General features: G+C 62.9%; 119 protein-coding genes and 1 tRNA gene (2 of these 120 only partly in view). 59 read left to right on the top strand and 61 right to left on the bottom strand.

The window, feature by feature from the left end; translation table 11 throughout:
• On the bottom strand, window positions 1-598 hold the 5' portion of the coding sequence (locus tag AC0L2B_RS13325) for a hypothetical protein (protein ID WP_473745643.1). The gene continues 104 nt to the left of window position 1, outside the view; 598 of the gene's 702 nt are visible here — the first part of the coding sequence; its start codon is at window positions 596-598; the stop codon falls past the left edge of the window.
• Between the two features lie 206 nt (window positions 599-804).
• Between AC0L2B_RS13325 and AC0L2B_RS13320 the strand changes: the two genes are divergently transcribed.
• Together AC0L2B_RS13320 and AC0L2B_RS13315 are read left to right on the top strand one after the other, a co-directional pair.
• A complete protein-coding gene (locus AC0L2B_RS13320; RefSeq protein ID WP_473745642.1) occupies window positions 805-1,449 on the top strand; it encodes a TetR/AcrR family transcriptional regulator in 645 nt (214 codons plus the stop codon).
• Between the two features lie 239 nt (window positions 1,450-1,688).
• Window positions 1,689-1,931, top strand: a complete 243-nt coding sequence (locus AC0L2B_RS13315; protein WP_473745641.1) for a DUF680 domain-containing protein — start codon at window positions 1,689-1,691, stop codon at window positions 1,929-1,931.
• An 84-nt stretch (window positions 1,932-2,015) separates the two neighbouring features.
• Here the strand turns inward: AC0L2B_RS13315 and AC0L2B_RS13310 are convergent, their stop codons facing one another.
• The 5 genes from AC0L2B_RS13310 to AC0L2B_RS13290 form a co-directional block, all read right to left on the bottom strand.
• Window positions 2,016-2,246 (bottom strand): hypothetical protein, encoded by a 231-nt coding sequence (locus AC0L2B_RS13310; RefSeq protein WP_023797528.1) that lies wholly within the window; start codon window positions 2,244-2,246, stop codon window positions 2,016-2,018.
• A 50-nt stretch (window positions 2,247-2,296) separates the two neighbouring features.
• On the bottom strand, window positions 2,297-2,878 hold the full coding sequence (locus AC0L2B_RS13305) for a sarcosine oxidase subunit gamma (RefSeq protein WP_473745640.1): 582 nt from the start codon (window positions 2,876-2,878) through the stop codon (window positions 2,297-2,299).
• On the bottom strand, window positions 2,871-5,864 hold the full coding sequence (locus AC0L2B_RS13300; RefSeq protein ID WP_473745639.1) for a sarcosine oxidase subunit alpha: 2,994 nt from the start codon (window positions 5,862-5,864) through the stop codon (window positions 2,871-2,873). Before AC0L2B_RS13300 ends, AC0L2B_RS13305 begins: the two co-directional genes overlap by 8 nt.
• Window positions 5,861-6,157 (bottom strand): sarcosine oxidase subunit delta, encoded by a 297-nt coding sequence (locus AC0L2B_RS13295; RefSeq protein ID WP_023797525.1) that lies wholly within the window; start codon window positions 6,155-6,157, stop codon window positions 5,861-5,863. The genes AC0L2B_RS13300 and AC0L2B_RS13295 overlap by 4 nt, the downstream gene beginning before the upstream one ends.
• Window positions 6,158-6,245: 88 nt before the next feature.
• On the bottom strand, window positions 6,246-7,499 hold the full coding sequence (locus tag AC0L2B_RS13290; RefSeq protein WP_473745638.1) for a sarcosine oxidase subunit beta: 1,254 nt from the start codon (window positions 7,497-7,499) through the stop codon (window positions 6,246-6,248).
• 259 nt (window positions 7,500-7,758) lie between these two features.
• Between AC0L2B_RS13290 and AC0L2B_RS13285 the strand changes: the two genes are divergently transcribed.
• Both AC0L2B_RS13285 and AC0L2B_RS13280 read left to right on the top strand, forming a co-directional pair.
• Window positions 7,759-8,517 (top strand): SDR family oxidoreductase, encoded by a 759-nt coding sequence (locus AC0L2B_RS13285; protein ID WP_473745637.1) that lies wholly within the window; start codon window positions 7,759-7,761, stop codon window positions 8,515-8,517.
• Window positions 8,518-8,600: 83 nt separating this feature from the next.
• Window positions 8,601-8,987, top strand: coding sequence for an SET domain-containing protein (locus AC0L2B_RS13280; RefSeq protein WP_473745636.1), 387 nt, complete (start codon window positions 8,601-8,603; stop codon window positions 8,985-8,987).
• 88 nt (window positions 8,988-9,075) lie between these two features.
• Here the strand turns inward: AC0L2B_RS13280 and AC0L2B_RS13275 are convergent, their stop codons facing one another.
• Window positions 9,076-9,519 (bottom strand): DUF6766 family protein, encoded by a 444-nt coding sequence (locus AC0L2B_RS13275; RefSeq protein WP_473745634.1) that lies wholly within the window; start codon window positions 9,517-9,519, stop codon window positions 9,076-9,078.
• The gene (locus AC0L2B_RS13270) at window positions 9,506-10,015 is read right to left on the bottom strand and encodes a ferritin-like domain-containing protein (RefSeq protein ID WP_128247418.1); all 510 of its coding nucleotides are present in this window, start codon (window positions 10,013-10,015) and stop codon (window positions 9,506-9,508) included. Before AC0L2B_RS13270 ends, AC0L2B_RS13275 begins: the two co-directional genes overlap by 14 nt.
• A gap of 408 nt (window positions 10,016-10,423) precedes the next feature.
• Between AC0L2B_RS13270 and rpsU the strand changes: the two genes are divergently transcribed.
• From rpsU to AC0L2B_RS13250, 4 genes are all read left to right on the top strand, one after another.
• On the top strand, window positions 10,424-10,696 hold the full coding sequence (gene rpsU / locus AC0L2B_RS13265) for a 30S ribosomal protein S21 (protein WP_023675331.1): 273 nt from the start codon (window positions 10,424-10,426) through the stop codon (window positions 10,694-10,696).
• A gap of 153 nt (window positions 10,697-10,849) precedes the next feature.
• Entirely contained in the window at window positions 10,850-11,695 is an 846-nt protein-coding gene (locus tag AC0L2B_RS13260; protein ID WP_473745632.1) for a tetratricopeptide repeat protein, read from the top strand.
• A gap of 151 nt (window positions 11,696-11,846) precedes the next feature.
• A complete protein-coding gene (locus AC0L2B_RS13255; RefSeq protein WP_287077006.1) occupies window positions 11,847-12,320 on the top strand; it encodes a DUF992 domain-containing protein in 474 nt (157 codons plus the stop codon).
• Window positions 12,321-12,597: 277 nt separating this feature from the next.
• Entirely contained in the window at window positions 12,598-14,034 is a 1,437-nt protein-coding gene (locus tag AC0L2B_RS13250) for an MFS transporter (protein WP_473745631.1), read from the top strand.
• Here the strand turns inward: AC0L2B_RS13250 and coaBC are convergent.
• The 6 genes from coaBC to ubiE all read right to left on the bottom strand — a co-directional run bounded on the left by coaBC (window position 14,031) and on the right by ubiE (window position 18,635).
• Window positions 14,031-15,248, bottom strand: a complete 1,218-nt coding sequence (gene coaBC / locus AC0L2B_RS13245) for a bifunctional phosphopantothenoylcysteine decarboxylase/phosphopantothenate--cysteine ligase CoaBC (protein ID WP_473745630.1) — start codon at window positions 15,246-15,248, stop codon at window positions 14,031-14,033. The genes AC0L2B_RS13250 and coaBC overlap by 4 nt on opposite strands.
• 19 nt (window positions 15,249-15,267) lie before the next feature.
• Window positions 15,268-15,675 carry a type II toxin-antitoxin system VapC family toxin gene (locus AC0L2B_RS13240; protein WP_473745629.1) on the bottom strand — a complete coding sequence of 136 codons (408 nt, stop codon included), beginning with the start codon at window positions 15,673-15,675 and terminating at the stop codon, window positions 15,268-15,270.
• Complete coding sequence (locus tag AC0L2B_RS13235) at window positions 15,672-15,926, bottom strand: FitA-like ribbon-helix-helix domain-containing protein (RefSeq protein ID WP_023797510.1); 255 nt, start codon at window positions 15,924-15,926, stop codon at window positions 15,672-15,674. Before AC0L2B_RS13235 ends, AC0L2B_RS13240 begins: the two co-directional genes overlap by 4 nt.
• Window positions 15,914-16,138, bottom strand: coding sequence for a FitA-like ribbon-helix-helix domain-containing protein (locus AC0L2B_RS13230; RefSeq protein ID WP_473745628.1), 225 nt, complete (start codon window positions 16,136-16,138; stop codon window positions 15,914-15,916). The genes AC0L2B_RS13235 and AC0L2B_RS13230 overlap by 13 nt, the downstream gene beginning before the upstream one ends.
• A 75-nt stretch (window positions 16,139-16,213) precedes the next feature.
• Window positions 16,214-17,788 carry a 2-polyprenylphenol 6-hydroxylase gene (ubiB, locus tag AC0L2B_RS13225; protein ID WP_473745627.1) on the bottom strand — a complete coding sequence of 525 codons (1,575 nt, stop codon included), beginning with the start codon at window positions 17,786-17,788 and terminating at the stop codon, window positions 16,214-16,216.
• A 70-nt stretch (window positions 17,789-17,858) separates the two neighbouring features.
• On the bottom strand, window positions 17,859-18,635 hold the full coding sequence (gene ubiE, locus AC0L2B_RS13220; RefSeq protein WP_473745626.1) for a bifunctional demethylmenaquinone methyltransferase/2-methoxy-6-polyprenyl-1,4-benzoquinol methylase UbiE: 777 nt from the start codon (window positions 18,633-18,635) through the stop codon (window positions 17,859-17,861).
• 148 nt (window positions 18,636-18,783) lie between these two features.
• Between ubiE and AC0L2B_RS13215 the strand changes: the two genes are divergently transcribed.
• From AC0L2B_RS13215 to AC0L2B_RS13205, 3 genes are all read left to right on the top strand, one after another.
• On the top strand, window positions 18,784-19,758 hold the full coding sequence (locus AC0L2B_RS13215) for an adenosine deaminase (protein WP_473745625.1): 975 nt from the start codon (window positions 18,784-18,786) through the stop codon (window positions 19,756-19,758).
• A gap of 201 nt (window positions 19,759-19,959) precedes the next feature.
• On the top strand, window positions 19,960-20,589 hold the full coding sequence (gene upp, locus AC0L2B_RS13210; RefSeq protein ID WP_023797505.1) for a uracil phosphoribosyltransferase: 630 nt from the start codon (window positions 19,960-19,962) through the stop codon (window positions 20,587-20,589).
• Window positions 20,590-20,699: 110 nt separating this feature from the next.
• Window positions 20,700-21,251 carry a TIGR02281 family clan AA aspartic protease gene (locus AC0L2B_RS13205; protein WP_473494296.1) on the top strand — a complete coding sequence of 184 codons (552 nt, stop codon included), beginning with the start codon at window positions 20,700-20,702 and terminating at the stop codon, window positions 21,249-21,251.
• Window positions 21,252-21,312: 61 nt separating this feature from the next.
• Here the strand turns inward: AC0L2B_RS13205 and deoA are convergent, their stop codons facing one another.
• The 6 genes from deoA to AC0L2B_RS13175 all read right to left on the bottom strand — a co-directional run bounded on the left by deoA (window position 21,313) and on the right by AC0L2B_RS13175 (window position 27,594).
• Window positions 21,313-22,632 carry a thymidine phosphorylase gene (gene deoA / locus AC0L2B_RS13200; RefSeq protein WP_473611872.1) on the bottom strand — a complete coding sequence of 440 codons (1,320 nt, stop codon included), beginning with the start codon at window positions 22,630-22,632 and terminating at the stop codon, window positions 21,313-21,315.
• A complete protein-coding gene (locus AC0L2B_RS13195; RefSeq protein ID WP_128173525.1) occupies window positions 22,632-23,450 on the bottom strand; it encodes a purine-nucleoside phosphorylase in 819 nt (272 codons plus the stop codon). The genes deoA and AC0L2B_RS13195 overlap by 1 nt, the downstream gene beginning before the upstream one ends.
• A gap of 31 nt (window positions 23,451-23,481) precedes the next feature.
• On the bottom strand, window positions 23,482-23,874 hold the full coding sequence (cdd, locus tag AC0L2B_RS13190; RefSeq protein ID WP_091600461.1) for a cytidine deaminase: 393 nt from the start codon (window positions 23,872-23,874) through the stop codon (window positions 23,482-23,484).
• Window positions 23,875-23,952: 78 nt separating this feature from the next.
• The gene (locus AC0L2B_RS13185; RefSeq protein ID WP_091600462.1) at window positions 23,953-24,924 is read right to left on the bottom strand and encodes an ABC transporter permease; all 972 of its coding nucleotides are present in this window, start codon (window positions 24,922-24,924) and stop codon (window positions 23,953-23,955) included.
• 1 nt (window position 24,925) lies between these two features.
• Window positions 24,926-26,065, bottom strand: coding sequence for an ABC transporter permease (locus AC0L2B_RS13180; RefSeq protein WP_027153023.1), 1,140 nt, complete (start codon window positions 26,063-26,065; stop codon window positions 24,926-24,928).
• A complete protein-coding gene (locus AC0L2B_RS13175) occupies window positions 26,062-27,594 on the bottom strand; it encodes an ABC transporter ATP-binding protein (protein ID WP_473745624.1) in 1,533 nt (510 codons plus the stop codon). The genes AC0L2B_RS13180 and AC0L2B_RS13175 overlap by 4 nt, the downstream gene beginning before the upstream one ends.
• Before the next feature lie 163 nt (window positions 27,595-27,757).
• Here AC0L2B_RS13175 and AC0L2B_RS13170 point away from each other — a divergent pair, with 163 nt between their 5' ends.
• Window positions 27,758-27,967: a SlyX family protein gene (locus AC0L2B_RS13170; protein WP_091600472.1), complete on the top strand. Its 210-nt coding sequence runs from the start codon at window positions 27,758-27,760 to the stop codon at window positions 27,965-27,967.
• A gap of 290 nt (window positions 27,968-28,257) precedes the next feature.
• Here the strand turns inward: AC0L2B_RS13170 and AC0L2B_RS13165 are convergent, their stop codons facing one another.
• The 3 genes from AC0L2B_RS13165 to AC0L2B_RS13155 form a co-directional block, all read right to left on the bottom strand.
• Window positions 28,258-29,247 carry a BMP family lipoprotein gene (locus AC0L2B_RS13165; RefSeq protein WP_023797496.1) on the bottom strand — a complete coding sequence of 330 codons (990 nt, stop codon included), beginning with the start codon at window positions 29,245-29,247 and terminating at the stop codon, window positions 28,258-28,260.
• A gap of 186 nt (window positions 29,248-29,433) precedes the next feature.
• Window positions 29,434-30,096: a peptide-methionine (S)-S-oxide reductase MsrA gene (msrA, locus tag AC0L2B_RS13160; protein ID WP_473745622.1), complete on the bottom strand. Its 663-nt coding sequence runs from the start codon at window positions 30,094-30,096 to the stop codon at window positions 29,434-29,436.
• A gap of 67 nt (window positions 30,097-30,163) precedes the next feature.
• Entirely contained in the window at window positions 30,164-30,481 is a 318-nt protein-coding gene (locus AC0L2B_RS13155) for a hypothetical protein (RefSeq protein ID WP_473745621.1), read from the bottom strand.
• Between the two features lie 417 nt (window positions 30,482-30,898).
• On the opposite strand from AC0L2B_RS13155, the gene AC0L2B_RS13150 reads away from it, so the two are divergent.
• Window positions 30,899-30,988: transfer RNA gene (locus tag AC0L2B_RS13150), tRNA-Ser, on the top strand.
• Window positions 30,989-31,197: 209 nt separating this feature from the next.
• On the opposite strand, the gene AC0L2B_RS13145 is transcribed toward AC0L2B_RS13150, so the two are convergent.
• Window positions 31,198-31,674 (bottom strand): DUF1127 domain-containing protein, encoded by a 477-nt coding sequence (locus tag AC0L2B_RS13145; RefSeq protein WP_236473448.1) that lies wholly within the window; start codon window positions 31,672-31,674, stop codon window positions 31,198-31,200.
• 257 nt (window positions 31,675-31,931) lie between these two features.
• Between AC0L2B_RS13145 and AC0L2B_RS13140 the strand changes: the two genes are divergently transcribed.
• Window positions 31,932-32,690 carry a Crp/Fnr family transcriptional regulator gene (locus tag AC0L2B_RS13140; RefSeq protein ID WP_473745620.1) on the top strand — a complete coding sequence of 253 codons (759 nt, stop codon included), beginning with the start codon at window positions 31,932-31,934 and terminating at the stop codon, window positions 32,688-32,690.
• 764 nt (window positions 32,691-33,454) lie between these two features.
• Here the strand turns inward: AC0L2B_RS13140 and AC0L2B_RS13135 are convergent.
• The 3 genes from AC0L2B_RS13135 to AC0L2B_RS13125 form a co-directional block, all read right to left on the bottom strand.
• Entirely contained in the window at window positions 33,455-33,811 is a 357-nt protein-coding gene (locus AC0L2B_RS13135; protein ID WP_473745619.1) for a hypothetical protein, read from the bottom strand.
• 532 nt (window positions 33,812-34,343) lie between these two features.
• Window positions 34,344-35,060, bottom strand: a complete 717-nt coding sequence (locus tag AC0L2B_RS13130; RefSeq protein ID WP_473745618.1) for a hypothetical protein — start codon at window positions 35,058-35,060, stop codon at window positions 34,344-34,346.
• 352 nt (window positions 35,061-35,412) lie between these two features.
• Complete coding sequence (locus tag AC0L2B_RS13125; protein WP_473745617.1) at window positions 35,413-36,309, bottom strand: ATP-dependent DNA ligase; 897 nt, start codon at window positions 36,307-36,309, stop codon at window positions 35,413-35,415.
• A 71-nt stretch (window positions 36,310-36,380) separates the two neighbouring features.
• Between AC0L2B_RS13125 and AC0L2B_RS13120 the strand changes: the two genes are divergently transcribed.
• Window positions 36,381-36,569: a DUF3606 domain-containing protein gene (locus tag AC0L2B_RS13120; protein WP_091595632.1), complete on the top strand. Its 189-nt coding sequence runs from the start codon at window positions 36,381-36,383 to the stop codon at window positions 36,567-36,569.
• A gap of 255 nt (window positions 36,570-36,824) precedes the next feature.
• On the opposite strand, the gene AC0L2B_RS13115 is transcribed toward AC0L2B_RS13120, so the two are convergent.
• From AC0L2B_RS13115 to AC0L2B_RS13105, 3 genes are all read right to left on the bottom strand, one after another.
• On the bottom strand, window positions 36,825-37,280 hold the full coding sequence (locus tag AC0L2B_RS13115; protein ID WP_473745616.1) for a YybH family protein: 456 nt from the start codon (window positions 37,278-37,280) through the stop codon (window positions 36,825-36,827).
• A 143-nt stretch (window positions 37,281-37,423) separates the two neighbouring features.
• Window positions 37,424-37,897, bottom strand: a complete 474-nt coding sequence (locus AC0L2B_RS13110; protein WP_473745615.1) for a hypothetical protein — start codon at window positions 37,895-37,897, stop codon at window positions 37,424-37,426.
• A 225-nt stretch (window positions 37,898-38,122) separates the two neighbouring features.
• On the bottom strand, window positions 38,123-39,013 hold the full coding sequence (locus AC0L2B_RS13105; RefSeq protein WP_473745614.1) for a LysR family transcriptional regulator: 891 nt from the start codon (window positions 39,011-39,013) through the stop codon (window positions 38,123-38,125).
• Window positions 39,014-39,133: 120 nt separating this feature from the next.
• On the opposite strand from AC0L2B_RS13105, the gene AC0L2B_RS13100 reads away from it, so the two are divergent.
• From AC0L2B_RS13100 to AC0L2B_RS13010, 19 genes are all read left to right on the top strand, one after another.
• Complete coding sequence (locus AC0L2B_RS13100) at window positions 39,134-39,877, top strand: SDR family oxidoreductase (protein WP_473745613.1); 744 nt, start codon at window positions 39,134-39,136, stop codon at window positions 39,875-39,877.
• A gap of 85 nt (window positions 39,878-39,962) precedes the next feature.
• Window positions 39,963-40,235, top strand: a complete 273-nt coding sequence (locus tag AC0L2B_RS13095; protein ID WP_128169940.1) for an Atu4866 domain-containing protein — start codon at window positions 39,963-39,965, stop codon at window positions 40,233-40,235.
• Between the two features lie 112 nt (window positions 40,236-40,347).
• Window positions 40,348-41,109 (top strand): NYN domain-containing protein, encoded by a 762-nt coding sequence (locus AC0L2B_RS13090; RefSeq protein ID WP_287329956.1) that lies wholly within the window; start codon window positions 40,348-40,350, stop codon window positions 41,107-41,109.
• A 132-nt stretch (window positions 41,110-41,241) separates the two neighbouring features.
• Window positions 41,242-41,472, top strand: a complete 231-nt coding sequence (locus AC0L2B_RS13085; protein ID WP_027153036.1) for a hypothetical protein — start codon at window positions 41,242-41,244, stop codon at window positions 41,470-41,472.
• Between the two features lie 167 nt (window positions 41,473-41,639).
• The gene (locus AC0L2B_RS13080; RefSeq protein WP_023797483.1) at window positions 41,640-41,900 is read left to right on the top strand and encodes a DUF982 domain-containing protein; all 261 of its coding nucleotides are present in this window, start codon (window positions 41,640-41,642) and stop codon (window positions 41,898-41,900) included.
• Window positions 41,901-42,096: 196 nt separating this feature from the next.
• Window positions 42,097-42,285 carry a DUF3606 domain-containing protein gene (locus tag AC0L2B_RS13075; RefSeq protein WP_023797481.1) on the top strand — a complete coding sequence of 63 codons (189 nt, stop codon included), beginning with the start codon at window positions 42,097-42,099 and terminating at the stop codon, window positions 42,283-42,285.
• Window positions 42,285-42,467: a hypothetical protein gene (locus AC0L2B_RS13070; protein ID WP_036262205.1), complete on the top strand. Its 183-nt coding sequence runs from the start codon at window positions 42,285-42,287 to the stop codon at window positions 42,465-42,467. The genes AC0L2B_RS13075 and AC0L2B_RS13070 overlap by 1 nt, the downstream gene beginning before the upstream one ends.
• A 496-nt stretch (window positions 42,468-42,963) precedes the next feature.
• Window positions 42,964-43,053, top strand: coding sequence for a K(+)-transporting ATPase subunit F (locus tag AC0L2B_RS13065; RefSeq protein ID WP_023797479.1), 90 nt, complete (start codon window positions 42,964-42,966; stop codon window positions 43,051-43,053).
• A gap of 33 nt (window positions 43,054-43,086) precedes the next feature.
• Window positions 43,087-44,790, top strand: a complete 1,704-nt coding sequence (gene kdpA / locus AC0L2B_RS13060; RefSeq protein WP_473745612.1) for a potassium-transporting ATPase subunit KdpA — start codon at window positions 43,087-43,089, stop codon at window positions 44,788-44,790.
• 24 nt (window positions 44,791-44,814) lie between these two features.
• Window positions 44,815-45,039 carry a hypothetical protein gene (locus AC0L2B_RS13055; RefSeq protein ID WP_473494314.1) on the top strand — a complete coding sequence of 75 codons (225 nt, stop codon included), beginning with the start codon at window positions 44,815-44,817 and terminating at the stop codon, window positions 45,037-45,039.
• Entirely contained in the window at window positions 45,036-47,129 is a 2,094-nt protein-coding gene (gene kdpB, locus AC0L2B_RS13050; protein WP_473745611.1) for a potassium-transporting ATPase subunit KdpB, read from the top strand. Before AC0L2B_RS13055 ends, kdpB begins: the two co-directional genes overlap by 4 nt.
• Before the next feature lie 12 nt (window positions 47,130-47,141).
• Entirely contained in the window at window positions 47,142-47,711 is a 570-nt protein-coding gene (kdpC, locus tag AC0L2B_RS13045; RefSeq protein WP_473745610.1) for a potassium-transporting ATPase subunit KdpC, read from the top strand.
• 69 nt (window positions 47,712-47,780) lie between these two features.
• Window positions 47,781-50,495: a DUF4118 domain-containing protein gene (locus tag AC0L2B_RS13040; RefSeq protein ID WP_473745609.1), complete on the top strand. Its 2,715-nt coding sequence runs from the start codon at window positions 47,781-47,783 to the stop codon at window positions 50,493-50,495.
• On the top strand, window positions 50,492-51,184 hold the full coding sequence (locus AC0L2B_RS13035; protein WP_473745608.1) for a response regulator transcription factor: 693 nt from the start codon (window positions 50,492-50,494) through the stop codon (window positions 51,182-51,184). Before AC0L2B_RS13040 ends, AC0L2B_RS13035 begins: the two co-directional genes overlap by 4 nt.
• Window positions 51,185-51,666: 482 nt before the next feature.
• Complete coding sequence (locus tag AC0L2B_RS13030; RefSeq protein ID WP_473745607.1) at window positions 51,667-52,905, top strand: CAP domain-containing protein; 1,239 nt, start codon at window positions 51,667-51,669, stop codon at window positions 52,903-52,905.
• Between the two features lie 78 nt (window positions 52,906-52,983).
• Window positions 52,984-54,744 carry a type I secretion system permease/ATPase gene (locus AC0L2B_RS13025; RefSeq protein ID WP_473745606.1) on the top strand — a complete coding sequence of 587 codons (1,761 nt, stop codon included), beginning with the start codon at window positions 52,984-52,986 and terminating at the stop codon, window positions 54,742-54,744.
• Window positions 54,741-56,195, top strand: a complete 1,455-nt coding sequence (locus tag AC0L2B_RS13020) for an HlyD family type I secretion periplasmic adaptor subunit (RefSeq protein ID WP_473521128.1) — start codon at window positions 54,741-54,743, stop codon at window positions 56,193-56,195. Before AC0L2B_RS13025 ends, AC0L2B_RS13020 begins: the two co-directional genes overlap by 4 nt.
• 372 nt (window positions 56,196-56,567) lie before the next feature.
• Window positions 56,568-56,834, top strand: coding sequence for a hypothetical protein (locus AC0L2B_RS13015; protein ID WP_084646721.1), 267 nt, complete (start codon window positions 56,568-56,570; stop codon window positions 56,832-56,834).
• Between the two features lie 129 nt (window positions 56,835-56,963).
• Window positions 56,964-57,473, top strand: coding sequence for an NUDIX hydrolase (locus AC0L2B_RS13010; protein ID WP_128185848.1), 510 nt, complete (start codon window positions 56,964-56,966; stop codon window positions 57,471-57,473).
• On the opposite strand, the gene AC0L2B_RS13005 is transcribed toward AC0L2B_RS13010, so the two are convergent.
• From AC0L2B_RS13005 to AC0L2B_RS12985, 5 genes are all read right to left on the bottom strand, one after another.
• The gene (locus AC0L2B_RS13005; protein WP_473745604.1) at window positions 57,449-58,300 is read right to left on the bottom strand and encodes a citryl-CoA lyase; all 852 of its coding nucleotides are present in this window, start codon (window positions 58,298-58,300) and stop codon (window positions 57,449-57,451) included. The two genes, AC0L2B_RS13010 and AC0L2B_RS13005, sit on opposite strands and share 25 nt — an antisense overlap.
• Before the next feature lie 13 nt (window positions 58,301-58,313).
• A complete protein-coding gene (locus AC0L2B_RS13000) occupies window positions 58,314-59,498 on the bottom strand; it encodes a CaiB/BaiF CoA transferase family protein (protein WP_287196178.1) in 1,185 nt (394 codons plus the stop codon).
• Window positions 59,499-59,513: 15 nt separating this feature from the next.
• Complete coding sequence (locus tag AC0L2B_RS12995; RefSeq protein WP_091595598.1) at window positions 59,514-61,037, bottom strand: tripartite tricarboxylate transporter permease; 1,524 nt, start codon at window positions 61,035-61,037, stop codon at window positions 59,514-59,516.
• Between the two features lie 4 nt (window positions 61,038-61,041).
• Complete coding sequence (locus AC0L2B_RS12990) at window positions 61,042-61,578, bottom strand: tripartite tricarboxylate transporter TctB family protein (RefSeq protein WP_473510740.1); 537 nt, start codon at window positions 61,576-61,578, stop codon at window positions 61,042-61,044.
• 129 nt (window positions 61,579-61,707) lie between these two features.
• Window positions 61,708-62,685, bottom strand: coding sequence for a Bug family tripartite tricarboxylate transporter substrate binding protein (locus tag AC0L2B_RS12985; RefSeq protein WP_091595596.1), 978 nt, complete (start codon window positions 62,683-62,685; stop codon window positions 61,708-61,710).
• 204 nt (window positions 62,686-62,889) lie between these two features.
• Here AC0L2B_RS12985 and AC0L2B_RS12980 point away from each other — a divergent pair, with 204 nt between their 5' ends.
• Complete coding sequence (locus tag AC0L2B_RS12980) at window positions 62,890-63,663, top strand: IclR family transcriptional regulator (protein WP_473745652.1); 774 nt, start codon at window positions 62,890-62,892, stop codon at window positions 63,661-63,663.
• Window positions 63,664-63,713: 50 nt separating this feature from the next.
• Here the strand turns inward: AC0L2B_RS12980 and AC0L2B_RS12975 are convergent, their stop codons facing one another.
• A complete protein-coding gene (locus AC0L2B_RS12975; RefSeq protein ID WP_473745603.1) occupies window positions 63,714-64,253 on the bottom strand; it encodes a GNAT family N-acetyltransferase in 540 nt (179 codons plus the stop codon).
• A 200-nt stretch (window positions 64,254-64,453) separates the two neighbouring features.
• On the bottom strand, window positions 64,454-64,654 hold the full coding sequence (locus AC0L2B_RS12970) for a YdeI/OmpD-associated family protein (RefSeq protein WP_473745651.1): 201 nt from the start codon (window positions 64,652-64,654) through the stop codon (window positions 64,454-64,456).
• Between the two features lie 181 nt (window positions 64,655-64,835).
• Here AC0L2B_RS12970 and AC0L2B_RS12965 point away from each other — a divergent pair, with 181 nt between their 5' ends.
• Entirely contained in the window at window positions 64,836-65,291 is a 456-nt protein-coding gene (locus AC0L2B_RS12965; protein ID WP_236375772.1) for a DUF2214 family protein, read from the top strand.
• On the opposite strand, the gene nth is transcribed toward AC0L2B_RS12965, so the two are convergent.
• Window positions 65,285-66,088, bottom strand: coding sequence for an endonuclease III (nth, locus tag AC0L2B_RS12960; protein ID WP_128169893.1), 804 nt, complete (start codon window positions 66,086-66,088; stop codon window positions 65,285-65,287). The genes AC0L2B_RS12965 and nth overlap by 7 nt on opposite strands.
• A gap of 22 nt (window positions 66,089-66,110) precedes the next feature.
• On the opposite strand from nth, the gene AC0L2B_RS12955 reads away from it, so the two are divergent.
• The 5 genes from AC0L2B_RS12955 (at window position 66,111) to AC0L2B_RS12935 (ending at window position 70,941) form a co-directional block, all read left to right on the top strand.
• The gene (locus AC0L2B_RS12955) at window positions 66,111-66,605 is read left to right on the top strand and encodes a DUF2244 domain-containing protein (RefSeq protein ID WP_128169892.1); all 495 of its coding nucleotides are present in this window, start codon (window positions 66,111-66,113) and stop codon (window positions 66,603-66,605) included.
• A 221-nt stretch (window positions 66,606-66,826) separates the two neighbouring features.
• The gene (locus AC0L2B_RS12950; RefSeq protein WP_091595685.1) at window positions 66,827-67,705 is read left to right on the top strand and encodes a methylated-DNA--[protein]-cysteine S-methyltransferase; all 879 of its coding nucleotides are present in this window, start codon (window positions 66,827-66,829) and stop codon (window positions 67,703-67,705) included.
• Between the two features lie 146 nt (window positions 67,706-67,851).
• Window positions 67,852-68,763, top strand: a complete 912-nt coding sequence (locus tag AC0L2B_RS12945) for a ribokinase (protein ID WP_473745602.1) — start codon at window positions 67,852-67,854, stop codon at window positions 68,761-68,763.
• 5 nt (window positions 68,764-68,768) lie between these two features.
• Entirely contained in the window at window positions 68,769-70,217 is a 1,449-nt protein-coding gene (locus tag AC0L2B_RS12940; protein ID WP_473745601.1) for an amidase, read from the top strand.
• Window positions 70,218-70,326: 109 nt separating this feature from the next.
• Window positions 70,327-70,941, top strand: coding sequence for a LysE family translocator (locus AC0L2B_RS12935; RefSeq protein WP_023797453.1), 615 nt, complete (start codon window positions 70,327-70,329; stop codon window positions 70,939-70,941).
• 240 nt (window positions 70,942-71,181) lie between these two features.
• Here AC0L2B_RS12935 and AC0L2B_RS12930 read toward each other — a convergent pair whose 3' ends face one another.
• A complete protein-coding gene (locus AC0L2B_RS12930; protein ID WP_473517544.1) occupies window positions 71,182-72,123 on the bottom strand; it encodes a nucleoside hydrolase in 942 nt (313 codons plus the stop codon).
• A gap of 141 nt (window positions 72,124-72,264) precedes the next feature.
• On the opposite strand from AC0L2B_RS12930, the gene AC0L2B_RS12925 reads away from it, so the two are divergent.
• Both AC0L2B_RS12925 and AC0L2B_RS12920 read left to right on the top strand, forming a co-directional pair.
• Entirely contained in the window at window positions 72,265-72,690 is a 426-nt protein-coding gene (locus tag AC0L2B_RS12925) for an Hsp20 family protein (RefSeq protein ID WP_023797450.1), read from the top strand.
• Window positions 72,691-72,753: 63 nt separating this feature from the next.
• Window positions 72,754-73,011, top strand: coding sequence for a BQ00720 family protein (locus AC0L2B_RS12920; protein WP_023797449.1), 258 nt, complete (start codon window positions 72,754-72,756; stop codon window positions 73,009-73,011).
• A gap of 88 nt (window positions 73,012-73,099) precedes the next feature.
• Here AC0L2B_RS12920 and ptsN read toward each other — a convergent pair whose 3' ends face one another.
• The 6 genes from ptsN to lptC form a co-directional block, all read right to left on the bottom strand.
• Window positions 73,100-73,564, bottom strand: coding sequence for a PTS IIA-like nitrogen regulatory protein PtsN (gene ptsN, locus AC0L2B_RS12915; protein ID WP_023797448.1), 465 nt, complete (start codon window positions 73,562-73,564; stop codon window positions 73,100-73,102).
• A 129-nt stretch (window positions 73,565-73,693) separates the two neighbouring features.
• Entirely contained in the window at window positions 73,694-74,278 is a 585-nt protein-coding gene (gene hpf / locus AC0L2B_RS12910) for a ribosome hibernation-promoting factor, HPF/YfiA family (protein ID WP_023797447.1), read from the bottom strand.
• 269 nt (window positions 74,279-74,547) lie between these two features.
• Window positions 74,548-76,074, bottom strand: a complete 1,527-nt coding sequence (rpoN, locus tag AC0L2B_RS12905; RefSeq protein ID WP_473745599.1) for an RNA polymerase factor sigma-54 — start codon at window positions 76,072-76,074, stop codon at window positions 74,548-74,550.
• Window positions 76,075-76,261: 187 nt separating this feature from the next.
• The gene (gene lptB, locus AC0L2B_RS12900) at window positions 76,262-77,080 is read right to left on the bottom strand and encodes an LPS export ABC transporter ATP-binding protein (RefSeq protein WP_287230420.1); all 819 of its coding nucleotides are present in this window, start codon (window positions 77,078-77,080) and stop codon (window positions 76,262-76,264) included.
• On the bottom strand, window positions 77,080-77,691 hold the full coding sequence (locus tag AC0L2B_RS12895) for an LptA/OstA family protein (RefSeq protein WP_473745598.1): 612 nt from the start codon (window positions 77,689-77,691) through the stop codon (window positions 77,080-77,082). The genes lptB and AC0L2B_RS12895 overlap by 1 nt, the downstream gene beginning before the upstream one ends.
• Complete coding sequence (gene lptC, locus AC0L2B_RS12890; protein ID WP_473521118.1) at window positions 77,678-78,391, bottom strand: LPS export ABC transporter periplasmic protein LptC; 714 nt, start codon at window positions 78,389-78,391, stop codon at window positions 77,678-77,680. The genes AC0L2B_RS12895 and lptC overlap by 14 nt, the downstream gene beginning before the upstream one ends.
• 321 nt (window positions 78,392-78,712) lie before the next feature.
• Between lptC and sppA the strand changes: the two genes are divergently transcribed.
• The 11 genes from sppA (at window position 78,713) to olsB (ending at window position 89,370) form a co-directional block, all read left to right on the top strand.
• Window positions 78,713-79,666 (top strand): signal peptide peptidase SppA, encoded by a 954-nt coding sequence (sppA, locus tag AC0L2B_RS12885; RefSeq protein WP_473745597.1) that lies wholly within the window; start codon window positions 78,713-78,715, stop codon window positions 79,664-79,666.
• Between the two features lie 69 nt (window positions 79,667-79,735).
• A complete protein-coding gene (locus tag AC0L2B_RS12880; RefSeq protein WP_023797441.1) occupies window positions 79,736-80,020 on the top strand; it encodes an integration host factor subunit beta in 285 nt (94 codons plus the stop codon).
• A gap of 81 nt (window positions 80,021-80,101) precedes the next feature.
• Complete coding sequence (locus AC0L2B_RS12875) at window positions 80,102-80,434, top strand: LapA family protein (RefSeq protein ID WP_027153064.1); 333 nt, start codon at window positions 80,102-80,104, stop codon at window positions 80,432-80,434.
• Window positions 80,435-80,568: 134 nt separating this feature from the next.
• Entirely contained in the window at window positions 80,569-81,543 is a 975-nt protein-coding gene (lhpI, locus tag AC0L2B_RS12870; protein ID WP_473745596.1) for a bifunctional Delta(1)-pyrroline-2-carboxylate/Delta(1)-piperideine-2-carboxylate reductase, read from the top strand.
• 270 nt (window positions 81,544-81,813) lie between these two features.
• Window positions 81,814-82,299: a DUF1772 domain-containing protein gene (locus tag AC0L2B_RS12865; protein WP_473745650.1), complete on the top strand. Its 486-nt coding sequence runs from the start codon at window positions 81,814-81,816 to the stop codon at window positions 82,297-82,299.
• Window positions 82,300-82,388: 89 nt separating this feature from the next.
• Entirely contained in the window at window positions 82,389-83,426 is a 1,038-nt protein-coding gene (locus tag AC0L2B_RS12860) for an RsmD family RNA methyltransferase (RefSeq protein WP_473510755.1), read from the top strand.
• Complete coding sequence (locus tag AC0L2B_RS12855) at window positions 83,427-84,278, top strand: TrmH family RNA methyltransferase (RefSeq protein WP_023797437.1); 852 nt, start codon at window positions 83,427-83,429, stop codon at window positions 84,276-84,278.
• A 2-nt stretch (window positions 84,279-84,280) separates the two neighbouring features.
• A complete protein-coding gene (gene lspA / locus AC0L2B_RS12850) occupies window positions 84,281-84,793 on the top strand; it encodes a signal peptidase II (RefSeq protein WP_473745595.1) in 513 nt (170 codons plus the stop codon).
• Window positions 84,794-84,846: 53 nt separating this feature from the next.
• Window positions 84,847-85,836, top strand: a complete 990-nt coding sequence (acuI, locus tag AC0L2B_RS12845) for an acrylyl-CoA reductase (NADPH) (protein WP_473745594.1) — start codon at window positions 84,847-84,849, stop codon at window positions 85,834-85,836.
• A 192-nt stretch (window positions 85,837-86,028) separates the two neighbouring features.
• Window positions 86,029-88,317, top strand: a complete 2,289-nt coding sequence (locus AC0L2B_RS12840) for a response regulator (RefSeq protein ID WP_473745593.1) — start codon at window positions 86,029-86,031, stop codon at window positions 88,315-88,317.
• A gap of 177 nt (window positions 88,318-88,494) precedes the next feature.
• Window positions 88,495-89,370: a l-ornithine N(alpha)-acyltransferase gene (gene olsB, locus AC0L2B_RS12835; RefSeq protein WP_167366477.1), complete on the top strand. Its 876-nt coding sequence runs from the start codon at window positions 88,495-88,497 to the stop codon at window positions 89,368-89,370.
• A gap of 93 nt (window positions 89,371-89,463) precedes the next feature.
• Here the strand turns inward: olsB and AC0L2B_RS12830 are convergent, their stop codons facing one another.
• Together AC0L2B_RS12830 and grpE are read right to left on the bottom strand one after the other, a co-directional pair.
• The gene (locus AC0L2B_RS12830) at window positions 89,464-90,096 is read right to left on the bottom strand and encodes a trimeric intracellular cation channel family protein (RefSeq protein WP_023797432.1); all 633 of its coding nucleotides are present in this window, start codon (window positions 90,094-90,096) and stop codon (window positions 89,464-89,466) included.
• A 110-nt stretch (window positions 90,097-90,206) separates the two neighbouring features.
• A complete protein-coding gene (grpE, locus tag AC0L2B_RS12825) occupies window positions 90,207-90,842 on the bottom strand; it encodes a nucleotide exchange factor GrpE (RefSeq protein WP_473745591.1) in 636 nt (211 codons plus the stop codon).
• A gap of 238 nt (window positions 90,843-91,080) precedes the next feature.
• On the opposite strand from grpE, the gene AC0L2B_RS12820 reads away from it, so the two are divergent.
• Together AC0L2B_RS12820 and AC0L2B_RS12815 are read left to right on the top strand one after the other, a co-directional pair.
• Window positions 91,081-91,314 (top strand): hypothetical protein, encoded by a 234-nt coding sequence (locus AC0L2B_RS12820; RefSeq protein WP_023797430.1) that lies wholly within the window; start codon window positions 91,081-91,083, stop codon window positions 91,312-91,314.
• A 134-nt stretch (window positions 91,315-91,448) separates the two neighbouring features.
• Window positions 91,449-92,471: a fatty acid desaturase gene (locus AC0L2B_RS12815; RefSeq protein WP_128171074.1), complete on the top strand. Its 1,023-nt coding sequence runs from the start codon at window positions 91,449-91,451 to the stop codon at window positions 92,469-92,471.
• A gap of 76 nt (window positions 92,472-92,547) precedes the next feature.
• Here AC0L2B_RS12815 and AC0L2B_RS12810 read toward each other — a convergent pair whose 3' ends face one another.
• The 6 genes from AC0L2B_RS12810 to cysG form a co-directional block, all read right to left on the bottom strand.
• Entirely contained in the window at window positions 92,548-93,168 is a 621-nt protein-coding gene (locus tag AC0L2B_RS12810) for a DJ-1/PfpI family protein (protein WP_027153074.1), read from the bottom strand.
• Window positions 93,169-93,303: 135 nt separating this feature from the next.
• Window positions 93,304-93,840 (bottom strand): DUF934 domain-containing protein, encoded by a 537-nt coding sequence (locus tag AC0L2B_RS12805; RefSeq protein WP_023797427.1) that lies wholly within the window; start codon window positions 93,838-93,840, stop codon window positions 93,304-93,306.
• Window positions 93,841-94,007: 167 nt separating this feature from the next.
• On the bottom strand, window positions 94,008-94,772 hold the full coding sequence (locus AC0L2B_RS12800) for a phosphoadenylyl-sulfate reductase (protein ID WP_128171072.1): 765 nt from the start codon (window positions 94,770-94,772) through the stop codon (window positions 94,008-94,010).
• Window positions 94,747-96,417, bottom strand: coding sequence for a nitrite/sulfite reductase (locus AC0L2B_RS12795; RefSeq protein WP_128171071.1), 1,671 nt, complete (start codon window positions 96,415-96,417; stop codon window positions 94,747-94,749). Before AC0L2B_RS12795 ends, AC0L2B_RS12800 begins: the two co-directional genes overlap by 26 nt.
• Before the next feature lie 47 nt (window positions 96,418-96,464).
• Complete coding sequence (locus AC0L2B_RS12790) at window positions 96,465-96,770, bottom strand: DUF2849 domain-containing protein (protein WP_023797424.1); 306 nt, start codon at window positions 96,768-96,770, stop codon at window positions 96,465-96,467.
• A complete protein-coding gene (gene cysG / locus AC0L2B_RS12785) occupies window positions 96,767-98,218 on the bottom strand; it encodes a siroheme synthase CysG (protein WP_473745590.1) in 1,452 nt (483 codons plus the stop codon). Before cysG ends, AC0L2B_RS12790 begins: the two co-directional genes overlap by 4 nt.
• Before the next feature lie 439 nt (window positions 98,219-98,657).
• Between cysG and AC0L2B_RS12780 the strand changes: the two genes are divergently transcribed.
• Entirely contained in the window at window positions 98,658-99,107 is a 450-nt protein-coding gene (locus AC0L2B_RS12780; protein ID WP_027153079.1) for a baeRF12 domain-containing protein, read from the top strand.
• 198 nt (window positions 99,108-99,305) lie between these two features.
• Window positions 99,306-101,075: a YbaL family putative K(+) efflux transporter gene (ybaL, locus tag AC0L2B_RS12775; protein WP_473745589.1), complete on the top strand. Its 1,770-nt coding sequence runs from the start codon at window positions 99,306-99,308 to the stop codon at window positions 101,073-101,075.
• A gap of 68 nt (window positions 101,076-101,143) precedes the next feature.
• Here the strand turns inward: ybaL and AC0L2B_RS12770 are convergent, their stop codons facing one another.
• The 8 genes from AC0L2B_RS12770 to AC0L2B_RS12735 form a co-directional block, all read right to left on the bottom strand.
• On the bottom strand, window positions 101,144-101,896 hold the full coding sequence (locus tag AC0L2B_RS12770; RefSeq protein WP_473745588.1) for an SDR family NAD(P)-dependent oxidoreductase: 753 nt from the start codon (window positions 101,894-101,896) through the stop codon (window positions 101,144-101,146).
• Window positions 101,897-101,952: 56 nt separating this feature from the next.
• Window positions 101,953-104,205 (bottom strand): transglycosylase domain-containing protein, encoded by a 2,253-nt coding sequence (locus AC0L2B_RS12765; protein ID WP_473745587.1) that lies wholly within the window; start codon window positions 104,203-104,205, stop codon window positions 101,953-101,955.
• A 450-nt stretch (window positions 104,206-104,655) separates the two neighbouring features.
• Window positions 104,656-105,045 (bottom strand): hypothetical protein, encoded by a 390-nt coding sequence (locus tag AC0L2B_RS12760; RefSeq protein ID WP_023797418.1) that lies wholly within the window; start codon window positions 105,043-105,045, stop codon window positions 104,656-104,658.
• Between the two features lie 207 nt (window positions 105,046-105,252).
• Complete coding sequence (locus AC0L2B_RS12755) at window positions 105,253-105,399, bottom strand: hypothetical protein (RefSeq protein WP_023797417.1); 147 nt, start codon at window positions 105,397-105,399, stop codon at window positions 105,253-105,255.
• Between the two features lie 26 nt (window positions 105,400-105,425).
• Window positions 105,426-105,680 (bottom strand): GlsB/YeaQ/YmgE family stress response membrane protein, encoded by a 255-nt coding sequence (locus tag AC0L2B_RS12750; protein WP_473745586.1) that lies wholly within the window; start codon window positions 105,678-105,680, stop codon window positions 105,426-105,428.
• A gap of 105 nt (window positions 105,681-105,785) precedes the next feature.
• Window positions 105,786-106,034 carry a hypothetical protein gene (locus AC0L2B_RS12745; RefSeq protein ID WP_023797415.1) on the bottom strand — a complete coding sequence of 83 codons (249 nt, stop codon included), beginning with the start codon at window positions 106,032-106,034 and terminating at the stop codon, window positions 105,786-105,788.
• A 51-nt stretch (window positions 106,035-106,085) separates the two neighbouring features.
• On the bottom strand, window positions 106,086-106,706 hold the full coding sequence (locus AC0L2B_RS12740) for a ribonuclease D (RefSeq protein WP_023797414.1): 621 nt from the start codon (window positions 106,704-106,706) through the stop codon (window positions 106,086-106,088).
• A gap of 110 nt (window positions 106,707-106,816) precedes the next feature.
• The gene (locus tag AC0L2B_RS12735) at window positions 106,817-108,202 is read right to left on the bottom strand and encodes a M20/M25/M40 family metallo-hydrolase (RefSeq protein WP_473745585.1); all 1,386 of its coding nucleotides are present in this window, start codon (window positions 108,200-108,202) and stop codon (window positions 106,817-106,819) included.
• Between the two features lie 403 nt (window positions 108,203-108,605).
• Between AC0L2B_RS12735 and polA the strand changes: the two genes are divergently transcribed.
• Window positions 108,606-110,644, top strand: the 5' portion of a protein-coding gene (polA, locus tag AC0L2B_RS12730) for a DNA polymerase I (RefSeq protein WP_473745584.1). Its footprint extends 928 nt past the window's final position; only the first 2,039 of its 2,967 coding nucleotides appear in the window; it begins with the start codon at window positions 108,606-108,608; the stop codon falls past the right edge of the window.

Below are 110,644 nucleotides of genomic sequence, written 5' to 3'. Positions count from 1 at the left end.
TTGTGATCGCCCGCGGCAATTCAAGCGCAACGCCGTTCGCCGCGACCGTCTCAATCGTCAGCACCGTGATTCCGCCGCCGAACACCGGGCCTATCGCGGTGCCTGCCAGCGCAAAATGGAGCGGACGGGGTTTTTCCTTCGACGCCAGCGAGGCCAGGATCCAGCCGAGCAGGCCATATTCGTTCGCCCGCAGCACGCCCAGCGTGGTGAGCGAGAGGATGGCCGGTTTTTTGGCCGCATCAAGAGCAGTTACCATGACCTTTTGCGACCCCTTGGCGATGGCCATCGCCAGTGGTGCCGAGATTGCAGCGATCAGGCCGCCGAGCGAGGCTCGTACCTTGGCGATCGCCGTGCCGAGGCTGAGACCGGCGCAGACGAAGAACGCCCACGTCACGCCTTGCGCCAATTCGATCAGGATCAGGGTGGTAGCCGGGTGAGAACCCGCTGCAAGCCTGCCAGCCAGAGTAAGCGCCTCCATGGCGAATCCGAGCGCGATCGCCAACCATGCAACCATGACCACCCGCCTGAGGGCCAGCATGGCATCGTGAGAAAGTGGATCTGCGTTTGGCGCAACGGAAGAAAGCTCGGTCATGGTCATCTCGCCCTAGCAACAAAATCTCTTGGCCGGGCCGCAACTAACCTCTGGTTGTAACAGTCCGATGTCGCGTCGTTCTGCCCGGGTAACATTTGTGATCGATGTTTGGGCGAAAATGGCTGAGAATGACGCCGATTTTTGACCGCGCCTTGTCCGATTCCGTACAGCGTATATAATTTAGCCAGCCACAAACAGAAGGCAGGCGAAAATTGCCGCTCAGCGTCCAGACACGCCGCGAGAAACAAAAGGCCGAACTGCGCTCCGAACTTGTCGACGCCGCGCACAAGCTCGTCCAGGAAGAAGGCTATGAAGGCCTCACCATCCGCAAGCTGGCCAAACGTGTCGGCTATGCGCCGATGTCAGTCTATTCCTATTTTGCCGACAAGCAGGACATCTTGTTCGCGTTGGCCGAGGACGCGTTCAAGACTCTGGCAAAGCGTATCGAGGATCACCCGGCCGACGATCCGATCGAGGCGCTGCAAGTGGTGATGACCGAATATGCGGCCTTCGGCCTTGGCAACCCCAACGAGTATCGCACGATATTCATGACCGAGAAGGTCAAGCCCCCGGAAGGCAGGACCTTCGCCGAGATGCAGGAGGGCAACCCGTTGATGAAGGTGCTGATCAAGAGGGTCGAAGCCTGCGTGGCAGCCGGCAGGCTGAAGGGCGATCCGCGCGCCATCGCCACCATGCTGTGGGCGGTCGGCCACGGCACGATCTCGCTGCTGATCACCTTTCCCTTCTATCCGTTCGGCGACCAGCAGGCTTTCGTCAAGCGGATGTGTGACTTCTCGCTTGCCGCTCTGGCCACGCAGGACGTGCCGCCGCTGACCGAGACGCCGGTCAACTGCTGAAGGGTTTTTGTTCGGTTTCGGATAGCTGACAGGCAAGCGAAACAGGGCGAAGGCCTGGGAATTAATCTATGCGTGTAGGACTCTGGTGGCTGGGATCGCGACCCGGCGGGCTAGCGCCACGCTCGCCGTCAAAAATTTCGTACATGTACAATTTCCGACTTGAACTTCATATTCGCCGGTCGTATATGTACGCTATGTCGTACATGTACAAATCCAGTCATCCAGCCCGGAGACAGACCATGAAAAAGACAATCCTCACCGTCGCAGTGCTTGCATTCTCGGGCGCTGCGTTCGCCGACCAGAGTCAGCCCGGCAAACAGGCGCCGGCCGCGGCCTGCGCCGACAACGGCATCAAGCTCGATTGCGGCGCGACCGGATCGGTCGAGAAGGCAGGCACGGCCACCCACAAGGGCTCAACGGAAAGCAAGGACCCGCGGCTCGGCATCGACATCGACCCGTGGATCGTGCCCAGCACGTTCTGACGTTCGAAAACAAAAGCGACGACAGGAAATCCTGACCGCCTGCTCTCGTGGCCGGCGACCCGGCTCGCTGGAGCCTGATGAATGTTATTTCCTGCGCTTCTTCATTCCGGCCACGATCTTGGCCTTGCCAGGTCTTGCAGGAGCGCCGGGAATCGAAGTCCCGGTGATCGACACCGGATCGCTGGCCGGAAACGTGTCCTCGAGCCCTTCCTCGAGTTCCTCTTCAATGTTTGGTTCTTTGTGCTGCTCGTGTTCGAACGAGCGCACGGCCGGCGTCTTCTGAGCCGCTGGATTCGGCGCGGATTTCGACGGCATCGACATTCTCCCCGACTTGCTCCGGCAAACGGTCGAGCCCAGCGAATATCCTAAGCCGCTGCGTCGCCGGCCGCCTCCGACAGGAAAGTAAAGACATAATCGGAAAAAGAGCGCCAGCATTCAACCCGGAACGCGTCGGCTGCGACGCGCAACAGCACGATCTCGGCCTTGCCCAGGATGGTGCGCGAGGCCGCGCCCACCGGAAAGACGTCCAGCGACAGATCCTGCGGACAGCCTGAATTGATCGTCGCCGCCGCCGCTGGGCCGATGACCGAGATGGCGACGTTGCGATGCGAGATGCCGACCGCCGAATGCAGCACTGTGACCTCGGCGCAATCGGCGAGCGGGTCTTTTCCCACCTCGTCGATGACCAGCCATTCGTCCGGCCCAAGCCACAATGCCATGCGCCCGGCCCTTGCCGCCGAGGTTTTGGGCTTCCGCGGCAACTCCACGCCAAGCGCCTTCGAAAGCGCCGCGACAGAGGCGTCCGGCGCGCGCAGCGAAATACGCTGCTCCGGCGGCAACACAGCAAGCGTAACGCCGGTTACGGAAAGCTCCTGATCGGCGAGAGCCGGGCGGCGTTCGACCGACGGCGCAGCGGCGGCAGATTCCTTCGCGGCAGCCTTAGCCATTGAGGCGCTCCCCCTTGTCGTCAAAGAACACCATGCCGGTGACCTCCACCTCGATCGTCGCATTGGGCATCGGCACGTAGAGCGTCTCGCCCATCCGGTCGCGGCCGCCGGCAACCAGGGCCAGCGCAATCGAGCGGCCGCAATTTTCCGACCAGTAGCTCGAGGTGATATGGCCAATCATCGTCATCGGGATCGCCTGCTTCGGATCGCCGACGATCTGCGCGCCTTCTTCTAGCACCCCTTTTGGGTCTTTGGTCTTCAGGCCGACAAGCTGCTTGCGGCCCTTGGCGACCAGGTCGGGCCGAGCCATGCCCCTGATACCGACGAAATCGGTCTTCTTCTTGCCGACCGCCCAGTCGAGCCCGGCATCGCCGGGCGTCACCGTGCCGTCGGTGTCCTGGCCGACGATGATGTAGCCTTTTTCGGCACGCAGCACGTGCATCGCCTCGGTACCGTAGGCACAGGCGCCGTGCTTCTGGCCCTCGGCCCACAGCGCTTCCCAGATGGCCTGGCCGTAGTCGGCCGGCACGTTGACCTCGAAGCCGCGCTCGCCGGTGAACGACATGCGGAACAGTCTTGTCGGCACGCCGCAGATCTTGCCCTCGCGCACCGACATATGCGGCAGCGCCCCGTCCGACATGTCGATGCCCTCGACCAGCGGCGCGATGATCTCTCGCGACTTCGGTCCCTGCACGGCGATCACCGCCCACTGCTCGGTGGTCGAGGTCAACCATACGTTGAGATGCGGAAACTCGGTCTGGAGATAGTCCTCCATATGGTTCATGACGCGCGGCGCACCGCCCGTCGTCGTCGTCACGTGGAAACGGTCGGCTGCAAGCCTGCCAACGACGCCGTCGTCATAGATGAAACCATCCTCGCGCAGCATGATGCCATAGCGGCAGCGGCCGGGCTCCAGTTTCTCCCACGGATTGGTGTAGAGCAGCTCCATGAACTTCGCCGCATCCGGCCCGACCACCTCGATCTTGCCCAGCGTCGAGGCGTCGAACAGGCCGGCCGTCTTGCGCACCGTGACACACTCGCGATCGACCGCGGCGTGCATGTCCTCGCCTGCTTTGGGAAAATACCAGGCGCGCTTCCATTGGCCGACATCCTCGAACACCGCACCTTGAGCCTCGGCCCAGGGATGGATCGCCGTCTTGCGGGTCGGGTCGAAGAGCGGACCCCGCGCGTGCCCGACGATCGAACCGAAGGTCACCGGCGTGTAAGGCGCCCGGAACGTCGTCAGGCCGACCTGCGGGATCGGCTTGCCAAGCGTCTCGGCGGCGATCGCCAGGCCGTGCATGTTCGAGGTCTTGCCCTGGTCGGTCGCCATGCCGTTGGTGGTGAAGCGCTTGACGTGCTCGATCGAGCGCATGCCTTCATGCACCGCCTGGCGGATGTCCTTGGCGGTGACGTCGTTCTGGAAGTCGACGAAGGCTTTTACCGTCGTGTCCGGCCCGGCGCCGGGCGCCGCACCCAGCATGCCGCGCGACCAGCTCTCGCTGGCGTCGACCTTCGGCTTGGTTTCCTTGACGATGTTGACGCCCGCATCCTTCGCCGCTTTGGCGCCCGCCGCATAGGCCTCGTCGATCGTCGCCGACAGCCCGTCGGTGCCGTTGCAGGCGCCGACCGAGACGCAATCCTGGGCGTAGGTGCCGGGCACGAAACGCTTGGTCTCTTCGTTGAAGGCGACCTTGCCGCGCGATTGCGAGAACAGATGCACCGACGGCGTCCAGCCGGCCGACATCAGGATGGCGTCGACCGGGATGGTGCGCTCGCCGCCGCCATTCTTCGGCTGCACGGTCATCGACGAGACGCGCAATTTGCCGCCGGCGCGGATCACCGCGCGGCCGCAATTGACCTCGATGCCGAGCGCCCTCGCCTCGTCGATCACCGATCCGGTCGGGTTGTCGCGCAGGTCGACTATCGCCGCCACGCCGATGCCGGCCTTCTTCAGGTCGATCGCTGCCGCATAGGCGGAGTCATTGGCGGTATAGACGCCGACATTCCTGCCGACCGCGACGCCAAAATGGTTGAGATAGGTGCGCGCCGCCGACGCCAGCATGATGCCGGGCCGGTCGTTGTTGGCAAACACCATGTGCCGTTCGATGGCACCGGTCGCCAGCACCACGCGTTTGGCGCGGACCTGCCACAGCCGCTCGCGCGGCAGCTCGGGGCCGGGGTTCTGCAGATGGTCACTGACGCGCTCGACCAGCCCGACGAAATTCTGCGCGTAATAGCCGAAGGCCGTGGTGCGCGACAGCACGCGGACATTGTCCATGGCCTTGAGCGTCGCGACTGCACCTTGCGCCCAGGCAAAACCATCCTGGCTGTCGATCCTGGCGCCACTCTCGAAACGCAGGCTGCCGCCGAAATGGGCCTGCTCGTCGGCAAAGATGACGCGCACGCCGGATTCGGCCGCGGCAAGTGCGGCGGCTATGCCGGCAGCACCGCCGCCCAGCACCAGCACGTCGCAATGGGCGAAACGTCCCGAATAGTGGTCGGGGTCCGGCTGGTCGGGGGCGACGCCGAGGCCTGCCGCAGCCCTGATCCTGGGCTCGTAAAAGTTTTTCCAGGCGGACTTCGGCCACATGAAGGTCTTGTAGTAGAAGCCCGCCGAAAGCAGCGGCGAGGCGACGTCGCCGAGCGCGCTGACGTCGAAGGCCAATGACGGCCAGCGGTTCTGCGACTGTGCCGTCAGCCCGTCATAGAGCTCCTGCACGGTGGCACGGACATTTGGCGTCCTCCTGGCCGAGTCGCGCTTGATCTCAACCAGCGCGTTGGGCTCTTCCGCCCCGGCGGACAGGAAGCCGCGCGGCCGGTGATATTTGAACGAACGGCCGACCAGATGGACGCCGTTGGCGAGCAGCGCCGAGGCCAGCGTTTCGCCTTCGACGCCGGCATAGGACTGGCCGTCGAAGCTGAACCGCGCGGTCTCTGCCTGCTTGAGGCGCCCGGCGCCGGGAATGCGGAACGTCGCGATCATTCGGAGGCTCCCGGCAGCTTCGCCGGCTTCGGCTCGCCGGCCTTGTAGGTCATCAGGAACCTGTCGCTGACGGTGTCACGCACGGCATTGAAGAACCGCGCGCAGCCATGCATGTGCCGCCAGCGCTCATAGATGATGCCTTTGGGATTCGAGCGGATGAAGAAGAACTTTTCGAAATCGTCGTCGCTTGTCGCGGCCATATCCGCCGAACGCGCGATATGTGCCTCGCCGGCGTTGCGGAATTCGAGTTCCGGACGCTCTTCCTCGCAATAGGGGCAGCGGATGAGAAGCATGGTTGTTCCTACAATTCGCCGTGGCCGACGCAGGCGCCGGCGGGTTGATCGCAAAGCCTCTGTCCCAACATCACAAAGCGGGCCATCATCAGTGTGCCACCGCCGCCGCCGCCGCCTCGTCGATCAGGCGGCCGGTGCGGAAGCGCTCGATGGTGAAGGGCGCGTTGATCGGGTGCGGATCGTCCCTGGCGATGGTGTGGGCAAAGACATGGCCCGAGCCCGGCGTCGCCTTGAAGCCGCCCGTGCCCCAGCCGCAATTGACATAGAGGCCGGGCACTGGCGTCTTGGCCAGGATAGGCGAACGGTCGGGCGTCACGTCGACGATGCCGCCCCACGAGCGCAGCATCTTCATGCGCGTGAACATCGGGAACATCTCGCAGATGGCGTCGAGCGTGTGCTGCAGGATGTGCAGGCCGCCGGTCTGCGAATAGGAGATATACTGGTCGGTACCGGCGCCGATGACCAGTTCGCCCTTGTCGGACTGCGAGATATAGGCGTGCACCGTGTTCGACATCACCACGCAGGGGAAGACCGGCTTGACAGGCTCGGAAACCAGCGCCTGCAGCGGATAGCTTTCCAGCGGCATTCGCACGCCGGCCATGTCCATGATGACGGACGAATGGCCGGCGGCAACGACGCCGACTTTTTTGGCGCCGATGAAGCCGCGCGTCGTCTCGACGCCGGTGACCGAACCGTTCGGCGCCCGCTTGACGCCGGTGACCTCGCAATTCTGGATGATGTGGACGCCGCGCGCCGAGGCACCGCGCGCATAGCCCCAGGCGACCGCATCGTGGCGGGCGGTGCCGCCGCGACGCTGCAGGGTCGCGCCCATCACCGGATAGCGGGCATCGCGCGAAATGTTGAGCGGCGGGCAGAATTCCTTGGCGGCTTCCGGCGTCAGCCATTCATTGTCGATGCCGTTCAGACGGTTGGCATGGACGTGGCGTTTCAAGACCTGGATGTCGTGCACATTGTGGGCCAGCATCATGACGCCGCGCGGCGAATACATGACGTTGTAGTTGAGCTCTTGGCTGAGCCCGTCCCACAGCTTCAGCGCGTGGTCGTAGATGCCGGCGCTCTCGTCATAGAGATAGTTGGAGCGGATGATGGTGGTGTTGCGGCCGGTATTGCCGCCGCCGAGCCAGCCCTTTTCCAGCACCGCGACATTGGTGATGCCGTGCACCGTAGCGAGATAATAGGCGGTGGCCAGGCCATGGCCGCCGGCGCCGACGATGATGACGTCGTACTCCTTCTTCGGCCCTGGCGAGGACCACTGTTCCTCCCAGCCCTTGTGGCCGCGCATGGCCTCGCGGGCGATGGCGAATACCGAGTATTTCTTCAACGTTCCAGCCTCGCAGATAGCGGCCGGACATCCAATCGAGCCCCGGCGCGCGAGGTGTATCACTAGCGAAACAGCGCTGCCACCCTTGCGCTGTTTGCGACGGCGCTTGCCGTTTTGCGCCACGGCCAAAAAGACCTGTCGAGCAACGAGCCGAACGACGCATCCGGACGCCTTCAGGTATCGGGTGGCTCGTGCCGCCTCGATCTGCGACCAAGCATCCGATTGCCGGCGAAAGCTGGCGCGAAAGAAGGATGCAAAAATGCTCACACTCGCCAACAAGATCGCCATCGTCACCGGCGCCAGTTCCGGCATCGGCCGCGCCACGGCAAAACTCTTTGCCGAGGCTGGCGCAAAGCTGTTCGTTGCTGCCCGCCGCCAGGCGGAGCTGGACGTGCTCGTCGCCGAAATCGAGGACGCCGACGGCACCGCCATTGCGCTTGCTGGCGACGTCCGCGACGAAGCTTATGCCAAAGCCCTTGTCGACCTGGCGGTCGAGAAATTCGGCGGGCTGGATATCGCCTTCAACAACGCCGGCTCGACCGGCAAGATGGGTCCAATCTCGGAGCTGTCGCTGGAAGGCTGGCGAGAGACGCTCGACACCAACCTGACCAGCGCATTCCTCGGCGCGAAATATCAGGTCCCGGCGATGGTCGAACGCGGCGGCGGTTCGCTGATCTTCACCTCTACCTTTGTCGGCCATACCGTCGGCATGCCCGGCATGACCAGCTATGCCGCAAGCAAGGCCGGGCTGATCGGGTTGACGCAGGTGCTTGCCGCCGAAAATGGCGCCAAAGGCGTGCGGGTCAACGCGCTGCTGCCGGGCGGCACCGACACACCTTCGGCAACGTTCAAGACACCTGAATCGCGAGCCTTCGTCGAAAACCTGCATGCCTTGAAGCGCGTCGCCGAGCCTGAGGAGATCGCCCATTCGGCGCTCTATCTGGCTTCCGACGCATCGAGCTTCACCACTGGAACTGCGCTGTTTGCCGATGGCGGGATCTCGATCAATCGGACGTGAGGCAATCTCGCAAAAGCAGTCTTGCTTTCCGGTGCGATTTGGCGATTTCTTCGGACACTTTTGTTCGAAGACAGGCCTAGAACATGCTGCTGATCAGGACCTACATCGCTGCTAGCGCAATCGAGGGCGTCGGCGTGTTCGCCGCCGAGCCGATCAGGAAGGGAGCGTCGATCTGGCGGCTCGATCCCGACTTCGATCGGCTGATCCCGCTGGAAAAATATAGGGCCGCGCCGCCGCACCTCAGGGAATTGCTCGACAGATATGCCTATCCAAGCCCGGACCGGCCCGGATTCATCGTCTATGAGGTCGACAATGGCCGCTTCATGAACCATTCCGAAAGGCCGAACACGGATTTTTCTCGGCATGGCGGGGCAACCGCGATCCGCGACATAGCAGTGGGGGAGGAAATAACCTGCGACTATGGCGAGTTCTTCGAGGACTTCGAGCGGCTTCATTTGGCCACGGCATAGAGGAGCGCCTGTCGCCGCTTGCGAATGCAAGGACCATCAAACGGGCCCGGAGTGGTGAGCGGCTCCGGGCCACATTTCCATTCCCAGATCAGTTCCGGTGGGCGTGCGGCTCGTCGGTGTGGCGGCCGTCATACTGCAGGTCCAGCTCGCGAATCGCCTCCTTGCCTTTCTTCGGATCGACAAGCCTGAGAAGCGCGTCGATCTTGGCCTCCATCCGGTCGGTACTCTCCTTCGATTGCGGCGAACCGACGAAGAGCAGGAACGCCAGGCCACCGACCTGCCAGAGCAGCTGCAGGAATTCCGATTGCCAGTTCTCGAGCGTGTCGCGGCTCATCTCGATCAGATAGCCGCCGAACTCTGGCGGTTGGCCCAGCGCTCGCTGCTCGTCGAGATAGGCGAACCAGCCGAAAACCCAGTGGCCGACGATCGAAATGATGAAGAAGCCGAGGGTAATCCAGGCATAGCTGTAAGCCCGCCACACCGAAGGTCGCTTCACGTTGCTCGCCGGCCTGCTGTCGTCATCGCTTGGCATTGTCGCTGTCCGACGCCGAGCGAGCCAGGAACTGCTCCGTAGTCGCGGGCAGCTTGTTTTTCAGCCACTCGGCCATCGCCTCCTCCTCACGCAGATTTTCTTCGCAGGCCCGGGCGACTTCTGTTTCGCCTAGGGATTCGGCGGCTGCGATGAGGATCGTGTAGGATGCGATCTCCATGTGCTCGAAGGTGTAGCTCGCCAGTGAGCCTTTCATCACCTCGTCGCCGGCGAAGACGCCGCTTAGGGACTGTGCCATCGCCAGCAGCTTGCCGCCGGCGTCCTTCAGCGTGGACGTATCTTCGCCCACTTGTTCCAGGCAGGTTCTGAGGCGCGCGGCTTGCCCTCTCGTCTCGTTGAGGTGCAGGCTGATGCGCTCACGGAGTTCGGGATAACTCTCCAGCCGGCTCAGCTGGCCGTTCAGCATGGTTTCGGCCTGCTCCTCCATCGCATGCGCGTCCCTGAGCCACTGGACGAGCCATTCACGGGTCTCTGACATCGGTTTTCTCCTGTGCTTGCGTATGCGAAACAACCATGGGGAACGAGGTTGGTTCCTTCGTTGATAGAGCCGGGCGGAGCGTTTTGCCGGGATTGGGGCAGCAAGAATTTATCGGTGTCGGAGAAAACGCCAACGATTGCTCATCGGCGCGGAGAGCCCGCCCGAGCAGACGAATATGCTACCAGAGGTCGTAATTCCTTGCTTTGTGACGGCAGTTATGCTATTGGCTTGCGCATCGTGTGATTTGCGCCGACGACCCGCCGCTGAGGCGGGTTTTTCGTTTCGACAGTGGACAGAGCGGCATGATTCTGCTATCAGCCGCCACAATTCGTGGTGTAGACCGCCGCGGAGGCAAGCGACTATGGCCACTTGCCTGTTGTTAACAAAACCCGAAAGACAGGATTGCCCGTGCAGGTACTCGTTCGCGACAACAATGTTGATCAGGCGCTTCGCGCGCTCAAGAAAAAGATGCAGCGCGAAGGCATCTTCCGCGAAATGAAGATGCGCGGACATTATGAGAAGCCCTCTGAGAAGCGCGCCCGCGAAAAGGCGGAAGCCGTTCGCCGCGCCCGCAAGCTGGCACGCAAGCGCGCCCAGCGCGAAGGCCTGCTGCCGATGACGCCGCGCCCGGTGGCGGCTGGTGCCGCTGGTGCCGGCGCTCCGCGTCCGCCGCGGTTCTGACGCCAATTTTTCGTCCTTTTCGAAGGATACCCAAGGTGGCGCGATGCGAAATCGCCGCCACCTTTTTGTTTTGAATTCGACCAGCTCGCAGAGGGCCGGTTCGGAGAGGGAACAGACCTGACGGCGCGGGCGGGCAGTGAGGACAGAGCAGACATGAACGCAATTAGCGTGGAGCGCAGAACCGCAATGCGCGGCTTCGCCCTGACGGCAGCCCTGCTTTCTGGCTTGGCGCTCGCCGGCTGCCAAACAGCCCCGACCGGCGAATTCACCAACATCGACAAGGCACAAGGGTCGGCCGAGAACATCTCCTCGCTGTCGGCTGTCATCCAGCGCAGTCCCCAGGATCCGGAAGGCTACAATGTGCGTGGCTCGGCCTATGGCCGCGGCGGCCAGTATCAGGCGGCGCTCAAGGATTTCAACACCGCCATCCAGCTCAATCCGAATTTCTACCAGGCCTATTCGAACCGCGCTCTCATCCAGCGTTTCCTCGGCGATCAGGCGGCCGCGCTTGCCGACTACAACCGCTCGATCCAGATCAATCCCGACTATGACGCCGCCTATATCGGCCGCGGCAATCTCTACCGCAAAGCCAACCGCATCCAGGAAGCGTTCAACGATTTCCAGAAGGCGATCCAGCTCGACACGACAGACGCGCGCGCCTATCACAATCGCGGCCTGATCTATCAGAGCCAGGGCCAGCACGCTTTCGCCATCGAGGATTTCTCGACAGCCATCTCGCTGGCGCCGGACGCCGCCGATCCCTACAATGGCCGCGGCCTCTCCTACCTCGCCATGAACGACGAGGACAATGCCTTCGCCGACATCAACATGGCGATCAAGCTCGACGGCAAGAATGCCGAGGCCTGGTCCAACCAGGCGCTGATCTACGAGCGGCGCGGCGACAAGGCCAAGGCGGCAAAAGCCTACCGCGAGGCCGTGCGCCTCAGCCCCACCTACCAGCCGGCCAAGGACGGCCTGGCGCGCACCAGCACCGGCTGACCGACGACTTTTCGGCCTGATATGGCGGGCTTGCCATTTGGCATGGCTTCGAAACCTTCAACGACTGTCGCCTTGATCGCGCCAAGTTCTCGGCGGAACGCTCGGGACGCTTAGCCGTTGTTCAAGGCTATTCGCGAAAAGGACCCCTCCCATGATCAAGAAACTCGCCTGTGCCGCCGCCCTCGCCGCTACGGTTCTCGCCGCCCCTGCCAGCGCAGGGAGGCTGCAGCTCGGCGTGCTCGACTGCACCATCGACGGCGGCACCGGCTATATCGTGACATCCAACAAGGGCGTGGCCTGCACCTTTCGCCCTCATCATGGCGGTCCCCCGGAAGCCTATACCGGGGTCATTTCCAAGCTTGGCGTCGACGTCGGCAGGACCCACCAGGGCGAATTGATTTGGGCGGTTCTGGCGGCCACCCGCGACCGTGATGCCGGCGATCTTGCCGGCAGCTATTATGGCGTCAACGCCGAGGCCAGCGTGGTAACCGGCGGCGGCGCCAACCTTCTGGTCGGCGGGCTGAACAGCGCCTTCTCGCTGCAGCCTCTCAACGTACAGGCGCAGACCGGCGTCAACCTGGCAGTCGCCGTCACCTCACTGCAACTGATCCACTCTTTCAAATGAATGCCATAGCGTAGCTCTGCATGCGGCGCGGAACAGGATAGGACTGTTCCGCGCCGCACGACTTTGGGAACCGCCGTGCCAAGGAAGATCATCGCTGACGCCATGATCGCCAATCTTGACATCCCGCCTTCATCAGCACCCTCAGCGCACCCGCAAAAAAACCGCTTGAGCTCAACTGCGGTTGAGGTTTTACAACCCATCCCCGAAGTGCCATTTGGAGACGAAGAGCGCTCCACCATCTCTTTAATCGGCGTATACGAAAGTTCGGGAGGGCGGGGTGATCGAAACCAGCACAAACAGGGTCGACTGGCGGGCGCTGTGGGCGAGCGGCGATCTGGCGCGCTTCTGCTTCATCAGCCTCGGCATCCTGCTGCACGCCACCAACGAAACCATGGTGGCAACGGTGATGCCGGCGATGGTCGGCGAACTCACGGGGGTTCAGCTGGTCGGCTGGTCGCTGGCGTTCTACGAACTCGGCGCCATCGTCGCCGGCGCTGCCGCCGGACGGCTGGTGAGCTATGTCGCGCTGCGCACCAACATGATGGTCGCCGCCCTGCTCTACGCGGCCGGCGCACTGGTCTGCGCCATCGCGCCCTCCATGCCGCTGTTCCTGGTCGGGCGCCTGATCGAGGGTTTTGGCGGCGGCGCGCTGGTGTCGCTGGCCTTCGTCTCGGTCGAGCGGCTGTTTCCACGCGCCATCTGGCCGCAGCTTTTCGGCGTTATGTCGGCGATCTGGGGCGTCGCCGCCTTCAGCGGGCCGGTGCTCGGTGCGTTGATGACCGAATTGCTCTCCTGGCGCTGGGCTTTCGGCGTCTTCACCCTTGGCGGCACCGCCATGGCGTTGGCGAGCTTCATCGTGCTCGACACGCCCGAGGCGACCCGGCCGCGGGCGATCACTGGAACCGCGCCGCCCTTCCCCTTTGCCGCGCTCGGCTGCCTTGCCGTCAGCGTCGTGCTGATCGCCACGGCCGGTGTCGACATTGCCCTGCTGCGCTCGTCCCTGCTGCTCATCCTCGGCCTGATCGGGCTCGCGCTGTTCGTCCGCATCGACGCGCTGAAGCCGGGCTCGCGGCTGTTCCCGTCGCGGCTGTTCTCATGGCGCTCGCCGGTCGGCGCAGGCATGACCATGGTCGCCGCGTTTTCGGTGGCGACCTGTTCCTTCGCCGTCTACGGGCCGCTGCTTCTGACCAGCCTGCATGGCATTCCGATCCTGACCACCGGTTATATCATCGCCGCCGAATCGATTGCCTGGTCGATCCTGTCGATCCTCGTCGCCAATGCGCCACCGGAGCGGGAGAGACTGATCATCACCGGCGGCGCGCTGATGATCGCGGCCGGCATCGCCGGTTTCGCCTATGCCGTGCCGGCCGGTTCGATTTCGCTGATCCTGTTTTGCGCCTTGCTGCAAGGCGGCGGCTTCGGCATTGCCTGGCCCTTCGTCACACGCGTGATCGTCGCATCGGCCAGTGACGGCGAACAAACGATCGCTTCCGCCGCCGTGCCGACCATGCAGCGCATCGGCTATGCGGTCGGTGCCGCGTTGACCGGCATCGTCGCCAACGCCTGCGGTTTCTCCGAAGGCCTGAACCGCGAGGCGGCGGCGAATGTCGCCACCTGGCTGTTCCTCGCCTTCGTGCCACTCGGGATTCTGGGATGCCTCGCCGCGCTGAGGATCTCGGGGCCGGCAGCCCGGCCACAGGAAGCAACCGGCTAGACAGTAATCGTCTTCAGCCGTTCGGCGATCAAGGCGGCGAGCCGCGTCGCCACCTCGTCCTTACTCATCTCGGGCCATTCGTCGACACCGGCCTTCCAGACGATCCGCACCTTGTTGCGGTCGCCGCCCATCACCCCGCTTTCGTGGGATACATCGTTGGCGACGATGAAATCGGCGCCCTTTTTCCTGAGCTTGGCCTCGGCGTTCCTGACCAGATCCTGCGTCTCGGCGGCGAAGCCGACGACCAAGCTGGGCCGCTTCCTGTGATGGCCGACACCGGCAAGGATGTCAGGGTTTTCGATCATCTGCAGCGCCGGCGGCCCCTCGCCCGCCACCTTCTTTATCTTCTCGCCGGCCGAATTCTCGCTGCGCCAGTCCGCAACCGCCGCGACGAACACCGCCGCGTCCGCCGGCAAAAGCTGTTCGACCGCGTCCTTCATCTGGTTTGCGGTTTCGACATGCAGCGTGGTGACACCAGCGGGATCGGCAATGCCGACCGGACCGGAGACGAGGCGCACATCGGCGCCCAGCCTTGCCAGCGCCGCCGCGATGGCATGGCCTTGCTTGCCGGACGAACGGTTGGCGATATAGCGCACCGGGTCGATCGGCTCATGCGTCGGCCCTGAGGTGACGATGATCTTTCTGCCTGCCAGCGGCTTCGGACTGATATCGAGCAGCGCCTCGATCGCGGCAACGATATCCAGCGGCTCGGCCATGCGGCCCTCGCCCGCCTCGTTGCTCTCGGCCATCTCGCCCTTTGCCGGGCCGATGAATGCGACGCCATCATTCTGCAACGTCGCGCGGTTGCGCCGGGTCGCCGGATGCGACCACATTTTCGGGTTCATGGCGGGCGCCATCAACACCGGCTTGTCGGTGGCGATGAGCACGGTCGAGGCAAGGTCACTGGCATGGCCGTTGGCAAGCTTCGCCATCAGGTCGGCGGTAGCCGGCGCCACGACGACAAGGTCGGCCTCGCGCGACAGGCGGATGTGGCCGACATCGTGCTCGTCAATACTGTCGAACAAATCGGTGAAGACGTGGTCGGCGGAGAGCGCTCCAGCTGACAGCGTCGTGACGAATTCCTGCGCCGCGGCAGTCATCACCACACGCACGGCGGCGCCGCGCTCGCGCAGCCGGCGGATCAGGTCGAGCGCCTTGTAGGCGGCGATACCGCCGCCGATGATGAGCAGGATGCGCTTGGCGGAGAGGGTCATGCCCAGTTCTTGTCCGATTTCATGCCGGCTTCAGCGCCGGTTCGACGTCGGTATGGATGAAATCGTCGCCCTTGAAAAGCAGCGGCAGGTTTCGCGTCTTGGCCAAGGCGTAGGCGAAGCAGTCGCCCATGTTGAGATTGGCGCGATGGCCAGTACCTCGGCCATACAGTGCATAGGCTTCAATTCCGGCTTGCGCATGTTCGGCGGAGAGCGCGACGATGGTGACTTTGAGTCTAGCAAGAAGGCCCGTCAACTCGGCCGTGCCAGCCGCGCCATAGTGGCGGACAATTACTGTGCCGCATTCCATCAGAGTTGCGGCGCTCATCAATATCCGCTGATTTCCGGCGAGGCGCTGGGCGATAGCCCGAGCATCGGACTCCTGCTTCAGGATGGCCACGATCGCTGAGGTGTCGACCACCACGGTCATTCCTCCTCGATGAAGGACCAGAGGTCATCAGTGAATTTCTTCTGATCGAAATCCGCTTGTTGCAGTCGTCGGCCGAATTCGAGGATTTCCTCCGCCGTAACAAAATCCCCGTCACGTTCTTTGGTGACTGCCACATCCTTCAGCAAGAGATTTCTTGCCTCCTGCTCCATTGACACGCCATGTCTGGCAGCCCGCTCGCGCAGCTTTTGCTTCAGATCGTCGTCGAGATTGCGAATGGTCAGGGTGCCCATAACTGCCCTTGCCCCGGTGTGGTCGGTCTGACCTTGGCTTCGTCCTCGGCTGCAATGCCCGACGAGTCGAAACCTTTGGTGGTCGGGAGCCCTACGGATGCGGCGAGCACGTCCCGCGCCTCCTGCTCCATGGAAACGCCACGCGCGGCGCCACGCTCACGCAGTCGCCGCATGACACTCTCATCCACATTGCGAACAGTAATCCGGGCCATGATCGCGCTCCCGCGACCTAATATAGCGACACCGGAGCATGACTGCAATGACAGCACTGCTGTCACTGCCTGCAGTCAGAGCAGCTTCCAGGCGATAAAGACCAGCGTCAGCGCGATCACCCACAGCGCCAGCCGGCCGGATCTGCTATAGCGCGCCTCGGCCTTGCCGATGGCGTGCGCCGTCCTGTCGTCGAAACGCAGCCCGTGTTCGGCCATCAGATCGATCTCGCGCGACAGCCGCTCGGTGCGGGCGGCGAGGTCCGGCGCCTGGCGGGCCAGCGCCAGCAACGCGTTGGCGCCGTCGCGTGCGTCGGCCAGCAGGGCACGCGGGCCGAGATTGCCTGATATCCAGCCTCCGACCACCGGTTCTGACGTCTTCCACATGTTGAATGCCGGGTCGAGCGTGCGGGCAACGCCCTCGACCACCACCATGGTCTTTTGCAGCAGCACCAGTTCGGACCGCGTCGCCATGTCGAAGAGGTCGGTGACTTCGAACAGAAGCGCCAAGAGCTTGGCCATCGAGATGGTTTCGGCCGGCTGGCCGTGGATCGGCTCGCCGATGGCGCGGATCGCCTGGGCGAATGCCGCGACGTTATGCAGGCGCGGCACGTAGCCGGCCTCGAAATGCACTTCGGCAACGCGCAGATAGTCACGGGTGATGAAGCCGTAGAGAATTTCGGCGAGGAACCGGCGCTCCTTCTTGCCGAGCCGGCCGGCAATGCCGAGATCGACAGCGACGATGGTGCCATCGGGCTCGACGAACAGGTTTCCCGGATGCATGTCGGCGTGGAAGAAACCGTCGCGCAGCGTATGGCGCAGGAACGACTGGACCAGATTGGCGGCGATCGCCTTCAGATCGTGGCCGGCGGCAGTCAGGCCGGCAATGTCGTTCATCTTGATGCCGTCGACCCATTCCATGGTCAGCACGTCGCGGCCGGTGCGTTCCCAATCGACCGTCGGCACGCGAAAGCCGAGATCGTCCCTGGTGTTTTCGCCGAGCTCCGAAAGCGCTGCCGCCTCAAGCCTCAAATCCATCTCGATCTTGGTGGTCTGCGCCAGCGTCTGGGTCACCTCGACCGGCCGCAGCCGGCGCGACGACGGGATGTATTTTTCCTGGAGACGGGCGGCGAGGAAATAGCTTTCGAGATCGCGGAAGAAACGGCGCCGCACGCCCGGTCGGATCACCTTCACCGCCACCCGCGAACCGACGCCGTTCTGCAAGGTTTCGGCGGTATGGACCTGAGCGATCGAGGCCGCGGCGACCGCCTCGCCGAAACTGGCGTAGAGCTCGCCGACCTTGCGCCCGAGCGAGGCCTCTATCGCCGCAATGGCCTCGGCCTGCGGAAATGTCTGCATCTTGTCCTGCAGCATGGCGAGATCGAGCGCTATGTCGTTGCCGACGACATCGGGCCGTGTCGCCAGGAACTGGCCGAGCTTGACATAGGATGGGCCGAGCCGGACGACGGCCTTGGCCAGCCGATCGCCACGCTCGTAGGCAAGCGCGCGGCGGCGGGTGAACAGCCGTGCCACCCGCCAGCCGAATTTCGGCAGGCCGAACAACTCATCGCCCGGCAACGCCGCGACGACGCCTTCGCGGACCAGCACCCAGCCGGCCCGTACGAGCCTAAAACCAGCGCCGATACTGCTCATGACTGCGCTTGTCCTGCCGGTTTTCTAGACCGGCGAAGGGCAGGTCGCGTATAAAAAATACGGGCCAGCCTCAAAGCTTCCAGCCCGAATGAAGCGCAGCTATGCCGCCGGCATAATTGCGAAAAGACACGCGGTCAAAACCGGCGCGGGAAATCATCGCGGCAAAATTCTGCTGATTGGGAAATTTGCGGATCGATTCGACCAGATAGGAATAGGGTTCGTTTTCGCCGGTCACCGCCTTGCCAATCCTGGGGATGGCGTTGAACGACCACGCCTCATAGACCCTGTCGAGCAGCGGCATGTCGACCTCGGAAAATTCAAGGCAGAGAAAACGCCCGCCAGGCTTCAGCACGCGAAAGGCTTCGGCAAGCGCCACATCGATGCGCGGCACGTTGCGAATGCCGAAAGCGATCGTGTAGGCGTCGAAACTGGCCTCAGCGAAAGGCAGCTCCTCGGCATTGGCCTCGACGAAATCGGTATTTGCCGTCAGGCCCTTTTTCTCGGCCCGGTCGCGGCCGACGGCGAGCATCGAGCCGTTGATGTCGAGAACCGTGGCATGGGCGTTCCTGCCGCTCGCCTCGACGATGCGGAAGGCGATGTCGCCAGTGCCGCCGGCAACGTCGAGAACGCTCCAGCCCGGTCGTTTCGGTGGATTGAGCCATGTGACCATGGCGTCCTTCCACAGCCGATGCAGGCCGCCCGACATCAGGTCGTTCATCAGATCGTAGCGGTTCGCCACCTTGTGGAAAACGTCGTTGACCAAGGACTGCTTCTCGCCTGCCCCTACGCGCTTGAAACCATAGGAGGTTTCCATGCCGCCAACGGCCGTGGTTCTCTCAACCGACATTATTTTTGATCCGCCATAAAACCGGCGGGACCATAGCCGATCGATGATGCCGACGCTATTGTTTAAGGCGCGGTGTTCGGCCGCGCTTCCCGGTCGTGGGATCACGCTTATGGCTCCATGTCCTGGACTGACCTGACGGGATGATTGCATGCCTTTGAAAGCAGAACTGCACTGCCATATCGAAGGGGCAGCGGCGCCCGAACTCGTCATCCGCCAGGCGCAGAAATACGGCAAGGACACCTCGCCCTACATTCAGGACGGCTCCTTCGTCTGGCACGATTTCAGCTCCTTCCTCGCCGCCTATGACTTCTCCTCCGACCTGTTCCGCACAGAAGAGGACTATGCGCGGCTGGCCGATCATTATCTGACCAGCCTCGCCCGCGACGGCGCGATCTATTCCGAGATCTTCACCTCGCCGGACCACGCCGGGAAGGCCGGCCTGTCGCCCAGGGCCTATACGGACGCGCTCGGCGAAGGCATGGCGCGCGCCAAGGCCAAGACCGGCATCGAGGGCCGCATGGTCGTCACCGGCGTGCGCAATGCCGGCGTCGAATCGATCGAGCAGGCGGCGCGCTTCGCCGCCCGTTGCGGGCATCCGCTGGTCACCGGCTTCGGCGTCGCCGGCGACGAGCGGATGGGCGATCTGGAGGACTATGTCAGGGCCTTCGAAATCGCGCGAGAGGCCGGCCTTGGCATCACCGTCCATGCCGGCGAACTGATGGGCTGGGAGAGCGTCAAGGCCGCGCTCGACCACATTCGCCCCGCCCGCATCGGCCATGGCGTGCGTGCCATCGAAAACCCCGACCTTATTCGGCGCATCGCCGAGGAAGGCGTCGTGCTCGAATGCTGTCCGAGCTCCAACATCGCGCTGAGGGTGTTCGACAGTTTCGCCGATCACCCTTTTCCGGCCCTGTTGGCGGCTGGCTGCAAGGTGACGCTAAATTCCGATGATCCGCCCTATTTCTGGACGTCGCTGAAGCGCGAATACGACATTGCCGCCGAGCATTTTTCGATGAACGACAAGGCGCTCGCCGCCGTCACCAGAACCGCCATCGACGCCGCCTTCGTCGACAGGAAGACCAAGGCAATGCTGCTGGGCCGGCTCGACGTCAAGGGCAGGTGATTGAATGGTGAATGGTGAATGGTGAATGGTGAATGGTGAATGGTGAATGGTGAATGGTGAATGGTGAATGGTGAATGGTCCACCCGGCGCTTCGGTCCGTCAACCGCGAGTTTTCCGCTGAACCAAGGACTCGCAAACCTGTTCACTATTCACTATTCACCATTCACTACTCACTTTCACCTGCGCAGCTAGGAGACCACCATGCAGGGCGTCACCGTCGTCGACCACCCGCTTGTCCAGCACAAGCTGACCATCATGCGCAAGAAGGAAACCTCGACGGCCGGCTTCCGGCGGCTGCTGCGCGAGATCTCGCTGCTGCTCGGCTACGAGGTCACCCGCAACCTCGAACTGACGACGACGACGATCGAAACGCCGATCGAGACGATGGAAGCGCCGACGCTGGAGGGCAAGAAGCTGGTTTTCGCCTCAGTACTGCGCGCCGGCAACGGCCTGCTCGAAGGCCTGCTCGACCTGGTGCCGGCGGCGCGCGTCGCCCATATCGGTCTCTACCGCGACCACGAAACGCTGGAAGCGGTCGAATATTTCTTCAAGGCGCCGAGCGATCTCGCCGACCGGCTGGTGATCGTCGTCGATCCGATGCTGGCGACCGCCAATTCGGCGATCGCCGCGATCGACAAGTTGAAGGGACGCGGCGCCACCAACATTCGCTTCCTCTGCCTGCTGGCGGCGCCAGAAGGCCTCGATCGCTTCATCAAGGCGCATCCCGATGTCCCGGTCTTCACCGCTTCCATCGACCGCCAGCTCAACGAGAAGGGCTACATCATGCCCGGCCTCGGCGATGCTGGCGACCGCATGTACGGGACCAAATGACCGTGGCGCCGCTCGTTTACCGATCGTTTACGCAAACGACCGCTTTCTGCATCTGTTAAAGCGGCAAACACCATGCCGCGATAAGCATGGGTCTTCACGAAGGCCGGTCCATGCTGCGCAATCTTCTCATCCTTGGCGTGCTCGCCGTAGCATCGGCGTCGTTCCCGATGCTCTACCAGTCGAATCCGCAGATGTTCGAAGGCCTGCTGAAATCGGCGGTCGGGGCCAGGCCGGCGGTCGAAACGGACCTGAATCTGGCCACGGTTCCCGGCAGGCCGGCGCAGCCGCTCGGCCGCAAGGTCGTGATCCCGGCTGACGCGCGCGGGCATTTCACGTCGGCGTTCAAGCTTAACGGTCGAACGGTCGACGGCATGATCGACACCGGCGCAACGCTGGTCGCCATCAACAGTTCGACGGCGCGCAGGATCGGCGTTTCGCTGAACGCGTCGGATTTCAAGCACCAGGTCAACACCGCCAACGGCGCGATCAAGGCTGCCTTGGTGACCGTCGATCGGCTGCAGATCGGCAAGATCACGCTCGACGGTGTCCAGGCGGTGGTGCTCGACGACAAGGCGCTGCGCACCAATTTGATCGGTCTGAGCTTTCTCCAGCGGCTGGAAAAATACCAGGTCGAGAACGGCTCGCTGCTGCTCGTCCAGTGAACCATGATCCCGAAAAGTGGAAACTGGTTTTCGGAAAGATCATGGTCCAATTAAAAAAACTTCATCCGCGCGGCAGGATCCGCCGGATAACGGTTTTTTCCGCGGGCGGCTTCGAAGCGCCGATCGTATAGGCCGAAAGCACGGCGGCGGCGGCCGCCTCGGCATCCCCGGCATTGCGGGCATGGACCAGCGCCAGCGCCTCGCCGGCCCGCACCTCCGCGCCGACAGGCAGCAGCCGGGTGATGCCGACGGCATGGTCGATCCTGTCGTCCGGCCGGATGCGCCCGCCGCCAAGCCCGACGACGGCAAGCCCGATGTCGCGGGTGGAGATACCGGTAACGAAGCCGTTTTCGGCGGCCTTGACCGCAAATTCCGTCGCCGCCCTCGGCAGGTGTTTTTCCGGGTTCTCGACGAAGTCGGCCGGACCGCCGAGCCCCGCCACCATGCGCGCGAAGACGGCCGCGGCACCGCCGCCGGCAAGCGTCTCGGCGGCGCGCCGCATGCCGTCCTGGTTGGACGAGACCAGCCCGGCCGACTGCAGCATGTCTGCGGCCAATGCCACCGTCACATCCTCCAGACGCCGGTCGCGGAAGCGGCCGGTGAGGAAATCGACGGCATTGCGCACCTCGACCGCGTTGCCGGCTGCTGAAGCCAGCGGCTCGTTCATGCCGGTGACCAGCGCCGAGGTCTTCAGGCCGGCGCCATTGGCGACTTCGACCAGGCTGTTCGCCAGTGTCGTTGCGTCGCGCGACTTTTCCATGAAGGCGCCGTTGCCGACCTTTACGTCGAGCACCAGCGACTGCAGGCCGGCCGCCAGCTTCTTCGAGAGGATCGAGGCGGTGATCAGCGGCACCGATTCGACGGTTCCCGTCACGTCGCGGATCGCATAGAGCCGGCGGTCGGCGGGCGCGAGATCGGCGGTTTGGCCGATGATGGCGCAGCCGGCTTCGAGCACTGCCTTGCGGAATCCCGCGACATCCGGCTGGCTGGTATAGCCGGGGATGGCGTCCATCTTGTCCAGAGTGCCGCCGGTATGGCCGAGGCCGCGGCCGGAAATCATCGGCACATAAGCGCCGCAGGCAGCGACGATCGGCGCCACCAACAGCGAGACATTGTCGCCGACGCCGCCTGTCGAATGCTTGTCGGTGACCGGGCCCGGCAGGTCCGACCAATCGAGCACGTCGCCGGAATCGCGCATCGCCAGGGTCAGCGCCACCGCCTCGTCGCGGCTCATGCCGTTGAAGAACACCGCCATGGCGAAGGCCCCGACCTGCCCGTCCGAGACGGTGCCGGCGGTGACGCCTTCGATGAAGCTGGCGATCTCCTGCGTCGACAGCTTGTGGCCGTCGCGCTTGCTGCGGATGATTTCCTGGGGAAGCATCAGGCCGGGACCTTACGCTCCGGCAACCCATCCTGGAACACACGCTGGAGGATCGTCGCCAGCCGCGCGCCGCCAATCGGCGCCATGTCCTTGGTCTCCTGGTGCGAAAGCTCCGCCCCTGTCATCCCTGCGGCGAGATTGGTGATGACCGAGCAGGCGGCGACGCGCAGGCCGAGGAAACGGGCGAGAATGACCTCCGGCACGGTCGACATGCCGACGGCATTGGCGCCCATGACGCGCGCCATGCGGATCTCGGCGGGCGTCTCGAAGCACGGCCCGGAAAACCACATATAGACGCCCTTGTGCAGCGCGGTGTCCGTCGCCTTCGCGGCCGTCTCGATCGCTGAGCGAAGACCGGCATCATAGGCTTCGGTCAGGCCGACGAAGCGGCGGTCGCTCGGCTCGCCGATCAGCGGATTGGAACCCGAGAAATTGATGTGGTCGGTGATCAGCATCACCGAGCCCGGCCCCATGCCCGGATCGACCGAGCCGGCGGCATTGGTGAGGATCAGTTGCGAGATGCCGAGGCCGGCAAGCACTTCAAGCGCCGGCCGCATCGCCGCCGCGTTGCCGTGTTCGTAGTAGTGAGCGCGGCCGGACAGCATCAGCACAGGCGTGCCGGCAAAATGTCCCGCCACCACCTCTCCGGCATGGCCGGTGACGCCGCTTCTGGGAAAGCCCGGCAATTCGCCATAGGAAATGCGGACAGGATCCTCGACCTGGTCGACAAGCCCGCCAAGGCCCGAACCCAGCACCAGCGCGGTGGCGGGCGCCAGCCCGTCCAGCCTTTCGACCAGACGATCAAGCGCTTCCTTCATGTCAACCAGCTCTTCATTTCAACCAAGCTCTTCATTTCAACATATCGCCCTGAAAGCCGTAGGGCAGCATCTCGCCCATGGTCACGGTTTCGACCACGCCGGCATTGTCGCAAAGATAGAGTTTGGTGTCCGGCCGGCAGAATTCGGCCAGCCGCTGCCGGCAGCCGCCGCAGGGCGAGCATTTAGCCATGCGCTTTGCGATGACAGCGATCTCCGTTACCCTGCCGCCGCCGGCCATGATGAAGTGGCCGAGCGCGGTGGTTTCGGCGCACCAACCTTCCGGATAGGACGCGACCTCGACGTTGGCGCCGGTAAAGACGCGGCCGTCCTCGGTGCGCAGTGCCGCCCCGACCGGGAATTTCGAATAGGGCGCATAGGCCTTGGCCATGGCGGCCTTGGCCGCTTCGAACAGATCATGCGACATTGTTTTTCCATTGCATGATCTTGTCCGAAAGCCGGCTTCCACTTTTCGCTGACGCTGACCTGCGGTTCGAAATCACGCTTAGCGTTCCTTGACATAGGGCACGCCGCCGGCGCGCGGCGGAATTGCCTTGCCGATGAAGCCGGCGAGCAGGATGACGGTGAGGATATAGGGCAGCGCCTGCATGAGCTGCACCGGCACCTTGCCGATCAGCGGCAGCGGCGTGCCCTGCAGGCGGATCGACAGCGCGTCGAGGAAGCCGAACAACAGGCAGGCGAACATGGCGTTGACCGGCTTCCACTTGGCGAAGATCAGCGCGGCCAGGGCGATGTAGCCCTTGCCGGCAGTCATGTCCTTGACGAAGCCGCCATTCTGCACCATCGACAGATAGGCGCCGGCAATGCCGGTGAGCACGCCGGTGCAGATCAGCGCCCGGTAGCGCAGCCAGGCGACCGAGATACCGGCGGTGTCGACCGCGGCCGGGTTCTCGCCGACCGCGCGCATGCGCAAGCCGAAACGGGTGCGGAACAGCACCCACCAGGTGAACGGCACGGCGAGGAACGCGACATAGACCAGCACGGAATGGCCGGAGACCAGTTCCGAATATATCGGTCCGAGGATCGGCACGCCCCTGAGCGCGTCCGCGCCGGGCCAGACGATCGCCCCGAACCGCTCGTCCGATGCCAGAGCCGGCGTACGTCCACCTTGCTGGAACCAGGCCTGGCCGAGCATGATCGTTGATCCGGCGGCGATGAAATTGATCGCCACGCCGGAGACGATCTGGTTGCCGCGATGGGTGATCGAGGCAAAGCCGTGGACCAGCGCAAAAGCGACCGAGATGAGGATGGCCATGCCGAGGCCGATATAGGCGGAATGGAAGACGGAGGCGGAGGCAGCACCGGCGAAGGCGCCGACCAGCATCTTGCCCTCGAGCCCGATGTCGAAAATGCCGGCCCGCTCCGAATAGAGGCCGGCGAGGCAGGCGAGCAGCAACGGCACCGACAGGCGGATGGTCGAGTCCAGAACCTGGATGATGGCGTTGAACAGATCCATCTCAGGCGCCCTTCCCCTTGATCGCTTCGATGCCGACAGATCTCGGGCTGAGCGAGGCGAACAGCGCCTGGACATAGGGCCGGAACATATGCTCGAGCGCGCCGGCGAACAGGATGACCAGGCCCTGGATGATGACGATCATGTCGCGGCTGATCGCCGGCATTTCGAAGGCGAGCTCGGCGCCGCCCTGGTACAGCATGCCGAACAATATTGCGGCGAGCACGATGCCGACCGGGTGCAGGCGCCCCATCAGCGCTACTGCGATGCCGACGAAACCGGCGCCCGAAACGAATTCGAGCGCGACATTGTGCTGGTCGCCCATCGTCGGGTTGAGCGCCATCATGCCGGCCAGCGCGCCCGAAATCATCATGGCGACGATGATGATGCGGGTTTCCGAAATGCCGGCATAGCGCGCCGCTTTCGCGCTGTGGCCGTAGGTGCGCATCTCGTAACCGAGCCTGGTGCGCCAGATCAGCACCCAGACCAGAAACGCCATGGCCAGCGCCAGCAGGAAGCTGATGTTGAACGGCGCCGAGCGGATCTTGGCGCCGAACAATTCGATGACCCAGTTGAGCTTCGGCAGTTGCGCGCCGTCGAGGAAGGTGCGTGTCTGCGGCGCCATCGAATTGGCCGGCTTCAAGAATCCGACCAGCGCGTAGACCATGACGCTGGCGGCGATGAAATTGAACATGATGGTGGTGATGACGATGTGCGAGCCGCGCCTGGCCTGCAGATAGGCCGGGATCAGCGCCCACAGCGCCCCCATCGCCGCAGCGGCAATGATCGCCAGCGGAAAGGTGAGCCACCATGGCAGCACGCTGTCGAAGGCGAGGCAAACGATGCCGATGCCGAGACCGGCGATATAGCCCTGGCCCTCGCCACCGATGTTGAACAGGCCGCAATGCGCCGCAACCGCCACCGACAGCCCGCTGAAGATGAAGGTGGTGGCGTAGAACAGCGTGAACGCAATGCCTTGCCCACGGCCGAAAGCGCCCTCGACCAGGACGGCGGCAGCGCGGAACGGATTTTCGCCGACCAGAAGCACGACGAGGCCGGCGACGACGAAGGCAACGGCGAGATTGATCACCGGGATCAGCCCGTAATCCGCCCAGGCCGGCAGCTTGGCGTAAGGCGTGCTCATTCCGCCGCCTCCCGGTGCTCGACGCCGGCCATCAGCAGTCCAAGCTCGCCTTCGCTCGCCTCGGGGCCGCGCTCGCCGACGATGCGGCCGGCAAACATCACCAGGATGCGGTCGGAGAGCGAGCGGATCTCGTCGAGCTCGACCGACACCACCAGCACCGCCTTGCCCTGGTCGCGCATGGCGATGAGCCGCTTGTGGATGAATTCGATGGCGCCGACATCGACGCCGCGCGTCGGCTGGCCGACGATCAGCACGCCCGGGTCCTGTTCCATTTCCCGCGCCAGCACGATCTTCTGCTGGTTGCCGCCGGAGAAATTCGCGGTCTTGAGACGGCAGTCCGCCGGGCGGATGTCGTATTTGGCGATCTTGTCCCTGGCGTCGTCGCGGATCGCGTCGATGTCGAGGAACGGCCCTTTCAAATAGCGCGGATCGTCGTGATAGCCGAGTATCGAATTCTCGTTCTCCTCGAAGGCCAGCACCAGCCCGACATGATGACGGTCTTCCGGGACATGGGCGAGGCCGCGGTCGCGCAGTTCGCCGGGATCGGCGGCCCCGGTCAGATCGATCGGCCTGCCGTCGAGCATGACGGAGCCCGAGACGGCGCGCCTGATGCCGGAAATCGCCTCGAGCATTTCGGATTGCCCGTTGCCGGCGACGCCGGCGATGCCAACGATCTCGCCGGCGCACACATCGAAGGAGACGTCGTCGACCATGGTGACGCCACGCGAATCCTTCACCGTCAGGTTCTTCACCGCGAGCTTGACCCCGCCGGCTTCCGCCTCGCCCTTCTCGACCCTGAGCAGCACGCGGCGCCCGACCATCAGCTCGGCCAGTTCCCCGACCGTGGTCTTCGTGGTCTGCCTGGTCGCCACCATCGTGCCCTGACGCATGACCGAGACCGTGTCGGTGATCGCCATGATCTCGCGCAGCTTATGGGTGATCAACACGATCGTTTTACCCTGCTCCTTCAACTGCCTGAGGATGCGGAACAGATGGTCGGCTTCTGCGGGCGTCAGCACGCCCGTCGGCTCGTCGAGAATCAGGATCTCGGCGCCGCGATACAGCGCCTTGAGGATTTCGACACGCTGCTGCAGTCCGACCGGCAACTCCTCGATGATCGCATCGGGATCGACCTCCAGCCCATATTCGCGCTCGAGCCGTTCCAGCTCGGACCGCGCCTTGGCGATGCTCTTCTTCAGCAGCGCATCGCTTTCAGCGCCGAGAATGACGTTTTCCAGCACCGTGAAATTGTCGACCAGCATGAAATGCTGATGCACCATGCCGATGCCGAGCGCGATGGCATCGTTGGGCGATTTGATCGACGCCGGCTGGCCGCCGACGCGGATCTCGCCGCTGTCGGCCTGATAGAAACCATAAAGGATCGACATCAGTGTCGACTTGCCAGCGCCGTTCTCGCCGACAATGCCGTGGATGGTGCCGCGCGCGATCTCCAGATTGATGTCGCGATTGGCGCGCACGGCGCCAAAACTCTTGTTGATGCCGATCAGCTCGATTGCGGCTTGCGCCATGCAGCCTTTCCCATCGTATTTTTATCGCTTGGTCAAAACGCCTAGCATGACGCCCCGCCTGTGCCAATTGCCGGAGCAGCGTTCACTCTCGACAAATCCCCGCGCGCTTGTCAATTTCGAACGTGGCCGCAGCCTGCACAATCGCCTGGATCGAGGATTTCAAATGACCATGCCCGACGACCGGCTGACGACGCTGGAAATCCGCGCCGCCGAGCAGGAGAAGACCATCGAGGAACTGTCCGGCCAGATCGCCGAGCAGTGGAAGGTGATCGAGCGCATGCAGCGCAAACTCGATGCGCTGGCCGACCGCTTCCTGGCGCTGGAGGAACAGGCCGCGCCCGACGTGCCGGTGACCAAGCCGCCGCATTGGTGAGGTTGCTGATAAGCAAGAAACCGCCAGGTTTTCACCGGCGGCTTCGAGCGGATCGGCAAGGTCGCGATCAATAGCTGGGCTACGCTGTGGAAAGCCGACGCTTTCGCTCTACGATGTACCCCCACCCCTAACCCCTCCCCACAGGGGGGAGGGAGACTTCCGTTGGCGCTGACCTCGGCAAATTGGCTCGCGGCAGCGTTCCCTCCCCCTTGTGGGGAGGGTTAGGGTGGGGGTCCTCTTCGCAAGAATCCGGTCCACCTTCGCAAGAATCAAATGCGATTGCCCTGCGATCAATAGGGGCAGGAATTGTCCGACATGTAATCATGCACCTTGATCGTACCGGCGATGATGTCGGCCTTGGCCTTTTCGACCGCCGCCTTCATCGCGTCGTCGACAAGCGCCTTGTTGTTGTCGTCCATGGCGTAGTCGACACCGCCTTCCTTGAGGCCGAGATCGTTGATGCCGCCGGTGAACTTGTCGTTCTTGGCATCCATGAAGGTGTTGTAGACGGCAACATCGACGCGCTTGACCATCGAGGTCAGCACCTTGCCGGGCTGCAGTCCATTCTGGTTGGAATCGACGCCGATGCCGAGCTTGCCGCCGTCGGCCGCTGCCTGCAGCACGCCAACACCGGTTCCGCCTGCCGCTGCGTAGATCACGTCGGCGCCCTGGTCGATCTGTGTCTTGGCGATCTCGCCGCCCTTGGCCGGATCGTTCCAGGCTGCCGGCGTGTCGCCGGTCATGTTCTGGATGACATCGGTCGCGCCGGCCGCCTTGGCGCCGCCGACATAACCGCAGCCGAATCGGCGGATCAGCGGAATGTCCATGCCGCCGATGAAGCCGACCTTTTTGGTCTTCGAGGCCATCGCCGCCATCACGCCGACGAGATACGAGCCTTCCTGCTCCTTGTAGACGACGGAGCGGACGTTGGGCTTGTCGACGACCATGTCAATGATGGCGAATTTGGTCTCGGGAAACTCGACGGCGATCTTCTCCAGCGCATCTGCCCAGGAGAAGCCCGCCATGGCGATTGGATTGCGGCCATCCTCGGCGAAACGACGCAGCGCCTGCTCGCGCTGGGTGGCGTTTGAGACCTCGAATTCCACATAGGCGATGCCGGTTTCGGCCTTGAACTTTTCGGCGCCGTTGTAGGACGCTTCGTTGAATGACTTGTCGAACTTGCCGCCGAGATCGTAGAGAAGTGCTGGCTGGATGTCCGCGGCGAAGGCCGGAAGAACCATCGCAGTTGCGGCCAGGAGGCCGAGAACGATACGTTTCATGTGATCCACACCCTGTCGGTTATTTTTCCGTTATGCACCGCCTGCCTGCCCGGTTCTCCGGCAGGCAGGCGACATCAGACAGGAGTGTCTCCCTCCCGCTTCGGGCCAATCTGGCACGGCCCGAAGCAAAATTCACGCGGAATTTTGACCTGTTGGAAAAGCCGGGATCATCGTCCCGCCAAGGCCTCAGGCGGAGCCGGCAGCCGGGATGGCGCAGGTGACGCCGGTGCCCTGCAGATTGCAATAGCCGTAGGGATTCTTCGCCAGATATTGCTGGTGGTCTTCCTCGGCGAAGTAGAATTCCGGTGCCGGAGCGATCTCGGTGGTGATCTTGCCGCGCCCGGCGCCGCGCAGCGAGGCCTCGTAGGCGTCGCGCGAGGCGATCGCCGCCTGGAATTGCGCATCGCCGAAGGTGTAGATCGCCGAGCGGTAGGTGGTGCCGACATCGTTGCCCTGGCGCATGCCTTGCGTCGGATCGTGGCTTTCCCAGTACAGCTTCAGAAGCTGTGCATAGGACACGATTTTTGGGTCGTAGACGACCAGCACGACTTCGGCATGACCGGTCAAACCGGTGCAGGTTTCCTGGTAGGTCGGATTGGGGGTGACGCCACCGGCATAGCCGACGGCCGTGACCCATACGCCCTCGACCTGCCAGAACAGGCGTTCCGCGCCCCAGAAGCAGCCCAGCCCGAACATCGCCTTCTCCAGCCCGTCGGGATAGGGGCCCTTCAGCGGCCGCTTCGAGACAAAATGATTGGATGCCGTCGGGATAGGATTGGCGCGACCCGGCAGCGCCTCGGCAGGTTTTGGCAGGTTGAGCTTCTTGTTCAGCATGTCGCTGAGGAACATGTGCAGTCTCCCTTTCGCTTTGTTGGGGGCTTTCTCTTTGTTTGGGGATGCTGGAGAATTATCAAGTCTAGGCGAACCGCCCGGTCGGCCGTTCCCGCCGGTAGCCGATCATGTAGAGAATGAAGGCAAGCCCCGCGAACACCGCGAAACCGGGCTGGTTGAGCACCCAGGCGATGGCGCCGTCCCACAGCAGCGGACCAAGCCTGTCGCGGACGAAGCTTTCGAAGGCGCTTCGCGTATCCGGCGCGACGGCGAGCCAACTCGTGTTGAGCGGGGTCATGACCAGGGCGGAGGCCGCCACCGAGCGCGTCGCGTCGACCACCGCCATGATGACCGAAACCGAAAGCGCAACCATTGCGGCAAGACGGAAGACGAAGCGGAACATCCTACCTCCCCGCAAGCTTTTCAGAAATGTCTGTATCGGCCTGATAGATAGGGTCTGCGCGCTTTATCCGCAATCGCGACACGCGAAGTTGAACCGACGCCGCCGGTTTTCGCCGCTGAGCGTCGGTCGGCCAAGACGACGCCGCCGATCGCGGCGATCGGCTTGCCAAGCAGTGCTGGCGGCATGGACAGAGCATCCCTATCCGACCAAGCGAATAGAGTGCTGTTATGTCTTGGCATTCGGCACCGGATCGACTAGATGAGCCCCGCACCTGTTGCTTTGACGGCTCAGGTGTGGGGAAAAGGTGTCCGCTGGTTGACGGCGCCTACGGTGCGGAGTTCCGGACCGGGAATCCCCAAGGAGACGGCATCTCCCCAACCCGCGCGGCGAAACCGGCCGTAGCGAAAATGCCAGGACGGAGAGGTGGCCGAGTGGTTGAAGGCGCACGCCTGGAAAGTGTGTTTACGGGAGACCGTAACGCGGGTTCGAATCCCGCTCTCTCCGCCACATTTCCCTACTAACTCATCCAGATCGTGTTGCGCGAATGGCTGGAAACCAACGCCTATCTGCCGGTCCGGGCGATCGACGAGGAAAGCGAGACGGACGGCAGCGCGTAGGCGGGGCGCGACCCGTATGCAGAAGACCCGCCGCTACATTTGCGAAGCGACGGGCCTCCACCCCACCCCATATCTTACCAGGCGAGTACGGTGCCAGACTTATTGACCCATTGCGGGGCGTAAGGGGTGACAGCCTGGCTCTGTGATTGTGGCCCCGTGCGTAAACCAGTGCGTGCCGGACTCGGCCGGCTTGAGTTCATTCCGCCAATGATGGCCCTGCTCCGCAATTTCAAAATGACCCACTACCGCAGCTTCTGGACTCTCGCCCGGAATGGCGTCATTCTCTCTTCGGGGAGAGCGGGCGTGGGCAAAGGCCTCCGCAGGGCGGGTGGCGCGGCTTCGCAAAGCGCACATGATTTCGTCACGAGAGATGCCGATGTCGCCAAGGACGCCATCGGGTAAACGGCTCAACTGGTCCGTTGCCGATAACAGAGCCTTTCGCTCGGCGTGCGTGCCCGCATGGCGGGCGGTGGCTGGCCCCGGGCCACGCATATAATAGAGCTCCGGCCGGTAGCGCCGCGCGGCGAATTTGCGAAACGCCGCAGCAAGTTTTGTGACGGGAGCCAAGAATTTCATGACCGTTCCCTTTCCCTTCGCCGGCTTGAACACGAGCCGGCAGGCCTGGATGTTGCAAACAAGGATATGCCAGTCGAACCAGGCTCGGCTGTGGGAATTCCCACACCGGGGAAAACATTGGAAAAATCCGCTCCCAGTTTTGCTTTCCGGAAAGCGGGGCCTGCGGCCATCAAATTTCCTTGGATAGGGAGTAAGATGAAGTACACCTGATTGAACAAGAGGCTATTGAACAAGAGGCTATTGAACAAGAGACCGTTGTGACAAGCTCTCTGGCCTTCATCTCAAGACTTTGCGATGCCGACCTCGCCGCGCTGACCAAACGGTGGCACGAGCGCAGCTATCGACACAACGAGCTGATCATTTCCCACGGCGACACTGGTCGCGATGTCTTCTTCCTGCTGGAAGGACGGGCTCGCGTGACACTGGTTTCAGCGGACGGCAGGGAGATAGCGTATCGCGATGTCGAACCGGGTGACATTTTCGGGGAGCTCGGAGGCATTGACGGGATTGCACGCTCTGCCAGCGTAGTCGCGCTGGAGGCAACCCGCGCTGCACGGCTGTCCGGCACAGCATTCCGGGATATCGTGATGACCCACCCGACTTTTGCCTGGATGCTGCTTGAGCATCTGTCTGCCCAGCTCCGACGCATGACCGAGCGGGTATTCGAATACAGCACTCTGGTCGTGCGAAAACGGCTGATCGTCGAGCTCCTGCATCGGGCGGAGAAAGCCGCACTCGTGGACGGCGAGGTGTCGAATTTACTTGCACCTTCCTTGCACCTTCGGTTGGCGCTTTGCGCAGGCCCGATCCGCGACAGCCTGCCGCATTCTCGAACCATCCGAAACGACGCTTCCGCCTGCATTCGCGTCAGGCAGTTTCCCCTTCACCAAACGTGGTTCAACGACGGACGCCACGGCGGTGAACGCAAGTGGTGTACGGCGGGTGACTTCGGGGATGCGTCATATCCTTGCCATCTGACAGGCCGGCCGGCGCAACACTTCGGAGAGGCGCTCTAGGACGCGACTACATCGCTTGCTGACAAAATGTATCCGCATTGCTGGCCGGTTCCCTAAAAGCCGAAAAAAACGCAGCGTGGTGGGCCCCCAATCTGCACCCACCCCGCCTTCGGGCAAGCTCCCCCGGGGGTCAACCGGCACGGACAAGGGATGCCCGCTTCGCGCACCCATCAGCAGCGGTGTGGCTTCTAGCCGCAAGCAATTGCTTGAAGCAGTTGCCGACACCACATGATGTTCCATAGCCAGCCAAGCGAGATGAACTCGCCCGACCTAGTCGCTGCCCTCCACGGTGGAAACCAGACTATTGGATCATGGCGATGACGTACGGCCAACCTTTAGCAATCAGAAAGACATCATGCCAGAAAATACCAGACTGCCAACGAGCGACGTCCCCCTCATCAAGCTGGGCAGTTGTCAATGCCGCTTCCCGGTTCGCGAAGATCGGTCAGTGCCCGGCGGTCACCGCTTTTGTGCTGGGCCAACTTCGCCTGACCGCGTGTACTGCGATCACCACCACAGCATCGTGACCGCCGTCGAGCCTCGTCGAGCCCGTTCGGGTTTCCACCTCGCTCAACGACGCGCCGCGTAAATAGATACCGGGCGGCTGCACCTCGAACCGGTCTCAAGGGCTCGATGTGATGCTCTCCCACGTGTTCGGGCACCCACATCGTCGGCCGAGCAGTCCAAGAGCGCCGCAGAACCATCCGCTTTCCATTGAACTCGCTGGAGCCATCGAATTGCGGTGGCTGCCGGCGACAATGGTATCAGCCACGCATCATCGAGTGCAGGATGGCCTGCATGTGCTCTTCCAGGTCAAGTTCGCCCCGTGCCTCAGTGGCTAACAGGTACTCGGCCTTGGCTCGGCGGTCGCCTCGACTGATCGCAGGATACGAGCAGATGGCCAGCAATGCGTCCTCTTCAATCCGGTCTGCCCTCTTGCGGTCGTGGCTGCTGCTGTCCGCTCGATGAACAACCCTGTGGAGCGCGACATAGGCGGCCTCATGGGCTCCGATCAGCGCCTGCAATTCGCGCGAGGCACCTTCCCCTTCAGCAAACGTCGGTTCAACGACCGAGGCTACGGCGGTGAACGCAAGAAGTGTACGGCGGGTGACTTCGGGCATGCCTCATATCCTTGCAGTCTGATCATGCGGGAACACCATAGCACCGAAGCAACAGTTCGGAGAGGCGCTATGGAATGGGGCAGCGATGTCTGCTGACAAAAATGTATCCGTTCCCGCAGTTGCTCGCCTCGCCTACTGCTGGCCGGTTAAGCCCGTCCTGTCGCCGTTTGGATTTGGTGCCGGAGCCTCGCGCACGTCTCGTGGCGGCGGGTCCACATGTTCAGGCTCCGGCGACGCTTCCTTGTCGGGACGACGGACAGGTGTCTTCTTCGGGGCAGGCTTCGGTGGCGAGTCTTTGATTTTGTTTGGCATATCCAGTTAACCGGATCGCCAAGCTCTGGTTCCGGTGTGCCCATCAAAAGGCCCCGCCACCGTGAGGCAGCGGACAACGGGTTGCGGGAACAGAAGAAGACAAAAAGGTGCACGTCATCGTAGAAAACCTTCGAGTCCCGGCGGCGGCTGAAAGGAAAGTCGGGCACGGCTCAGATCAGCTGCTTCAGCCGGGAAGGCAGCAAGGTCGCTTCGAGGAAGCTTACCTATGAAAATCCGGCAGCGTTATCTTGTGTCCATTCCGGTCGAATTCCGAGGTAAAGCTGTAGGACCTGGAGAACTCGAAGCTGACCTTGTCGTAGAGGCCGGGTTTGCTGGAATAATCCTGCAACTCTTTAAACAGGATTTTCTGCTCGAAAGGCCAAGCCACTCCATCGGCCACGCTGCGCACCTCGCCGCAACCGACCTCGATGTCGACGACAGTCTTTCGCGATTGGACTTCCCCCAGAAAATGAAGCTGTTTATGACGGTCGGCGCGTTTGGTGTGCCCGTAGCTGTTCAGCTTGAAAACCTCCACAAGATACTTGACTGTTTTGTTCGCAATCTTTCTATTATTTCGGTAGTATATTTTGGTGTGCCTTACCCGCTGGATCAAATATTCCCTCTTGCACTGCGGTGCCGAGATTGAATTGTAGAATATCAGGTAGTGTACTGCTCTGTTGGCTCCAGATTCCTTCCGAAATCCTTTCGCATAATAATCATCCAGGAATTGGTCTATCTCGACGCCAGCTTTCGCTGCAAGCGCCTTTTCCTCACGGTACACCTTGTTTTTGCTGTAGGTTTTTGGATCGTCCAAGGCTCCCGACTGCCTGGTGTCGCCTTCCATCCCTCGGCGCAATGTGACCTGCTCCAGGATGATCTCCGATGCCGATAAAGGTACCGAAAAGAGCACAATGCCCAGAGACAACAGATACTTCATACTTCACGCACCTCAGGGATAGCATGAGCCACGGCAGACAGTTGAACCGGGACATTGCGGCCAATTCGCGGCCTGGTTGCCGCCCAGCCGGGCATGTCCGTAGCGGGCTCAATCGTCGCATAATACAGCGGTGGGCACGCCCATTGCCGAGCGCCCCACACAGATCCGACGAGCCCAATCATGGCAAGGGGCATACGGCTCCTGCTTCGGCTGATTGACGGCGAAGCGCTGGTGCGGCCAAGGATGAAGGTTTGGGCAGCCAGTCGTTGGCCAGCCGCGTGAACCAGGTCACGACGTCGTTCTGGCTGCGGCGCCGAAGCGCCCGTCGCTCAAAGGGGGCAGACAAAGCGCACTAGCTCTCGTCACCGAAACCCAGCAGCGACGCATTGCGTATGTGGCTGTGGTCGCCGCGAAGATGCCTGATGCGCAGCTTCATCCCGGGCCTGAGCCATTGTGTCCCCGGCCGTTTCTTCATGGCCTCTGGCGGCGGCCCGGCGTGCTCCCGAACCCGCTTGAACAACCGCTCCTTCATGTCGCGGCCCAGGCTGATCAGGGCGGAACCGACATATTTCCCGGTGCCGGGCTGTGCCAAAAGGGCGAAGGCTGCCTCGCCGGGCTGGCGCTCGACGCCCAGCAGTTCGAATTCATCGACCGTGAAGCTCTTGGTCGTCAGCCAGTTCGAGGTCAGGCCGCTGCGATATTTGCTGTCGGCGCGCTTCGAGACAATTCCCTCAAGCTCGACCTCCTCGACGAGGTGGAAGAGCGACTGCGCGTCACCAGGCAGGGCCTCGCTGAACCGAATCCGGCTGTGCGGCTTGATGATACCGCGGAGAATTTCGCGGCGCGCCTTGCAGCCGACGTCGCGCAGATCATGGCCGTTCAGGTGCAGAATGTCGAATGCGCACAGGTACATGCCGTAGGGATTGTCGTGGACGGCGTTCTGGAGCGCGTTGAAGTCGGGCATGCCGGCCTTGTCGGTGACGACCGCCTCGCCGTCGATGATGGCGTTCTTGACCTCAAGCTCACCCGCGGCTTCCACGATCCCCAGATATTGACGCGTCCAGTCCTTACCGGTTTCGGTATAGACGCGGATATCCTCGGGGCCGTTGATAATGATCTGGGCGCGGTAGCCATCCAGCTTGATCTCATGAATCCAGTTGTCACCCTCGGGCGGCATGGCCACCAGCTTGGGCTCCATCGGGGGAATGAACTCTAGCCGGCCGGTGCCGGCATCTGCCCGCCTGCGCATGGAACCCAGTCTAGGTCATCGGCGTATATTAGCCATAGCGAATATGATAAAGTTCTAAAAGGACGTGCGATATGGCAGACGACAAAAACAAACGCGACTTTCGCGACCGCAACAAGATATCGGCGGACGATGATTATGAAGTGAACTTTTTCGCTCTGCAGAACAACATCACGCCGGAGCAGGTGCGCGAGCTGATCCGCAAGCACGGCAACGATCGGGCAACTCTGACCGCTGCCGCGAAGGCATTGCCGGCACAATGATGACCAAACTGTCAGACCTGGGGCCGCCGATCGCCGGCTGGTCATTGGCTATTTCCGTACGATAGGTAGAAAAGCCCGCGCCCGTGGTGGGGAAAAGGACCCGGGCTGATCAGAGGGACGAGCCGATCTCGCAGCATGTCTGCACAGGAAATAATGCTGCGAAAGCCGAACTTTCTACCTAAACCTTTGTTCCAACGCAAAAAACCCAGCCGCACCTTTCGCCAAGCCGGTCAATGAGGCCTGGATTTTCAATCCCTATTGGGCGGCACCTAAATTCCAGATGTCCCGATGCAGGCGCCATGTCCCGTCGTCGCCCTTTTTCCAGACGACGATGTACTTGCCCACAAGGGTGGAGAGGGCGCCGTCTTTGCTCGGCGCATCGAGCGTAAATGCGCCAACTTCGTAGGCGAGGTTCGCGCTCTCTTCCACTTCCAGCGCCTTCAGGGTGAGATTCTTCATCCCGCCTTTGATCGCGCCCTGCCAGAACTCTTCCACGCCCTTGCGGCCATCGACGCGCTTGCCGTCGGGCGGCAGCAAGGCAGCGTCCTCGGTATACAATTGACCCACCGCCGCCGCGTTTCCGCTATTGAAGGCGTCCGTGAATTTCGGCAGCGCCGCTTCAATGTCCTCGCGAGCCGACTGGGCGGCCGCAGGCAATGCAGACGATAGAAGCAGCACAGCAGCAAATGCGAATGACTTAACCGGTCTCATCTCGTCCTCCCTTTGCGTGATCGACATATCTACCGGATGAATAGCACGCCCAACCCGAGTGCGCCGCCGCGCCCACTCAATCGGCCAGACCTGATTTGCATTAGGCTTATCTAATTACGCAAGCGCCAGACGCTCTCAGCCCACTACCCGATCGGCCCGCCTTCTCCGCCAGAGGCGCGGGCTTGGCTCAGCAATATCCTGACATCGTTTAGCGTGGAACCGCAGGCATTCCCGAGACTGAGCGCGCCGTTTCGGCGGAGAAAACCACGAAGGCAAAAGATGAGCACGCTGGCAGCGACGATCATCGAGCCGGTGGCGACGATCGGCTCAAGCGCCGGATTTCCATGCAGCATCAAGTAGAGGGCCGGCAACATCACCACCAGGCCAAAATTATAGACGCCATAATGGACCATTGCGATAGTGCGGGCGGCTTTTGTCGGGTTCAGGGCGTAGTACCCACCGAATATTGCACTTGTTACCCATCCCAGGAGATTGATGTGTGCGTGAGCCGGGTAGGCGCCGTGATTGCCTGAAATTGCCATTTGCAGGCCGGCTGCAATTCTCAGAATAAGAAAGACGATCGCTGTCTTGAAAAAGAGTTCCGAGATTTTCGGCATGTCATGTCCTCCCAAGCCGTTGCAGGCGGCCCGGCAGCCTGTTGGGGGTGACCGGCTGGCCACCGGGCCTAACCGGCTTGCGCCGGCTGATGAAAACATGCGCTCACACTAATATAAATGCAACATCGAGATACCGGGTGCGCACAGCGGAGTTTGACGATCTGGACTCCCGTCCCAAAGCGGGCGGCCGGAAAGCGATTTCGGTTCAATCGTCCGCGTGGAAAACTAGCCAGGACGCCGCAGGTGTTCGACAAGCGCGCGCAGCTTCGGCGCGACGTTGCGACGGCTCGGATAATAAAGGTAGAAGCCGGCAAAGCGCGGGCAATAGTCGACGAGAACCGGCACCAGTTCGCCCCGAGCGATCCACGGGCGAAAGCTTTCCTCCATGCCGAAAGTGATGCCGGCTCCGGCAATGGCGAGCTTTATCATCAACGCCATGTCGTTGGTCGTGATCGCCGGCGCGACCGCGACGCTGAACTCCTTGCCGTCCTCGGCGAATTCCCAGCGATAGGGCGCGACCTTCGGGGCGCGACGCCAGCCAATGCAGCGATGGCCCGCGAGTTCCTGCGGATGCGACGGCTCGCCAAACCGATCACGATAGGCCGGCGCGCAGGCGGCCAGCTGCCGCTCGTCACCGGCGACAGGCACCGCGATCATGTCCTGCTCGATCACCTCGCCGAGCCTGACGCCGGCATCGTATCCCTCGGCGACGATATCGAATTCCTCGTCCGTCACCGTGATGTCCATCCGGACCTCCGGATTGGCTTCGGCAAAGGTCGCCAGGGACGGCCCTGAAAGAAAGCGCTCGGCGATCGACGAGACGGCGAGCCGCAACTGCCCGCGCGGACGCCCGCGCAGGTCCCCGGTGCTCTCCATTGCGGCGCGCATGTCGGCGATGGCGGGCGCTATCTCGGCGTAGAGGCGTTCGCCAGCCTCGGTCAGGCTGACGCTTCGCGTCGTGCGCTGGACCAGCCCGATACCGAGCGTCTCTTCCAGCCGCTTCATCGTCTGGCTGACCGCCGAGCGGGTGACGCCCATCCGGTCCGCAGCCGCGCGAAAGCTCCGCTCCTCGGCGACGAGGGCGAAGACGGCAAGCGCATTGAGATCCGGCTGCATTGGTTAGCTGTGCTTTCGACGCTGTAAACGAATGGTCGTCTTATCGCTACAGTGAAACAGATCCATCTTCGTGGCAACCGCTGCATGGCGGTTCAAGGATCAACCAGACGGAGACCGAACATGTCCCTCAACCCAAACTTGTTCCCCAACAAAGTCGTGCTCATCACCGGGGCTTCGAGCGGCATTGGCGCCGCCATCGGCCGGGAGCTCGGTGCCGCAGGAGCAAAGGTCATGCTGGGTGCGCGCCGCACCGGTCGGCTGGACGCGCTCGCAGAAGAGATCAGGGCAAAGGGCGGGGAGGCAATGACACGCCGCCTGGACGTGACCGACCGCGACGATGTCGCCGCTTTTGCCGATGCGGCGCGCCAAGCCTGGGGACGCGTCGATGTGATCGTCAACAATGCCGGCGTCATGCCGTTGTCGCTGATGATTTCGATGAAGGTCGATGAATGGGACCGAATGGTCGACGTCAACATCAAGGGCGTGCTCTACGGCATCGCTGCGGTGCTGCCGCAGATGACGGCCCGAGGCTCCGGCCATGTCGTCAACATCGCCTCCATCGGCGCGCTTTCGGTATCGCCGACAGCCGCTGTCTATTGCGCAACCAAATACGCGGTCCGCGCCATCTCCGATGGCTTGCGGCAGGAGCACAACGACATCCGCGTCACCTGCATCCACCCCGGCGTGGTCGAGAGCGAGCTCGCCGACACGATCACCGATCCGGTCGCGGTGGAAGCGATGAAGACCTATCGCGCCATTGCGCTGCAGCCCGACGCGATCGGCCGTGCCGTGCGCTTTGCCATCGAACAGCCGGACGATGTCGACGTGAACGAGATCGTCATCCGGCCGACAGCCAGCAAGTAGTCCGATGAAACAGATTTCCATACTTGCCGCTGCCGTGCTTGTTGCCGGCGCGGCCGGCTTATCCGCACAGAAAGGCTTCGCCCAAATGAATATCGCGCAAAATTCCGTTACCCCAGCTTCGGCAAGCCACCCCTATGTCGGGATGTGGGTCACGGCGGATGGCCATATCCGCCACAACTTGCTTCCAAATGGTCGCTATGACGAAGCGCGCGGGAACCGTGACAGCGCATACCAGGGGCGCTATGAGATCCGGGGAAATCACATCGACTACTGGGACGACACCGGCTTTACCGCTGACGGAACGTTCATCGACGGCGTGCTGCACCACGCCGGCATGATCTTGTATCGGGCGAAGTAGATGACATCAGTCGAATCTCGATGACGACATCAGTCGCATCCCGATAAAAAGGTTTCGCATGGCGCCGCTGCACCATATGCATTTGGTACGCAGCCAAAAACAGGGGCTCACCTTGCCGACCGAACCACGTTCTCCACGGCTTGCAGTGCTGATCGACGCGGACAATACCTCGGCCAAGATTGCCGACGGCTTGTTCGAGGAAATCGCGAAGATCGGCGAGGCAAGCGTCCGTCGCATCTACGGCGATTTCTCCAGCACCCGCTCAAAGGCATGGGCCGACGTGCTGTCGAAGCATGCGATCATCCCGCAGCAGCAATTCGCCTACACCACCGGCAAGAACGCATCCGACATCACGCTCGTCATCGACGCCATGGACCTTCTCCACAGCGGGCGGTTCGAAGGCTTCTGCCTGGTGTCGTCCGACAGCGATTTCACCCGCCTAGCCGCTCGCATCAGGGAGCACGGGATCGACGTTTATGGGTTTGGCGAGCAGAAGACGCCGGAGAGTTTCCGGCAGGCTTGCCGCCGCTTCGTATACACCGAGAACCTGCTGCCGACTGCGCCAGCCAACGCGAACGATGCGGCGCCAACGAAGTCCTTGCAGCCGCCCAGCGCCGCGACGCCGATCATCACCAGGGTCATTTCACAGATGGGAACCGAGGACGGCTGGGTGCCGCTCGGCATTGTCGGCAATCAGCTCGCCAATCTGGCATCCGACTTCGATCCCAGGACCTTCGGCTTTCGCAAGCTGAGCGATCTCGTGCGCAAGACCAATGCCTTTGAGATCGATCATCCCGAGGGTGGAGCGATGCGCATAAGGGTCAAGCCAGCTGCGAAAGGCAGAGAGAAATCGAAGTCGGCAGCATCGCGCTGAGCCCTGCAAAAAGCTAGCTGTCCCAGTCCGATTGGTGTCCGATTGGCCTCTGGTCGGACCACAATTTCGCTGGCGAAAACCACCATTCGGCGTATTATTCTCGTGGCAGAGAGTTCATGGCGGAGGAGGCCAATGGACATCGTTTCGAGAGCGCCTGTCGTTGACTTGCCGGCCCATGAACTCGTTTCATCTGCCCTTTCAAAATTCCGCGCCGGCGACACCATATCGACCAGAGCCGCAATAGATACCATCCGCCGGGCAGGCCCGGCTTGTACGGACAGCGACGACCAACTGGTCGAGCTTATCGTCATGACCGCAATTGGTAGGACCATGGGGATCGTGTTCGACCATCGGTGCCGCTGATGCACATTGCCCGGCCCGCAATTGGCTTGCGCACTGTCTAAAATGAGACTGGCGACATAAGCCACTCCGTAACCATGAATTGTGATCGGGATGGATCGCGCCATTCGCTGTCGGAACGAATAACTCCGCTGCGCCGTTGCTGTCCTTGGAGTCGAGGAGTGGCGGCAATGCGTGATGAACAATTCGACGTTCCGGTGACGATCGAGAGCGAACGCACCGGACGCCGGCTTTCTGTGACGAGGACGGTCCAGGCGGCCTCGCTTCTGGTCGACAAATGGCCAAACGAAAAGCGCGGGCCGAAATATCGCGCGGCCTTGAAAGCCATGATGGATGCGATGGAGCAGCGGCGGGCGGTTGGGACTGCGCGGCGGGCATTCACGGCGGCAGCCAAGGAAGCCCATGTGTTTGTGCGCGAAGGGCGGCGTTAAAGCGCGTCCCGTCGCATTGCTGTCGCTATGCATGTCGTTGTCCCAAAACCGCTGCGCACTTTTGGGCGACATGCATTGCTCCTGTTTATGCATGTCGTTGTCCCAAAACCGCTGCGCACTTTTGGGCGACATGCATTAAGGAACCTCACGAAATCTCCGCCGTTATGCTCCAGGTCCAAGCGAGGAGAGAACTGCCATGCCCGACGACAAGACCAAGACCGACAACCGCGATCGCTCACAAGTAGCCGGCGACGAAGACTATGAGGTGAGGCATCTCGCCGAGGAAGCCGGCATCACTCCCGACCAGGCTCGCACGCTGATCAAGCGCCACGGCACCGACCGCAAGGTGCTGAACGAAATCGCCAAGAGCATAAAGGCATTGTGATGGCTGACAAACGGACCGCAATGGCCGATCGGAAGAAACGCGAACCGGACGACAAGGAGGCCCTGCGCCTGGCCGAGACCACCGACGTTTCGCCCAACCAGGCGAAGGATCTGATGCGCAAGCACGGCAAGGACAGCGCCAAGGTCGAGAAGGAAGCCAAGAACTTCAAGGCCGAAGGCTGAGCAGCCGATTTGGCGGAGCGCGTCCGCCCTCGACTTTCCCGCATCAGCTTCGCACGCGCCAGCCATTCGCACGCCGGACGACAGCCGCATTCCGTTCTTCGATGAACTGGGCGGGAAGCGGGCGTATGCGGCGAAATCGTTGATTTTCAGTGGCTCCGCGCCGGTGCACGACTTGTCTTCGAGCGCCGCGCAGAGAACCGCGACGGCAAATCCTTTATAGGATTCCTATTTCTTTCCTCTTCGCCACGTCTCGAACCTTTATGGGGTTTGGATCCATATTCCGTCGGGAAGGACACATCTCGGTCGCCATTATCATCGCGACAGAGTGTCTTCACATGACTTCAACGCTGCCCGGCTGCAGGCAGGCCAGCGCAAAAACGAAAATAAGGAACAGCTCCGATGGACATCATCGTTCTCGGGATAGGGTTTTTGTTTTTCGCCCTGTTCTTCGCCTTCGTCAAAGCCTGCGACAGTCTTTAGGCGGAAGGACCACAACATGCTTGTCGACTATATCCTCGGTGGCGCTGTGACCCTGTTCCTTCTCGTCTACCTGACATACGCCCTCATTCGCCCAGAACGTTTCTAACGGCAACTGGCGCAGGCACGGAAGGCTATTTCAATGACTTTCAACGGATGGATGCAGATCCTCGTCTATTGCGGGATCGTCGTTTTGCTGGTGAAGCCGCTCGGCGGCTACATGTATCGCGTTTTCAGCGGCGACCGCACATTCCTCTCGCCGATTTTGGGTCCTGTCGAGCGCAGCCTTTATCGCATCTCGGGGACCAGCGAGCGTGAGGAGCAGCACTGGACCACCTACGCGGCGGCCTTGCTGTTCTTCAACCTCGCCGGCTTCGTGGTGCTCTACGCCCTGCAACGGCTGCAAGGCAGCCTGCCTTACAATCCGGCCGGCATGAGCGGCGTCGAACCCGGGCTCGCCTTCAACACCGCCGCCAGCTTCATGACCAACACCAACTGGCAGAACTACGGCGGTGAAAGCACGATGTCCTATCTCGTGCAGATGGCCGGCCTTACCGTGCAGAACTTCCTGTCCGCAGCGACCGGCATCGCCATCGCAATCGCGCTGATCCGCGGCTTCACCAAGGCCTCCGGCAAATCGATCGGCAATTTCTGGGTCGATATGACCCGGTGCACCCTTTACCTGCTGTTGCCGCTCTGCATGGTGCTGACGCTGGTCTATGTCTATCTCGGCATACCGCAGACGCTCAGCGCTTATCTCGACGCCACAACCCTGGAGGGCGCGCGGCAGACGATCGCGGTCGGGCCGGTTGCCTCGCAGATCGCCATCAAGATGCTCGGCACCAATGGTGGCGGCTTCTTCAACGCCAATGCCGCGCATCCCTTCGAAAACCCCGACGCGATCTCGAATCTGATCCAGATGGTTTCGATCTTCGCCATCGGTGCGGCGCTGACCAACGTCTTCGGCCGCATGAACGGCGACCAGCGCCAGGGTTGGGCGATCTTGACTGCAATGGGCTTCCTGTTCATCGCCGGCGTTGCCGTCTGCTACTGGGCGGAAGCATCAGGCAATCCGCTGGTGCATGCGCTGGGCATCGACGGCGGCAACATGGAAGGCAAGGAAACGCGCTTCGGCATCGCTTTGTCGGCGCTGTTTGCGGTGATCACCACCGCCGCGTCCTGCGGCGCCGTCAACGCCATGCATGACAGCTTCACAGCGCTTGGCGGCATGATCCCGATCATCAACATGCAGCTCGGCGAGGTCATTGTCGGCGGTGTCGGCGCCGGTCTCTACGGCATCCTGATGTACATCGTGATCGCCGTCTTCGTCGCCGGACTGATGGTCGGACGCACGCCCGAATATCTCGGCAAGAAGATCGAGGCCAAGGAGGTCAAGATGGCGATGCTCGCCATTCTCTGCCTGCCGCTGGCGATGCTGATCTTCACCGCCATCGCGGTGGTGCTGCCGACCAGCGTCGCTTCGATGGCCAATGCCGGCCCGCACGGCTTCTCCGAAGTTCTCTATGCCTACACCTCGGCTGCCGCCAACAACGGCTCGGCCTTTGGCGGCCTGACCGGCAACACGCCCTGGTACAACGTCACGCTTGCCATCGGCATGCTGATGGGCCGCTTCCTGGTCATCATCCCGGCTCTGGCGATCGCCGGCTCGCTGGTCGCCAAGAAGACGGTGCCCGCCTCCGCCGGCACCTTTCCGACCGACGGGCCGCTGTTCGTCGGGCTGCTGGTCGGCGTCATTCTGATCGTCGGCGGCCTCACCTTCTTCCCGGCGCTGGCAGTCGGACCGATCGTGGAGCACCTGGCCGGCATCCACGGGCAGACTTTCTGAACCGTCCCACCTTGGATCAATGTCATGTCCTGGCTCGAAACCATACGTCGCAAGATTCGGCATCGAGACGATCGGAAAGGGGCAACCCCGCCTCCTTTCCCGACCCCGCCGCCTTTTCCGACCTTGTCCACGTTCTTCGGCATTGCGGCAGTCATGATCGTGGTCTGGCTGCTGGCCTCCGGGCTGCCGCATCTGCTTTCGGCAGATGATCGACCGGTCAACAACATCGATACTGGAGCCACCAAATGAGCCAGTCCAAATCCGCTGTCATCATGGATGCCCGTATCCTGCTGCCCGCCGTCGACGGCGCCTTCAGGAAACTCAACCCGCGCACCCTGATGCGCAATCCGGTGATGTTCGTCGTCGCTGTCGTCTCGGCGCTCACCTCAGTCCTGTTCGTCAAGGATCTTGTCACCGGCGGCGGCGATCTCGGCTTCTCGCTGCAGATCATCATCTGGCTGTGGTTCACCGTGCTTTTCGCCAACTTCGCCGAAGCTGTCGCCGAAGGCCGAGGCAAGGCCCAAGCCGATTCGCTGCGAAAGGCTCGCACCGAGACCCAGGCCAAGCTGTTGAGCGGCGACGACCGCACCAGGTTCAAGCTGGTGCCAGGCACCAGCCTGAAGGTCGGCGACGTGGTGCTCGTCGAGGCCGGCGACATCATTCCGTCGGACGGCGAGGTGATCGAAGGCGTCGCTTCGGTCAACGAGGCGGCGATCACCGGCGAATCGGCTCCGGTGATCCGAGAATCCGGCGGCGACCGTTCGGCGGTGACCGGCGGCACGCAGGTTCTGTCCGACTGGATCCGCGTGCGCATCACCGCGGCCTCCGGCCACACCTTCCTCGACCGCATGATCTCGCTGGTCGAAGGCGCTGCGCGCCAGAAGACGCCCAACGAGATCGCGCTCAACATCCTGCTCGTCGGCATGACGCTGATCTTCGTGCTGGCGACGGCAACGATCCCGAGTTTCGCCGCCTATTCGGGCGGCACCATTTCGGTGACCGTCCTCGTCGCCCTGTTCGTCACCTTGATCCCGACGACGATCGGCGCGCTGCTTTCGGCCATCGGCATCGCCGGCATGGATCGCCTGGTGCGGTTCAACGTGCTGGCGATGTCGGGCCGCGCGGTCGAGGCGGCGGGTGACGTCGACACGCTGCTGCTCGACAAGACCGGCACGATCACGCTCGGCAATCGCCAGGCGACGGCATTCCGCCCGGTCAAGGGCGTCACCGAGCAGGAGTTGGCCGACGCGGCGCAGTTGGCCTCGCTTGCCGACGAAACGCCGGAAGGCCGCTCGATCGTCGTGCTGGCGAAGGAGAAATACGCCATCCGTGCCCGCGACATGGCAGCACTGCATGCCGCTTTCGTGCCCTTCACCGCGCAAACCCGCATGAGCGGCGTCGACATCGATGGCTCTTCGGTTCGCAAGGGCGCGGTCGATTCGGTGCTCGCGTTCGTCAATCAGTCGACGGTCGCTACGCATGGCACGCGCCCCGGCAGCGACACCGTCCGCGATCTCCAGGCGATCGCCGACGACGTCGCCAAATCCGGCGGCACGCCGCTTGCGGTCGAGCGCGACGGACGCCTGCTCGGCGTCGTCCATCTCAAGGACATCGTCAAGGGCGGCATCAGGGAGCGCTTCGCCGAACTGCGCAAGATGGGGATCCGCACGGTGATGATCACCGGCGACAACCCGATGACGGCGGCGGCGATCGCGGCGGAGGCCGGTGTCGACGATTTCCTTGCCCAGGCGACGCCCGAGGACAAGCTGAAGCTCATCCGCGACGAACAGGCCAAGGGCAAGCTCGTCGCCATGTGCGGGGACGGCACCAATGATGCGCCTGCCCTTGCGCAGGCCGATGTCGGCGTCGCCATGAACACCGGCACCGTCGCCGCACGCGAAGCCGGCAATATGGTCGATCTCGACAGCGATCCGACCAAGCTGATCGAGATCGTGGAAATCGGCAAGGCGCTGCTGATGACGCGCGGCTCGCTGACGACCTTCTCGATCGCCAACGACGTGGCCAAGTATTTTGCCATCATCCCGGCCATATTCGCCGTCTTCTACATCGCGCCGGGGCAGACGTCAGGTCCGCTGCAGGCGCTCAACATCATGCATCTGGCAACGCCGCAGAGCGCCATTCTCTCGGCTATCATCTTCAACGCACTGATCATCGTCGCGCTGATCCCGCTGTCGCTAAGAGGCGTCAGATATCGCGCCGTCGGCGCCGGCGCGCTGCTCGGCCGCAACCTTCTTGTCTACGGCCTCGGCGGCCTCGTCGCCCCCTTCGTCGGCATCAAGGCGATCGACATGGCCATCACCGCGCTAGGCCTCGCATAGGGAATCAAGTCCATGCTCAAGCAAATCAGACCCGCGATCACCATGATCGTTTTCTTCACCATCCTGACCGGCCTGATCTATCCGATCGGCATGACCGGCATCGCCCGGGCCTTGTTCCCGCGCCAGGCCAATGGCAGCCTGATCGAGAGGGACGGCAAGCTCGTCGGCTCCGAGCTGATCGGCCAGGCTTTTGCCAGCGAGCGCTATTTTCATGGCCGGCCGTCGGCTGCCGGCGACGGCTACGACGCCGCCGCTTCGAGCGGCTCGAATCTCGGGCCGACCAACGCCAAGCTGATCGACCGCGTCAAGAGCGATGCCGACAGGCTGAAAGTGGAAAATCCGAACCAGCCGGTGCCGATCGATCTGGTCACGACTTCAGGCAGCGGCCTCGATCCGCATATCAGCCCCGAGGCCGCCTATTTCCAGGTCGCCAGGGTGGCCAGGGCCAGGGGCGTCGATGAAGCCAGGGTCAAATCCCTTGTCGACAGCCACGTCGAGGACCGCGAACTCGGTTTGATGGGAGAGCCTGTGGTCAATGTGCTGGCGCTCAACCTGGCGCTGGACGAGGCCACCAGGCAATGAATGGTGGGAAGCAATGAGTGGTGGGCTGGGGATCGACACCATCCCCGGCGCCATTCATGATCGATTGTGATGCCGGACGACAGAAGCAACGAAACCAGACCCTCACCCGACGCCCTGCTTGACCGTGCGGAGCGGGAGGGGCGCGGTCGTCTGCGGATTTTTCTGGGTGCAGCACCCGGTGTCGGCAAGACCTATGAAATGCTGATGTCGGGCCGTGCAAGATTGGCCGACGGAGTGGACGTGGTGATCGGCGTCGTCGAGACGCACGGCCGCAAGGAAACCCAGGTGCTGGTCGACGGCTATGAGGTGATTCCGCGTCGTCGGGTCGACTACAAGGGGCGCGCCCTCGAGGAAATGGACCTCGATGCCATCCTTGCCCGGCGGCCGGCGCTGGTCCTCGTCGACGAGCTTGCCCATACCAACGCGCCGGGCAGCCGCCATCCCAAGCGCTATCTCGACGTTCAGGAAATCCTGACGCACGGCATCGACGTCTACACCACGCTCAACATCCAGCATGTCGAAAGCCTGAACGATGTCGTGGCGCAGATCACGCGCGTCAGGGTGCGCGAGACGGTTCCAGACTCCATCATCGATCAGGCCGACGACATCGAGATCATCGATCTCACGCCCGACGACCTGATCAAGCGACTCGAGGAAGGCAAGGTCTACATCCCCAGCACCGCCCGGCGCGCGATCGAGAATTATTTCTCGCCGGGCAATCTGACGGCGCTCAGGGAACTTGCGCTGCGCCGCACCGCCCAGCGCGTCGACGAGCAGTTGCTGACCCACATGCAGGCCCACGCCATACCCGGACCCTGGGCGGCGGGGGAAAGGGTTCTCGTCTGCGTCGACGCGCGTCCGGGCGGGGCGGCCCGCGTCCGCTATGCGCGGAGATTGGCCGACCGGCTCCGCGCCCCCTGGACGGCGCTTCACGTCGATACCCCTCGTTCAGCCGCCACGTCCGAGGAGGCCAAGGATCGGCTGGCGACGCTGCTGCGCCTTGCCGAGCAACTCGGCGCCGAGGTGACGACCATTCCAGGCCAGAACGTCGCGCAGGACATCGTTCGCCATGCGACCGCCAACAACTTCACCCATATCGTGATCGGCAGGCCGACCCGATCGCGCTGGCGGGAATTGATCGAAGGCTCGCTCACTTATGATCTCATCCGCCATGCCGGCGACATCAGCGTCCATGTCATTTCGGGAAACGAACGCAACGCCGAGGCGACGTCGAGGGCCGTCAAGACGGCGGACGAGCAATGGCAATTCGAGATCTGGCCCTATCTCAAGGCCACGGCCTACGTTGTAGGCTCGCTCGCCTTCGCCGTCCTTCTCCACCAGTTTCTCGACGTCCGCAATCTGGCGATCATCTTTCTCATCGGGGTTCTGACATCGGCGGTGACCGGGGGTCTCTGGCCGGCTTTGTATGCCTGCGTCGTCAGCGCCATTGCCTTCAACTATTTCTTCCTGGAACCACGTTACACGCTGACGATCCAGGATCCGGAGAGCATCGTGGCGCTGGCTGCCTTCGTGGTTGTTGCGGTCATTGCCAGCAATCTGACAGTGCGCGTGCAGCGACAGGCGGTCGCTGCCCGCTCGCGGGCACGCGCCACGGAAGGTATCTATCTCTTCTCGAAGAAGCTCGCCGGCGCCGGCACGCTTGACGACGTGCTCTGGGCGACTGCCTTCCAGATAGCTTCGATGCTGAAGTTGCGCGTGGTGCTGCTGCTGCCGGAAAACGGCACGATCACCGTCAAGGCCGGTTACCCACCCGACGACACGCTGGCCGAGGCCGACATCGCGGCCGCCCGTTGGGCCTGGGAGCACGATCGTCCCGCGGGCCGCGGCGCTGACACGCTTCCCGGAGCAAGACGCCTGTATCTGCCGTTGCGGACCGGGCGCACCGCTGTCGGCGTGGTCGGCCTCGACAACGACAAGCAAGGTCCGCTGTTGACGCCCGAGCAGCAGCGCCTGCTGGACGCGCTCGCCGACCAGGCGGCAGTCGCCATCGAACGCATCCAGCTTGTTGCCGACGTCGACCGGGCCAAGCTCGAGGCCGAGGCGGACCGCCTGCGGTCGGCGCTGCTGACCTCGATTTCCCACGACCTGAAGACGCCGCTTGCCGCCATCATGGGCGCCGCCGGCACATTGCGGGAATTTGCACCGGCGCTTCCCGAAACGGACCGGGCGGACCTGCTGTCGACCGTGCTCGACGAATCGGAACGGCTGAACCGCTTCATCGCCAATCTGCTTGACATGACCAAGATCGAATCCGGTGCGATGGAGCCGAACTACGCGTTCCACTATGTCGGCGACATTGTTGGCACCGCCTTGCATCGAGCCAGAAAAATCATTGGCGAACACAAGACCGAAGTCGACATTCCCACGGATCTGCCGATGCTGAGGGTCGACCCTGTCCTGTTCGAGCAAGCGCTGTTCAATCTCCTCGACAATGCCGCTAAATTTGCGCCGCCTGGTTCGACGATCCGCCTGCAGGGCTGGGCCGACAATGGTTCCGTCATCCTGCAGATCATGGACGAGGGGCCAGGCATTCCGCCGGCGGATCTGGAGCGCATTTTCGACACGTTCCACCGGGTGCGCAAGGGCGATCAGGTCCGTGCCGGCACCGGGCTTGGGCTCTCGATCTGCCGTGGCTTCATCGAGGCGATGGGCGGGACGATTTCGGCGGCCAACAGAACCGACCGCTCGGGTTCGGTTTTTACCATCAGAATGCCGGTACCGGCAGACCAACATGTAGACCCCGACATGGATGAGCAGCCATGACGAATCTGGACGTCAGGATATTGGTCGTCGATGACGAACCGCCGATCCGCAAGCTGCTCCGCGTCGGCCTTGGCAGCCAGGGCTATGCGATCAGCGAGGCGCCGAACGCCAGGACGGCGATCGAACTCGTGGAGACGGAAAAGCCCGACCTGATCCTGCTCGATCTCGGTCTGCCCGGCATAGGCGGTCACGAATTGCTGCGCAAATGGCGGGACGACGGCCTGGATGTCCCCGTCGTCATCCTTTCCAGCCGCACCGACGAGGCCGGCATCGTCTCGGCACTTGATCTCGGCGCCGACGACTATATCACCAAGCCGTTCGGCATGAACGAGCTTGTCGCGCGCATCCGCGTGGCGCTCCGCCACAAGTTCCAGCAGCAAGGCGAGAAGCCGGTCTTTAACACCGGCGATCTCACGGTCGATCTGGTGAAGCGCATCGTCATGATCGAGGACAGGGAGATAAAGCTCTCGCCGAAGGAGTACGACATCCTGCGCATCCTCGTGCAGCACGCCGGCAAGGTTCTCACCCACCAGTTTCTTTTGAGGCAGGTCTGGGGCGATTCGACCGACGTGCAGTATCTCAGGGTCTATGTGCGGCAGCTCAGGCAAAAGATCGAGAAAACGCCCGACCAGCCGCGCTACATCACCACCGAAACCGGCGTCGGATACCGCCTGCGCGAAGTCGACTGAAGCGAGGGCCGCGGGCGGGCCCGTCTAACCCCACTGCGGGGCGCGCGTCTACCATCAGCCGCCTGTTGCAGCTGATCCAGCGCTCCACAACCAAGCGTCCCGGTTGCACGGCGAAGCCGACGCGAGGCGTTCAGGACAGGACCGGGCGCCGTCCCGATCTGGATGCCGGCGGCATGCGCATAAAGGACGAGAACCCGAACTCTTGCCGGCGGCATAGCCGCGGCCGCCACTCTCGCAACTCGTCACGGCCTGGCGCGCACGTCGCGCATCGCGAGAACGCGCATAATTGAATGTCACACTTGCTGGTTGCATTACAATATGAAATTTTGTGTTATCGCATCCCCACAAATTCTCTTTAATAAAATCATGGTTAACAGCTGCTTGCCGCAGGTTAGCCACAGTCGGCTTTTACCAAGCGTGATTGGGGAAATTCTACAACTTGGCGGGACCGTCCAAAAACGAAACAGTGGAGCGACGACCTAATGCCGCAACATAGCGCACAAGAACAATATCTACTTGAACTTATCAACGCGGAAAGGGCTAAGGCCGGCGTGCAGCCGCTGGCCTTTGACAATGATCTCAGCGAGTCGGCTGAGGGGCACAGCAGATGGATGCTTGCAACCGACACCTTTTCTCACACGGGGTCGGGAGGCTCCTCGCCCACCCAGCGCATGAAGGCGGCTGGCTACACCCTCGCCGGCTCCTGGGCGACAGGGGAGAACATCGCGTGGGCTACGACCAGGTCACCGACAGGCTATAATGACGAGATTCTGCTCCTGCACAACAACCTGATGAACTCCCCGGGTCATCGTGCCAACATCCTCAACGGCAACTTCCGCGAGGTAGGGCTTGGATTCGAGGTTGGCGATTACCGGGGGCGCTCCAGCGGTTTCGTGACGGAGAATTTCGGCAAGACCGGATCAGACCTGTTCCTGACCGGTGTGGCGATCGACGATAAGGACGGGGACAGGTTCTACGATCCCGGTGAAGGTCTATCCGGTCTCACCATCACGGCAAAGAGTTCGACGGGCACGACGTTTACGGCGAAGACCACGGCCGCTGGCGGCTATGACCTCGCGCTCAAGCCGGGCTCCTACACAGTAACCTTCTCGGGGGCGGGCATCGAAGCTTCGGCGCGCACCGTCTCTGTCGGGAGCAAGAACGTCAAACTCGATCTCGTCGATCCGAAGCAGGGATCCGTCGCCGCCGTTCAGGATGAACCTGCGGCTTCCGATCCGGCGCCGCAGCAGGCCCCGACGCCAACCGCGCCAGCTGAACCGGCCCCGACAACGCCGCCGGCTTCTGGGCAGCCGGTTTCTGGCCAGCCGGACTCTGGCCAGCCGGTTTCTGGCTCCCAGTGGCTTGCAAACTTCTTCGGCAAACAGGGCGCAAACTTCCGGTCTGACCAGACCCTAGCCGAACATGAGGAGGCTGAAGGAACGCCTGGCACGGCTAAGGAGAGTGGTGCACAGGTGGCGCTTGACGGCGATAACATCGTGTTTCCACAACTCGGGAACGCTCGGGGCCAACTCGACGACGCTATCGAGCAGGTCCGGGACAATGCGTCGACCGCGCTAGCAAATGCGGGCGATCCGAGACCGGCTTTTGATTGGGCAGAGTATGCACATACGCAAGCGGGCGATGCCGACGCGCTGGCTGCGAAACTCATCGAGCAACTGTCTGCGCATAACAACAGCGTGATCGCCGATCAGGCCGCGTAGCCAATGCCGGACGATGCGGGCCTGCAGTTATGGGCCCCCATCGCCTGCTGACGCATGCGGTTGATCGAGGGGACATCAATGTCACAATCTGGTTCAGAGAAGCTCCGCCCGCCGAGGGCGAAGTCCGAATTGGCTGCCTGCCTGGCGCATTTCCGGCGCGCCTTTTTGGCGGTGGCGGGTTTCAGCGGCCTTATCAACGTGCTGATGTTGTCCGGCTCGGTGTTCATGCTGCAGGTCTACGACAGGGTCCTGCCCAGCCGTAGCGTGCCGACGCTGGTGGCTCTGGTCCTGCTGATTTCGATTCTATATGTTTTTCAAAGTGCACTCGACGCGATCCGCGGCCGGGTGCTGGCGCGTATCGGCAGCGGACTCGACGAGCGCCTGAGTGAGCGGACCTACCGCGTGATGTCGCAATTGCCCTTGGCCAGAGGCCGTTCGGGCGAGGGCATGCAGCCGGTGCGCGATCTCGATCAAATCGGCGGTTTCCTGGCCAGCGGTGGTCCCGCCACTCTTTTCGACCTGCCGTGGATGCCGCTTTATCTCGCGCTCTGTTTTGCCTTCCATCCTTGGCTCGGCCTGGCTGCGCTGATTGGGGCGATCCTGCTTTTGGCATTGACCGTGCTCACGGAGAAAACGGTCCGCCGTCCAGCAACTGAAATGTCTGGATATGCCGGAGCGCGCAGCAATATCGCACTGGCAAGCATCCGCAATGCCGAGGTGCTCGAAGCGATGGGCATGAGATCCACTATGGCCTCGCGCTGGGCGGAAGCAAACGGTAAATACAGGCAGGCGCAGATGCGCGCCAGCGATGTCACGGGTTCATTCGGCGCGCTCTCCCGCGGCTTTAGGATGCTGCTGCAATCAGTCGTTCTCGCGATCGGAGCGTATTTGGTGATCGGCCAGGAAGCCACGCCTGGCATCATCATCGCAAGTTCTATTCTCACCGCGCGAGCGCTGGCGCCAGTCGAACTCGCAATTGCGCACTGGAAGAACTTTCTTGCCGCTAGGCAAGGCTGGCATCGGCTGAGCGAACTTTTCAGGGAGTTCCCTGCCACAGAGGATCGCTTGCAGCTGCCGCCGCCGCGGACCGAACTCTCGGTTGAAGGGATCGGCGTCGTTCCGCCAGGCGAGCGCCGTTTTGTTGTACAGGACATTACGTTTTCGCTGAGCGCCGGCTCCGCGCTCGGTGTCATCGGTCCGAGTGCATCGGGCAAATCGTCACTGGCGCGGGCGCTCGTCGGCGTCTGGCCGGCAGCGCGCGGCAAAATCCGCCTGGACGGCGCCGCCATCGAACAGTGGCCGGCTGAGGCACTGGGGCGGCACATCGGGTATCTGCCGCAAGATGTCGAACTTTTCGCAGGCACCATTGCTCAAAACATTGCCCGCTTTGATCCTTCTCCGGATCCGGCAACCATTATCGCGGCGGCCAAGACCGCGGGCATGCACGAAATGATCCTGCGCTTGCCTCGCGGATATCAGACCGAGATCGGCGAGGGCGGCGCATCGCTTTCAGCAGGACAGCGGCAGCGCATTGGACTGGCCCGCGCGCTTTATGGTGATCCTTTCCTCGTTGTTTTGGATGAACCGAACTCGAATCTGGACGCTGGAGGCGAGCAGGCTTTGACCCAGGCGATCCTTGCAGTCAAACAGCGGCACGGCGTGGTTGTCGTAATCGCCCATCGTCCAAGCGCCCTGGCGGCAGTGGACCTTTTACTTGTTCTCGACTCCGGCCGTCAGCACGCATTTGGGGCGAGGGATCTGGTCATCCGGGGCACGACGCGGAGTGCCTCCGTGGGAACGCTTCAAGCAGTTGCCCCGGAGGAAAAGGCATCAGGATGACGTTATTTCATGATCGATCGTTCTTTGGCGCGCGTAACGGCGTGAGGGGGATGATTCCGCATATTCGTGCCGGAGCGAGCCATCTGGCCGGCGTCAAGGGCAAAATCGGCGGGCTGCCGTTCGTTCGGGCTAACCTCCCTACCGATGTGCGATCGCAGCCGACGCAGAACGACTTATCCCTTCGCCGGTATATGCTTCTTGGCGCCGCAACCGTGGCGCTGCTTGTCGGCGGCCTTGGTGCATGGGCCGCAACGACGGAATTGTCAGGCGCCGTCATCGCTACCGGCCATATCGCAGTGGAATCCAACGTCAAGGCGGTTCAGCATCCAAGCGGCGGCGTTGTGGGTGAGATCAACGTGCGCAACGGCGATGAAGTCAGAGCAGGCGATATTTTGCTCCGTCTCGACGACACGCTTACACGCGCCAATCTCGCCGTCATAACCAATAACCTGGACGAACTCTCGGCGCGGGAGGCACGCCTCACAGCGGAGCGTGAGGGTGCCGAGGCGATAGCCTTTTCCGAGGATCTCACCAGCCGCTCCTCTGTTGGACATGTGGCGCGTGTGATCGGCGGGGAGCAGAAACTTTTCGCTTTGCGCCGGGGAGCTTACCGTGCCCAAATCGAGCAACGCAGGCAACGGGTGAGCCAGCTCAAGGAGGAGATAGCGGGCCTCGAGGCACAAAGGGCGGCCAAGGAGCACGAGATTGCGTTGGTCCGCGACGAGATCAAGGGCGTCAGGGGCCTTTGGGAAAAGAAACTCGTCCAGCGGTCGCGACTCCTGGACCTGGAGCGGGGCGAGGCTCAGATCGAGGGAGGGCGCGGCCAACTCGTCGCTGCGATAGCCGAAGCGAACGGCAGAATCAGCGAAACAGAAATGGCCATCATCCAGATCCAGCAGGATTGGCGCAGCGAGGTCGCGAAAGAATTACGCGAAACGGAGGCGCGAACCACAGAATTGGCAGAGCGAAAGATCGCCGCGGAGGAATTGCTTAGACAGACCGATATTCGTTCACCCCAGAACGGACGGGTGCATCAGCTTGCGATCCATACGGTCGGCGGCGTCGTCACGACCGGCGAGCCAATTATGATGATTGTCCCGACCGCTGACGAATTGACTGTGGACGCACGCATCGCGCCTCAAGACATCGATCAGGTCCAGCCCGGCCAGCTTGTCCATCTGCGGCTGTCGGCGTTCAGCCAGCAGGTCACGCCGGAAATCGAAGGACATGTAGCAACGGTTTCTCCCGACCTCGTCGAAGACGAGCGGAACGGACTATCCTACTACAGCGTGCGGATCAGGCTTGACGAAGGCAAGCTTGGCTCGTTGGATCCGGAAAGCCTCAAGCCAGGCATGCCGGTGGAGGCGTTCATGCGCACGACCGATCGCACCGTCATCTCGTTTCTGATGAAGCCATTGACCGACCAGATCAGCCGCGCATTCCGCGAATAGTCGCGCGGCTGGCCTATCGCCGTGCCGTGGCCAGGGCTCCGGGGAACGCAGCCCGGCCATGCCGAGTTTTTCAACTGTGTGATGTTGCGGTTCAAATTATCCAAGCCAGGCCTGAAAGGTATGGAACCGCAGGATGCTCTCCAGCTTCTTGTCGTCGGCCTCGTATTGGTGCCCTTCGCCAGCACACATCGGTCCACGGGCTTTGCGCCCTGACTGGCTAGTCAGCCACTTCCGCTCCGGCGTGGGGTTTTAATCCATGGCATCATCAGACAAACGCCCTATATAATCGCAAGGTTCTGTTTCGTGCGGGCCCACGGTTCTGTTTCGTAAGGGAATGGATGGATGTCGCCGCTTCGCCTTTCGACGATCTTGATGTCGGCAACCCTGGCAACAGCGATGCTGTCGGGCGCGGCTGTCTCCGCGCAGAACGTCGCTCCCGCCAATCGCAATACGGTGGTCCTGCAAGGCGAATTGCAGATGCTGGAAAACAGGCTGCGACGGCAGCAATTTCAGCAGCAGCAACAGCAGTTCCGTGCCCAGGATCGCGTGGTCGTGCCGCAACGGCCAGATGTCCCGCAGATGGCGCCTACTTGCCAGTTGCGGCGATCGGGCAGCCGCTTCATCAGCGTCTGCCGCTGATGGCCCGGCGTTTTCATTTATTTAGCTGATATGCTTGAACGCCGCTCTACTTAAAGTAGCATCAAAGGCAGTTTTGATTTTCGCAACGTGCCTTTGCGCTTGGGCACTGCCCTGATTGGATCGTCGGCAATGGCAGCCACCAAGAAGAAGGTCGTGCGCAAGGCGAGGAAGGGCGAGCGGATCCGTCAGGTCGCGGCGATTCCCTTTCGGCTGGGCAAGCATGGCGGCGTCGAGGTGATGCTGGTCACCTCGATATCGACAAGGCGCTTTATCGTGCCCAAGGGCTGGCCGATGAAGGGCAAGAGTGGGCCCAAGGCAGCCACCATCGAAGCGCGGGAGGAAGCCGGCGTCCGTGGCAAGACGCTGAAGCAGCCGGCCGGCACCTATTCCTACTGGAAGCGGCTGACGAACCGCTTCGTCCGCGTCGACGTCACCGTCTACCTGCTGGCGGTGACGGAGGAACTGGCCAACTGGCAGGAAGCCAAAAGGCGGCAGCGGGCATGGCTGGCGCCGGAAGACGCAGCCGTCCTTATCGACGAGCCCGATCTTTCAACGCTGCTGAAGAACCTGAAAATTCCCCAGCCAGCGCCCGCTGGCGTACTTGAACCAAGGTCTCATTTGGCGTCGTCTTCTCCCTGAGGAAACGGCCGCACCGGCGTGCCCGTATAGGCCCACAACCATTCGCGCGGCAGTGGTCCCTTGTTGCGGTCGCTCTGTTGCGACTGTTCCCACGCATGCGCCAAGATGCCGACCGAGCGCGACAGCACGAAAAGGCCACGTGTCAGCGGCGGCGGAAAGCCGAGCTCGCCATAGATGACGGCGGTGGCGCCGTCGATGTTGAGCGGGATCTTCTTGCCCTTGCGCCGCGCGACCTCGGCCTCGACAGTCTCGGCGATGTCGGCGAAACGTCCGCTGACGACGCCGCGCGCGGCAAAATCGCGGGTCAGCTCGATGAGACGCGGCGCCCGCGGATCGTGCGGGTGGAAGCGATGGCCGAGCCCCGGCACATAGGATTTTTCCTCGGCGAAGAAGCGATCGAGCCGCGACGCGACGGCATCGGCAAGCGTCACGCCTGCGTCCAGTGCCGCGGCGATGTCGCCGTAGAAGGCAAGCGCCTGCTCGCCGGCGCCGCCATGCACGTCGCCAAGCACATTGATGGCTGAAGCCATGGCGCTGTTGATGCCGACGCCGCAGGTGGCCGCCATGCGGGCAATGGCGATCGACGGCGCCTGCGGCCCGTGGTCGACGGCCGCCCCCAGCGCGATACCGAGCAGCGCCGCCTGCTCCTCGCCAGGCAGTTCGCCGCGCAGCATCAGCCAGATCATCGCCGGAAAGCTGACGCGGCCGATCAGGTCCTGGATCTCATAGCCACGCAGCCGGATCACGCCAGGGCGCATTTCGATGATATCGGTCTGCCACCATTCCTCACCGCGCTCGCGGCCGGTTTTTTTCTCAACGTTGCTCATGTTCTCGAGTCGCTCATGCCTGCGCCCTTTTCTTGACGCGCGGCGGCAGACTGGCAAACACCTCGTCCATATGCTCGCCCAGCGCCGGCGGCGGCTTGGTCGGCAACGGTGCTGCACCATCGACCATGAACCCGCCGCGCACGACGGTCAGCGGCCGGTCGATGTTCGGCATGCTATCGAAACGGGTGGTCATGTCGCGCTCGATCACTTGCTGCTCGGCCAGCACCTGCGGGATCGTCAGCACCCTGCCCGCCGGCACGCCTGCGCGATTGAGCGTCTCCTCCCAGGCTGCGGCCGAGCTGTTCGCCAGGGCATCCTCGATCAGCGCCTTCAAGGCGATGCGGTTGCGCTTGCGCGTCTCGCGCTCGGCAAAGCGCGGGTCCGACGCCAGCTCCGGCAGCCCGACCAGCCGGCAGAGCGTGACGAACTGCTCCTGCTTGTTGGCGGCGATGTTGAGCAGACCGTCGCCGGTGCGAAACGTGCCGGAAGGTGCCGCCGTCATGTTCTCGTTGCCCATCGGCTGCGGCTCGACGCCTGCCGTCAGATAGTTGGAGACCGGCCAGCCCAGCGCGGAAAGCGTGCATTCGAGCATCGACACATCGAGGAAAGCGCCCTCGCCTGTCGTCTTCTGCTTCACAAGTGCCGCCGTGATGGCGAACGCCCCGACCAGCCCACCCAGCGTGTCGGCGACGGGGTATCCGACACGCAGCGGCGCGGTCTGCGCTGTGCCGGTGATGCTCATGATGCCCGAAAGACCCTGGATGATCTGGTCGTAGGCCGGATTGTCGCGCATCGGCCCGGTCTGGCCGAAGCCCGAAATCGCGCAATAGACAAGACTGGGGCGGACCTCTTTCAGCCTGGCATAGCCGAGCCCCAGCCGATCCATCACGCCGGGGCGGAAATTCTCGACCAGCGCGTCGGCGGAGGCGACCAGATCGAGGAAGCGTTCGCGATCGGCCTCTTTCTTGAGATCGAGCACCACCGATCGTTTGCCGGCGTTCTGCGCCAGGAACGAAGCGCCCATGCCGGTGCTGTTGAGTTCCGGCGAGCCGCCGAGCTGGCGCGCCAGATCGCCGCCTTGCGGCGCCTCGACCTTGATCACATCGGCCCCGAGCAGCGCCAGCTGATAGGCACAGTAGGGGCCAGCCAGAACATTGGTCAGGTCGAGGACGCGGATGCCGGACAGCAGATCGGTCATGATGTCACAAACAGGTCAGGCATCGCCCGGCACGTGTTCCGGTCCACGCATGCGGCGGCGTTCGATGTAAGCGTAGACATGCGGCCCGATCAGCCCGATGAACGCCAGCGTCAGCAGTGTCAGCGACAGCGGATGTTTGTAGAACACCGACCAGTCGCCGTTCGAGATGGTCATCGCGCGGCGGAACTGCGTTTCGGCGAGCGGCCAGAGGATCATGCCGATGATGACCGGCGCCGTTGGGAAATCGAAGCGCCGCATCAGGAACCCGGCCCCGCCGAGCAGATAGAGGATGACGAGGTCGGTCGGCGACTGAGAAATTCCGTAGGTGCCGACCGTGGCGAACACCAGGATGCCGGCATAGAGCTGCGGCGCCGGGATTTTCAGCAGCCGCACCCACAACCCGATCAGCGGCAGGTTGAGGATGACGAGAATGATGTTGGCGATGAACAGGCTGGCGATCAGCCCCCAGACCAGATTGGCCTGCGTCATGAACAGCATCGGCCCGGGATTGATGCCATAGCTTTGGAAGGCCGACAGCATGATCGCGGCCGTCGCCGAGGTCGGCAACCCAAGCGTCAGCATCGGCACCAGCACGCCGGCGGCCGATGCGTTGTTGGCGGCTTCCGGCCCGGCAACGCCTTCGATGGCGCCGACCGTGCCGAACTCCTCCTTGTGTTTGGAGAGCTTTTTCTCGATTGCATAGGACAGAAAGGTCGGGATTTCGGCGCCGCCGGCCGGCAGCGCGCCGATCGGGAAGCCGAGCAGGGCGCCGCGCAGCCAAGCCTTCCACGAGCGTGCCCATTCGGCCGCCGTCATGTAGAGCGAGCCCTTCAGCGGCACGATCTCGTCCTTGCCGGCATAGCGGCGCGAGGCCATGTAGAACGTCTCGCCGACCGCAAAGAGGCCGACGGCGACGACGATCACGTCGACGCCATCGAGCAATTGGCTCATGCCGAAGGTGAAGCGCGGTTGCCCGGTCTGCAGGTCGACGCCGATCATGCCGATGACGAAGCCGATGAACAGGCTGGTCAGGCCACGAACCGACGACGAGCCGAGCACCGCCGAAACCGTGATGAAGGCCAGCACCATCAGCGAGAAATATTCGGCCGGGCCGAAGGACAGCGCGAATTTGACGACGACCGGGGCCAGGAAGGCGACCCCCAGCGTGCCGAGTGTGCCGGCGACAAAGGAGCCGATCGCCGAGGTGGCAAGTGCAGCGCCGCCGCGGCCGGAACGGGCCATCCTGTTGCCTTCCAGCGCAGTGACGATGGTCGCGCTTTCACCCGGCGTGTTGAGCAGGATCGATGTCGTCGAACCGCCATACATGGCGCCGTAATAGATGCCGGCAAACAGGATGAAGGACGCTTCCGGCGCCACCTGGTAGGTGATCGGCAAAAGCAGGGCGATGGTCAGCGCCGGTCCGAGGCCTGGCAGCACGCCGATCGCTGTCCCCAGTGTCGTGCCGAGCAGGCACCACATGAGATTGACCGGCGTAAAGGCGACCGAAAATCCGTGCGCGAGATGGCCAAGCGTTTCCATGGCTTCAGCCTCTCAACATACGGATAATGGAATCGAGGCCCGTGTTCAGCTGGTTCTCGATGAAGCCGGCGCCGATGTTGACGCCGAGCGCCCTGGCGAAGCCGAAATAGGCGGCAAGCGCCAGGATCAGGCCAAGCAGCACGTCACGCAGCGGATGTCTGCTGCCGAATCCGTGGCAGATGAGAACGAACATGATCACCGAGGCTGCGGTGAAGCCAAGCGGCTGGATCAGAACAAGATTCGCGACCAGTCCGACGGCGACGATGCCCATCGCCTTCCAGTCGGTCGGGGTTTCCTTTTCTTCCTCCGGCTGCCAGCCGCCCCGCAGAGCGGCGACGATCAGCAGCAGGGAAAGGACCGTCATGCCGACCATGGTGATGTAGGGGAAGACGGTCGGGCCGACCTTGGAGTAGAGCGGCGACACCGGAATCGACAGAGTCTGCCAGGCCACTGCGCAGGCGCAGGCAAGAAGCCCGATGCCGATCAGCAATTCGGGCACGGCAAGGCGCGGCCGCGCCGCCTGCTGGTCGCTGGTGCTCATGATCGTCCTCCCTGGATAGCCGGTCTCCCACGGCCGACCTCATCGCAGTTTCACTCGCGCCGGATCGTATGTCCATGCGGCTGGCGAACATCGGAAAGGGGCAGTGCGGACCGCCCCTCTCCGGGGACATCAGGCAAGGCCGAGGTCCTTGAGGATGGCTGCGATCCGAGCCGTGTCTTCGGTGAGAAATTTCGCGTAGTCGTCGCCGGTGAGCAGGATCTGCGTCCAGTTGCGGTTTTTGCATTCGGTGGCCCAGGCTTCGCTTTTGGCCATCGTCTCGACCAGCGTGATCATCGCCGCCTTGTCGGCGTCGGAAACGCCCGGCGGTGCGAAGACGCCGCGCCAGTTGAACAGTTCAACATCGATGCCGGCTTCCTTCATCGTCGGTGCGTCGATGCCTTCCTGGCGCTTGTCCGCGGAAATGGCAAGCAGCCGAAGCGCGCCTGCCTTGACCTGTTCGGAGAACTCGCCGTAGCCGGAGATGCCGGCCGCGACCTGGTTGCCGAGAAGCGCCGACAATGCCTCGCCGCCGCCGGCGAACGGCACGTAGGAGAGGTTGGCTGCCGGAACACCGGCCGTCTTGGCGATAAGACCGAACAATATGTGGTCCGAGCCGCCGGCCGAACCGCCAGCCACCGGCACTTTGGTCGGATCGGCCTTGAGGGCGGCGACGAAATCCGCTGCTGTCTTGAACGGCGAAGCCGCCGGCACCACCAGCGCCTCGAATTCGCCGGTGAGGCGGGCGATCGGCGTGACCTCGGTGAGATTATTGGCCGATTTGTTGGCGATGATGGCGCCAACCATGACCATGCCGGCAACCATCAGCGAATTGCCCTTGCCGTTCCACTGGCTGATGAATTGCGGCAGGCCGACTGTGCCGCCGGCGCCGCCGACATTGGTGATCTGCGAACCGGAGATCAGCTTCTCACTGCGCAGCACCTGGTCCATCGTGCGCGCCGTCTGGTCCCAGCCGCCGCCGGGCGCTGCCGGCACAAAGATCTGGATCTGCGGTGCGTCCTGCGCGAAAGCGGGCGAGAGATGCAACGCTGCGAAACCGGCGGCGCCGGCAGCGGCGGTGCTCGTTAAAAATCTGCGTCTGTTCAGCATGGGGTTCCTCCAATCACGACACCTCCTCCGGTGCCTGCCAGCAACGTAGCCTGAATTCAGACCCGCTCGACAAAAATTCATGCAGTCTTTGCATCGTTCTGTCAACCGGAATGGCATTCTGCTGGACAGAACTGTCCGGATGCGGCACAATTGTTCCGATCGGCCCTTCTGTCCAACTGGGAACGGAACGACGTGGTCAAGCGGATAACCGTAACACAATCCAAGCCTGCGTCGACCAACGGCGTTGCCGCGCTCGACCGAGCCATCGCCATCCTCGATGCTTTCGCTGCTGCCGACCGTTCGCTCAGCCTGGCCGAAATCGCGGCGCGCACCGGCCTCTACAAGAGCACGATCCTGAGGCTGGCGAACTCGTTGCTGCGCGGGCAATTGCTGGAGCGTCTCGACGACGGCCGCTACCGTGTCGGCCCTGCCACCTTTCGGCTGGGCGCCCTATACCAGCGTTCGGTGGTGGCGATCGACATCCTGCTGCCGATCATGCGCGATCTGGCCGAGCGAAGCTGGGAAAGCGTCGCCTTCTATGTCCGTTCGGGCGACGTGCGCACCTGTCTTTACCGCGTCGAGTCCAAGCATCCCATCCGCTACACCATCCGGGAAGGCGACGTGCTGCCCCTGCTGGCCGGCACAGGCGGCCGCGTGCTTGCGGCGTTTTCCGGTCAGCAGGGCGAACCATACGAGACGATCCGCAAAACCTACCATTGTTTGTCGGTCGGCGATCGCGACCCCGAGACGGCGGGCGTCTCGGCACCAGTGTTCGGGCCGGGGCACATCCTGCTCGGTGCGTTGACGCTGTCCGGCCCGAGCACGCGCGTCGACGCGGCCTTTCTGCAGCGCATGAAAAATCCGCTGATCGAGGCGGCCGCGCGCGCCACCCGCGCTTTCGGCGAAGACGCCTCTATGATCGAACAGGCGGCCCTAAAGGCCGAAGCGGAAGGCCCGGTGCTGAAGCGGCAGGCCTAGAAAGCCTCGATTCGGCCCGATCAGAACCACCGGATGACAGGCCGCACCCCCTAGGGCTGCCGTTCCAGCAGGATCGTCGCGTCGTCGTGATAGGTGGTCCGCAACACTTCGCTGTAGCCGCATTTGGCCGCGACGCTCAGCGAAGCGGAGTTTTCCGGATCGATGATGCAGACAGTCCTTGCACGCCCGAATGCCTCGTCGCCCCAGGCGAGAGCCCGTCCGACGACTTCGCTGGCGAACCCTTGGCCATGTGCGCTCGGGACCAGCGCCCAACCGGCTTCCGGAACGCCTTCGATCGACGGCACCATGTCGCGCTTCAGATCGTGGAAGCCGGCCTCGCCGATGAAGTGGCCGGATGCCTTGTCCTCGATCGCCCAGAAGCCGTAGCCCAGCAGCGACCACAGGCCGGCATGACGCAGGAAGCGCATCCAGCTTTCCTCGCGCGTGCGCGGCTTGCCGCCGATGAAGCGGGTGACGTCCGGATCGGCCCACATGGCAACATAGGCATCGAAATCATCGAGCTGGTGTGGCCGCAAGATGGTTCGCTTCGTCTCGATGACCGGTGCACTGGCTGCTCCTGGATTTCCCATAACTCTGCCTCGCCACGCATGATCGCGGAAAAACCGCTTCCGAAGGGTCATGCGCAAATTCAAAGTGGTTGTTTGCCGGTGCCTCATGCATGTCGCCCAAATGTCCAACAAGAGCCAGGACAGCGCAGATCATCTTCCAGCGCGAAAAACGAGGTCGAGGCGCTTCGAGCGAGGGAAACTGTGACCCGAAAAGCGCGGTTTCAGCGGCGCCAGGGCATGTTCATGTAGACGCCGCCGCGCTTCAACTCGTCCAGCATCTGGTCGAGCCGCTTATGTCTTGTCTCGGCGCGTTTGGCACGAGCGATCCAGCCGAGATAGTCGTTCTTCTGATAATCCGGTCTGTCATCATAGGCCGCCATCAATCCTTGCTTTGTCAAAGCGGTTCGAATGTCGTCCGGCATCGGGTTCAAGGCGCGTTTCAGCCTGGTCATGGGCAAAATTTAGTTTGTCAGGATTTGGCGTCAACAACGCAGGGACGTAGTCGCGAACACCAGCTCCGGCATGGGAATCTTGTCGAACGATGCTACCCTTCGCATGAACTGATTCAGCGTCCGCTGTGCCGTCCGACGGAGGGAAAAGGGCATGGATACCACCGATCTTCTGCTTGCCATCTTTCATCATCTGCTGGTGTTTTCACTGGCCGGCATCATCGGCGCCGAATTTGTCCTGATCCGCGGCGATCTGCCCGCCGCGACGCTTCGGCGGCTTGTCGGCATCGATCGCCATTACGGCATCATCGCCATGCTGATCATCGTTGTCGGCATCGGACGCGTCATCTACGGCCTGAAAGGTTGGGAATTCTACGTCTACAACTGGGTATTCTGGGCAAAGATGGCGGCCTTCGTCACCGTCGGGCTGCTGTCGATCATCCCGACGGTCCGCTTTGCGTCCTGGAGCAGGCAGGCCTCGGCCAGCCCCGGCTTTCAAGTGCCGGCGGCACAACTTGCATCCGTTCGAACTTATGTCCGCGCCGAAGCCTTGATCTTCCTGCTGATCCCGGTCTTCGCCGCGGCGATGGCGCGCGGCTACGGCTACTGAATTTCGCTTACCGGTTCGAGCGGCGCAATTTCGACCAGCGGCGCCGGAACATCATTCGTCTTCTCCTCGGCCTTGCAGATGTCGGCGATGACACAGATCGGGCAATCCGGTTTGCGCGCCTTGCAGACATAGCGGCCATGCAGGATCAGCCAGTGATGCGCATGGCGCATGTATTCGTCCGGAATGATCCTCAACAGCCCCTGCTCGACCTGTTCCGGGGTCTTGCCGGGCGCCAGCCGCAGCCGGTTGCCGATGCGAAAGATATGCGTGTCGACCGCCATGGTGTGCTGGCCGAAGGCCATGTTGAGCACGACATTGGCGGTCTTGCGCCCGACGCCCGGCAGCTTGACCAATTGATCGCGGTCGTCGGGCACCTCGCCACCATGATCGCGGATCAGCGCCTCCGACAGCGCGATGACGTTCTTGGCCTTGTTGCGCCAGAGCCCAACGGTGCGGATATAGTCGCCGACCTTGGCTTCGCCGAGAGCCAGCATCTTTTGCGGCGTGTCGGCGACCTTGAACAGCGCCCGCGTCGCCTTGTTGACGCCGACATCGGTCGCCTGTGCCGAAAGCACCACCGCCACCAGCAGCGTGAAGGCGTTGATGTGTTCGAGCTCGCCCTTCGGCTCGGGCCGCTGAACGGAAAAGCGTCGGAAAATCTCGTGCACTTCGGCCGGGCTGTAGCGCGAATCGGACCGCACCGGCCGGGCACGCGGTTTGGCGTTCGCGCCGTCGCGTCGGCCGGGGAGCAGTTCATTTTTGGGTGTAGAGGAATTTTTGGACTTGGGGCTCGTCATCCCCTTCCTATAATATCCCGGCATGAGCGACACAAACGCCTCATTTCAGGCCGACGAGCCATTCTTCCAGGCGTTGCTGATACCGCATCGCTCGCTGGGCAAAACCGGCTTTGCCATCCTGATGGGCGCTCTGCTGTTCGGCTCGTTGGTCACCGGAGCGTTTTTCCTGTCGCGCGGCGCCTGGCCGGTGTTCGGCTTCCTGGGTCTCGACGTCATCGCCGTCTACATCGCCTTTCGCGCCAATTATCGTGCCGCCCGCGCCCGTGAGGAAGTGTCGGTCTCGCGCACCAGCCTCGACATCCGCAAGACCGCGCCATCAGGCAAATCGGAAGCCCATCGCTTCAATCCGTTCTGGGCGCGTTTTTCGGTCGCCCGCCACGCCGAAATCGGCATCACCAGGATGGCGGTGGAAGCACAAGGCCAGAATGTGCCGATCGGCGGCTTCCTCAATCCCGATGACCGCGAGAGCTTTGCGTCAGCCTTTTCGCGCGCCCTGGCGATCGCGAAAGCGCGCTGAATGTGAGCGAACCGCCTCGTTCGCGAACCGGTTCTGCGGTGCCTTGCCATAAACGGCAATCGGCAGCGTCTACTTCTCCTTGGTCGGATGCACGTTTTCGCTAGCCATCGTCGGCTCCTTGCTCGAAGCCAAATCTATCTGGATGCACATGACGAGAAGGCAAGTTTCGGGTGGTGATCGGAGCCGCGAAGGACGATATTCACGATCAAGGAGATGGCCCGATGAACGCACAGACAGCTATTCTGAAGAAAGACATCACACCCGAAGGCGGTGACTACGAAGTTGTTCGGCGCGCGATCGAGAAGATCAGCCTTGACTATCGTGACCAGCCGTCGCTCGAAATATTGGCGGAGGAAGTCGGCGAGACGCCGACCGGGTTGCAGAAGCTCTTCACTCGCTGGGCCGGCCTGTCGCCCAAGGCGTTTCTGCAGGCGGTCACGCTCGACCATGCGCGCAAACTGCTCGATTCCGGCATGCCGCTGCTCGAGGCCTCTTTCGAGGTCGGCATGTCAGGCCCCGGCCGGTTGCACGACCTTTTCGTCACCCACGAGGCGATGTCGCCGGGCGACTACAAGACGCGCGGCGCCGGGCTGACGATCCGCTACGGCTATCATATCTCGCCTTTCGGCATCGCCCTGATCATGGTCACAGATCGTGGGCTTGCCGGCCTCGCCTTCAGCGATGCCGGCGACGAGCGCGCAGCCTTTGCCGACATGTCCGGCCGCTGGCCGAACGCAAACTATGTCGAGGACATGGCCGCGACGGCGCCCTATGCGGCGCGCATCTTCGACCCGGCACTGTGGCGCGCCGACCAGCCGCTGCGCGTCGTCTTGATCGGCACCGACTTCCAGGTCCGCGTCTGGGAGGCCCTGCTGCGCATCCCGATGGGCAAGGCCTGCACCTATTCCTCGATCGCCGCCGGCATCGGCGCACCGAGCGCCAGCCGGGCGGTGGGTGCCGCGGTTGGCGCCAATCCGATGTCCTTCGTGGTGCCGTGCCACCGGGCTCTCGGCAAGTCCGGCGCGCTCACAGGCTACCACTGGGGCCTGACGCGCAAACGCGCCATCCTTGGCTGGGAAGCGGGACAGGTCGGATCCTGAAATCGCGCGCCAATTGTCGATGTCGGCACCGCCGACGCCTGGAGTTGCGCTGAGAAGCGCGTTCAAACCTGACGCGATTAGATCGCGCGGTCTGGCAAGCGGCGGCCTTACGGAGTAGCTTCCCGAAGTCAGCAGGGAGGCACCACTTGATAATCGTTGTCGGCTCGATCAACCTCGACCTTATCGCCAATGTCGACCGCTTGCCCGCACCGGGCGAGACGGTCCGTGGCTCCGGTTTCGCCACCGCACCCGGCGGCAAGGGCGCCAACCAGGCGCTGGCCGCCGCGCGTGCCGGCGCCAAGGTGCGCATGGTCGGCGCGGTCGGCAAGGACAATTTCGCCACCGAAGCGCTGGCGCTGTTGCGGGACGGCAAGATCGACCTGTCCGGTGTCGGTGAAACCTTCGCCTCGACCGGCACGGCCTTGATCATGGTCGCCGACGACGGCGAGAATGTCATTGCCGTGGTGCCGGGTGCCAATGATTCGGTCGTCACAGGCGACCTCTCCAAGGCTTTCATGAAGAAGGGCGATGTCGTGCTCCTGCAGCAGGAAATCCCGCTGCAGACTGTCGATGCAGCACTTGACGCAGCACGGGCGGCAGGCGCGGTTACCGTGCTCAACACGGCACCGTTCCGCGCAGAGGCGGCCGCCTTCCTCGGCAAGGCCGACTATGTCGTCGCCAACGAAACCGAATTCGACCTCTATGGCGAGGCGCTGTCGCTGAGCGGCCGCGATCGCCCGGCGCGGATGCGCGATTTCGCGGGGACGACCGGTCGCACAATCGTCGTCACGCTCGGCGGTGACGGCGTTCTGGCCGCCACGCCAGCCGATCTCCTGATGGTTCCGGCGTTGAACGTCACTCCGGTCGATACGGTCGGCGCCGGCGACACGTTCTGCGGCTATTTCGCCGCCGGGCTGTCATCGGGCCTGCCGCTCGACCAGGCGCTCGCCCGTGCTGCAGCCGCTGGTTCGCTCGCTTGCCTGAAGCCCGGCGCCCAGCCGGCGATCCCGCTGGCGAAGGACGTCGAGGCGGCGCTCCAAGACACGCCAGCCAGGTGAGAGCCATGCGTCCGGCCACAAAACACGCCGTGCCGCCTGCCGGCGATATCTGCCGCCTGTCCGCCATGGATCTTGCCGAGGCGATCCGGCGCCGCCGGTTGTCGGTGCGCGAGGTGGCGACGGCATTCCTCGACCGGATCGATGCGGTAAACCCGCTGGTCAATGCCATCGTCTCGCCGCGCGACCGTGCCGACATCTTGCGCGAGGCCGACAGGGCAGACGCCCATCTGGCGCATGCTGGGCATGCCGGACCGCTGTTCGGCCTGCCGATCGCCATCAAGGATCTCGCGCAGACCAAGGGCCTCAGGACCAGCTTCGGCTCGCCGATCTTTGCCGATTTCGTGCCGCAGGAAGACGATTATTTCGTCGAGCGCATCCGCAAGGCCGGCGCCATCATCATCGGCAAGACCAACGTTCCCGAATTCGGCCTGGGCTCCAATACCTACAACACGGTGTTCGGCCCGACACTCAATGCTTTCGACCCGGCCTTGACCGCCGGCGGCTCGAGCGGCGGCGCGGCGGTCGCACTGGCGCTCGACATGGTGCCTGTCGCCGACGGCAGCGACTTTGGCGGCTCGCTGCGCAACCCGGCCGCCTACAACAACGTCTATGGCTTCCGTCCGTCGCAGGGGCTTGTCCCGGCCGGCCCCGAGCTTGACGTCTTCCACGCACAGATGGGCGTCGAAGGACCGATGGGCCGCAGCGTGCGCGACATGGCGTTGCTGCTCGACGAGCAGGCTGGCTACGACCCTCGCGCGCCACTCTCGCATCACAAACAGGGCTGCTTCCTGCAGGGGCTGCAAACGCCGACGGCCGGCGGCCGCATCGCCTGGCTCGGCGATCTCGGTGGTCATCTGCCGGTCGAACCCGGCATCCTTAGTCTTTGCGAGGCCGCTCTCGGCCGGTTCGCCGCGGCATCCTTTCAGACCGAAGCGCTGGTGCCGGATTTCGATTTCGAAGCGCTGTGGCAGGCCTTCGTGACGCTGCGCCAGGCGAGCAGCGGTTGTGCGCTCAAGGCGCATTACGACGATCCCTTGAAACGCGCTCTTCTGAAGCCGGAGGCCGTGTGGGAGGTGGAACAGGCGCTGCAACTCACGGCACCGCAGATCCACGCCGCCACGGTGAGGCGCTCGTCGTGGCATCGAACGTTGCTGTCACTCTTCGACCAATTCGACCTGATTGCGCTGCCGACTGCGCAGGTTTTTCCCTTCGATGTCGGTACTCCTTGGCCCAGGGAGGTGGCCGGGCGTGCCATGGACAGCTATCACCGCTGGATGCAGGTGTCAGCGCTCGCCACGCTGGGCGGCTGCCCGGCGGTCAACGTGCCGGCCGGCTTCGATGGCAGCGGCAGGCCGATGGGCATGCAATTGATCGGGCGGCCGCGCGGCGACATGGCCGTGCTGAAAGCGGCGGCAGCCTACGAGACGACGCTGCCGTGGCTGGCTGGAGCCTAAATCCAGGTCAAGGTTGCCAGCGACATCTCTTGCCGGCTTGCACCCGCGTTACTGTCATGCATTGATCGCGGTCAGCCGTGTCGCAAAGCCGCATACTGTTGAGGAAACCATGTCGCTGGAACTCTATGCCACCTATCTCGTCGCCTGCCTTGTCATCATCCTGGTACCCGGACCGACGGTCACGCTGATCATCGCCAACAGCATCCGCCATGGCTCTCGCGCCGGCCTCGCCAACGTCGCCGGCACACAGGCCGGACTGGCGATCATGATCGCCATTGTCGGCATCGGATTGACCTCGCTGATCGCGGGAATGGGCCATTGGTTCGAATGGGTCAGGCTGATCGGTGCCGCCTATCTGATCTGGATGGGTGTGCAGATGTTCCGCTCCAAGGGCAAGCTGAACGCCGACGGATCGGCGAAGACACCGCGCGGCGGCTTCTTCCTGCAGGGCCTGCTGGTGGCGATCAGCAATCCCAAGACGCTGGTGTTCTTCGGCGCCTTCTTTCCGCAGTTCATCGCCCCTGACGGCAACCATGGGTTGCAGATCGGCGTCATGGGTCTCACCGCCATGATCTTCGCCGCCGTATCGGATTCGACCTACGCGCTGGCCGCCGGCCGCGCCGGACGCCTGCTTTCGGCCGGCCGCGTCAAGCTGCTGTCGCGGATAAGCGGCAGTTTTCTGGTCGGCGGCGGCCTGTGGCTGGCATTTTCAAAGGCGAAGTGAGCGGCACTCTTTTCCTTCTCCCCTCGTGGGAGAAGGTGGCCGCCCACGGGTCTTGCCTCCGGCAAGCCCGAGGACAGGCTCCGCGGCCGGATGAGGGGTGTTCCAGCTTGGCACCAACAGCGCTCCGGCCAACACCCTCAACCGTCTCGGCGCTGCACGCAGATCCCCCGCCCGGGGCGAGTCACGGGCCTCGCCCGCCCTTCGGGCCACAAGGCCCCACAAGGAGAGAAGGAAGCAGCCCTAAAGCCGGCCCAGCCTTTCCAGCAGCAGCGCGAACAACGCATCGTGGTCGATGTCGCGCATCACCATGGCGTTGCTCGGCCGTTTGGTCACGCCCCACCAGTCGATCACGGTCATGCCCATGGTGAGTTCCGAGGCGGTTTCCACAGCGACGTTGCAGTTGCGGCCCCTGAACAGCTCGGGTTTCAACAGATAGGCGATGACGCAAGGGTCATGCAGCGGACCGCCGTCGGTGCCGTATTTCGCTTCGTCGAATCGTTCGAAGAATTCCAGCATCTCCGCCGTGGCCGTGCCGACCCTGGTGCCGAGCTTGCGGTAGGCTTGGGTGCGCTTGGCCGTGGTCAGCGCCTTGTGGGTGACGTCGAGCGGCATCATGACGATCGGAATGCCGGATTTGAATACGACATCGGCGGCATGCGGGTCGACATAGATGTTGAATTCGGAGGTCGGGGTGACGTTGCCGCCTTCGAAGAAGCCGCCGCCCATCAGCACGATTTCCTTGATGCGCGGCGCGATCTTCGGCTCGCGGATCAGCGCCAGCGCTATGTTGGTGAGCGGACCGAGCGCGCACAGGGTGATCGTGCCGCTCTCTTCCTTCATCAGCGTCTCGACGATGAAATCGACCGCGTACTGGTCCTGCAGCTCCATTGTCGGTTCGGGCAATTGCGGACCGTTGAGTCCGGTCTCGCCGTGCACCTCCTCGGCGGTTACCAGTTCGCGCGCCAGCGGCCGGATGGCGCCGGCATAGACCTTGATGTCAGGCCGGCCGGCCAGCTCGCAGATCTTGCGTGCATTCTTTTCGGTGAGTCTCAGCGGCACGTTGCCGGCGACGGCGGTCATGCCGACGATCTCCAGCTCGGCGCTGCCGAGCGCCAGCAATATGGCGACGGCATCATCCTGGCCGGGATCCGTGTCGATGATGATCTTGCGGGATTGGGGCATTTCAATTCCTTTTAGGGAGTCTTTTTGGGCGGGGATTTTGACGGCTTGAACTCGACCGCCGGGCGGACCATATCAAGACCATCGGGAAAAATGCCATACGGGTTTTTCCAGTTTATGTCGCTCTTGAGAGGACAGTGTAACATGAGCCGAATGACGCCTTTTTCCAGCCCGCTTCTCCTGGGTTTCGACGCCATGGAAAAGACCCTGGAGCGTCTGGCGAAGTCGGGTGACAGCTACCCTCCCTACAACATCGAGCGCCTCAGCGGTGCCGACGGCAAGGCCGAAAGGCTGCGTATCACACTCGCTGTCGCCGGTTTCGCCGAAAACGATCTCGATGTGACCACGGAGGAGAACCAGTTGGTCGTGCGCGGCCGTCAGAACGATGACACCGAGCGCGAATTTCTGCACCGCGGCATTGCCGCGCGCCAGTTCCAGCGCTGTTTCGTGCTGGCCGACGGCATGCGGGTGATCGCGGCGGAGCTGAAGAACGGTCTTTTGTCGATCGATCTCGATCGGCCCGAGTCCGAACGGCTGGTACGGAAAATAAACATATCGGTGAAAGACTGATTTTTACCGATTGCTCTCATGCGAGGCGGCCTTGAACGGGGTCCTCGCTGCACGGAGGCTTAAATGACCAGAACTGACGAAAACCTTATCATGACCAGCGGCGAATTCGCCCATCTCGGCGAAGGCTCGGTCGCCTATCTCAGGAAAATCTCGAGCGACGATCTGCGCGGCCGTTTCCCAGGCCTCGGCGAAATCGCGCCCGGGCTGGAACTGTGGGCCCTGTTTGCCGCCAACGGTCAGCCGATCCTGCTTTCCGACGCTCGCGAGCGGGCGCTGGCCGGCGCCCTGGAAAACGACCTGACCCCCGTCGCGATCCACTAAGTCGCCATCCACTAACAAGACGGCGCAGCGATCTGGTTAGAACGAGGGCCGCTCGCGGCGGCCCTTTAACCGAACTGATCGAAAAAACTCAGGCCGCGTGCGAGGCTTGTGTATCCGATAACAGCGCATGGATCGCGGCGGCGTCGCGGGTGCCTCTGATCTTGGCCACCGTGTCGGCGTCGCGCAGCACCCGCGCGATGCGCGACAGCGCCTTGAGATGGTCGGCGCCGGCGCCTTCGGGCGCCAAAAGCAGGAACACCAGATCGACCGGCTGGTCGTCCAGCGCCTCGAAATCGACCGGCGTCTCCAGCCGGGCGAAAACCCCCGCGATCCGCTTCACCCCGGCCAGCTTGCCATGCGGAATGGCAATGCCGTTGCCGACACCGGTCGAGCCCAGCCGTTCACGCTGCAGGATGGTGTCGAACACCTCCCGTTCCGGAATGCCGGCAATTGCCGCCGCCCTTTCGGACAGCATTTGCAGCAGTTGCTTCTTGGAGTTCGCCTTCAACGCCGGCAAGATTGCCGGAACGTTGATAAGATCGCTCAGGTCCATACTTGAAATCCCTTGTTCGCCTGCCGTCGCCAGCCCTCACTCTCGCGTGCGGCTGGTGCCTTATCCCAGTGCGGCCTTGGCCGTCAGCCCGCTGCGGCCCTGGCCGTCAGCCCAGTGCGGCCTTGGCCGTTAGCCCTGCGCGACCTTGGTCGTAGACGGGTCGATCCAGCCGATGTTTCCGTCCGGCCGACGATAGACGATATTGAGATGCTCGTTTCCGGCGTTGCGGAAGACGAGGACCGGGCTGTCCTTGGTGTCGAGTTCGATCACCGCTGACGCCACCGACATGGTCCGCAGCGTCATGGTTGATTCGGCGACGATGGCTGGCGCGAAATTCTCCGGCATTTCCTCGTCATCGTCGGCAAGCGGCGCCATCACCGTATAGGCGACGTCGGTGGGTTCGCCATTGGCGTTGCCTGAATTATGCGACTTCAGCCGACGCTTGTAGCGGCGAAGGCGGGTCTCGAGGCGATCCGCCGCCGCCTCGAAAGCGAGCGTCGGGTCCTGCGCTTCACCGGTCGCCTGCAGCGAAGCGCCGGAATCCAGCCGGATCATGCAATCGGCCGTGTAGCGCGATCCCGATTTGACGACTACAATTTGCCCTGAAAAGCCCCGATCGAAATATTTCCCGATCACCTCTCCGACACGGTCGTTGATGCGCGTACGGAACGCATCGCCGATATCCATGTGTTTTCCTGATATGCGCAGCGTCATCTGAATACTGACCTTCCTTGCTCAGGCTTCAAACTGTCCCGAGTTTATACCCGTGGTCTGAGCGCACAAGCTTTGCGGCGTCACTTGCGCCGATTTTAAATCCGAACTTTTCCGATTGATCACAAGCCGCCTTCTTGACCGTCCCGTGGCCAACGTCGTGACGGACCATCCGCATGCGGGCAGTAGCCCGTCCCATGCGGGCGGGCTTCTAGCCACTTCATTGCGGCTTGTCAATGAAGTGCGAAAGCTGTCGAAAATTCCGTCGGAGATCAACGTCCGGCGCTGGCCAAAGCGCGTTTTTCACGCCGCCGCTGCACCGACGAGGGAATATTCATGCCCTCCCGATACTTGGCGACCGTGCGCCTGGCGATATCAACGCCGCTTTCCCGCAACATATCCACAATCGCGTCGTCGGAAAGCACGTCGGCAGGTTTCTCCTCGTCGATCAACTGTTTGATGCGGTCGCGCACCGCTTCAGACGAATGCGCGTCACCGCCACCCGACGAAGCGATCGAGGCGGTGAAGAAATAGCGCAGCTCGAACACGCCGCGCGGCGTCAGCATGTATTTATTGGCGGTGACCCGGCTGACGGTCGATTCGTGCATGCCGATGGCGTCGGCCACCGTGCGCAGGTTGAGCGGCCTCAGGTGACGCACGCCATGGACGAGGAAGGCATCCTGCTGGCGCACGATTTCTGAGGCAACCTTGAGGATAGTCTTCGCCCGCTGATCGAGGCTGCGCGTCAGCCAATTGGCGTTTTGCAGGCACTCCGCCAGGAAATCCTTTTCCGTCTGATTTTTCGCATGCGGCGAAACCCGAGCGAAATAGATATGGTCGACCAGCACGCGCGGCAGCGTTTCGGGGTTGAGTTCGATCACCCAGCTCCCGTCATTGGCCGCACGCACTTCGACATCGGCGATGATAGCGTCGCTGGCGCCGCCCGAAAACGCCATCCCCGGGCGCGGATCGAGCGCACGTATCTCGGCCAGCATGTCGAGCAGATCCTCCTCATCGACCCCACAAATCCGTTTCAGGGTCTGGAAATCGCGCCGGGCAAGGAGTTCGAGATTGGCAATCAAAGCCTTCATCGCAGGGTCGAGACGGTCGCGGACGGCAAGCTGCAGCGACAGGCATTCGGCAAGGTCGCGGGCAAAGAGGCCGGTGGGCTCGAATGTCTGGCAGACTGCGAGCGCATTTGCCACCGCCGCTCTGTCGGTGCCGAGACGGGTGGCGATCTCAGCCATGTCGGCGCGCATGTAGCCGGCCTCGTCGAGGCCATCGGCCAGTTCGCTGGCGATCAGGCGTGCTGCCGGGTCGGCGAAGGCAAGCGCGATCTGCTCGGCGACATGCTCGCGCAGCGTGATGGCTCCGGCCGCCATGTCTCCGACGTCAAAACCGTCGGAAGAGGATGCGGAACCGTTGCCGGATGCCGATTTCCACTGGGCCGTCAGGTCGGGACCGAGCCGCTCGCTGGTGCCGGGGTCGTCGGGAAACAGGTTTTCCAGCGAAGTATCGAGCTTTTCCGAGATCGCCTCGGCGCTCCACGCCGTTTCCTTCTCGAACCAGTCGCCGGCGGTGGCCGTTTCCGGCGCGGCATCGATCTTCTGCGCCTGGTCGCTGACGGCATCGTCTTGCGGCTCGGCGCGCTCGAGCAAAGGATTGCGCTCGATCTCGTCGTCGATGAAGCGTTCCAGCTCGATGTGGGTGAACTGCAGCAGCCGTATCGACTGCATGAGTTGCGGCGTCATCACCAGCGACTGGGACTGTCGTAGCTGTAGTTTTGCCGCCAACGCCATGGTTCGGTTCAAACGCCCTGTCTACGCATCGGACTGCCGGAAGGAGTTCGGCATAGAAACTGGCCCGGCTTTTGCTTGTCAAGGCGACGGCGATCAAAACTCGCCTGTCCGTGCGTATTCCGACGAGAAATCGAAGAAAAAGCTCTGTCTCGCGTCAAAAACCGCGTCTGGACAGAAATTTTCACGCTTAGAGTGTAAACCCCTCACCGAGATAAAGCCGCCGCACATCCGGGTTTGCGACCACTTCGTCGGCCCGGCCATGGGTCAGCACCTGGCCGGCATGGATGATGTAGGCGCGGTCGATCAGGCCGAGCGTCTCGCGGACATTGTGATCGGTGATGAGCACGCCGATGCCGCGCGCCGTCAGATGGCGCACGAGTTGCTGGATGTCGGCGACGGCGATCGGATCGATGCCGGCGAAAGGCTCGTCGAGCAGCATGTATGCGGGGCGGGTCGCCAGGGCGCGCGCGATTTCAAGGCGCCGCCGCTCGCCGCCGGAAAGCGACAGCGACGGGGCCTTGCGCAGATGGCTGATGTGAAACTCCTCGAGCAGTTCGTCGAGAATGCGTTCGCGCTCCTTGCGGCTCTTCTCGACCACTTCGAGCACGGCACGGATGTTTTGCTCGACGCTCAAGCCGCGAAAGATCGACGCCTCCTGCGGAAGGTAGCCGATGCCAAGGCGGGCGCGGCGGTACATCGGCATAGAGGTGACATCGAAGCCGTCGATTTCGATCGTGCCTTCGTCGACCGGCACCAGGCCGGTGACCATGTAGAAGCAGGTGGTCTTGCCGGCGCCGTTGGGGCCGAGCAGCCCGACCGCCTCACCGGCGCGCACGCCGATCGTCACGCCACTGACGACTTTGCGGCCCTTGTAGCTTTTGGTCAGCCCTTTGGCGATCAGGGTTCCCTTGAATTTTACCTGATCGAGGCTAATCGCGGCCGGTGCCGCAAGTTTGCTGGCGGCGCGTCCTGGAAGACGCGCCAACAGCGATGCTACGTCGACCATCAGGGGTTCGCCGCTCCCGACTTCGGCGGCGTGATCGACATCATGACGCGTCCACCGCCGCAGGGGTCGACCTGGGCCAGACCGCTCTTCATCTGCACGGTCAGCTTGCAGCCGACCAGTACATTGTCGCCTTGCGAGAGCACGACTTTGCTGCCTGAAAGCACCAGCACTTCCGTCTTCATGTCGAAGGTGCCGCTGTCGCCCGTGGCGACCTGGTCGTCCGATTTGATATAGACCTTGTTGGCGACCTCCAGACGGTCGATGTCGGCCGAGCCGGTCATCGCGGCACCCGAGGCCTGCTCACCCTTGGCGGCAGCGTCCGGGTCCTTGACGTAATAGACCGTCATCTTGCCGGCCTTGAGCAAGGTCGGACCCTGGACGACGTTTACATTGCCTGTGAACACCGCGACGCTGTCCGCCTGACGGACCTCGAGCTTGTCGCTTTCGATCTGGATGGGCTTGTCGCCGGACAGTTTGAGGCCCGACAGCTGGCTGGTGGTCCTGGACTGCGCCAGAGCCGGCGGCGCCCCCAAAGCCAGCCCCAAAGCCAGCCCAATAGCCGGCAACGCCGAAGCCGCGGCCACGAGCCGTGTCGAACTACTGAACCGCATTGGATTCTCCGCTCATTGCCTCTGCCGCCTTCAAGCTGGCGGGATCGATGTTGACACGCACTCTGTTCTCGAAAACCACGATCTTGCCGTTGTCCTGGACAGACATCGAATCCGCGGTAATCCGCGACCCGCCACGGCTGACGTCGACCGGATCGTTCGTCTTCATAGTGCCTTTGCCCATGTCGAGAAAGACCGATTTGAACTTTGCCGCCAGGCCATCTGTGGTGGTTATGGTGACATCGCTGGTCAGGCTCATCGTGTTGCCATCGCGATTGAAGCTACCGTGCGGGGCATTGATGGCCGCCACATTGTCGGTTGATATCGGCAGCTTGGCGTCGATGCCTTCCAGATTGATGATGCCTTGCTGGCTCACGTCCTGTATGGCGCGCAAAGCCGTCATGGAATAGGGCAGTTTCTGCTTGGTGAACCCGTTGAGCTTGGGGTTGGCCATCACCAGCTTGCCATTGGCGAACGCGCTGGCGTCGGCCTGGACCTGGATTGAGCCAGGTGCCACGAGATAGGAATAGACCGGGACGGCGACCGCGATCGCGGCAGCGGCCAGCGGCACCGCCAGCTTCAAGATACGCACGCGGCGCGAATGGCGCTGGGCGATGCCGAAGGCGTCGACTCGCGCCGGGCCTACGTCCGGGGAAGCCAACTCCGTCTCGGTGTTGGTCGGTTCGATCGGTCGCGCTAACATAACTGCTTTCTTCTAAACCCCTGCCGCCAAGCACCCCTATAGGTGGGATGCCGGCGCCCTCAAGCAAGCACAAGCGGAGGAAAACCGCAAAAGTGTGACGGTTGCTGTTGCACAAACGAAAATGAAACCGGCACAACTTGCACGTCATACCAGATACGGGCCGACAGCGTTAGGGGCTGTGGATTGGTCTTTTATGTTCTCTCGAAACGCCGTCTCGCCAACGTCGAGACCTTGTCTTTGGCGCAAGCTCGTCAGGAATCGGTAGCCGGGCGCGGGCGGTTGCTTTAAAAGCATCTGCTCCCACCGACTATGAGGCTGACCATGGTACTGAGAGCCGACGACCTGATCGACCGCCGCCGCTTGCGCCGCAAGCTGACATTCTGGCGCGTTGCAGCGCTTGTTGTCGCAGCAGCCGGGCTGATTGCCTTTTCGACCTGGATTTACGGCGATGACTTCACTGGCGCGGCGATCGACCATATCGCCAAGGTCAAGATCGAGGGCACCATCACCGAAGACGACGAGCTGATCAAGCAACTGGACGCCATCCGTCAATCCTCGAGGGTGAAAGCTGTAATCCTGTCGATCGATTCACCTGGCGGCACCACCGTCGGCGGCGAATCGATCTACGAGGCAGTGCGCAAGCTGGCCGCCGAGAAGCCGGTGGTGGCCCAGGTCGGCACGCTGGCCGCATCGGCGGGCTATATGATCGCTACCGCGACCGATCATATCGTCGCGCGCAAATCGTCGATTGTCGGCTCGATAGGCGTGCTGATCCAGTATCCGGACGTCAGCGGCCTTATGAACAAACTCGGCGTCAAGCTCGAGGAAGTGAAATCCTCGCCGTTGAAAGCTTCGCCATCGCCTTTCAAGCCGACCAATGACGACGAGCGCACCATGGTCCGCAAGCTCATCCTCGACAGCTACGACTGGTTCGTCGGCATCGTCGCCGAACGCCGCAAGATGACCAAACCGGAGGCGCTGGCGCTGGCCGACGGATCGATCTTCACCGGCCGGCAGGCCGTTGCCAACAAATTGGTCGACGCGGTCGGCGGCGAGACCGAAGCGATCGACTGGCTCGCAACCAAGGGCATCGACGCCAAGCTCAAGGTGGTGGAGTGGAAGGACGCGGAAAGCGGCGGCTTCCTGTTCTCGAAGGCGATGGCACGAACCATCGGCAGTGCGCTCGGCCTGCCCGACTATGGCGGCGACATCATTCACGAACTTGGTGCCGATCGCTTGTTTCTTGACGGTCTGGTTTCCGTCTGGCACCCTTGAGACGAGTGAAAAAAGCAAATAAAATCATCCTCATAATTTGACCGCAGTGTTTTCACGGGGAGCCTTCTCATGATCAAATCCGAACTTGTGCAGATCATCGCCACACGCAACCCGCACCTTTTCCTGCGTGACGTCGAAAACATTGTCGGCGCGATTTTCGACGAGATCACCGACGCGCTTGCCGAAGGCAACCGGGTCGAACTGCGCGGTTTCGGCGCTTTCTCGGTGAAAAACCGCCCCGCCCGCACCGGCCGCAATCCGCGTACCGGGGAATCCGTCGAGGTCGAGGAGAAATGGGTGCCGTTCTTCAAGACCGGCAAGGAATTGCGTGAAAGGCTGAACAGCGGCAAATAAGCGCCGCGCGGGCTCATGCGCCATGCCGGCCTTTTCAGTAGGGCCGGCCTTTGGTAGAGCCCGCCTTCGACAGGAAATTCTATGTTCAATCGTTTCATGCTCATCGTGGTCTTCGTGCCGCTGGCCGTCATTCTGATTGCGCTGGCGGTCGCCAACCGCGATCCGGTTGCCTTCACCCTGGACCCATTCAACCCCGGCAATCCGGCGCTGACGATGACGCTGCCGCTTTTCATCTTCCTGTTCCTGGCCCTCGCCATCGGCATGATCGTCGGTAGCCTGGCGACCTGGATCAAGCAGGGCCGCTATCGCAAGCTGGCGCGCCAGCGCGGCGTCGAGGCCGAGAACTTGCGCCAGGCGGTCAGCCGGGCACCGGCCGCGCAACAAGGCCCCTCCTTGCCGAAGCCGACGGGCTGAGCCGGAACCGCCGCGCGTCCTTTTTGGGCGCGCAAAGGACGCTGTACCATTTTTGATTGCGCATGATCTTTGCAGAAAATCGCTTCTGATTTCGCGGTCATGCGTCAGGCGTATTTCTCTCGACGGAGTTTCTTATGTTGAGCATTTCGGCGGCCGAGGTCGATCAGGCGCTGACCTTTCCCGGCCTGGTCGAAACGCTGCGCGCGGCTTTTCGCGATGGCGCGGTACAGCCGGTCAGGCACCACCATACGATCGAACGGCCCGACGGCGCGGCCTCGACCCTGCTCCTGATGCCGGCCTGGACCGACTTCAATGCCGCCGGCTCGTCGGCAGGCGGCCATATCGGCGTCAAGATCGTCACCGTGTCGCCCGACAACAACGCCGTGGGCAAACCCGCTGTGATGGGGCTTTACCTCCTGCTCGACGGTGCGACCGGCGAGCCTGAAGCCATGATCGACGGCCAGCGGCTGACGCAGTGGCGCACGGCCTGCGCCTCGGCGCTGGCAGCCTCCTATCTGGCCCGCGAGGACGCTTCGCGGTTGCTGGTGGTCGGCGCCGGCGCGCTGTCGCCGTTCCTCGCCAGGGCGCATTGCGCGGTGCGGCCGATCACCGCCATCCGCATCTGGAACCGCACGCCGGCCAATGCCGAAAAGGTTGCGGCGGAGTTGCGCGCCGAGGGCTTTGCGGCAACCGCCGCGAGCGATCTCGACGCCGAACTCGGCCAGGCCGACATCGTTTCGTCGGCGACGATCACGACCACGCCGCTGATCAAGGGCGCGCTGTTGAAGCCGGGGACCCATGTCGATCTGGTCGGCGGCTTCACGCCGGCCATGCGCGAAAGCGACGACGATGCGATTGCGCGCGCCCGCGTCTACGTCGACACCCGGGCCGGCGCCACCAAGGAAGCGGGCGACATCGTCCAGCCGCTGGCCTCGGGCGTGCTGGAGGCGCAAGCCATCGTCGCCGACCTTCATGAATTGGCACGCGACCAGAAGAAGGGTCGGCAGAGCCCCGGTGAGATCACGCTGTTCAAATCGGTCGGCGCAGCCCTCGAAGACCTCGCCGCCGGCATTGCGGTGTACAAGGCGATGGGGAAGTTAGGGGAGTAGGGCGGTAGGGCAGTAGGGCAGTAGGGCAGTAGGGCAGTAGGGCAGTAGGGCGGTAGGGCAGTAGGGCAGTAGGGCAGTAGGGCAGTAGGGCAGTAGGGCAGTAGGGCAGTAGGGCAGTAGGGCAGTAGGGAGCCGTACCAATCGAGCGGGTTCGTGCAAGACATACTTTCCCTGTTCACTTACTGCCTTATCCCCTACTACCCTACTGCCTTATTTCTTACTCCCTTCCGACGGGGAACGTCTCCGGCGTCACCCCGTTGTTCGGGCGTTATGGAGATACGCGGGTTCCTGTTGTTCTGGTCCATCTTGGCCGCCGTTGTCGCGGCGCTCAGCCTTGGACCATCCTTCGCCCATGTCCTGGAATCAGCTCCTCGACTGACGAAATGGTCGCCTTCTCTCTGGCGCGAGACGACTGTCCTCAACGCCCAGTTCCAGCTGTTTGCCGTCATTGGCGCGCCACTGGACCTGGCCGCGATCGGCTGTCCGGGACTGCTCGCTTGGATGCTGCGCAATGACCGACCGGCGTTCTGGTATGCGTTGGCCGCTGCCGTGATCTATGCGGTGTCTCTTGCGATGTGGTTTGCTCTCGTCAAGCCGGCGAACGATATTCTGGCCACTTGGGTGCCTGGCCCGATTCCGGAGAATTTCGAAGCGATCCGGCTGCGCTGGGAAACAGGCCATATGATCGTCGCCGGCTTCAAGGCCGTCGGTTTCGTATCGCTGGTTGCTGCCCTGCTCTTCATCAAGCGCGGCTGACCGGTTCGGAAATGTCCGGCGACTGCGTTTGTTGCGCCGGTGAATGTGCTGTGGCAGAAGCGGGCCACGTCGCCCAGGAGATGCTCTTCTTGAAACCTTTTCGCGACAAACGCCGCGACAGCCGCTCGCATCAGCTCGCAAAGGGCGGGGCGGAACCGCGCGCAACCGGCGCATCGGGCAACCGCACCGAGCCGATAGCCGCGCCGCGCGTCCTTTCCCGCCGCGACGGCGCCCTGCCCGCCGAACACCTGCCGCTGATCCTCGAAGTCGCGCCCAACGCCGACTACGCGTTGCTCGACAGCGGTGCCGGACAGAAGCTCGAGCAGTACGGCCCCTATCGCATCGTTCGGCCTGAAGGCCAGGCGATCTGGCAAAAAGCGTTGCCGGCCAAAGACTGGGACCGCGCCGACGCCATTTTCACCGGCGACACCGACGAGGAAGGCATCGGCCGCTGGCGTTTCCCCAGGACGCCGCTCGGCGAAACCTGGCCAATGAAGCATGACGGCATCGATTATCTCGGCCGCTTCACCTCGTTCCGCCATGTCGGCGTGTTCCCCGAGCAGGCCTCGCACTGGGATCACATGGCCGGGCTGATCGCGGCGGCGAAGCGGCCGGTCAAAGTGCTGAATCTGTTCGGCTATACCGGCCTTGCCTCGCTGGTGGCGGCGCGCGCCGGCGCCGAGGTCACCCATGTCGATGCTTCCAAGAAGGCGATCGGCTGGGCCAGGGAGAACCAGGAGATGGCGGGCCTGTCGCAAAAGCCGATCCGTTGGATCGTCGACGACGCCCTAAAATTCGCTGAGCGCGAGGAGCGCCGTGGCAGCCGTTACGACATCGTCCTGTTCGATCCGCCCGCCTATGGCCGTGGCCCCAGGGGCGAGGTCTGGCAATTGTTCGAGGATCTGCCTGCTCTGACCGACCTCTGCCGCTCGGTCCTGACGCCGAAGCCGCTCGCTGTCGTGCTGACCGCCTATTCGATCCGCGCTTCCTTCTTCGCCATCCACGCCTTGATGCGCGACACTTTTGCCGGCATGGGCGGCACGGTCGAATCCGGCGAACTGATTATCCGCGAGAAATCCGCCGGCCGGGCGCTGTCCACCTCGCTGTTTTCGCGCTGGGTGGCCTGAATGAGCGAGCGGCACGCCGGCGCGCCAGGGCAGGTGAAGGAAGTCACCAGCCTTGCCAATCCGTTGATCAAGGACATCAAGGCGCTCTCGCTGAAGAAATACCGCGACCAGCAGAACGCATTCATGGCCGAGGGGCTGAAGCTGGTCATCGACGCGCTCGACCTCGGCTGGTCGATCCGGACGCTGGTCTTCGCCAAAGCCGGACGCGGCAACGCGGCGGTCGAAAAGGTCGCGGCACGCACGGTTGCCGCCGGCGGCACCGTGCTCGAAGTTTCGGAAAAAGTGCTCGTCGCCATCACCCGCCGCGACAACCCGCAAATGGTGGTCGGCGTCTTTTCGCAAAAGTTCCTGCCGCTGAAGGACATCCGCGCTCAAGACGGCGATGTCTGGGTGGCGCTCGACCGCGTGCGCGATCCCGGCAATCTCGGTACCGTCATCCGCACCGTCGATGCCGTTGGCGCCAAGGGCATCATCCTGGTCGGCGAGACCACCGATCCTTTTTCCGTCGAGACCGTGCGCGCCACGATGGGCTCGATCTTCGCCGTGCCGGTCGCCAAGGCGACGCCGGAAGCCTTCCTTGCGTGGCGAAAAAGCTTTCCTGGCCTGGTTGCCGGCACACATCTGAAGGGTGCGGTCGATTACCGTTCGGTCGACTTTTCCAAAGGCCCGGTGCTGCTGATGATGGGCAACGAACAGCAGGGCCTGCCCGAAAGCCTGGCCGAAAGCTGCGACAGATTGCTGCGGATTCCACAGTCCGGTCGGGCCGATTCGCTCAATCTCGCGGTGGCCACCGGCATCATGCTGTTCGAGATCCGGCGCGGCGCGCTGAAACTTGCCCCGGAGGGCGCCTGACCGTGACATCCCGAACGGTGAAATCCCCAACGGCAAAATCCTGGTTGCCCTACGTCGTGCTGGTCGCCGCCGCGGTGACGCTCGACCAGTGGGTGAAATATCTGGTCGAGACCGGCCTCCCTTTTCAGGAAAAGGTCGATCTTGTCCCGTTCCTGGCATTGTATCGCACCTACAACACCGGCATCGCCTTCTCGATGTTTTCGTCCTTCGGTGACACCGGCCTGGTGGTCATCGCCGCTTTCGTCGTCGCTTTCGTGCTCTATCTCGCGGCCCGCACTCCGCCCGGCCACGTGCTTACCCGCATCGGCTTTGCGCTGATCGTCGGCGGCGCGCTCGGCAATCTGTTCGACCGCGTTACCTATGGTCACGTGATCGACTACATCCTGTTTCACACCCCGGTATGGTCCTTCGCCATCTTCAACCTCGCCGACGCCTTCATCGCAGTCGGCGCGGTGGTGGTCGTCCTCGACGAACTCATTGGTTGGCGGCGTGAGGCCAAGCCCTCAAGCGATTGACCTGGCCTTCTGCCGCCATACAGTGTCCCATTCAAGAAGCCCGAGGAGAAGACATGCCCGAAACCTTCAAAGCCATCCTCGTTTCGCGCGACGCCGAGAAGAAGCAGTCGGTCGCGATCACCGACCTTACCGAAGCCGACCTAATGGAAGGCGATGTCACCGTCGCCGTCGAGGCGACGACGGTGAACTACAAGGACGGCCTCGCCATATCCGGCAAGGCGCCGGTGATCCGCCGCTGGCCGCTGGTGCCGGGCATTGATTTCGCCGGCACCGTCATCTCGTCCTCCCATGCCGACTGGCGCACAGGGGACAAGGTCATATTGAACGGCTGGGGCGTCGGCGAGACGCATTTTGGCGCCTATGCCGAGCGCGCCCGTGTCAAGGGCGACTGGCTGGTGCCGCTGCCCCAGGGCATGAGCCCGCATGATGCGATGGCGGTCGGCACGGCAGGTTACACCGCCATGCTTTGCGTTATCGCGCTGGAACGGCACGGCATCGTGCCGGAACGCGGCCCCGTCGTGGTGACGGGCGCGGCCGGCGGCGTCGGCTCGGTCGCGGTTTCGATTCTGTCCAGCCTCGGCTATCACGTCGTCGCCTCGACCGGCCGCAGCGCTGAAAGTTCCTACCTGACCGGCCTGGGTGCTTCGGAGGTGATTTCGCGCGACGAGCTTGCCCAGCCGGCAAAGCCGCTCGCCAAGGAACGCTGGGCCGGCGGCGTCGACGCGGTCGGCAGTCACACCCTGGCCAACGTCCTTTCGATGACCTCCTATGGCGGCGCCGTCGCCGCCTGCGGCCTGGCCGGCGGCATGGATCTGCCGACGAGCGTCGCCCCGTTCATCCTGCGCGGCGTTTGTCTGCTCGGCATCGATTCGGTCATGGCGCCAAAAACGGTCCGCATGGAGGCGTGGCGCCGCATCGGCACGGACCTCGACCTCCAGAAGCTCGCCAAACTGTCCACGACCATTGGCTTCGATGGCATCATCGACGCCGCGCACGATATCGTCGAGGGCAAGGTCCGCGGTCGCGTGGTGGTGGACATGTGAGCTCTTCCTTCTCCGGTTTTTTATGCTTGTCGAGCAAAAGCATGACCCAGGGTGTGCAGCGGTGAAGCGCCTCGCATGAGGCCGGCCAAACGCGACGCGCTTCAGGCGCGGAGAGGCAAAAACCGCGCGACCGCTAAAATTCGAACGATCCGCGGCAATTTTCCATAATCTCTGTCTGGCAAGGGTTTCCGCATGGTCACGGAATCCGGCATCAGAGAAACAGAGAGCGCCGAAAACGTCGATGGGATCGGCCCGGAGGCGCCAAGCCGGCAGCATATCGCGGCGCCGCCACTGGCGCCTGAATTGCCCGCCGCCAATCGCGAAGGCCTGCCGTTCCTGATGCTCGTCGCCATCGTCGTGCTGGCGGGCCTGTCGCATCTGACCGGCGCGCCGATCTTCATCACCGTCGGGCTTTTGGCGACTGGCATGGCAGGCCTTTCCGTGCATCTGCGTGCCAGGCGCACGGCGCGCCGCACGGTTGCGCTGCTTGGCGCGACCGCAGCGCGCAGCCGCGCCGAGGTTGAGAGCCTGGCCGACCGCGTGTGGGAGATGCAGGAGAGCGAGGAACGCTTTCGCGGGCTGATCGACGCGCTTGGCGATCTCGTCGTCCATCGCGACCGTGACGCCCACATCGTCTATGCCAACAAGGTTTTCGCCGAGCTTGTCGGAGCCGACCAGCGCGACCTTGCCGGCAAGGCCCTGGCCGACCTCGGCATCGACGTCGGCATCGTTCCCGATGCCGCTTTTTCCGACCATGAATGCCTGAGCTCCACCGACGTCGCCATTAGAACACCGAGCGGCCCGCGCTGGTTCTCATGGATCGAACTGTCCGTGCGCGACAAGGAGAGCGGCGCTGTCTCGCATCGCGCCATCGCCCGCGACATTACCGCCCGCAAGCACGCCGAAACGTCGCTGATCACCGCCCGCGAGCGAGCCGAATATGCAAGCCAGGCCAAATCGCGCTTCCTCGCCACCGTCAGCCACGAGATCCGCACGCCGATGAACGGCATCATGGGCATGGCCAAGCTGCTGGCGGACACCGGGCTCTCGCCTCAACAACGGACCTATGTCGGCGCCATCTCGACCTCGGCCAGCGCGCTGCTGGCGCTGATCGAGGACCTGCTCGACTATTCCAAGATCGAGGCCGGCCGCTTCGATCCCGAACCGCAGCCAATGTCGGTGCGCGAGATCGCCGACAACATCGTAGAACTCCTGGCGGCGCGTGCCTTCGCCAAGAACATCGGCCTTGGCTGCCATGTCGAACCCGACGTGCCGCAGATGATATCAGCCGATCCTGGAAGGGTCAGGCAGGTGCTGCTCAACCTCATCGGCAACGCCATCAAATTCACCGACAGCGGCGGCGTGTTGGTGAGCATCGCTCGTGCCCGCACCGAAACCACCGACCGCATATGCTTCACCGTCACCGACACCGGTCCCGGCCTGCACGAGGACGACCTGGAGCGCATCTTCGAGGAATTCGAACAGGCTGACGGCACGTCGACTCGCGCGCATGGCGGCGCCGGGCTCGGTCTTGCCATCTCCAGGCGCCTGGTGATCGCCATGGGCGGCACGATCTCGGTGTCGAGCCAGCTCGACCAGGGTTCGGAATTCGTCTTCGAAATCCCTGCAATATCGGCCACCGAGCCGCCGCAGAGCCGTCGGGATGCGCTGTCAGGGCGGCGCGCCGTGATCCTGTCGAAGAACGCCATCGAGGCCGACGCCATCGCCCGCACCATCCGCGCCAATGGCGGCAAGGTCGATCTGGCCACCACCGCCGCCCAGGCAGCGTCCTTCGCCGAAGGCTGCGACGCGCTTTTGGTCGATGCGGCCATGGAGGAAGGCGACGGCAGGTTGCTCAAGCGCCTTCGCCAGAGCGGCTTTGCCGATTGCGAGGCGATCACACTGATCGCGCCAACCGACCGCGGCATGCTGGGCGAGTTCCGCGCCAGCGGCTACGCCACCTTTCTGGCAAGGCCGGTGCGTGGCGAAACGTTGCTTCGCGTGCTTTTGACCAGCAGCGTGCCTGCCCTCACCCAGCCGCAGCCGGAAAAGCGCGGCGCACCAACCGCCCGCGCCATTGGCGGCCGGCGGCGGGGCCTGTCCGTGCTGATCGCCGAGGATAACGACATCAACGCCATGCTTGCCCGTGCCACGCTGCTAAAGGCCGGGCATCGCGTGAAACTGGTCGGCAACGGCAAGGCCGCCGTCGAGGCCATCACCGGCACCGACCACAAGTACCGCTTCGACGTGGTGCTGATGGACCTGCACATGCCTGTCATGGACGGGCTGGACGCGATCGCCGCCATCCGCCGGCACGAGGAGGAAACCGCCGTGTCGCCGGTTCCGATCATGGTGCTGTCGGCGGACAGTCAGGAAACGACCCGCCACGCAGTGCTCGCCCATGGCGCCAGCGGCTTCGTCACCAAGCCGCTCGACCCCGACGCGCTTGTCCATGCGGTCGAGGGTCACGTGGCCGCTTGATCCGCCGGCTGTCCTTGCCTGGCTTACCTGCAGAACATAGCCGGTTGAAGGGTTGACCAGCCGACGAAGTATTGCCGGCAGGGCCGTATCACGGTACTGTCACAATCCTGTTGCACCTACGCCGTATCCCCGTGCCAAGAGGGATGGCTCGAAGGAGAATCACTCGTGCATACAGTTATGCCGGAATGTGACGCTCGGCCGAACGCCAGGGGTGCTTTGCTCACCGGGCGCAACGTCGATGCTGTCATAAAAGGCGAAGCGCTTGGCCGTATCGGCAACCTCGAAGTGCGGCTCGCACGCAACGAGGCCGAGATCGCCGCCGCGCAGGAAGTGCGCTACCGGGTGTTCTATGACGAGCTCGGCGCCAGGAAAACCCTGTTTCAGGTGCAGGACCGCCGCGACGCCGACCATTTTGATCCGCTCTGTGATCATCTGCTCGTCTTCGACACCTCGCTGTCCGGTCCCGAGCATCGCCGCATTGTCGGCACCTACCGCCTGTTGCGGCAGGAGATCGCGGCAGCGGCCGGCGGCTTCTATTCCGAGGGCGAGTTTGAGCTGACCAATCTTATCGCCCGCCATCCCGGCCAGCGTTTCCTCGAGCTCGGCCGCTCTTGCGTCTTGCCGGAATACCGCTCGAAGCGCACCATCGAGGCGCTCTGGCAAGGTATCTGGGCCTATATCAACCATTATGGGATCGGCGTGATGACCGGTTGCGCCTCGTTCCCCGGCACCGTGCCGGCGGCACACGCCGAAGCGCTGACCTATCTCGCCCATCACTGCCGGACGAATTCGGCCTGGGACGTGCGCGCCGTCGCCGGCCGCTACTGTTCCATGGATTTGATGCCGATCGAGGCGGTCAACGCCAAGGCCGCGATCGCGGCGATGCCACCGCTGGTCAAGGGCTATCTGCGCGTCGGCGCGCGCATCGGCGACGGCTGCGTCATCGACCGCGAATTCTCGACGGTCGACGTGTTCGTGGTGATGCCGGTCAAGGAGATCGGCGCCCGCTACGTCAGCTATTATGGCGGGGAAGCCCAGCGCTTCGCCGCCTGAGATTCCAATGAATAGCGAATAGGGAGTAGCGAGTAGCGGGAGTTCCGCCAATTCGCTGCGGATCGTTGTCCCTATTCGCTACTCGCCCTCATTTCACGGAATATCTTCCGGCCGCCGGCCGGGCCGGCTCTTGTAGGACGGAAAGGCCCAGCCGAACTTAAGCGCGCCGCCACGCACGCAGAAAGCGGCTATGAAGCCCACCAGGCCCGAGGCGAGCGGCGGCAGTCCGGCGAGATCGCCTGTTGTAAACAGGATGGCGCCCGCAAGGGCGGCGGTGACATAGATTTCTGGTCTCAAGAGCACCGAAGCCTCACCGGCCAGCAGGTCGCGCAAGATCCCGCCGAACGTGGCGGTGAGCACGCCGGTAACAACGGACACGACCGGCGAGCCGGTGATGGCCAGGCCCTTGGCGGCACCCATCACCGAAAACGCGGCGAGGCCGACGGCGTCGAGCCAGAGCAGTAATTTCCAGCGGGATTCGAGACGGTGCGCCCCGAAAAAGACAAGCATCGCCACCACCGCGCAGATCAGCACATAGCCAGAGTTGGTAACCCAGAAGACCGGCAGATTGAGGATGACGTCACGAAACGTGCCACCGCCGATGCCGGTGACGCTGGCCAGGAACAGAAAGCCGATGATGTCGAGCTGCTTGCGCGAAGCGGCCAGCGCACCGGTCGCCGCGAAGACGGCGACACCGGCATAGTCGAGAAGCTCGATCGGGTTCAAGGGCATAGCGGAGTAGGAGAGCGGGTGAATAGGGATGTATGAATAGCACGAAGCCGTACGATTGGTACGGCTCCTTTACCCTACTGCCCCTACTGCCCTATTCCCCTAACTTACGCATCCTTCTCAGCTTGCTCGTTCACCGGCCCTGGCTCGACCGAGGCTTCACCAGCCACATGCTTGGGACCGCCCTTGGCAACGCCGACCATGGCCGGCCGCAGCACCCGCTCGCCGATCGAATAGCCGGGCTGCACGACCTGGACCACCGTGTTGGCCGGCACCTCCGGATTGGGCACCTCGAACATCGCCTGGTGGAAATTCGGGTCGAATTTCTCGCCTTCCGGCTCGAGCTTCTTCACTCCGTGCCGCTCGAGCGCCGATAGCATGGCGCGCTCGGTGAGCTCGACGCCCTCGATCAGTGATTTCAAACCGGCATCACCTGACGCCTTGGACTCAGCCGGGATCGCATCCAGTGCGCGGCGCAGATTGTCCGATACCGACAGCATGTCACGGGCGAAATTGGCAACCGCATAGGCGCGTGCATCGTGCACGTCACGGGCGGTACGGCGGCGCAGATTCTCCATCTCGGCTGCGACGCGGAGCGCGCGGTCCTTCAACTCGTCGTTTTCCTTCAGCAGCCGCACAAGCGCTTCATAGTCGCCGTCGGCGCTGCCTTGCGTGTGTTCGGTGGCAGCCCCGGCCGTCTCGGCTTCATCGGGCGCGCGTTCGTCTTTTGCCTGGTCGCTCATCGCCGTTTCCCGTCATTCAAATGATGTGGATTTTGTGCCCGATATCGAGGTTTGGCGGCCAAAAATCAAGGGGCAAGCGATACTGGACAGGCCGCTCGCGCTTTTGACGACGCATCATGGAGACCTTTCGATATTAATTCAAATTTTACTGTAACCACCGGCTTTGCTTGCCAAGATGCTGCGATAGGGGAACCATTCGTCTGGTGGAAGAGTTTCGAAACCGACACAGGATTTTGAGATGGCGACCCGCAACGACGGCGACCGTAAGAATGGCGCCCCTAACGATGACGAAAGACGTGAAAGGCTGGCGGCCGGCATCAGGCGCCAGTTCGGCACCGAGGCAACGATGCACTTTCTGCGCGCGTTGCCGGCGTTCCGGACGGAGAACGACATTCCCGATCGTTTCAGGGAATTGCTTGACCGCCTGGACGGCATCGAAAGCAGCGTAGCCGCCGGTGGCAACCGGCGATAGACAACACACACGCCTGTCGCTGCGCGCCATTGGCATGCCTTTTGCCGCAGCTTGCGCGTCGCGCGACAATTACCCGCAGTAACTTTGCGTGATGCCTGGCTTGCGGCGACGAAATGGTCCGTCTATGCTTCCTGATGAACATGATTTCCCCCGAAGCTGTAGCGAACAGCAAGCGTGCCTGGTTGAAGATCCTGGCGCGCTACAAGAAACCCGACAGGCGGCGCAGCGCCGTCGAACTTGCCATCACCCTCATCCCCTTTGCCACGCTGTGGGCACTGTCCTCGGCTGCCTATGCCTATGGCCATTGGTGGGGTCTGATCCTCATCCTTCCGGCCGCCGGCTTTCTGGTGCGGATCTTCATGATCCAGCACGATTGCGGCCACGGCTCGTTCTTCGCCAATCGCACCGCCGACGACTGGATCGGCCGCGGGCTGGGCATCCTGACCTTGACGCCTTACGATTGCTGGCGGCGTGCCCACGCAACCCATCACGCCAGCGCCGGCAATCTCGATGAGCGCGGCACGGGCGACATCAGGACGCTGACTGTCGCGGAATATCGGCAAATGTCCTGGCGGGGCCGCCTTGCCTATCGCCTCTACCGCCATCCGCTCGTCATGTTCGGCCTCGGCCCCATTTGGCTTTTCATCTTTGAACAGAGACTGCCAGTCGGCATGATGCGAGGCGGCCTCACGCCCTGGGTGTCGTCGATGGCCACCAACGCGGCCATCGCGGTCGCCGCCGCCGCCCTTGTCTGGTTCGTCGGTCTCGAAGCGTTCCTGGTCGTCCATTTGCCCATCGTCGTTCTCGCCGGTTCTGCCGGCATCTGGCTGTTCTATGTCCAGCACCAGTTCGAAGAGACAGAGTGGGCAAAGGACTCCGAATGGGAGTTCCAGCATGCGGCCCTGCACGGCTCGTCCTATTATGACCTGCCGCCGGTACTGAACTGGTTCACCGGCAATATCGGCGTCCATCACGTGCACCACCTCTCCGCCAAGGTGCCGTGCTATCGGCTCCAGGAGGTCCTGAGGGACTATCCGGAACTGCGCGAAATTGGCCGCGTCACGCTTCTCGACAGCCTGCGCTGCGTCAAGCTGGCGCTGTGGGATGAGAGCCGCAGCAAGCTGGTATCGTTTCGCGAAGCGCGGATGACTGCATAAAGCACATCCCAAAAACGAACGCGCGGCGCTGTAAAGCCGCCGCACCACAGGTGCGGCGGCTTTTATAATGTGTGACTCAAGCCGCCTGGCGTTCGTCGCGCATCAGGATCTCGCCGTGGCGGATCTCGGTGCCAAGCACTTTCAGGCATTCGCGCATGAAGGCGGCCAGCCCCGGCCAGCCCTTGGCCGACACCAGATTGCCGTCGACATGGGCGCCGGTCGGCGCGACATCGATGTAGGTGCCGCCAGCGAGCGTGACTTCCGGCTCGCAATACTGCAGCGCCGCGACTTCCCTGCCACGCAGCACGCCGTCGACCGCCATCAGGATCTGGGCGCCGTGGCAAATGGTGAAGATCGGCTTGCCGGTCTCGTGGAAATGCCGCACCAGCGCCTGCACGCGCTTGTCGATGCGGATATATTCCGGCCCGCGCCCGCCTGCCGCATAGACGGCATCGTATTCAGCCGGATTGACCTCGGAAAACGTCTTGTTGAGGATGTAGTCGTGGCCGAGCTTTTCCGTATAGGTCTGGTGACCCTCGAAGTCGTGCAGCGACGTCTTCAGGATATCGCCTGCCTTCTTGTCGGGACACACGACATGCACGGTGTGGCCGACCGCATGCATGGCCTGTTCAAAGACGAAAATCTCGTATTCCTCGCTGAACTCGCCAACGAGCATCAATATCTTCTTACCAGCCATTCCCGGTTCCTCCCTTGGTGGCGAATTTATTTCGGATCGCGAGATAATAGGCCGTATCTTAAGGAGCGGATGCCGAAAATAAAAGATTGAATCGGCAAAGTGGTCCGACCAGATGCGACTTGCTCGGTGGGGAGATCAACCGGTGCGCACCCGCCGCCAGGAATATTTGGGGCCTTTGGCCTCCGGCTTCACGGTCGGCTGGTAGGACAGCGGCAGACCGCCGGTGCGGCCTTCCTCGAGCCGTTTCAGCAACACTGGATTTGATACTTCGAACTCGTCGAAGCCGAGGCGCAGCATATGCGGAAGCTGGTCGACCAGAACCTGTCCGGTGGCGCGGACCGCGCCCTCGAAACGGTAGCGGCTGCGCAGCAGTTCGCCCTTGGAGAAGGAGCGGCCGTCACTGAAAGCCGGGAAGGCCAGCGCCACCAGCGATATCTGGTCGAGCAGGTCCGCGATCTTTTCGAGCTGATCGCCGGGCTGAAGCAGCACGCCGAGGCGCTCCTTCGCCGACCGGCGCACCGCCGGATCGAGGTCGAGAAACACCTGCAGCGGCAGGATGAAGCGGCCATTGCCGGACAGTGCGTCGGCGCTCTCGGCATGGCTCCACTCGTCCTCGCTAAAACCTGTCGGGGTCCAGAGGCGGGTGGCGTTTTTCACTATCGATTCACTCATCGAGAAATTCCCAAGTCCCCAAAATTCTAAAGTTGAAAACGCTCGAGGGTGTGTTGAGATTCAGGACAGGCCGAGCCGAGAATGGTGGCTTCCGAGAACCGGAGCGGAGCGTACTTTGGGTACGTGCCGCCATTCGCAGGCCAGCCTCACCTGAATATCGACATACCCTAAAGCGATGCGTCGGTCAGCGACTTCTCCAGCCCCGATAAATGGATGCCGCACTCTGTCTTGGCGTGCCCCACCCAGCGGCCGCTGCGTGCATCCTCGCCCGGCTGCACCGGCTGCGTGCACGGGAAGCAGCCTATCGAGAGATAGCCATAGGCGACCAGCGGATTCTCACGCAGCGCATGCGCGCGCATATAGTTAGCCTGGTCTGATGTCGTCCAATGCGCCAGCGGATTGATGCGAATGCGCGAGCCGACCGCCTCGAACACCGGCAGAGATGCCCGCGTCGTCGCCTGAAAACGCTTGCGGCCGGTGAACCAGGCGCGGAACGGCTCGACGCCGCGCGCCAGCGGCTCGACCTTGCGGACACCGCAGCAGGCGTCGGTGTCGGTTTCGTTCAGATTACCGGCCGGATCGATCCGTTCGAGCGCCGCTTCTTCGGGCGTGATCACCCTGATATCGGTCAGCCCGAAATCGGCAACCAGCGCGTCGCGATAGCCGAGCGTCTCCTCGAAGTGCTTGCCGGTGTCGAGGAAGATGACCGGCAGCGTCCGGTCGATCTTGGCGATCATGTGCAGAAGCACTGCAGAATCCGCCCCGAACGACGAAACTGCGGCGATTTCACCGTGAAAGAATTCCCGGGCCGACCGCTCGATGATCTCCAGCGGCTTCAGATGACCATAAAGCGCATCGAGTCCCGCCGCTTCGGCGGCGATACCGGCCTCGACGTCGACGATACGATCAAGCGGCCTTGGCTTCGCCAGCATAGAGCGCCTCCTTGAACGGCGCGGGACCGACACGGCGGTAGGCGTCGATGAATTTTTCGTTTCTGTCGAGCCGGAGGCCGAGATAGGTCTCGACGATCTGCTCGATGGCGTCGGTGATCTCTGCCGAGCTGAAGCCGCGGCCGATGATCTCGCCGACCGAGGTGTTCTCGTCGGCCGAGCCGCCGAGCGTGACCTGGTAGAGTTCGGCGCCCTTCTTCTCGACGCCGAGGATGCCGATATGGCCGACATGGTGATGGCCGCAGGCATTGATGCAGCCGGAAATCTTCAGCTTCAGTTCGCCGATCTCGCGCTGCCGCTCGAGCGAAGCGAAACGACGCGAGATTTCCTGCGCCACCGGAATCGAGCGCGCCGTGGCCAGCGCGCAATAGTCGAGGCCCGGGCACGAGATGATGTCTGATATCAGGTTGGAATTGGCGGTCGCCAGTCCGATGTCGACCAGCGCGTCATAGACCGCCTTGAGGTCGGCCCGCGCGACATGCGGCAGGATCAGGTTCTGCTCATGGCTGACGCGCAGCTCGTCGAAAGCATATTTTTCGGCAAGGTCGGCGACCGCTTCCATCTGGCTGTCGGAGGCATCGCCCGGCGCTTCGCCAATGCCCTTGAGCGAGATGGTCACGGCGGCATAATCGGGGTGACGGTGTGTCACCACGTTCTGGTCGAGCCATTCCGAAAAGCTCTTCGAATCGAGGCGGGCGAGCTTGACGGCCTCGTCGCCTTCCGGCCGTTCGGCCAGCGCCGGTGGTGCGAAATAGGCATCGATGGCGCGGATGTCGGCTTCTGGCAGCTTTAAATCCGCATCCTTCAGCTCCTGCCATTCGGCCTCGACCTGGCGGGTGATCTCCTCGACGCCGGTCTCGTGGACGAGGATCTTGATGCGCGCCTTGTATTTGTTGTCGCGGCGGCCGTAGAGGTTGTAAACGCGCAGGATCGCCGTGCAATAGGACAGAAGGTCGGCCTCGGGCAGGAAGTCGCGGATCTTCTTGGCGATCATCGGCGTACGGCCCTGGCCGCCGCCGACATAGACGGCGAAACCGAGTTCGCCGGCAGCGTTCTTCTTCAAATGCAGGCCGATGTCATGCGTCTGGATGGCGGCGCGGTCGCGCTCGGCACCGGTCACCGCGATCTTGAATTTTCTCGGCAGGAACGAGAATTCCGGATGCACGGACGACCATTGGCGCAGGATTTCCGCATAAGGACGCGGATCGGCCACCTCGTCGGCGGCGGCACCGGCAAAGTGGTCGGCGGTGACGTTGCGGATGCAGTTGCCGCTGGTCTGGATGGCGTGCATCTCGACGCTCGCCAGATCGGCCAGGATCGCTGGAATGTCCGACAGCGCCGGCCAGTTGAACTGGATGTTCTGGCGCGTCGTGAAATGGCCGTAGCCCTTGTCGTATTTGCGGGCGATGTGGCCAAGCATGCGCAACTGCTTGCTGTTCAGCGTGCCGTAAGGCACCGCGATGCGCAGCATGTAGGCGTGCAACTGCAGGTAGACGCCATTCATCAGCCGCAGCGGCCGGAACTGATCCTCGGTGATCTCGCCGGCAAGCCGCCGCGCGACCTGATCGCTGAACTCGGCGACGCGGGCCTGGACGAAATCGTGATCGAACTCATCGTAACGGTACATGTCTGGTCTTTCCGGGCGCGTCCGCCCGTTGTGTTCAATGTGGTCGTTTACGCCGCCCGGGCGGCTACCGGGCGGGCCTGCTTGCCCAGGTCGTTGCGGTTGGTCGGGCCGGCGGCGCGGATCTTTTCGCGCAGCCGGACCGGCTCGACCACACCATTGGCGACGGTCACATCGATCAGATTGACGTCGACCACTTCATTGTTGGCGGAGGCCGTGGCGCCAATCGCCTCCAGCCGGTCTTCAGCCGCCTTGTCATAGGCGACATCGGCATTGTCGATGGTCTCGGCCCAGCCGCCATTGGCGTACCAGACGGCTTCGCCGTCGGCGAGGCGGTTTGCAGTCAGGACTTTCATCGTTCGGCTCCTTCGGCGGCTGTTTGGGCCGCGCCTTCATGCCTGTGTGCCGCCAGCGGCTCGGAACGTTCAAAATTGGCGCCGGCGACCGCATCGCCGATGATGGTCATGACGGGGCCGGTAAGGTCGGCGCGAACCTCCAGCGACGGCAGGTCGGCGAGCGTGCCGTGGAAACGGCGGCGGTTGGCAAGGCTGGCATTCTCGACCACGGCGACCGCCGTATCCGGCGACAGGCCGGCCTCGATCAGCCGGCCGGCAACCTCGGCCGCGACCGAGCGGCCCATATAGACGGCGACCGTGGCGCCGGAAATGGCGAGCTTTGCCCAGTCGGGCAGCGAATTTCCCTTGAGGTCGTGGCCGGTGGTGAACACCATCGACGACGACACGCCGCGCAGCGTCAGCGGCAGCTCGAAATCGGCGGCGGCGGCGAAGGCCGCGGTGACGCCCGGAACCACCTCATAGGCAATGCCGGCATCGCGCAGCGCTGCCATTTCCTCGCCCGCACGGCCGAACACCAGCGGATCGCCGGATTTCAGCCGCACGACGCGCTTGCCGTCGCGGCCGAGCTCGATCAGCAGCGCATTGATCTCGGCCTGGCTCTTGGTGTGGCAGCCCTTGCGTTTGCCTACCGGCAGACGCTCGGCGTCGCGACGGCCCATGGCGACGATCGCCTCCGGCACCAGCGCATCATGGACGATGACATCGGCTTCCATCAGCAGCCGGTGGGCGCGCAGCGTCAGCAGGTCTTCGGCGCCGGGACCCGCGCCAACCAGGGCAATGTGACCCGATGCCGGCGCGTTCGAAAGCAACAGGTCGACGGCAGCACCGTGCGCCTGCGAAAGCTGGCCAGCCTCCATGGCGCGGGCCGGCGCGCCGCCGAAAAACTCGCTCCAGAAGCGGCGGCGGGCATTGCCTTTCAGCAGCAATCTCTCAACAGTGCCGCGCAACGAGGCAGCAAGCGAAGCAAGCGGCCCGAGCGACGGCGACAGCATGCGGTCGATGCGGCTGCGCAGCATCTGGGCAAGCACCGGTCCGGCCCCTTCCGTGCCGATGGCAATGGCGACCGGCGCGCGGTTGACCAGCGCCGGGGTGAAGAAATCGCATAGCTCCGGCCGGTCGACAGCATTGACCGGAATGCCCAGCCGGCGCGCATCCTCGGCAACGCGGCGGTCAAGCGCCTCGTTGCCGCTGGCAGCAAACACCATCACCGCGCCTTCGAGATGCGCGGCCTCATAGGCGGCAGCGATGTGGACGGCGCCATTGGCGGCGATGAAGGCCAGCAAATCATGCTCGGGGGCATCGGCTATGATGCGCAAGACGGCGCTCGACTGGCCGATCAGCCGCGCCTTGGCCAGAGCCTCCTCGCCGCCGCCGACGATGGCCACAGCTTCGCCAGCGACCCGCATAAAGACGGGAAAGGCGTTGAGCTTGGCGGGGGCCTGCGGCATAGCGAGCGGAATCCTGAATACGCTGTCGGTTTTACGCGCGGGCGCCAAAAAACAGAAGGAACGCACTCGCGCATCGCTTCGTGCGAAGCAATCGCTTTTCCGCAAGCACCAGAGGCAGGAGAAAAAAATTCCACACCCACGAGTGGAGCGGATCCAAGCCGCTGTTGCGAGCCTTGATCTGCGGCCGTTCTAGCGACAAGCGAAGTATATTACAAAACACTTTTTTCTAAATTCTACCAATCTAGTAGATTAAAGCCGACATGCGCTGAGCACCGTCATCCCCGTTGGTTGGCTTGCTCGCCGTGCTTGTCGTCACCGGAACATTCCTGCCTCGGCGCGCGTTTGCTCCTCTGCGAATCCGAGCCTGGCTGTCCAGCTGCGGCAATGGCTCCAGAGACGGGCCTGGAAAACCATGAAAAACAGAAAAAGGAGCGCTCCGGTGAACAACCTCAAGCTGAAACGCGGACTGTGGGTCGTGGTCGCCGACGGCGAGAAGGCACTGTTCCTTGAGAACCGCGGCGACACCCAATATCCCGACCTTCAGGTCGTGCAGGAGATGGAACAGGAAAATCCGGCAACGCGAGAGCAAGGTTCGGACCGCCCTGGCCGCTACAGCGACGGCCCATCCGTCCACCGCAGCGCAGTCGAGGACACTGACTGGCATCGCCTCGGCAAGGAGCGTTTCGCCGACGAAGTTGCCGAGCGGCTGTACAAGCTCGCGCATCGCGGCGCCTTCAAGGAGATGGTGCTGATCGCACCGCCTCAGGTACTGGGTGACATGCGTCGAAAACTGCACAAGGAAGTTGCCGAGAAAATCACAGCGGAAATTCCCAAGACGCTGACCAACCACACCATCGTCGACATCGAAAACCTGCTGCAGGCCGCCTGATCGGGCATCAGGCGCGCAGGCCATCTCTTTTTAGCAGCAACCATTGCCAGCCCGAGGCGACCCGCCTTCTGCCACCCTTGTCGTCGATCCATGGCATTTGCGGGTTGCCTCGCGGCCATCCGGGCCGCCATATTGCAAGGCGGCTGCTTCGGGCGGTGCATATCCGACATCGTAATTTTGACAGGCGCTCCATAGACAATGCCGCATGACACGCCGCTTATCGCCACCATCGTCGCCGGTTTGGGGCTGGCTTTCGTCTTCGGCGCAATTGCCAATCGCTTCCGCATCCCGCCGCTGGTCGGTTACCTCGTCGCCGGCGTCCTGGTCGGGCCGAACACGCCGGGCTTCGTCGCCGATACCGGCCTCGCCAATGAACTGGCCGAAATCGGCGTGATCCTGCTGATGTTCGGCGTCGGCCTGCATTTCTCGCTGAAGGACTTGTTGTCGGTCCGCGCCATCGCCGTGCCCGGCGCCATCGTGCAGATCGGCTTCGCGACGGCGCTCGGCGCCGGCCTTGCCTGGATGCTCGGCTGGTCGATGGGCGCCGGGCTGGTGTTCGGGCTGGCGCTTTCCGTCGCCTCGACCGTTGTGCTGCTGCGTGCCTTGCAGGAGCGGCGGCTGATCGAGACCGAGCGCGGCCGCATCGCCGTCGGCTGGCTGATTGTCGAGGATCTGGCCATGGTGCTGACGCTGGTATTGCTGCCGGCGTTGGCCGGCGTGCTGGGTGGCCAGCAGCAAGTGGAGAGCCATAGCAGTTTGCTGTCGCTGCCGGCGAGCTTCGGCGTCTGGGGCATCGTCGGCATGACGTTGGCCAAGGTCGCGGCCTTTCTCGTAGTTATGCTGGTGGTCGGCCGCCGGGTCATCCCCTGGATCCTGCACTACGTCGCCCATACCGGGTCGCGTGAATTGTTCCGGCTGGCGGTGCTGGCCATCGCGCTCGGGGTTGCCTTCGGCGCGGCCAAGCTATTCGGCGTCTCGCTGGCGCTGGGCGCATTCTTTGCCGGCATGATCATGAGCGAATCCGAACTCAGCCATCAGGCGGCCGAGGAATCGCTGCCGCTGCGCGACGCCTTTTCCGTGCTGTTCTTCGTTTCGGTCGGCATGCTGTTCGACCCGTTCAGCCTGGTCAGCAATGGCTGGCCTATCTTGGCGACGCTGGCCATCATCGTCATCGGCAAATCGCTGGCGGCCTTCGTCATCGTCGTCGCCTTCCGTTATCCGATCGCGACCGCGTTGATGATTTCGGCAAGCCTGGCCCAGATCGGCGAATTCTCCTTCATTCTGGCCGAGCTCGGCGTCGGGCTGAAGCTGCTGCCCGAACAAGGACGCGACCTCATCCTCGCCGGTGCTATCCTGTCGATCGTCCTCAACCCGCTGATGTTCCTTGCCGTCGACTGGATGAAACCATGGCTGGAGAGGCGCGCCGGCAAGGCGGCGTCGCTCGATGAGGCAAAGCCGATCGGCCCCGCGACGGAGCCAGGCCAGTTGGCTTCGGTTGCGGCACCTGTGAAAGAGGATGGCCCGCCGCCCAGGACAGCGCTTACCGGCCACTCCATCCTGGTCGGCTATGGCCGTGTCGGCAGCCTCGTCGGCGCGTCCTTGAAGAAGGCCGCCCTGCCCTTCCTCGTCATCGAGGATGCCGACAAGACGCTGGCGAAGCTCAGGGACGACGGCATCGAAACCGTGTCAGGCAACGCCGCGAATAGCGAGGTGTTCGCCGCAGCCAATCCCGAGGGCGCGAAGCGGCTGATCCTCGCCGTCCCCAACGCCTTCGAGGCGGGACAGATCGTGTTGCGCGCCCGCGCCGCCAACCCGAAGATCAACGTCATCGCCCGCGCCCACTCCGATGCCGAGGTCGAGCATCTCAAGGGGCTCGGAGCCGACACGGTCATCATGGGTGAGCGCGAGATCGCCCGTGGGATTGCGGAAGAGGTTTTGGCAGCATCGAAAGCGCCTTCAGCAGGCTAAGCCTGCGCCGCCCCTCACCCTTACCCTCTCCCCGTGAAGAACTAGAGAGGGGGTAAGGGTGAAAAAGCTCACACGTGCTGGCCGCCATTGATGTGGATTTCCGAGCCCGTCACATAGGACGCCTGCTGCGAGCACAGGAAGAAGATGATGTCGGCGACTTCCCCCGTGGTGCCCAGCCGCCGCAGCGGAATCGTCTCGACGATCTTTTCCGTGCCGGGTGACAGGATCGCGGTGTCGATCTCGCCGGGTGCGATGGCGTTGACGCGGATGCCGTGCGGGCCGAAATCATGCGCCATTTCGCGCGTCAGCGAGCCAAGCGCCGCCTTCGACGTCGCATAAGCGGTGCCGGCGAAGGGATGCACGCGAGTGCCGGCGATCGAGGTGACGTTGACGATCGAGCCCTTAGCCGACGCCAATTCCCTGAACAATCCCCGCGCCAGCATGATCGGCGCGAAGAAATTGACCTGGAACACGTCGCGCCAGACATGCATCGGCGTGTCGATCGAATTCATGCGGCTGTTGCCGTCCTTGAGCTTCGGCGAGATACCGGCATTGTTGACCAGCGCATGCAGTTGGCCGCCATGCGCCTCCAGCCGATGGCGGATCTCCGAGATCGCGATGCCGACATCCTCCTGGTCGGCGAGATCGACCTTGATATGGTCCTCCGGACCGGCCGGCCACGGGCAGTCGTCGGCAAAGGCCTGGCGCGAGCAGGTGATGACGCGCCAGCCTTCGCGCGAAAAGCGCTTGACCGTGGCGTGGCCGATGCCGCGGCTGGCGCCGGTCAGCACGATGGTCTTTCTGGTGTCGGTCTCGGCCATTGACGATCTCTCTTAAACCGCAGATGTAGCGGAACACGGCAGCGATGACGAGGGGGTCAGCCGCCGGTGAGGATGTCGAGGATCGAGGTCTGCCGCTTCTTGACCGGGCCGCCGACATCGGCGGGCGGCACCGGGCGCTTGATCGATGCGGTGGTGCCGCCACCGCCCGGCATGCCGAAGCCGCCGGCATCGACCGTTTCGGCGGGACGCACGGCGCGAGGCGGCGACGCTTTTTGGGCGGACGGCGCGGATTGGCCAACCGAAGCGGACGGCACCGGCGCCGGTTGCGCCGTGTTGGGCGGTAATTCGTCCTGCACGATCGTATCGGCAGGCGTCGACCGCCATGTCCCGGGCAGCGGCCGCACCGGCACGCCTTCGTGCGCGGCGACCATGAACTCATGCCAGGCCTGCGCCGGCAGCGCGCCGCCGGTGACCTTCTTCATCGGACCGCCATCGTCATTGCCGAACCAGACTCCGGTGGTGAGATTGGCGGTATAGCCGATGAACCAGGCGTCGCGCGAATTCTGGCTGGTGCCGGTCTTGCCGGCGGCCGGCCAGGCAAAGGCCGCCTTCCTGGCAGTGCCGATTTCAACGGTGCCCATCATCATAGAGTTCATCATGCCGACGATCTCGGGCTTGATGACGCGCGGGGCGCCGCCATTGTTGTCGTAGAGCACCTTGCCGCCGGCTGTCGTCACCCGGCGGATGAAATGGACATCCGGCCGGTAGCCGCCATTGGCGAAGGGGACATAGGCCGACGTCAGTTCCAGCGGTGTCACTTCGGAGGTGCCGAGCGCGATCGAGGTGTTGGCCGTGAGGTCGGACTGGACACCCATGCGATGCGCCGCCTCGACGACCGCGTCAGGCCCGACTTCCATGGTCAACTGGGCGGCCACTGAGTTCAGCGACTTCGCCAGCGCCGTCGCCAGCGTCACCTTGCCGAAATACTTGCCGCCGTAGTTGGTGGGCGTCCATTTGCCAATTTTGATCGGCGCGTCATTGCGCACGCTGTCGGGCGTGCGGCCGGCTTCCAGCGCCGCCATGTAAACAAAGGGCTTGAACGCCGAGCCCGGCTGGCGGCGCGCCTCCGAGGCGCGGTCGAACTGGCTGGTCGAATAATCATAGCCGCCGACCATGGCGCGTACCGCGCCGGAATTGTCGATCGACACCAGCACGCCCTGGCTGGCATTGAGCTTTTTGCCGCTGCCGTCGATCAGCCGGCGGATCGATTGTTCGGCGAGCTTCTGCAGCGTCAGGTCGACGGTGGCGTCGACGATGATGTCGCCGCGCACGTCGCCAATCAGGTCGGGAAGTTCTTCCACGATGGCGTCGGCGACGTAGTTTTCCGAGCCCGTCCAGTAGGATGCCACCCGCGACGCCGGCGCGCTCATCGCCGTGGTCAGTTCCTTGGCGCTGATCTTGCCTTCGTCGCGCATGGCGGCGAGAACAAGCTGCGAGCGCTGCTCGGCCGCCTTCGGGTCACGCGCCGGAGACAGTCGCGACGGCGCTTTCAACAGGCCGGCGAGGAGTGCGGCTTCGGGCAGCGTGACGTCGCGCGCGCTCTTGCCGAAATAGCGGCGCGAGGCCGCTTCGACACCATAGGCGCCGGAGCCGAAATAGACCCGGTTGAGATACATTTCGAGGATCTGGTCCTTGGTGTGCTTGTGCTCGAGCCAGAGCGCCAGAAGCACTTCCTGCACCTTGCGTTCCAGCGTGCGATCGGGTGTCAGGAACAGGTTTTTCGCCAATTGCTGGGTCAGCGTCGAACCGCCCTGCGAAAAACGCCCGCCGACAACGTTGGCCACCATGGCTCTGGACAGACCGATCGGGTCGATGCCCAAATGCGAATAGAAGCGGCGATCTTCGATGGCGATGACGGCCTCGGGAATATAGGTCGACATTTCATGCAGGCCGACGGCTTCGCCGCCGCTCATGCCGCGATTGGCGAGCAGTTTTCCGTCGACCGAGACGATCCTGATATTGGGCGCGCGGTCGGGGATGGCCCAGGTGGTGGCCGCCGGCATTTTCGCGCCGTAATAGACGACGATGCCGGCAGCGGCGATGCCGCCCCAGATGGCCAGCACGAAGCACCAGTAGGCCAACCGGCCGAGCACGCCGAACAGGCCGCGCCGGCTTTTGCCGCGCCCGCGACGCGACGCTTTTGCCCTGGCCGATTGGCGCTTTGCAGAGGTGTTGCGGTTACTCGGCACGACGCGATCCTCCTCGCTCACCGAAAAACCGGCCGAGGATTTCGCCCGCGGCGGTCCCTCGAAGCTCGGTTCGATGCGGCTGTCTCTGCGGTTCGCCATGCGCTGTGCTGTCTGTCCCGACGCTTGTCGCATCGGCCTGAAAATCGCAATTTTCGGGCCGATGCGAAGCTTCAAAGTCGTAGAGCGCACTCTGTGCGTCCGAACGGACGCACGTCGCTCCATGGCGTTCGGGGTGAAGAGTAGATGCGGCGATTTAAGGGCGGGTTAAATGGTTCAAAGTTAGTTCAATGCGTTACGGCACGTCACCGCTCCGTTCCTTGCTCCTGGCGGTCGGCAACAATGGCGTCTATCGCGAGACGGCGGAGCGTTCTCGCATTTCGGCATCAACTGCCCAGCCGCAGTCGTTCGGCGCGGACCGCCAATAGCAAGGTAGCCGCAATCTATGCTCGTCATTAGAGCGCGATCGGTAAAGTGCGTTCGATCGCGCTCTAACCCATTGAATCTACGCATGACCTTGTTACCAAAGTTACGCGTACTGGGGATCATGCCTTAGCCAATCGCAGCACGAACGGAAAGCGCTGCCCAGGATGATTGCATCGTCTCGCCCACATGGCAGTAGCAGACAATTTCGTGGAGCTCATCGTCGGTCAATTCGAAGAAACGCTTTGCTTCGCCATAAGTATCGTCTTTCAGCCCCTCATCGCGCAGGACCGAATCCTCGAAGGCAACCGATATTGGCGAGCCTTCGCCACGCATAATGTCGCGCTCGGGTGACGAACGATATTCGGTCCCGATAAGTGCGGTGAGGAGTCGGTTGGGCTGCCGTTCAAGAAGTTTTGACCAACGTTCGAGACGCTGGGTTCGGTCCATTGCAGGAGGTGTTGGGTCTCTGTGTACCTTTGCCACCGTATGCAGTTGGTCCAGTGTTTGGTGCCTCATGGCAACCTCCTAATAGTAGGTGGGTTGGCCCCAAACTCCCTGTACCAAGATCATACCGCGAATGTGTCGATACGTCACTCTCATTCCATATCCGGCTTGGCTTCTATCCGGGTGCATCGAAGGATGGAGCGGCCCCTGCCTTATCGTCAATTTTCGGCCTGATAGGGTTAGATCATCGGCACCTCTGCCGTGCCACCCCAACGCCGCTCAGTTCTGCTGGATCGAAATGCCTTTGTCGTCGATCTTGAGTTCCACGCCCTCCGGCCTGGTTTGCTCGCGATAGACATAGATGCCGAGCGCGATGACCACGACGACGAGCGCGCCGATGACGAGATAGAGCATGTTCTGTTTCATGGCGCGCCTTGATGTGCTTCGCAGGATCAGGCCTGCTTCACCAGCTTGATCAGCACGAGCAGGATCACCGCGCCGATCGTGGCGTGGATAATGGAGGCAAGTATGCCACCGCCTATGGCGAATCCCAGCCTTGGGAAGAGCAAGCCGGCTATCAAGGCGCCGACGATGCCGACGACGATATTGCCGATCAGGCCGAGGCCGAAACCCTTGACGATCAAGCCGGCGAGCCAGCCGGCGATGGCGCCGATGATGGTGAAGACAAGCAGGCTCTCAGTACCCATTGCAGATCCCTCCCGAGCGAATGGTCGCGGAGCGGAAAGCTCCGAATCGACCTCCGATTGCAACAGGTCCAACCTATTGGAAAGAAGCCGGCGCCGCCAGCGGCGTCATTCGCCGTCGTCATCCCCGGATGCAGGCCGCCAGCTGATCGGCTCGATCTTTCTTTGCGTATGACCGTCCGTATAGGCCCACCAGCCGGTGTCGTTCTCGTCCCAGTCGCCGCCGGCCGCTTTCAGCCGGTCGAGCGACCTGTACTGCGCGATGGATTCGTTCATCACCCCGTCGCTGTCCTTCCAGTAGACGGTGACCTTGGAGCCATCCCTGGGTGCTGTTTCGATTGGTTTTCTGGCAGCCATTTCATCCCCTCCATCGATCGATAGAACGTCGAGGCGAACGCCTGGTTCCACTTAGCTGTGGGCGAAGATGTCTGCCTCATCCCAGCCCATCAGGTCGAGTTTCGCACGCGTCGGCAGGAAGCGGAAGCAGGCCTCGGCCTCCTTGGTCCGGTTGTCGCGCGCCAGCCGCATCGTCAGCACATCGCGCAGCTGGTGCAGGTAAAGCACGTCGGAGGCTGCGTATTCGAGTTGTTCGGGCGACAGTGTCTCCGCCGCCCAGTCCGACGATTGCTGCGCCTTCGACAGGCTGACGCCGAGAAGCTCAAAACAAATGTCCTTCAGCCCGTGCCGGTCGGTGTAGGTTCGGGTCAGCCGCGAGGCGATCTTGGTGCAAAACACCGGCTCTGGCATGACGCCGAAGGCGTTATAGAGGACGGCGAGATCGAAACGGCCGAAATGGAACAGCTTGGTTATGCTGCGGTTCCTGAGCAGGCTGACGAGGTTTGGCGCCTTCTTCTGGCCGGGCGCGATCTGGATGACGTCGGCGGAACCGTCGCCCGGCGAGATCTGCACCACGCAAAGCCGGTCGCGATGCGGATTGAGCCCCAGCGTCTCCGTGTCGATCGCGACCGCCCCGACGTCGTAGTGCAAGAGCCCGGGCAGGTCGTTCTTGTGGAAGCGGATATCGCTCATCGTCTTCTCCGGTCGCGGCCCATTCGTGCGTCCAACTGGGCGCGCGTCGCTCTATCCCGTCCTCGCCGCGATCCGATGAAAAATCAACAGAAAGTTGCAGTCTGGCCCTCTCAGCGTGTCAGCGCGTCGAGAATGCGCGCCCACGAGCGCTGGCCCTTGTGGAAGGAACTCATCTCGTATTTCTCGTTCGGCGAATGGATGCGGTCATCGTCGAGCCCGAAACCGACAAGCAAGGATTCGATGCCGAGATAAGTCTGGAAATCGCCGACCACCGGGATCGAGCCGCCGCTTCCCGTGGTCACTGCCGGCTTCGGCCACTCGTCGGACAGCGCGTCCTTGGCCTTGGCGAGAAATGGCGAGTCGTAGGAAAGCTGGATCGCCGGCGAGCCGCCATGCGGGTGGAAATCGACTGAGCAGTCGGCCGGGATGCGCTCCCTGACGAAGGCCTGGAAAGCGGCGCGGATCTTTTCCGGGTTCTGCTTGTGGACGAGGCGGAAAGACACTTTTGCCGAGGCTTCCGCCGCGATCACCGTCTTGAACCCTTTGCCGGTATAGCCACCTATAATGCCGTTGAACTCGGCAGTCGGCCGCGCCCAGGTGAGTTCGAGCACCGAGCGGCCGTGTTCGCCGGAAGGGATCGACAGGCCGACGGGCCCAAGGAACGTCTCAGCGGTCTCGCCGAGCGCCTCCCACGACTTCAGGATCTGCGAAGGCGTCTCCTCGACACCGTCATAGAAACCGGGAATGGTGACGCGGCCGTCCTTGTCGTGGATGTCGGCCAGGATCCTGGCCAGGATGCGAATCGGATTGGCGGCAGCACCGCCGTAGAGACCGGAATGCAGGTCGCGGTCGGCGGCTTTCACCGTGATCTCCTCGCCCACCAACCCGCGCAGCGCGACGCAGATGGACGGTGTTTCGCGGTCCCACATGCCGGTGTCGCAGACAAGCGCGAAGTCGGCCTTGAGTTCGGCCGCATTTGCCTCGAGGAACGGCTTCAGCGATGGCGAGCCGGACTCCTCCTCGCCCTCGAACAGAATTGTGATGCGGCACGGCAGCCCGCCATGCACCTGCTTCCAGGCGCGGCAAGCCTCGACGAAGGTCATCAACTGCCCCTTGTCGTCGGCCGAACCACGTCCCGCGATCACCTGGCGGCCGGGCTCGATCTGCTTTACCGAAGGCGCGAACGGATCGCTTTCCCAAAGCTCGATCGGGTCGACCGGCTGCACGTCGTAATGGCCATAGAACAGGACATGCGGCGCGCCCGCCGGCCCGCCATGGTGCGCCACCACCATCGGATGGCCTGGCGTGTCACGCACGCTGGCGTCGAAGCCGATCAGTCTGAGCTCGGCCACCAGCCATTCTGCCGCCTTGCGGCAGTCTGCGGCATAGGATGGATCGGTGGAGATCGACTTGATCCTGAGCAGGCCAAACAGGCGCTCCAGGCTCTCGTCGAGATTTTTGTCGAGGCGGTCGAGGACGGGAGAAATTCTGGACATTTTTATAAAGCCTTTCGATTCTGAGCGGCAACCCTAAAGCTGCGCGGCAGAAACGAAAAGCCGGCGGTCGTTGGACCACGGGCACCGAAAGGCAAAAAAATGCCGCCGTGGTGGAGGGGGAACCACGGCGGCCTTTACTCGAAACGATGCGGCAGCCCGGAGAGGGGGGATAGGCTGCCGCAAGTGTCCGGGATAGGCGGGGGACGGGCCTTGCTCCGGACCTCGGCGAAAAATGCCGATGGCGTTTATCTGTGTCTCCGAACGTGGCGATTCAAGGGCACGAAGATTACACTTTCGTAACATAGCCGTGATCGGATCGTCCTGTCAGGGTATTGCCGGAACCGGCGGTTGAGGCCGCCTTTGGCATGGACCACGACGCCGCGCCGCGCTATCCCTTCGTCCCATGAAAAAAGGCGATCATCTCTTCCTTGTCGACGGCTCCGGCTACATCTTCCGTGCCTATCACGCGCTACCGCCACTGACCCGCAAATCCGATGGACTGCCGACCAGTGCCGTGCTCGGCTTCTGCAACATGGTGTGGAAGCTGACGCAGGACGCCCGCAACACCGATGTCGGTATCGTGCCGACGCATTTCGCCGTCATCTTCGACTATTCGTCGAAAACCTTCCGCAACGATCTCTACCCCGAATACAAGGCCAACCGCTCGGCGCCGCCGGAAGATCTGATCCCGCAGTTCGGCCTGATCCGCCAGGCGACCAGGGCCTTCAACCTGCCCTGCCTCGAGACGGAAGGCTACGAGGCCGACGACCTGATCGCCACCTATTGCCGGCTTGCCTGCGAAGCCGGCGCCGACACCACCATCATCTCCTCCGACAAGGATCTGATGCAGCTGGTCGGCCCTTCGGTCGCCATGTACGACCCGATGAAGGACCGCCAGATCGGCGTTCCCGAGGTGATCGAGAAATGGGGCGTGCCGCCGGAAAAAATGATCGACCTGCAGGCGCTGACCGGCGATTCGGTCGATAATGTGCCGGGCGTGCCCGGCATCGGGCCGAAGACCGCAGCGCAATTGCTGGAACAGTTCGGCGATCTCGATACGCTGCTCGCCCGCGCCGCCGAGATCAAGCAGGACAAACGCCGCGAATCGATCATCGCCAACGCCGACAAGGCGCGCATCTCGCGTGAACTGGTGACGCTGAAGAACGACGTGCCGGGGATCAGCGGGCTCGATGATTTCGTGTTGCACCCGCCGGACGGACCAAGGCTGATCGGCTTCCTCAAGACGATGGAATTCTCCTCGCTGACCCGCCGCGTGGCGGAAGCAACCGGAACAGAAGCGGCTGACGTCAAGGCCATGTCCGTCATTATCGAGCGCGCCGACACCGCGCATGGTCCCGATATGGGGTTTGGCGTGCCGGGCGCCGCCGAAAGCGCGGCGGGCACAGTGACAGACGAAGCCGGGGAAGCGGTGCCGGCCACCGTCAAGGTGGAACCCAAGCAAGGCGACACCCCATCGCTTCTCTCAGCGCTTCGCTTCGAGGACGCCACCGCCAGCAAGATCGACACCAGCGCCTACGTCTCCATCCGCGACACTGAAGTGTTGAAGGCATGGGTGGCCGTGGCGATGGACGCCGGCATCGTCGGCTTCGACACCGAGACCAATTCACCCGATCCGATGCAGGCCGAGTTGATCGGCCTGTCCATAGCCACTGCGCCCGGTCGCGCCGCCTATGTGCCGCTCGCCCACAAACGCGGCAATGGCGACCTGCTCGGCGGCGGAGTGGTCGAAAACCAGATTCCGATCCGTGAGGCGCTTGCCATCCTGAAGCCGTTGCTGGAGGACAGGTCGGTTCTCAAGATCGTTCAGGAGCTGAAATACGACATCGTCGTCATGAGCCGCCACGGCATCGATATCGCCCCCTTCGACGACACCATGCTGGTTTCCTACGTGCTCGACGCAGGCACGTCCGGCGGCCACAGCATGGCGGCTCTGTCGGAAAAATGGCTCGGCCACTCGACCATTGCCCTCAAGGAACTGGCCGGCTCTGGAAGAAGCTTCGTCGGCTTCGACCAGGTCGACATCGACAAGGCAACGGCCTATGCCGCGGAGCACGCCGATGTGACGCTCAGGCTCTGGCGGGTGCTGAAGCCGCGGCTTGCCGCCAAGGGCCTCGTCTCGGTCTACGAGCGGCTGGAACGGCCGCTGGTGCCGGTTCTGGCAAGGATGGAGCAGCGCGGCATCTCCGTCGACCGGCAGATCCTGTCGCGGCTCTCCGGCGAATTGGCACAGGGCGCCGCGCGGCTGGAGGACGAGATCTACCAGCTCGTCGGCGAGCGCATCAATATCGGCTCGCCGAAACAGCTCGGCGACATCCTGTTCGGCAGGATGGGCCTGCCCGGCGGCTCCAAGACCAAGACCGGCCAATGGTCGACCTCGGCCCAGCTCCTGGAAGACCTCGCCGCAGAAGGCCACGAGCTGCC

The organism is Mesorhizobium sp. WSM4815, from assembly GCF_055811575.1.
This window is presented reverse-complemented; position numbering and strand designations above follow the sequence as displayed.

Coding starts and splice junctions, on each gene's coding strand:
- AC0L2B_RS13170 (WP_091600472.1), top strand. CDS start 27,758: ATGACCATGCCCGACGACCGGCTGACGACGCTGGAAATCCGCGCCGCC.
- AC0L2B_RS13155 (WP_473745621.1), bottom strand. CDS start 30,481: ATGTTCCGCTTCGTCTTCCGTCTTGCCGCAATGGTTGCGCTTTCGGTT.
- AC0L2B_RS12880 (WP_023797441.1), top strand. CDS start 79,736: ATGATCAAATCCGAACTTGTGCAGATCATCGCCACACGCAACCCGCAC.
- AC0L2B_RS12970 (WP_473745651.1), bottom strand. CDS start 64,654: ATGCCGGACGACATTCGAACCGCTTTGACAAAGCAAGGATTGATGGCG.
- AC0L2B_RS12735 (WP_473745585.1), bottom strand. CDS start 108,202: ATGTCCAGAATTTCTCCCGTCCTCGACCGCCTCGACAAAAATCTCGAC.
- ptsN (WP_023797448.1), bottom strand. CDS start 73,564: ATGGACCTGAGCGATCTTATCAACGTTCCGGCAATCTTGCCGGCGTTG.
- AC0L2B_RS12755 (WP_023797417.1), bottom strand. CDS start 105,399: ATGAAACAGAACATGCTCTATCTCGTCATCGGCGCGCTCGTCGTCGTG.
- AC0L2B_RS13020 (WP_473521128.1), top strand. CDS start 54,741: ATGACGTTATTTCATGATCGATCGTTCTTTGGCGCGCGTAACGGCGTG.
- cdd (WP_091600461.1), bottom strand. CDS start 23,874: ATGTCGCATGATCTGTTCGAAGCGGCCAAGGCCGCCATGGCCAAGGCC.
- AC0L2B_RS13270 (WP_128247418.1), bottom strand. CDS start 10,015: ATGTCAGAGACCCGTGAATGGCTCGTCCAGTGGCTCAGGGACGCGCAT.
- AC0L2B_RS13000 (WP_287196178.1), bottom strand. CDS start 59,498: ATGACCGATCTGCTGTCCGGCATCCGCGTCCTCGACCTGACCAATGTT.
- AC0L2B_RS12950 (WP_091595685.1), top strand. CDS start 66,827: ATGAACGCACAGACAGCTATTCTGAAGAAAGACATCACACCCGAAGGC.
- ubiE (WP_473745626.1), bottom strand. CDS start 18,635: ATGTCGGTTGAGAGAACCACGGCCGTTGGCGGCATGGAAACCTCCTAT.
- AC0L2B_RS12935 (WP_023797453.1), top strand. CDS start 70,327: ATGTCGCTGGAACTCTATGCCACCTATCTCGTCGCCTGCCTTGTCATC.
- AC0L2B_RS13280 (WP_473745636.1), top strand. CDS start 8,601: ATGCTGCTGATCAGGACCTACATCGCTGCTAGCGCAATCGAGGGCGTC.
- lptC (WP_473521118.1), bottom strand. CDS start 78,391: ATGTTAGCGCGACCGATCGAACCGACCAACACCGAGACGGAGTTGGCT.
- AC0L2B_RS13080 (WP_023797483.1), top strand. CDS start 41,640: ATGCGTGATGAACAATTCGACGTTCCGGTGACGATCGAGAGCGAACGC.
- kdpC (WP_473745610.1), top strand. CDS start 47,142: ATGCTCAAGCAAATCAGACCCGCGATCACCATGATCGTTTTCTTCACC.
- AC0L2B_RS13315 (WP_473745641.1), top strand. CDS start 1,689: ATGAAAAAGACAATCCTCACCGTCGCAGTGCTTGCATTCTCGGGCGCT.
- AC0L2B_RS13040 (WP_473745609.1), top strand. CDS start 47,781: ATGCCGGACGACAGAAGCAACGAAACCAGACCCTCACCCGACGCCCTG.
- olsB (WP_167366477.1), top strand. CDS start 88,495: ATGCCGGAATGTGACGCTCGGCCGAACGCCAGGGGTGCTTTGCTCACC.
- AC0L2B_RS13015 (WP_084646721.1), top strand. CDS start 56,568: ATGTCGGCAACCCTGGCAACAGCGATGCTGTCGGGCGCGGCTGTCTCC.
- rpoN (WP_473745599.1), bottom strand. CDS start 76,074: ATGGCGTTGGCGGCAAAACTACAGCTACGACAGTCCCAGTCGCTGGTG.
- AC0L2B_RS13145 (WP_236473448.1), bottom strand. CDS start 31,674: ATGAAATTCTTGGCTCCCGTCACAAAACTTGCTGCGGCGTTTCGCAAA.
- AC0L2B_RS13120 (WP_091595632.1), top strand. CDS start 36,381: ATGGCAGACGACAAAAACAAACGCGACTTTCGCGACCGCAACAAGATA.
- AC0L2B_RS12940 (WP_473745601.1), top strand. CDS start 68,769: ATGCGTCCGGCCACAAAACACGCCGTGCCGCCTGCCGGCGATATCTGC.
- AC0L2B_RS12805 (WP_023797427.1), bottom strand. CDS start 93,840: ATGAGTGAATCGATAGTGAAAAACGCCACCCGCCTCTGGACCCCGACA.
- AC0L2B_RS12765 (WP_473745587.1), bottom strand. CDS start 104,205: ATGGCGAACCGCAGAGACAGCCGCATCGAACCGAGCTTCGAGGGACCG.
- AC0L2B_RS12760 (WP_023797418.1), bottom strand. CDS start 105,045: ATGAGGCACCAAACACTGGACCAACTGCATACGGTGGCAAAGGTACAC.
- AC0L2B_RS13130 (WP_473745618.1), bottom strand. CDS start 35,060: ATGAAGTATCTGTTGTCTCTGGGCATTGTGCTCTTTTCGGTACCTTTA.
- AC0L2B_RS12875 (WP_027153064.1), top strand. CDS start 80,102: ATGTTCAATCGTTTCATGCTCATCGTGGTCTTCGTGCCGCTGGCCGTC.
- AC0L2B_RS13240 (WP_473745629.1), bottom strand. CDS start 15,675: ATGACCGTGGTGGTCGACACCTCAGCGATCGTGGCCATCCTGAAGCAG.
- AC0L2B_RS13180 (WP_027153023.1), bottom strand. CDS start 26,065: ATGAGCACGCCTTACGCCAAGCTGCCGGCCTGGGCGGATTACGGGCTG.
- AC0L2B_RS12820 (WP_023797430.1), top strand. CDS start 91,081: ATGGCGACCCGCAACGACGGCGACCGTAAGAATGGCGCCCCTAACGAT.
- AC0L2B_RS13105 (WP_473745614.1), bottom strand. CDS start 39,013: ATGCAGCCGGATCTCAATGCGCTTGCCGTCTTCGCCCTCGTCGCCGAG.
- grpE (WP_473745591.1), bottom strand. CDS start 90,842: ATGAGCGACCAGGCAAAAGACGAACGCGCGCCCGATGAAGCCGAGACG.
- AC0L2B_RS12750 (WP_473745586.1), bottom strand. CDS start 105,680: ATGGGTACTGAGAGCCTGCTTGTCTTCACCATCATCGGCGCCATCGCC.
- AC0L2B_RS13300 (WP_473745639.1), bottom strand. CDS start 5,864: ATGATCGCGACGTTCCGCATTCCCGGCGCCGGGCGCCTCAAGCAGGCA.
- AC0L2B_RS12865 (WP_473745650.1), top strand. CDS start 81,814: ATGGAGATACGCGGGTTCCTGTTGTTCTGGTCCATCTTGGCCGCCGTT.
- acuI (WP_473745594.1), top strand. CDS start 84,847: ATGCCCGAAACCTTCAAAGCCATCCTCGTTTCGCGCGACGCCGAGAAG.
- AC0L2B_RS12770 (WP_473745588.1), bottom strand. CDS start 101,896: ATGGCCGAGACCGACACCAGAAAGACCATCGTGCTGACCGGCGCCAGC.
- AC0L2B_RS13005 (WP_473745604.1), bottom strand. CDS start 58,300: ATGAGCAACGTTGAGAAAAAAACCGGCCGCGAGCGCGGTGAGGAATGG.
- AC0L2B_RS12985 (WP_091595596.1), bottom strand. CDS start 62,685: ATGCTGAACAGACGCAGATTTTTAACGAGCACCGCCGCTGCCGGCGCC.
- AC0L2B_RS12790 (WP_023797424.1), bottom strand. CDS start 96,770: ATGAAAGTCCTGACTGCAAACCGCCTCGCCGACGGCGAAGCCGTCTGG.
- AC0L2B_RS12740 (WP_023797414.1), bottom strand. CDS start 106,706: ATGAGCGATATCCGCTTCCACAAGAACGACCTGCCCGGGCTCTTGCAC.
- sppA (WP_473745597.1), top strand. CDS start 78,713: ATGGTACTGAGAGCCGACGACCTGATCGACCGCCGCCGCTTGCGCCGC.
- AC0L2B_RS12800 (WP_128171072.1), bottom strand. CDS start 94,772: ATGCTGGCGAAGCCAAGGCCGCTTGATCGTATCGTCGACGTCGAGGCC.
- AC0L2B_RS13030 (WP_473745607.1), top strand. CDS start 51,667: ATGCCGCAACATAGCGCACAAGAACAATATCTACTTGAACTTATCAAC.
- AC0L2B_RS12920 (WP_023797449.1), top strand. CDS start 72,754: ATGACCAGAACTGACGAAAACCTTATCATGACCAGCGGCGAATTCGCC.
- kdpB (WP_473745611.1), top strand. CDS start 45,036: ATGAGCCAGTCCAAATCCGCTGTCATCATGGATGCCCGTATCCTGCTG.
- AC0L2B_RS13305 (WP_473745640.1), bottom strand. CDS start 2,878: ATGGCTAAGGCTGCCGCGAAGGAATCTGCCGCCGCTGCGCCGTCGGTC.
- AC0L2B_RS12895 (WP_473745598.1), bottom strand. CDS start 77,691: ATGCGGTTCAGTAGTTCGACACGGCTCGTGGCCGCGGCTTCGGCGTTG.
- AC0L2B_RS13205 (WP_473494296.1), top strand. CDS start 20,700: ATGCTGCGCAATCTTCTCATCCTTGGCGTGCTCGCCGTAGCATCGGCG.
- AC0L2B_RS13100 (WP_473745613.1), top strand. CDS start 39,134: ATGTCCCTCAACCCAAACTTGTTCCCCAACAAAGTCGTGCTCATCACC.
- AC0L2B_RS12930 (WP_473517544.1), bottom strand. CDS start 72,123: ATGCCCCAATCCCGCAAGATCATCATCGACACGGATCCCGGCCAGGAT.
- AC0L2B_RS13235 (WP_023797510.1), bottom strand. CDS start 15,926: ATGGGCACCCTGACCATTCGCAATCTCGACGACGATCTGAAGCAAAAG.
- AC0L2B_RS12815 (WP_128171074.1), top strand. CDS start 91,449: ATGAACATGATTTCCCCCGAAGCTGTAGCGAACAGCAAGCGTGCCTGG.
- AC0L2B_RS13055 (WP_473494314.1), top strand. CDS start 44,815: ATGTCCTGGCTCGAAACCATACGTCGCAAGATTCGGCATCGAGACGAT.
- AC0L2B_RS13095 (WP_128169940.1), top strand. CDS start 39,963: ATGAATATCGCGCAAAATTCCGTTACCCCAGCTTCGGCAAGCCACCCC.
- AC0L2B_RS12810 (WP_027153074.1), bottom strand. CDS start 93,168: ATGGCTGGTAAGAAGATATTGATGCTCGTTGGCGAGTTCAGCGAGGAA.
- lhpI (WP_473745596.1), top strand. CDS start 80,569: ATGTTGAGCATTTCGGCGGCCGAGGTCGATCAGGCGCTGACCTTTCCC.
- ubiB (WP_473745627.1), bottom strand. CDS start 17,788: ATGAGCAGTATCGGCGCTGGTTTTAGGCTCGTACGGGCCGGCTGGGTG.
- lptB (WP_287230420.1), bottom strand. CDS start 77,080: ATGGTCGACGTAGCATCGCTGTTGGCGCGTCTTCCAGGACGCGCCGCC.
- AC0L2B_RS13275 (WP_473745634.1), bottom strand. CDS start 9,519: ATGCCAAGCGATGACGACAGCAGGCCGGCGAGCAACGTGAAGCGACCT.
- AC0L2B_RS13260 (WP_473745632.1), top strand. CDS start 10,850: ATGAACGCAATTAGCGTGGAGCGCAGAACCGCAATGCGCGGCTTCGCC.
- AC0L2B_RS13230 (WP_473745628.1), bottom strand. CDS start 16,138: ATGGCCCGGATTACTGTTCGCAATGTGGATGAGAGTGTCATGCGGCGA.
- AC0L2B_RS12795 (WP_128171071.1), bottom strand. CDS start 96,417: ATGTACCGTTACGATGAGTTCGATCACGATTTCGTCCAGGCCCGCGTC.
- AC0L2B_RS13135 (WP_473745619.1), bottom strand. CDS start 33,811: ATGCCCGAAGTCACCCGCCGTACACTTCTTGCGTTCACCGCCGTAGCC.
- AC0L2B_RS13115 (WP_473745616.1), bottom strand. CDS start 37,280: ATGAGACCGGTTAAGTCATTCGCATTTGCTGCTGTGCTGCTTCTATCG.
- coaBC (WP_473745630.1), bottom strand. CDS start 15,248: ATGACCCTCTCCGCCAAGCGCATCCTGCTCATCATCGGCGGCGGTATC.
- AC0L2B_RS12990 (WP_473510740.1), bottom strand. CDS start 61,578: ATGAGCACCAGCGACCAGCAGGCGGCGCGGCCGCGCCTTGCCGTGCCC.
- AC0L2B_RS13025 (WP_473745606.1), top strand. CDS start 52,984: ATGTCACAATCTGGTTCAGAGAAGCTCCGCCCGCCGAGGGCGAAGTCC.
- msrA (WP_473745622.1), bottom strand. CDS start 30,096: ATGTTCCTCAGCGACATGCTGAACAAGAAGCTCAACCTGCCAAAACCT.
- AC0L2B_RS13065 (WP_023797479.1), top strand. CDS start 42,964: ATGCTTGTCGACTATATCCTCGGTGGCGCTGTGACCCTGTTCCTTCTC.
- upp (WP_023797505.1), top strand. CDS start 19,960: ATGCAGGGCGTCACCGTCGTCGACCACCCGCTTGTCCAGCACAAGCTG.
- AC0L2B_RS12965 (WP_236375772.1), top strand. CDS start 64,836: ATGGATACCACCGATCTTCTGCTTGCCATCTTTCATCATCTGCTGGTG.
- AC0L2B_RS12955 (WP_128169892.1), top strand. CDS start 66,111: ATGAGCGACACAAACGCCTCATTTCAGGCCGACGAGCCATTCTTCCAG.
- AC0L2B_RS13075 (WP_023797481.1), top strand. CDS start 42,097: ATGCCCGACGACAAGACCAAGACCGACAACCGCGATCGCTCACAAGTA.
- AC0L2B_RS13070 (WP_036262205.1), top strand. CDS start 42,285: ATGGCTGACAAACGGACCGCAATGGCCGATCGGAAGAAACGCGAACCG.
- cysG (WP_473745590.1), bottom strand. CDS start 98,218: ATGCCGCAGGCCCCCGCCAAGCTCAACGCCTTTCCCGTCTTTATGCGG.
- AC0L2B_RS13010 (WP_128185848.1), top strand. CDS start 56,964: ATGGCAGCCACCAAGAAGAAGGTCGTGCGCAAGGCGAGGAAGGGCGAG.
- AC0L2B_RS13125 (WP_473745617.1), bottom strand. CDS start 36,309: ATGCGCAGGCGGGCAGATGCCGGCACCGGCCGGCTAGAGTTCATTCCC.
- AC0L2B_RS13215 (WP_473745625.1), top strand. CDS start 18,784: ATGCCTTTGAAAGCAGAACTGCACTGCCATATCGAAGGGGCAGCGGCG.
- AC0L2B_RS13035 (WP_473745608.1), top strand. CDS start 50,492: ATGACGAATCTGGACGTCAGGATATTGGTCGTCGATGACGAACCGCCG.
- AC0L2B_RS13310 (WP_023797528.1), bottom strand. CDS start 2,246: ATGCCGTCGAAATCCGCGCCGAATCCAGCGGCTCAGAAGACGCCGGCC.
- kdpA (WP_473745612.1), top strand. CDS start 43,087: ATGACTTTCAACGGATGGATGCAGATCCTCGTCTATTGCGGGATCGTC.
- AC0L2B_RS13255 (WP_287077006.1), top strand. CDS start 11,847: ATGATCAAGAAACTCGCCTGTGCCGCCGCCCTCGCCGCTACGGTTCTC.
- nth (WP_128169893.1), bottom strand. CDS start 66,088: ATGACGAGCCCCAAGTCCAAAAATTCCTCTACACCCAAAAATGAACTG.
- AC0L2B_RS13085 (WP_027153036.1), top strand. CDS start 41,242: ATGGACATCGTTTCGAGAGCGCCTGTCGTTGACTTGCCGGCCCATGAA.
- AC0L2B_RS13195 (WP_128173525.1), bottom strand. CDS start 23,450: ATGAAGGAAGCGCTTGATCGTCTGGTCGAAAGGCTGGACGGGCTGGCG.
- deoA (WP_473611872.1), bottom strand. CDS start 22,632: ATGCTTCCCCAGGAAATCATCCGCAGCAAGCGCGACGGCCACAAGCTG.
- AC0L2B_RS13295 (WP_023797525.1), bottom strand. CDS start 6,157: ATGCTTCTCATCCGCTGCCCCTATTGCGAGGAAGAGCGTCCGGAACTC.
- AC0L2B_RS13185 (WP_091600462.1), bottom strand. CDS start 24,924: ATGGATCTGTTCAACGCCATCATCCAGGTTCTGGACTCGACCATCCGC.
- AC0L2B_RS12995 (WP_091595598.1), bottom strand. CDS start 61,037: ATGGAAACGCTTGGCCATCTCGCGCACGGATTTTCGGTCGCCTTTACG.
- AC0L2B_RS13175 (WP_473745624.1), bottom strand. CDS start 27,594: ATGGCGCAAGCCGCAATCGAGCTGATCGGCATCAACAAGAGTTTTGGC.
- AC0L2B_RS13285 (WP_473745637.1), top strand. CDS start 7,759: ATGCTCACACTCGCCAACAAGATCGCCATCGTCACCGGCGCCAGTTCC.
- AC0L2B_RS12925 (WP_023797450.1), top strand. CDS start 72,265: ATGAGCCGAATGACGCCTTTTTCCAGCCCGCTTCTCCTGGGTTTCGAC.
- AC0L2B_RS12745 (WP_023797415.1), bottom strand. CDS start 106,034: ATGGCTGCCAGAAAACCAATCGAAACAGCACCCAGGGATGGCTCCAAG.
- AC0L2B_RS13165 (WP_023797496.1), bottom strand. CDS start 29,247: ATGAAACGTATCGTTCTCGGCCTCCTGGCCGCAACTGCGATGGTTCTT.
- ybaL (WP_473745589.1), top strand. CDS start 99,306: ATGCCGCATGACACGCCGCTTATCGCCACCATCGTCGCCGGTTTGGGG.
- AC0L2B_RS12840 (WP_473745593.1), top strand. CDS start 86,029: ATGGTCACGGAATCCGGCATCAGAGAAACAGAGAGCGCCGAAAACGTC.
- AC0L2B_RS13110 (WP_473745615.1), bottom strand. CDS start 37,897: ATGCCGAAAATCTCGGAACTCTTTTTCAAGACAGCGATCGTCTTTCTT.
- AC0L2B_RS12855 (WP_023797437.1), top strand. CDS start 83,427: ATGAGCGAGCGGCACGCCGGCGCGCCAGGGCAGGTGAAGGAAGTCACC.
- hpf (WP_023797447.1), bottom strand. CDS start 74,278: ATGACGCTGCGCATATCAGGAAAACACATGGATATCGGCGATGCGTTC.
- AC0L2B_RS12975 (WP_473745603.1), bottom strand. CDS start 64,253: ATGGGAAATCCAGGAGCAGCCAGTGCACCGGTCATCGAGACGAAGCGA.